A 115,343-nucleotide genomic window follows, 5' to 3' on the forward strand; every position below is an offset into this window, starting at 1 on the left:
AATTTCCGTCGAGGCGCGATCGTCAAAGTCCATTCATGATCGAGTCGTTTTCCTAGATGATCGATCTTGTTGGGTATTGGGACAATCGATAAGAGACGCTGCAAAGTCAAAGCCAACATATTTGGCTCCCCTCGCAGCTGACACAGTGCAGCTCAAGAAGGCCGACTATGAGCAAATCTGGGTCGCGGCAACTCCCATCTGAACATTCTAATATTTCGTTTGTCCGAGATGCGAAACGGCAAGACCCTAGGGGTTGTTGGTATGGCCGTAAGGTGTATTTGGTAGGGCGTCAATAAGCGCAGCGCATTGCGCCGCATGGGATGCGCTAACCTCCAGCGATGCCTAACTACCGACGCGCCTGGCATCCGGGCGGCACTTATTTTTTCACCGTGAGTCTGCTCGAACGCCCAAGCAACGATTTGCTGGTGCGGCATATTGATCCTCTGCGCGACGCGGTACGCCACGTTCGGATCAATCATCCTTTTATCATCCACGCCTGGGTCGTACTACCCGATCGTCTGGATTGCGTGATCGAACTTCCGCCTGGCGATATCGATTTTGCGACGCGCTGGCGCTTGATCATTGTCGTTTTTCCAAATCCATTCCCAACACTGATGCTTTCTGCAGTGCGCTTGCGGCGCGGCGAACGCGCGATTTGGCAACGTCGTTATTGAGAGCATTTGATACGCGATGAACGGGATTCGAATGACCCGGAGCACCTTAGGTGCAGTATTACGTTGCCCCTAAAATGCATTGAATGCGAGTGCGCTGAAACGATCAACCCTGCTTAAAGCAAGCTCCCTTGAGATCGACTGCGATGCGGATCAGTTCATTGCTGCCACCGCCGAAAACATTTCCTCCGCTATAGGTCAGGCATCCTTCATTTTTATACAGGACCTCCAGGCGTTGCGCATCGTTACCAAGGTAAAACGGAATCCAACGCTTGCCGGTTTCGTATCGCGACAAGTCGTCTGGCGCGCCGATCAGCGCGGACACTTCGCTCATTGCCATTCCGAGTTTCAGACGTGCGAATCTGCTGTTTGCTGCAGGCGAACCAAGAATTTCTCCAATAGGCTTGTCCTGGTTCGCTTTGCTGGTGGTTGGCGACTGCGCGGCTGCTTGCGTTTGCGTCTGCGTTGCCGGAGCCACGGCGGTAGCTGTATGGTCTGGTGCCTTGGTGTTGGCGCAACCGGCGATGGCAAGAATTGCCGCAGCCAAGACGATATTTTTATTCATTATCCTTACCTCGATTTGATTGAATGTATTTCGTTGATTTAAACAATGCATTCTTTTGATTGGAAAATGGCGCGCTCACGGGAACCGCTTTACGCTTTGTGCCGCGGCCATCTTACTTGAACTCTTATGGCTTGGCTATTTTGACAACATCAAACGAAAGAGACGGAAACAGATAAGCGCTACTCAACGCGCCTCACCACATTCCGACTCTAGCGGAATCAGCCTTTCACGAATGACGCAAGGCCAGAACGGTGGGTTCGTATTCCCCTATCCCGATTAAACTTTTAAAAAAGCGGTAGATAAAAAAACTCTGCGTATGACGCAAGTCATAACGCAGAGTTTTTCATCAATCCGGTGCAGTCTGTAGCGCGGGTCCCGCGCTACAGACTGGCTGCAAAGCCAGGCCAGAAAATACGACCGCTGGTTGTTCAGGTTCCCAGATACGCTTCCTCGCCATGCAGTTCGGCATCGAGCCCGCGCTCCTCTGCTGCCTCGGCATCCACCTTGACCGGCGTCACGCGGTTGATCAGCCACAACATGCCCCAGGTGAACGCAAACGCCCAGATGCCGGATATGCATACCGCCACACATTGTTTGACGAAGAACTCGCTACCGCCCAGCAACAGGCCGTCAACACCGGCCGGATTCCATGCCTTGGAGGCAAATACGCCGAGCAGGACTGTGCCGAGCAAGCCACCTACACCATGCACGCCCCACACATCGAGCGCGTCATCGAGGCCAAGCCGGTTTTTCAGCGCAACCGCGTAATAGCACACCAGGCCGGCCAGAATCCCGATGATGGCTGCCGTGCTCAATGACACGTAGCCGGCGGCAGGTGTGATCGTGGCGAGGCCTGCCACCGAGCCGGTCAGCAAGCCGACAAACTTCGGCCGCTTGGCGCTAACCCATTCAATCAGCAGCCAAGTGACAGCAGCAAAGGACGCAGCGACGTCGGTGTTGAGGAAAGCAGTAGCCGTCACCCCATCAACGCGAAACTCGGAGCCGGCGTTAAAACCATACCAGCCGAACCAGAGCAGGCCGGTGCCCAATGCAATCAGCGGCACGTTATGCGGATTGACGCCCATCACACGACGGCGCCCAACATACAGCACCGAAGCCAGTGCCGCAAAACCAGCGGTGTTGTGCACCACGATGCCGCCCGCGTAGTCGAGTACGCCCCACTTTGCAAACAGGCCGTCCGGACTCCACACCATATGCACGAACGGGAAATACACGAACACGAGCCAGCCGGTGAGGAACAGGAAATACGCCTTGAAGGTCACGCGGTTGGCAAACGCGCCGGTGATCAAAGCCGGCGTGATGATGGCAAACATCATCTGATAAGCCACGTGAACCACGAGTGGGATCCCGGCATCGTTACCGGTGTACATGGTGTCCAGGGTAATCCCGCGCAGAAACGCATAGTGAGTCGGGTCGCCGATGATGCCGAACCAGCTCGGGCCGAAGCACATCGAGTAGCCGAACGCAAACCATAGCACCGTGGTCCACGCGAGCGAGATGAAACTCTGCATCATGATGGACAGTACATTCTTGCGCTCCACCAAACCACCGTAGAAGAATGCGAGTCCCGGCGTCATCAGCATGACCAGGCTCGTACAAAGCAGCATGAATGCTGTATTACCAATATTTATAGGCATGAATCGTCTCCTTTTTAGTTATCCTTGCGTACACGGGATCTATCAGTCACGGTCAGTGGAGGCCAAGCCACTTGATTCATGGCAAATAAATCATTTTTGGCACGGGACTGGGTATTCCCCCCGATACCTTGACGTCGGTATCGCTTGTCACGCACGCTAGCGCATAGTATTCGGCGTCCACCGCTTTTCTATACGTCCGGGACTATAGTCGGTCTCGGACTGTGCATATATGCAGGCTGACGATCAGCAAGTCTGCTCGTGATAGCTGCAAGGGGACTCGGTACATTAGACGCAGCGAGTTCAAGAGCAATGATCGCGACAGCGCTGATGGGCTCCAACATTGCGACCAATATGTTCATGCTCGGTCGTGCGTGGCAAAAAGGCTGGTAGACCGGCACCAAGCCACGCCGAACACTGCAAATATTTAATTGCACAGTTCATAGTTTCCATAAAGCAACTTACTGTACCATTCGTCTAAGTTAGATTCCTTTCTCTAACTCAAATAAGACCGCAAAAATATCCGACACTACTCATCCAGGCTAGGAGATCCAAACATGTGGTTTACATCGATTTTTAAAAGAAAAACCAGCAGCAAGCCGGTATTAAAAACGCAAGCCGCGGCCATCAAATCGCCGGTGCGGCAACCACAAGTTGGAAAACCAGCTTCAGCATCGCAGCCTGCAGCGATTCTGCCGGCAAAAAGCGCCACTCAGAATTTGATTCAATACGACGAACAGCTAATACCCCAATTAAAAAGCGATCATGCAACGGTGCTGGTGCTGTATTCGAACGTGGCCAATATGGTGAACGCCGATCAATGGGGCAGCGTGCCGACCGCCTTGCGTGAGGTGCGCATTGCGCTGTACGGGCATTTGTTGACGGAAGGAGTGAAACTGTATTCGTATATGCGGCGCAACCTGGCCGAGGATCAAACTCTGTTCGAAGTGTATCGCTCGTTCAAAAAAGAAATGGATGAAATAGGCAGGGCGGCATTTGCTTTCTTCGATAAATATCAGGACTCAAGTAGCATGACTACCGCAGAAGCGCGGCAGTCTTTCAAGACGGAGTTTGAGGGCATCGGCAAGGTGCTGGTGGACCGCATCAGCCGCGAAGAAACCATGCTCTATCCGCTCTACCTGCCTTCATGAAAAAAGCCACGGTTCGTAGAGTCAATCTGCGGGCTTGATGCGGCAACAATTTGCTGATTCAGCAGATCGAAAATTCAAGCCGACATCAGTCGCTACCGAGCGCATTTTTCCTGGATGACGGTGCCGGCAAAGTCTCTTTCTGCAGCACCGCTTCTTCGTTACCACCCACCGAAGAATCATCCAGATAGCGCTCGACCAGTCCGAAGAACTGATCGTAGAACTTGGCGGCCGAGATCGTTTCACTGCCGACCTTGACCAGCGCATCATCGCTGCTGCCGATCGGTAACGACACCGATCCCAGCGCGCCGACGCCGATGCTGGCGGAGTTGCTGCTTTTCTTCAGCGAATAGCTGTCTTGCACGGCATTGGCAAACACGGTGGTGCTGTTGCTGCCGGCGCTGTTGGATGCGCAGACCACGCTGACTTCGATTTCAAGATGCACCTCGTGATCCGGCTGGAACTTCTTGCGCCCTCTGAGGAAGGCCGGTTTCGATTCCGCGATCACGTAACCCTGGCTCAATAAGGCGCGCCGTGCCGCTTCGCACGACGAGTGGTCGGCGCCGGGGAAGCTGCGTGAAAACACGTTCGCGGTGCCGAAGTTTTCCTGCGGATAGCTGGCCGGTCTGATGCCAGAGCAGCCGGACAGGACTGCGGCAGAGAATGCGACCAGCAGGTAGGACTTGGGATGACGCGGGTTGGACATGCCTGAGTTCCTGCGATTCTTAAGTAGATATAAGCTGATTGCTGATATCGAACCAGCGCCGCCTTAGTCGTTCAGCGCCGCCTTCGCCGCTTCTTCGGGCGTCAAACCGTCGTAGAACTGGTCGGTAAACCATTCGACTTGTTCTTCGATGTGATCCTGCGCTTGCGCCAGCGTTGCGCCGCCGGCCACCAGGAATTTTTCGACTTCGGTACACCAGGCGATCAGTGCCGCGGTTTCCGGGTCCAGTTCATTTTTCTTTGCCATGGCTGTTCCTTCGTATGCAAAGCCGTATTTTAACGCGCTGCTCGAGCGTCGAGCATCAGGCGTCAAACGTCGGGGCTGCTAATTTCTCCAAAATCCGTTCGCGCTGAGTAGCCCCATCGGGGCGTATAGAAGCGTTTTTGAGGCTGGGCCAAGCTTCGATACGCCGCTTATTTTATTCCGCTCGTCCTGAGTAGCTGCGCAGCAGCGTATCGAAGGGCTACTCAGCCCGAACGGATAAAAAGGATGTGAAAAATTATCAGTTCGTAGGGCGCAATCGTTATTGCGCCGCATGTGAAATCCACAAGCGCTGCACCGGCACCACGCATTATCGATGCGCCTTCACAGCCTATATGCTGGCAAATCCGCATCGATATTGCGTGGTGCAGAAGCTGGTATTTTTTCGACACAATCGCAGCCGATTCGGTGTAATACGCTGCGCTATTACAGCCTATCGCTTCAATGCCGCCCGTCGCGCCAGGCTCTCGGGCGGCCAGTACTGCTTGCTGCTGTAGTACTCGGGCACCGCCGGCACGCCCGGTGGCAACATCACCCAGGCTTGTTTCGACGCGGTGTAGATGTGAATGTCGGGCGGCAGCAGGTCGGGCTGGTCCAGCGTGCCGACGCGCACGAAACGCACGGCGTCGCCGCTGCCGGCATAGTTGCTCCACAGCGCGACGCGGCAGTGCGGGCAGCGCGCGATTTTCTGGCCCTTGCCGCTCAAGGTCGGCGTGACGACGATTTCCAGTTCGCCTTGCAGCAGGACGACGCGATCGGCTTCGATCAAGGCGTTGAGCGCGAACGCGGCGCCGCTCTCGCGTTGGCACCAGCGGCAGTGGCAACAGTGCACAAACAGCGGTCGGCTGGTCATCCGGTAGCGCACCGCGCCGCAGGTGCAGCCGCCTTCCAGGGTGGTCTGCCGATGCATTTTTTCCGTGTCGGCCGAGTCAGACGCTGCGTCGGCCGGCGATAAAGGCATGGTAGCCGCGCGCGCGCAGGCTGCACGCCGGGCAGTTGCCGCAACCGTAACCCCAGTCGTGCAGCTCGCCGCGCTGCCCCAGATAGCAGGTATGCGCATCTTCCCGGATCATGTTGACCAGCGCATCGCCGCCGAGGTCCTGCGCCAGCTGCCAGGTCTGCGCCTTGTCCAGCCACATCAGCGGAGTTTCTAGTTTCAGCTGCGTCGCCATGCCGAGGTTGAGTGCGACCTGCAGCGCTTTCATGGTGTCGTCGCGGCAGTCCGGGTAGCCGGAGTAATCGGTCTCGCACATGCCGCCCACCAGCACGTTCAGGCCGCGCCGATAAGCTACGGTGGCGGCCACGGTCATGAACAGCAGGTTGCGCCCCGGCACGAAGGTATTCGGCAGGCCGTTGTCCTGCATCACGATCTCGACGTCGCGCGTCATCGCGGTGTCGGACAGCTGACCGATCAGTCCCAGGTCGATCATCTGGTCCGGCCCGAGCCGCGCGTTCCAGTCGCTGGAATGGGCGCGCATCTGTTGCAGCAGGCCGGGTCGCACGCTCAGTTCGATCGCGTGGCGCTGACCGTAGTCGAAACCGATGGTTTCGACCCTTTGATAACGCTGCAGCGCCCACGCGAGGCAGGTAGTGGAATCCTGGCCGCCACTGAACAGCACCAGTGCACCATCGGGTAAGCTCATAATCGTCCTGTCATAAAAAACATACTCAATCCAGTATATTGCCGTTGCGCAAGCAAGTTCCCGGCTGGCGCGCCAATTAACGCAATACTCCCTGCCTGCTAGGGCTTTGCCGGTGACTCCGGTAACATGGCGGGAGCCTGTCGGACTTAGGCAATCGTCTGCCTAAGTCCGACAGGCTCCTGGGTCGTCGACCCGCATTTTAATGGGGAAACATGGTCAGACGCTTGTCATCCCGATTGTTACGCCGAATATGCGAAGTCGCCGCGCCACCCGCGCCGTGGCGCCGGCAGAACACCAGTATACAAACAATGCAGCGCTGTTTCTTGTCGCGGCTGCACGCATTGCTGTGCCTGTGCTTATTTGGCGTGATGTGCAACGCAGCCGCTGCCGATTATGAAGTCCGCATCGACGCCCCTGACACGCTGAGAGCCCTACTGGAAAAGAATCTCGACATCGTGCGCTGGCGCGGCAATCCACGGATCGACGCCGAGCAGTTGCAACGGCTGGTGCAGGCGGCGCCGGAGCAAATCAGGACGCTGGTCGCGACCGAGGGATTCTATACGCCGGAAATCACTTCTCGGATCGATAACTCGAAGCCGGTCTGGGTCATCGATTTCAAGGTGACACCGGGCCGCCCGACCTTGGTCGGCAAGCTCGATCTGCAATTGACCGGCTTTGGCACAACGCCGGGCAGCGCATCCGAATCGAAATCGGACCAGGCTGCACTGAAAAGTGGCTGGCTGATGCAGCCGGGCGTCGTGTTTCGCCAGGCTGACTGGGAGCTGGCCAAGCGTAGCCTGTTGCGCGAGGTGGCGCAGAGTCGTTATCCGCGCGCCGAACTGACCGACACCAGCGCGGTGGTCGACCCCGAGCAAGCGCGCGCCGACCTGAAGGTGGTGCTCGACAGCGGACCGGCGGTCAGTTTCGGCGCGATGCGGATCGAAGGGCTGCAACGCTATCCGGACAGTGCGGTGACCCGCCTCAATCCCATCAAACCAGGCGCGCCGTATAGCGAATCGGCGCTGCTGGAGCTGCAGTCGCAGCTACAGGACAGCGGCTATTTCAACCGGGTCGAGGTCAGCGCCGACCTCGACACCCTTGATGCCGCCGGCGCCGGCAACACGGGGCCGGTGCAGGTGCCGGCGCAGGTACCGGTATTGGTGCACGTGACAGAAAACACGCGCAAGAAAGTGGGGCTGGGCATCGGCTACAGCACCAACACCGGCAAACGCGGCCAGCTGACCTATGATGACCTGAACCTGTTCGGACTGCACTGGAAGAACGGGCTTATCGTCGAGACCAAGAAGCAGACCGCGCGCAGCGAACTGTTCTTCCCGATCACGCCGGAAGGCTACAAGGACAGCGTCGGCGTCGGCTTCGAACGCAGCGACATCGAAGGCGAAGTGACACGCCTGGCCAGCGTGTCGGCCAAGCGCGCGTGGGGGCGGCCGGCGCTGGAACGTAGCGTCAGCATCGAATATCTGAACGAGCACAAGAGCGTCGCCGGCGCACCGCTCAGCAGCAGCCAGAGCCTGCCGCTGACCTATGGCGTGACCCTGCGCCGCACCGACAACTTGCTGTTTCCGACCGACGGCTACCTGCTCAATGCCCAATTCGGTGGCGCCTTCCTGCCATTGCTGACCGACCGCATGTTCGTGCGTGGCTATGCCAAGCTGGTCAACTACCACGCCTTGAGCAAGCAAAACATCCTGGTGCTGCGCGGCGAACTCGGCGTGATCGGCGCCAAGGGACGCGACGGCATTCCCGAGGCCTATCTGTTTCGCGCCGGTGGCGACCAGTCGGTGCGCGGCTATGCCTATCAGGAGCTGGGTGTCAGTGAGGCCAGCGCCACGGTCGGCGGCCGTTATCTGGCGACTGCCAGTGCCGAATATCAAAACTGGTTCCGGCCAAACTGGGGCGCGGCGCTGTTTGTCGATGCCGGCAATGCGGCCGACAAGCCGGCCGATCTGAAGCCGAAATTCGGCTACGGTGCCGGTGCGCGCTGGCGCAGCCCGGTCGGCCCGATCAATCTGGATCTGGCCTACGGTCAGGCAGACAAGCAGGTGCGCCTGCACTTCTCGCTCGGGTTTGCATTCTGATGGCACGTCGAATTTTCCGTCTTGGCGCGTGGCAGGCGCTGCCGCTGCTGCTGTTGCTATTGGGCGCGCTGGTCTGGATCGGTGGCCGCGAGGCGACGCTGCAGCATCTGGTACAGAGAATCGCCGATGCCAGCGGCGGCACCGTCAGCGTGTCGGGCGTGCGCGGCTCGCTGTACGGCAACATGCATCTGGCGCGCGTCAGCTATCGCAGCGCAAAGCAAAATATCGTCGCCGACCAGGTCGACATCGTCTGGTCGCCGTGGCAGCTGCTGAGCGGTGGCGTCGCGATCGACCGCCTGCATGCGGACGCGCTGACGGTTGAGAGCCTGACGGTTTCCACTGCGCCGCCTGTACTGCCGCAGACGCTGGCGCTGCCGCTGCCGGTGACGCTACGCAGCGCCAACATCGATAGCATCGCGCTCGTCACGCCGGCCGGGCGCGACGGATTCACGCAGCTGCGCCTGTCGCTAGCCGGCGATGCGCGCCAACTGCGGCTGCAGGACGCGTCGGTCGTCACGCCGTGGGGCCGGCTGAGCGCCGCCGCCACGGTCGGCGCCGAGCGCCCGTTTGCGATCGAGGGTCGGGTCGGCCTGACACAAACGCCAACACAAACGCAAACGCCAACACAAACACAAACACAAACACAAACACAAACACAAACACAAACACAAACACCAACACCAACACCAACACCAACACCAACACCAACACCAACACCAACACCAACACCAACACAAACGACCGCCAAGCTGGATGCGACAATCGGCGGCACGCTGAGCGCATTGTCGGTTGTAGCGCAGGCTGCCGGACATGGCGCCAGCGCGCAGGCCGAACTGCGACTGGCGCCGTTCGATGCCGGGTGGCTGCATGCGGCGGCGATCAAGGCGCAACGTATCAATCCGGCCAGCTTCTCGGACGGTTTGCCGCAGGCCGATCTGACCCTCGATCTGGACCTGCAGATCGGGTCTGACCGGGCGCTCAAGGGCGCACTGGATCTGCGCAATGCGGCAGCGCCCGGCAGTCTGGACCGCCAGCGATTGCCGTTGCGCAGTGCCAGCGCGCGGTTCGGCGGCAGTCTCGATGCGCTGCAGATCGGCGCGATGCTGATCGATCTTGGTGCCGCCGGCAAATTTAACGGTGACGGCAGCGCACGGCGTGGCAGCGGCGGTGTCGATGCCGGTGCCGAATTTGTACTGCACACCGACCGCATCGACCTGCAGGCGATTCATAGCCGCATGAGGAGCACCAAGATCGCCGGCGATATCGTGCTCGGCCATGCGGGAACGGCGCAAACGCTGCGGGCGACGCTGGGGCAGGACCGGATGCGCCTGCAGCTCGATGCGCAACTGGCGGACGGCCAGCTCCAGCTGCGTCAGATCAGAGTGCGCGCCGGCGCCAGCGACTTGCTGTTGAGCGGACAGGCTGGTATTGCGGCTGCCCGGAATTTCGAGCTCAAAGGCGCGGTGCAGCGCTTCAATCCGGCCGACTTCGGTGCCTATCCGGCGGCCGACATCAATGCCGACCTGCGGCTGGACGGCCATCTGGCGCCGACCTGGCAGCTGGCAGCCAATCTCGCGTTGCGGCCGAGCCGCTTATTCCAGCAGCCGCTATCCGGCAAGGGCAGCGTGACGGTCGATGCGCAACGCATCAGCCAGCTTAATCTGGCGCTGAAACTGGGCAGCAATCTGGCGCAGGCCAGCGGCAGTTTCGGCACCGCCGGCGACCGGCTCGACTGGCGCATCGATGCGGCACGGCTGGATGCGTTGCGCGCGCATCTGGCCGGCGTGCTGAATGCCAGCGGCAGCCTGACCGGCACCATGGCCGCTCCGCTGCTGCGGCTGGACGCCCATGCGCGCGGCCTGCACTGGCAGAGCGAGGCCGCCAGCCAGCCGGCATCACGTGCCGGCGCCGGCGCCGACAGCGTGCTGCAACTGAGCGGCGGTGTCGCGTTGCGCGGGGCGGGAGCATTTCGGCTGAAGGGCGATGCCAGCCGTTTCAATCCGGCCGCGTTCGGGGCTTATCCGAGCGGCAGCATCAACGGCGCGTTCGAGGCCGATGGCCGGCTCGGCAGCGACTGGCGCGCCGCGCTCGAGCTCAAGCTGAAGCCGAGTACGCTGCTGGCCGGCGTCTTGTCGGGCCGGGTCGCACTGGTGGCAGACGCCAGTCGCATCAGCAATGCCGATATCGAGCTGCGGCTGGCCGAGAACCAGCTGCAGGCGCATGGCGCTTTCGGCACCGCGCGCGACCGGCTCGAGTGGCGCGTGCAGGCACCGCAACTGCATGCGCTCGGTCCGGGCTTCGGCGGCAGCGTCAGCGGCAACGGCGTACTGGCCGGGACCGTGGTGGCGCCGCAGGCAGAATTCACACTGGACGGACGGCAGATCAGGGCCTTCGATCAATACCAGATCGCGACGCTGCGTGCGAACGGGCAACTCGGCGCCGGCGCCGATGGCGTGCTGCAGCTCAATGCGGAGCTGGCCGAGCTGGTCGCGCCGGCATTCAAGCTGCAAGCACTGCGACTGCAGGCCAGCGGCAGCCGCAGCGCGCATACCCTCAAGGCCGCCGTGCGCAATGACAGTGTCGATCTGCAGGCCGAGGCCGCCGGCGGCTGGAGCGAGCAGAACGGCTGGCGCGGCAGCATCCGTTCGCTGCAGAACGGCGGAGCCTACCCATTGACCCTGCAGGCGCCGGCGTCGGTCAGCTGGCATGGCAGCCGGCTGTCGTTGGCCGATGCGCAATTCAAACTGCCGTCCGGCAGCATCGCGCTGAAATCGTTTACCAGCAACGAGGACGGTTGGCACACCCAGGGCCAAGCCGCCGGCGTGCCCCTGAATTATCTGGCGCAACTATCCAAACCGCTGCGCGAGAATCTCGATGCCAGCCTAACCCTCGGCGCCAGTTGGCTGCTCGATGTCGATACTGGCGGTACCGTCGGTACCAAGGCGGGCCCGAGCGTCAACGGCAACCTGCATCTATTCCGCGAGCGCGGCGATGTCACTCTAGGGCGTGACCTGCCGCTGGTGCTGGGCATGAATCAGCTGGAGCTGCGCGCCGACATCGTGAAAAACGCGCTGCATGCGCAATTCGATCTGGACGGTACCCGTGTCGGCCGCGCCCATTTCGACGGCAGCAGCCAGCTCGCGCAGCGCGATGGCAAATGGCAGCTGGCCGGCGACGCGCCACTGCAATTGAACGGCAGCGCCAACATGCCGTCGCTGGCGTGGCTGGCGCCGCTGGCCGGCCAACCGGGACTGGAGCTCGATGGCAAGCTCGCGCTGTCGCTGGCCGCCAGCGGCACCGTGGCCGCACCCAAACTGCGTGGCGAATTGCGCGGCGAGCAGCTGGCGCTGCGCTGGATCGATCAGGGCCTGAAACTGCGCAACGGCAGCCTGCTGGCGCAATTGAGCGGCGACCAGTTGCAGCTGCAGACGCTGCGTTTCGACGGCGAGCAGGGCAGCGCGCATGCCGATGGCTTCATGCGCTTCGCCGATGCCGACGTATCGATGCAGATCAAGCTGAGCGCCGACCAGCTGCAAGTGCTGTCGCGTCCGGACCGGCTGCTGGTCGTCAGCGGGCAGAGCAATCTGGCGCTCAAGGGCAAGCGCCTGCGGCTGGACGGCAAGTTCCGGGCCGAGCGCGCGATGATCGAGCTGCAATCGCAGGATGCGCCGGTGATCAGCGACGACGTGGTGGTGTTGGGACCCGCCGGCAAACCGGGTGCACGCGCCGCTGCCAGGCAGCAGACCGGCTTTCCGCTCGATCTCGACATCGAGGCCGACCTCGGCGACCGGTTCTATCTGAAAGGACAGGGGCTGGACGCGCAACTGGCCGGCACCGTCCGGATTCGCTCGACCGACAAGCGCCTGCCGCGCGCCACCGGCAGCATCCGCGTGGTCGAGGGCACCTATGTGGCCTATGGCCAAAAGCTCGCGATTGAGCGCGGCATCATCAATTTCAGCGGCGCGTTTGACAATCCCGGCATCAATATCCTGGCGGTGCGCAAGATCGCTGATCCCGAAAATGGTGTCGTAGCCGGGGTCGAGGTGCGTGGCACCGCGCTGGCGCCGAGGGCAAAGCTGGTCTCGACGCCGGCGGTGCCGGACAGCGAAAAACTGTCGTGGCTGGTGCTCGGGCACGGCAGTGAAGGCGGCGGCAGTCGGGACCGGCAGGTGCTGGCGGCCGCCGCAGGCGCGCTGTTCGGCGGCGGCCAGTCCCGGCTGGCCAATTCGCTCGGGCTCGATGAACTCGGCATGGCGCGCGCCCAGGGCCAAGCTCAAGGACTGGAAAGCACCGTGCTGACGCTCGGCAAGCGCATCTCGTCGCGCGTCTATCTGAGCTATGAACAGGGCGTCAGCGGCGCGACCAGTCTGGTCAAGCTGCGCTACATGCTGTCGAAGCGTTTTTCGCTGCAGGCGCAAACCGGCACCGCGAGTGCGCTCGATCTGTTTTATACGTGGTCGTTTGATTGAGGCTATCTGGGCCGAGATTGGCCCGGGACGGACACCGAAGTCGGAACAAGCGGATCGCCGCCGGGAATTGGACGTGAATTAATACTGCGTCCTGTATATTTTATTGGCGCAGGTATATTGTGCGGGGGAGTATAGGTTTTTGCCTATACTCCCAACAATTCATACTTTTGCGGCAACCATTCAACCCGCCATGAACGCTCCTTCCCCCTGGCAGGGGGAAGGCTGGGATGGGGGTCGAATGGTCGAAATATCGGTGCGGTCGATCAAGCTTTCTACCCCCACCCTAACCCTCCCCCTGCAAGGGGGAGGGAATATCAAGCGTGATTGAATGCGGCTATATAGCAGGCTGACCAGTTACGCTTTGGTGTCCCTATTCAGCCCACGACGCGCCAGCGCCGATCCATTCAGGGCGCGGTCTTGCTGATTTTCTCAAGGAACTGCTCGACGAAGTCGCCGTCGGCATCGGTGAACCGCAGCCGCACCGGATACCATTCGAGGGACGGCGCCAGCCAGATGTCGAGCTGCTGGTCGGTCGAATCCGGCGGCGGTGCCTTCACGATATGCACGGCGGCCAGTTCGCCCAGCGGGGTCTGGATGTTCTCTTGCTTCACCACCTTGAAGCTCCACGGCTCGGCGTCGCGCCGTCCGGCCACGAAAAATTTCCAGTCCGAGCCAACCTTGAACTTGTCCGGCGCGCCGCGCGCAACTGCGATCAGTTGCCAGATCGCGCTGGTGCGGTCCTGCTCGCCACCGACGATCGGATAGGTCTCCGACGATTCGGAAAAGCGGATCAGCTTGTCGCTGCGGCTGAAGCTGGTGCTGCTCGCGCCCTTGCGAAAGCGCTTCTCGGTGAACTGCACCGGCGCCAGACCATACTGATCGATCGCACCTTCGCTTCGCGCGTCGAGAATCTTGCCGAGGATCATCGCACGGGTCTCGGTCACGACGCTGTATTTGTTGTCGGCGACGTTCCAGCTGACCGTTGCATCACCGCCGATCATCAGACCGCTTTGACGCGCCTTGATCGAATAACTGAGTTCGGCCGAAGGCGGCAGGTTAAACGGTCGCTTCGGCGCCGGATGATCGAGCGCCCAGGCCGGTGCGGACAGCAGGCCGAAGGCCAGCAGTGCGGAGGCGGTGCTACTTACGGTACGTGTCAGGAGTTTCTTCATTGTCGGATCCATGCGAATTCGGTAAAAGGGTGGCGATGCGCAGTCAGGGCTGGCCGGGGTTCAGGCTGGACAGCGATAAATCGAGATAGTCGCCATTCTTGTCAGTCTCGCGCAATTTGACCGGATACCAGTCCTGTTGCGGTGCCAGCCAGATATCGATGCTCTTGTCGTAGGAGCCGGGGTCGGGCGCGCGCGTCACATGCCAGGCGACGGTCTTGCCGGTCCCGGTCTCGATCTGTTCCTGGCCGACCACTTGGATGCGCCAGACCTGGCCGTCGCGTGCACCGGCGACAAACAGATCGATCTCGGCACCCGGCGCGAACACGCTGGCGTCGGCGCGGCCGATACCGGCTAGCTGCCAGATGATGCTGGCGCGGTCCTGTTCGCCGCCCTGGCGCGGATAGCTTTTGGTGGAAGCCGAAAAACTGATCGTATTGCGCTCGCGATGAAAGTGGGTATTGGTGGCCGATTTGCGAAAACGCTTCTCGGTATACAGCACCGGTTCGATCCCGTTGCCGCCAACCGTGCCTTCGCTGCTGAAATTGAATACGGTAAAGAACAGCACGCCAGCCTCGCCATCAATCCGGAAATGCTCGCCGTCGGATTGCCAGTTGATCTTGCCGCTGCCAAACACCTTGTTGCCTTCGCGTAGCGCCTGGACATCGTATTTCAGCTCGGCCGATGGCGGCGGGCTGGACCGGTAGCGCTTTGGTCCGGGCGCCGCCGGCACAGCGGCGGCGCTGTTTTCGGCGCCGTCGGTGTTGACCTGGTCGACCGCCGGCGCGGCGATCGCCGCCGGTTTGACAGCTTGGACACTGGCGTCGGCGAGCGGCACTTCGGATGCCGGTTCGACACTGGTGCCGGGCACTTCCAGGCCGGCGGCAGAGGTTGACGCCATGTCGTGGTTCGGCATGCTGTCGCTGGGCCGGGTTGGTGCTGCGATGTCAGGCGCCGGCACCGGCGCGCGCGGGCGCGGTTTGGGCGCCGGCTTGACCGCCGGTTCGGGTGGCGGTGGCGGTGCAGGCCTTGCTGCCGGCGGCTGCGCCATCGCTTGCGACTGGTGCAACTGGGCCATGATGATATTCGGATTCGGTTTCGGCGGCGCCTGGCGCTGCACCGGCATGCCGATATGGCCACCGGCCCAGCCGATCACCAGCAGATGCAGCAGCGCCACTGCGCACAGCAGGATAATCCAGCGCTTTGAGGTCGGCCGATCAGATTGAAAAGAAGCAAGTGCCATCATGGCGCCAGTGTAAACGTTTTGGCTGCCGGCCCGGAAGGAACGGCCAGAAGCGGCCGATTTAGCGGCCACTCGGGAGCGCGTAAAATGAGCTCCTTTCAAAAGCACGATAATCCGGATTTTTGCCATGCTGAAACGTCTGTTACCCGCCCTGCTGTGTGCTGCGTCGTTGTCGCTGGCAGCCCATGCCGACGCTGCCAATGGCGTCGCCGAGCCGATCCGCGTCGGCATGATCGAGGGCATGTCCGGCCCCTTTGCCAATGCCGGCGAGGCGGTGCAACGCAATCTGCAACTGGCGATAGAACGGATCAACGCGCGTGGTGGCGTCAAATTGCCCGATGGCAAGCACCCGTTGCAGCTGACGATTTTCGATAACAAGCAGGGCGTCGAAGAGTCCTTGCTGGAATTCAAGCACCTGACCGATCAGCACATTCCGTTCGTGGTGCAGGGCAACAGCTCGGCGGTCGCGTTGGCGCTGGTCGATGCGGTCAACAAGCAGAATGCGCGCGAGCCGGGCAATCGCGTATTGTTCCTGAATTATTCGGCGGTCGATCCCGCCCTGACCAGGGAACAATGCAGCTTCTGGCACTTCCGTTTCGATGCCGACGCCGAGATGCGGATGAATGCGCTGACCGAAGTCATCAAGGACGACGACCGCTCGAAAAAAATATATCTGATCGGGCAGGATTACAGTTTCGGGCGGCAGGTGGCGAAGGCGGCGCGCGCCCAGCTGGCGGCGAAGCGACCGGACATCGTGATCGTCGGCGATGACTTGCATCCGATCGGCAAGGTCAAGGATTTTTCGCCCTACATTGCGAAGATCAAGGCCAGCGGTGCAGACGCGGTGATCACCGGCAACTGGGGCAATGATCTGACCCTGCTGGTCAAGGCGGCCCGGGAAGCGGGGCTCAACGCCAAGTTCTACACTTTCTACGGCAACGGCCTGGGCGCGCCGGCCGCGATCGGCGATGCCGGTGTCGGCCGGGTACGCGCGGTCGCAGAATGGCACCCGAACGTTGGCGGCGGCGCACAAACATCCGGCAGCGACCTGTTCTATCAATCATTCCGGCAGCGCTATCCGCAAGCGAAGGACGACTATGTTCATATGCGGATGCATGTGATGATGGCGATGCTGGTGAGCGCGATCGAAAAGGCAAGAAGCACCGACGCGGCGGCTGTCGCGAAGGCGCTGGAGGGAGCAAGTTTTCACAACGGTTTCCACGATGCCAGCATGCGTGCGGCGGATCACCAGCTGATCCAGCCCTTGTATGTGTCGGTGATGCAGAAGCTCGGCGATGGCGCGATCCGCTTCGATAACGAGGGCAGTGGCTATGGCTTTAAGACCGAGCGCTATTTGCCGGCCGCCGCCACGGCCTTGCCGGCCAGCTGTAACATGATCAGGCCGGCTAAATAAGCGGCAAGAATGAAGCCACGATAGGGTGATAACGATGAGTCTTTACGAGAAATATTCTGCCCTGCAACTCACTCACCATGCCGGCGGCATCCTCGAAGTGGTGATGGGCGCGTCGCAATCGGCCAACCGCAAGTTGTCGACCGCCGACCACAATCTGCATCGCGAACTGGCCGAAATCTGGCGCACCATCGACGACGACCCGAGCGTCAGGGTGGCGATCATCCGCGGTGAAGGCAAGGGTTTTTCCGCCGGCGGCGACTTGTCGCTGGTGGAAGACATGGCGAACGATTTCGCGGTCCGTACCCGGGTCTGGAAGGAAGCGAAAGACCTGGTCTATAACGTGATCAACTGCAGCAAGCCGATTGTTTCTGCGATGCACGGCCCGGCGGTCGGCGCCGGCCTGGTGGCGGGCCTGCTGGCCGATATTTCGATCGCGTCCAAATCGGCGCGCATCATCGACGGCCATACCCGCCTCGGTGTCGCGGCCGGCGATCACGCCGCAATCGTGTGGCCCTTGCTGTGCGGCATGGCGAAGGCAAAGTATTATCTGATGCTGTGCGAAAGCGTGAGCGGTGAAGAGGCGGAGCGCATCGGCCTGGTATCGCTGTGCTGCGAAGATCATGAATTGCGCGACAAGGCTTTCGAGATTGCCACCAAACTGGCAAATGGCTCGCAGAGCGCGATCCGCTGGACCAAGTATGCGTTGAACAATTGGTTGCGCATGGCGGGGCCGACCTTCGACGCGTCGCTGGCGCTCGAATTCATGGGCTTTTCCGGCCCGGATATACAGGAAGGCGTCGCCTCGCTGCGGGCCAAGCGGCCACCGCAGTTTTAGCACCACAGCAAATTTTGAGCACCATGATGTATCAGCTATGCTGAATTTGTCTGCCATGGCAAAGAAATCTGCTACGCTAAAGAATTCTGTTAACGGAGGCTTTCATGACCCAACCCTCAATGCCTGAAATGCCCGGCGCCGGTTTAATGACGGACACGCTCGAATTCGTCAAAAATTTGTGGGGAGGCATGAATATCCCCGGTGTGGTGGTGCCGACGGTATCGGTCGACGAGCTGGATAAAAAAATCGGGGATCTAAAAGCCGTCGAGTCATGGTTGAATTTGAACATGAGCATGCTGCGCGGGTCGATTCAGGCGCTCGAAGTGCAACGCGCGACGATTGCCACGCTCAAGGCAATGAGCGTCACCCTGAGTAGTACCGCGAAGCCGGACGAAACCGATAAATCAGGTTTCATGTCTTCACCGTTTTCCTCGGCATTCGCATTTCCGACTGCCGCGCCGGCCCCGACCCCGGCCCCGGCAGCGACGCCTGCGGCGCCCGCTGAAACACCGCAATCGGACGCGACGTCGCGCAACACAGAGCAGCCTGCTGCAAAAGAGAAGTCGGAACAGGCGGGCCCCATGCCTGATCTGAATGCGCAGATGGTTAATCCGGCGGCGTGGTGGAACGTGTTGCAGGATCAGTTCAGGCAGGCGGTCAGTAACGCGGTGGCGTCCGAAACAGCGGCGCCAAAACCTGAAAAGTCGGACAAGAAAGCCGCGTCCAACGGCAAGACTGCGACCAAGCCGGCTGGCACGGCACAGAAGGCTGCCACCAAGACCAAGGCTGCGCCACGTAGCAAACGGGTGTCCCCCAAAGCCTGACCGACCACCTCTCCTAGGAATTGCAGGCCGTCTCGCGCGGCGTGCAATGTCCCATCATCGCATCACCGGCTTTTTCGGCTGAATTGTCGAAATTCAGTTGGTTTCTTATGCGGGCGCGGCTTCAAATTGTCATTCAGCGACCACCACGCGGTTTTTTCCAGAGCGCTTGGCGCTGTACAAGCTCAGGTCGGCGGCCTCAATCAGGCGTGTTGCGAGATCACCTTCTTGCGGCACGATAGTGGCGCCGCCGATACTGACGGTCACCCAGTCTCGGTTGATCGATTGCGCGTGACGTATAACGAGTTCCTCCACAGCGCGCCGTACTTTTTCACCCAGCAATCGGACGCCGCCGGCTGATGTGGACGGTAGTATTATCGCGAATTCCTCGCCGCCGAAACGCGCAGTGAGATCGGCCGGACGCCTGGAGTTGGCATCGATGGTGGTCGCAACCTGCCTTAATACTTCGTCTCCTGCAACGTGACCATAGCTGTCGTTGTAGAGCTTGAAATTGTCGACGTCAATTAAGAGCACAGATAATTCGGTTTGCTCGCGTGTCGCCCGTCGCCATTCAGCGGCCATGTATTCATCGAAATAACGCCGATTGGCAATGCCGGTCAGTCCATCGGTGTTGGTCAGACGCTGCAGCTCCAGATTGCTTTCCTGCAGTTTTTGTTGGCTCTCGCGTAGTGCGCGGTAGGCCGCATCGCGTTGCAGCAGGTTGATATAGGAGCGGGAGTGATAGCGGATGCGGGCCACCAGTTCAATCTTGTCGGGCAGCTTGACCAGATAATCATTCACGCCGGCAGCGAACGCGGCGCTCTTGATTGCGGGATCATCCTTGGTCGAGAGCACGATGATCGGGACGTTGCGGGTGGCCGGGTTGAGTCGATACTGGCGTGCCAGCGTCAACCCATCGACACCGGGCATCACCAGATCCTGCAGAATCACGGTCGGTTTGGTTTGCTCGGCGAGTTTGATCGCATCGTCGGCCTGAGCGCAGTAGTGGAAGTCAATGTTAGGCTGATCGGCCAGCGCGCGACGGATCGCTTCACCGACCATGACCTGATCGTCCACTAACAACACCATGATTTTATAGTCGTCTGACGGTAGGTTTAACGCGATGTCGAGGCTATTTTGAGTGCGGAATTCCATTGTTATCTATCCATTTATGCGCGTTTCAAGCGAACACGCTGATCAGTTTCTGTGCGATAAGGCCTACCGGCAAAATGTCGACTGCCGCATCCAGTGTGGCCGCAGCCTTGGGCATGCCGTACACCGCGCTGGATTTCCGGTCCTGCGCAATCGTGTGGTAGCCCTTGTTACGCATGGCTTTCAGGCCGATTGCACCGTCTCGTCCCATGCCCGTGAGCAGTACGCCGACTGCTTTCCCGCGCCACAACTGGACGACACTTTGGAACAGCACGTCGATTGATGGCTGGTACAGATCGTCAACCGCTCCAGGCGCGTAGCCGAACTTGTCGGCACTTTTGAGCAAAAGGTGATGGTTGGTGCCGGCGACCAGCACGGTTCCTGCTACTGCCTGGTCGCCTTCCTTTGCCAGGCGCACCGGCAGCGCGGACTGCTGGTTGAGCCAGTCGGCCATGCCGGCAGCGAAAGCGGCATCAATATGCTGGATCACTACGACCGCCGCCGGGAAATTTGCAGGAAGCCGACGCAGCACAGTTGCCAGCGCAGCTGGGCCACCGGCTGATGCACCAATTGTGACCAGGCTGCTTGATGCATCAGCCATCACCGCCGGAGTTTTTTTTGCGATATTCAGCTTGCCGGGCAGGGCGCTGACGAGCTTGCCAATGGCATTGATTTTGGCCAGCAGTGGTGCGGCACTTTTATTCAGATCGCCGTTCAGCAGTGCGGGGGTATCGACTGCATCCAGCGCGCCGTGCCCCATCGCAGCGTACACTCTCCCGGCATTGACACCGACATCCACGGTAACGATCAGGATCGCACAAGGGGTTTGTTTCATGATGCGCCGAGTGGCCTCGACGCCGTCCATGCTTGGCATCACCAAATCCATCAATACCAGATCTGGTGTCTGCCACGCGCACAGGTCGACAGCTTGTTCGCCGTCATTTGCGACCCAGATCACCTGATGTTCCGGCTGCAGGGAAAGCACCCGGCGCAACATTTCGACGGCAATCGGGAGATCGTTGACGATACCGATCTTCATGCGTGGGCCGCACCGATCAGATCCATCACCGCTTGCAGCAAGGCCTCATCGTGAAAGCTGGCCTTGGCGAAATAATAGTCTGCACCGGCTTCCAAGCCGCGTTGCCGGTCCTCTTCGCGGTCCTTGTAGGAGACGATCATCACCGGCAGTGATTTGAGGCCCGGGTCTTTTTTGATGAGTGTGACCAATTCGATGCCATCCATCCGCGGCATGTCGATGTCGGTGATGACGAGATCGAACGGTTCGCTGCGCAACGCGTTCCAGCCATCCATGCCGTCGACGGCGACCACGACGTGATAGCCCCGGTTGCTGAGCAGTTTGCGCTCGAGTTCGCGCACCGTCAGCGAGTCGTCCACCACCAGCACGCGCTTGCGCCGGTCAGCATCGCTGGCAGCGGCACTGTGCTGCACCTTGTCGAGCTGGCCGGCGGAGATGAGTTTTTCCACCGACCGGATCATGTCGTCGACATCCACGATCAGCACCGGCGTTCCATCCTCCATCAGCGCGCCGGCGACAATGTCCTTGATCTTGCCGAGTCGGGTGTCGAGCGGCTGCACCACCAGCATGCGCTCGCCGAGGAAGCGGTCGACCACCAAGCCGTAAGTACTACCGTGGTCACCGATGACCACCACCGGGACAGTATCGCCGTGCTGCGCGAATTCGCCGCTCTGCAAAATCTGGTGCGCGCTGACCAGACCGATCTGGCGACCCTCGAAAGAAAAATGCTGATGTCCCTCCAGCAGTTCTATCTGTTCCCTGCGCAATTCCAGTGTGCGATTCACGTAGGCCAGCGGAAACGCATACGGCTCATCATTGATGGCAACCAGCAGGCTGCGGATCACCGACAAGGTCAACGGTAGTTGCAACTGGAAGCGCGTTCCATGGCCAGGTTGGTTGAAGATATGGATCGTGCCGCGTACCTGTTTGATCAGGTTGTGGACGACGTCCAGTCCGACCCCCCGTCCGGAGATTTCGGTCACTGTGTCGCGCAGGGTAAAGCTGGGCAACAACAGGAATTCGAGTAATTCAACCTCGCTCAGCTGCGAAGCGGTCTCGTGATTGGCCAGCTTGCGTAACACGATGGTGTCGCGTAGCTGATCCAGATTGACGCCCGCACCGTCGTCGGCGATATTGATCTGCAACATGCCGGCGCTGTGGCGTGCCTCCAGCGTAATGGTGCCTTCGACCGGCTTACCGGCGGCGACCCGCTGCTGCGGGCTCTCGATGCCGTGGTCGACGGCGTTACGCAGCAGATGGCCCAGTGGAGCATCCAGCTTTTCCAGAATGTCGCGGTCAATCTGGGTGGTTTCGCCGATGATGTCAAATCTAAGCTGTTTGCCGAGCGACCGACCGAGGTCGCGTACCATGCGTGCGTATCCGCCTGTCCCATCGGCGAAGGGGCGCATGCGGCAAGCCAGCGCTTCATCGTACAGGCGTTGGGATAAATTGACGGAGCGCCGGTCGAACGTTTCGAGTTCGGCCAGTTGGTCCGAGAGCATATGCTGGCATTCGCCAAGCAGACGACGCACCTCGGCCAACGTGGTCTGCGCCTGCTCGTCCAGCGCTAGATCGGAGAGCTCCTCGTGTAGCTTATCCAGTGACCGGCCGGTGTTGCGCTGCAGGCGCTTGAGACGCAGCATGGATCCGGCGAACGGCTTGAGCCAGCGTGACTCCACCAGCGATTCGCCAGACAGGCTAAGCAAGCGGTTCAGGTTGTCGGCCGTGACGCGCAGCGCTCGGTCCGGGCTTTCTCTATTCTCGTGGTGGCGTGCGGGCACTTCGCGTCTGAAGTCTTCGCTCTTCAGCGTGTCGTGTACCGCTAGCGCCTCGACGTCTGGAGCCGTTGCTTCGATCAGCAAGCTTTCCGCCAAGGCGCTGTCCAATCCCGATTGGCCATTGCCTCGATCCACGGCACTGTTGTGCAGCGCTACCAGAAAGGCATCAATTTCCACCCTGCCGGCATGGTCCGCCCAGGCGGCATCGTCAGCAGGTGGATTGGCAACGCGGGAGAGCAGGTCTACCCCGTGCAACAGGGCGTCGATCTGTTCGTGTCCAAGCACCAGGTTTCCCTGTTGGGCCGACACGAAACAGTCTTCCATGGCATGGGCGATATCGACTCCCGCCGGCAACCCGACGATGCGTGCCGCGCCCTTGATCGAATGTGCTGCACGCATGCACGCTTCAAGCGGCTTGGCGGCCGTTGGTGTGCGTTCGAGTGCGAGCAGGCCGGCATTCAGTACCTGTGTCTGGGTTTCCGCTTCCTGCCGGAACAGGTCGAGCATGGGTACCTGGCTGAGATCGACGGAATTCATGAGAAGCTCCGGTTCAACGTGTAAAACAGTAATTCAGCGTCGAGCAGGCCGACTGTCTTGTCGCGCCAAGCGACGATTGCTCGCGTATAGGTCGCCGTTGCGCGGGCGACTGTCATGGGAGCCGCCTTTAAATCGGCGACGGGAAAGCGATGTATGCCATACACCTCTGCCACTGGAAATACGACGCAATGTCCTTGATGGCTTAGCACCAGTAGTCGCTGTGACAACAGGCGATTCTGAGTCTGGCGTGCGTCGACTGCATCGTCCAGGCCCAGCATCTGCGTCAGCGACACGCACATTAGCAATGCGCCACGGATATTGGTGATTCCCAACATGGCTTGATTGCGCTGGTGCGGTAACGAGTGGATCTTGCGCAACTCCGCTACTTCCTTGATCACGTAGCTTGGCAGCGCTAGCCATTCCTCGCCGATCCGGAAAATCAATGCCGACTCAGTGTCTGCCGTCACAGTGCGATGAATAGTGGCAGCGCCGCCATTCCATGTGCCTGAATCATCGTCCGGCAGTATTCGGTCGAGCAGGACCGCCGCCGCCGCGCTGTAGGTAGGGCAATTGCGGCAATGCACGTGTTGTCGCAACTCCGGGCAAGAGCCATTGCCACGAATGCCGACCCGATTCCAGCAGTCGTCGATGTTGGTGTGGCCCGCTGTGGTCATGCCGTCGGACTGTTTGCTTATATCAACCATAGTCTTTTACCTGCGAGCGCTTGGCGCGTTCGTTCATCAGCCTGGCTCCGATAGCGTCGCCCTGCATCTCCAGTAGTGCGGCGAGATGCGTCAGCGTTTCCCGATGATTGGGTTCCAGATAGAGTGCCTTGCGATAGTGCTCGCGCGCCTTAATATGATTGCCGCCAGCATCGCTGACCAGTCCCATCAAGCAAAACGCGGCTGCGGAAGGCCCGGTTTGCTGTAGATGTTGTTGGCAGATGGCGGCAGCCTCGGCCAATTGCCCCTGGTTGGCAAGCCGCGTGGCTCGGCTGAGCGTGGGCTCGTCCAGTTGCTTGGGCGATGTCTGGATCTCCATCTGGAGTGGCGCTCTTGCTGGAATCTTCCGTGGCGCAGCTATTGCCAGGGTGGGGCGCGATATCGCTGCGAGTTGCGGCGCGGGTTGCGCTGCGTGCCTGAACGGTAGCGGGTCAGGCGTTGCAGCCTGGGTCTTGCGAAATGCGAATGCCAGCGGTATGCCTGCAGAAATCATGGTCTGGCGCACGAATAGGCCAGCTTCGGCTGGGCCGACAAAGAGGAATCCAGTCGCGCTGAGCAGCTTGTCCAGCACCAGAATGGCGCGCTCTTGCGTGGCGCGGTCAAAGTAAATCAGTACGTTACGGCAGAACACAAAATCGTAGGCGTTTTCGCCGGCCAGTAATCCGGGTGCAAACAAATTGCCATGTTGGAACCGTACTTGTTGGCGTACCGAGTCCGCCAATACGTAGCCGTCCCCCATCGGAGTGAAGTGCCGCGCCCGGTAATCCAGCAATTTGCCGCGAAACGAATTTCTGCCATAGACGGCGCGTTCTGCGGTCGCAATCGAACGCGTACAGATATCGACCGCATCGATGTGGAATCGTGCCGCTGGCAGACCGGCATCGAGCAAGGCCATCGCGATCGAGTAAGGCTCCTCGCCGGTCGAGCAGGGCAGGCTTAGCAGGCGCAAAGGCCGCTCTGGCTGAGTGCGCAGAGACTGCTGCCACGCTAAACGGGCCAGTGCCTCCAGGGCTTCGCGGTCACGAAAGAACCAGGTTTCCGGCACGATCACGGCCTCAATCAGCGCCTGCAATTCGGTATCTGAGGTCTGCACCAGCTGCCAATAGGCATCAAGATCGATGGCGCCGCTGGTGGCGAGACGCTCGCGTACGGCGCGCTCAATCATGGCTGGGCCGATCGACGCCGCATCCAGTCCCATGGTGTGTTTGAGCAAGGCTTCGAATCTGGCGGTCGACATCAGGCTGCCACTGTTGTTGGAAACAGCAAGGCCTGCACCGGCTCGGGTAGCAGATCTCCCACCTTGATCCATTGGATCAAGCCGCGTGGGTCGTCAAGTACCGGACCGAGATAGCGCGCACCGTCGTTGTTGACACCGTAAGCAGTGAAATCCTCAGGGTTGCGCCGCAGCGTTTCGGTCGCCTTTTCAACGATGATGCCCAGTAGGTGATGGTCCTTGCCTGGAGTCGGGTAATGCACCAGCACCGTCCGGGTGCCGAGGCGGCGTTGCGCGGGACGGCCGAGCGCCAGCGTGTTCAGGTCGATGACCGGCACCGGGGTGCCGTGGTAGCTGAAGGCACCAGCGACCCAGGACGGTGCTCCGGGAATTTGCTTGAGGCCAACCAGTGGCAAGACTTCTGCCACTTGGCAGGCATCCAGTGCGTAACGGTCTTTGTCGAGTTGGAACAAGAGAAATAGCATGATCTTTTTGCGTGTGGCGGGAGTTCTGAAATGTCAGTCCTCTCGCAATTCCTCGACCGTCCTTATGCCTGCTGCACTTTGAAGCGTGACACGCCGTTGCGCAAGCCATTGGACACCAGGTTCAGTTCGTCGATGGCCTGGCTCGACTGCGCCAGCGATTCGACGGTTTGCTGCGCCGCTTCGCTCAACTGGGCCAGTGCCTGGTTGATTTGTTCGGCGCCGGTCGCCTGTGCCTGCATGCCCTCATTGACCACCTGGAAGCGCGGCGCCAGCGCCTGCACCTGCTGGATAATCTGCGATAGTTGATTGCCTACCTGGTGCACCTCAGACATGCCGCGGCGGACCTGGTCCGAGAACTTGTCCATGCCCATCACGCCGGCCGACACCGCCGACTGGATTTCCTTGACCATCAGCTCGATGTCGTAGGTCGCCACCGCCGTCTGGTCGGCCAGCCGGCGGATTTCGGTGGCGACCACCGCGAAGCCACGCCCGTATTCGCCCGCTTTTTCAGCCTCGATCGCGGCGTTCAGCGATAGCAGATTGGTTTGGTCGGCGACCTTGGTGATGGTGGTCACCACTTGATTGATGTTGCCCGCTTTTTCATTGAGGATGGCCAGCTTGGCGTTGACCGATCCAGCTGCCTCCATCACGTGATGCATGGTGTCTTCCATCCGCGTCAGACTCGCCTGGCCACTGCCGGCCAGCGTCGCCGTTTGCTCGGACACCATGGAGACCTCGTTCATGGTGCGCACCAGATCGCGTGAAGTCGCGAAAATCTCGCGCGAGGTCGCACCGATTTCGGTCGTGGTGGCGGCTGTTTCGGTCGCGGTGGCCTGCTGTTGCTTGGAGGTTGCGGCAATTTCCGTCACCGAGGTGGTCACCTGGATCGAGGATTTCTGCGCCTGCCCGACCAGCGCCGTCAGTTCATCGGTCATGCGGTTGAAGCCCGCCTCCAGTGCACCGAATTCATCGCGTCGGCCAAGGTTGAGACGCTGCGAAAAATCGCCCGAACGCATCACGTCGAGAATGGCCAGCAGCCGCTGCATCGGCACAGTGATCGCACGCAGCAGGAAATATCCGCACACAATCGCAGCGACCAATGCAACCAGCAAGGTAATCAACATGCTGGCCTTGGCCGCCGTCACCGAATTGGCAATGTTGCGGGTGGAGTCATCGACGAACACTTTGTTCATCCCCACTACTTTTTGAATTAACGTATCGCCTGTGTCCCATGCGGGTTTGAGCTGCGCGGCAAATAAGCTGTGTGCAGCAGCATTTTTCCGGGATGTATCCAGTTTCAGGATGTCTGCCTGAATCCGTCCATATTCGGCGCGCGCATTCTTGAATTCGTTGAACAGGGCGCGGTCATTGGCTCTGGAAATCGTTGCATCGTAGTCGCGCACCAATCCATCCAGTTTTGCAGCGCTTTGTTGCAGCCGCGTCAGGTCGCGTTTTTGAGCGTCTTCGTTGTTGTTGATTTCAGTCAGTTGCTGGATCAACATATGATTTTCGAGCCATGCTGCGTTGATCATCGTGCTGTAATACAGCCCCGGCGTGGAGTCTGTCTGGAGGCTATTTGTTTCCTCGTCGATCGCAGCAAGCCGCATATAGGCGACTCCTGCCATCAGTGCCATGAGTGCCAAAATGGCGGCAAAGCTCCCCAGAATCCGTTGTTTAATTGTCCGGTTTTTCATGTTTTCGGATTCTCCCTAGATTGCCGTTCTTAGGCCCGCTTTTTCACAAAAAGGCGGGCCGACTTTGTTTGCCGACAACTTGTTTTTAATTCGGTATGCGGACAAGTTGTCCGGCTATTGAGCGTCGATACCTGGCTGGCCGCACAGTTTTTAGTGCCGTAGCGTAACCGATTAACCGTCTCGCGGTAAATAGTCGACCCTGAACAATTTTGTTTACCAAATCCTCGCCAATGCTGGCTCTGCGGATTTATTCAGATGGTATGGACGACTAATCGTGGAGGGGAGTTGCGGAAGCCCAACGCTCTTGGGAGGACGAAGCGCAGAGCGGTAACGAGGACTGAACGACAAGGGCGGGCCGTTCGATGTCAAACCGGAGCCGGCATCAGCGCGCTGGCACGCAGGTCAGGGCGTCGGCCGGCCGCTCTCCGCCAGCGCCTTTTCGATGTCGGCCACCAGCGTCTTGTCATTGGGCTCAGTCCAGCTGGAATAGCTGCCGACGATCTTGCCGTTGCGGTCGATCAGGTATTTGTGGAAATTCCATTTCGGCATTTTGCCGGTGGCCTTGGCCAAGGCGACATGCAAGGGATTGGCATTGGCGCCGATCACCGAGCTTTTCGAAAACATCGGAAACTTGACGCCGTAGGTGTTGTAGCAAAAATCGGCGATTTCCTTGCTGTTGCCGGGCTCCTGCTTGCCAAAATCGTTCGACGGAAAGCCAAGCACCACCAGGCCTTTCGGCTTGTATTTCGCATGCAGCGCTTCCAAGCCTTGGTACTGATGGGTGAAGCCGCAGTAGCTGGCGGTATTGACGACCAGCGCGACCTTGCCGGCGTACTGGCAAAGATCTTGCGGAACATCATCCTGCAGGCGGTTAAAGCTGTAGTGCAGAACTGCTGGGCAGTCCGTCTGTGATGGTGCGGCTGTTTGCGCCAGAACGGACTGGCCGGCGCCCAAGCCGAGCGACAGCGCCAACAACATCATCAGCTTCCACATACAGGTTCTCCAGGATTCAAATCAAATTGAGGACTCAATAGTGATTTGATTGTATGGCAAACCGTGGCGTGCTGCCGGCAACATCGACGACATGCTGGGCCGTTGCCGGCTGTTGCAGTGTGCGCGATGGGCGGGGCCTGCTCAATGGGTCATCGGTTGCGATGCGGGCATCCGACAGGATTTTGGCGCCATCGGCGGCGCTTCAGAATTCTTCCCAATCGGCATGACCGCCGGCCATGCGCGCCGTCTTCGGTGCCGTGGCGCGCGTCCGCACCACGGAGAGCCTGGTGCGGGACGGTGGCGGTTTGACCACTATGCCGACGGCAGGCGCGGCCTGATGCGTCAGTGCGATGGACGGCGCCGCCGCTGCCAGCGTAAATACACTGACCGCCTGCGACAGTGTTTGCGCCTGGTCCTGCAGGCTTTCGGCGGCGGCAGCGGCCTGTTCGACCATTGCCGCATTCTGCTGCGTCATTTCGTCCATCTGTCCGATGGCCCGGTTCACTTCGTCGATGCCGACGCGTTGCTCCTGGCTGGCGGCGGCGATTTCGCTCATGATGTCGGCCGCATGTTTGACGGCGTTGACAATCTGTTCCATCGTGCGCCCGGCATTGTCGACCAGCCGGCTGCCGGCATCGACCTTTTCCACCGAGTCGCCGATCAGCGCCTTGATTTCCTTCGCCGCGGCTGCCGAGCGCTGGGCCAGATTGCGCACCTCGGCGGCGACTACCGCGAAGCCGCGCCCCTGTTCGCCGGCACGCGCCGCCTCGACCGCCGCGTTCAGCGCCAGGATGTTGGTCTGAAATGCGATGCCGTCGATCACGCCGATGATGTCGACGATCTTGCGCGAGCTGTCCTTGATCGAACCCATTGTTTCGATTACCTGCGACACGACCTGACCGCCCTTGGCGGCGACCTCCGAGGCCGACAGCACCAGCTGGTTGGCTTGGCGCGCGTTATCGGCATTCTGGCGCACGGTACCGGTCAATTGTTCCATCGCACTGGCGGTTTCTTCCAGGCTCGAGGCCTGGGTTTCGGTACGCGACGACAGGTCACTATTGCCCGCGGCGATGTCGCGTGATGCCAGCTGCATGGTCTCGATGCCGACCCGCACTGCGCCAACCGTCGTGCCGAGGCTGTGGTTCATGTCCTTCAGTGCCTGCATCAGCTGGCCGATTTCGTCGCGTGAACTGACTTCCACGCTGCCACTCAGGTCACCTTGCGCAACGCGGCGCGCGACGCTGACAGCCTGGTTCAGCGGGCGCGTGATCGAGCGTCCAATCCAGTACGCAAAGCCGAGGCCGGATCCGAGCGCCAGCGCGCCCAGCACGGATTGCAGCAGCTGGCTCGACTGCGCTTGGGCCTCGACCGCAGCGGCCATCGTGTTGATTTGCGCGGCCTGGTAGTCGACCAGCTTGCGGATGCTCAGCATGTAAGTATCGATAGCCGGCATCAGGCGCGCCGTCACCAGTTTCTGCGCGGCCTCTTCATGCCCGGCCTTCTTCTCGCTGAATACCGCTTCGCGCGCGGCTCTATAGGCGCTTCGCGTGTTCGCGATTTCGGCAAAGATTGCCCTGCCTTCTGTACTGGTAATCGCCGGTTCCAGTTCTTTCTGGATCTCGCTGATGCGCTTGGTGAAAGCGTCGATTTCGGTCTGAAAAGATTTCTGCACATCCGGTTCGGCGCTGCGCGCATAGGCCAGCGTTCTGGCACCGTTGACCTGGGTCGCTGCGTACCATTCGCGCATGCTGCGTTCGACCGTGAGTTCGTGTTTGACCAGGCGGCCGGTCATCTGTCCGGCCTCATGGAGGCGCCAGATGCCGAGGCAAGTAATCAGCGTCATCACCAGCAGCACGGAGCCGAAGCCGATGCCGAGGCGGGCACCGATGCGCATATTCGATGAGAAATTCATGGCCGTTGGTCCGTATGACAATTCGATTGCGAATGGTTGCTGCATTGCAGCAAATGAGGGTGAGCAGGCACGTAGAATATTGGCGGGTGGAATCTTATTCTAGGCTCGTGACCATATAGCGGTATACGGCAAAAGCTAGAAAAACTGCTGCTGTCTACTGCTAACTTTGACAATTTTTACGTAAATTGCGGGGTATGGATCGTTAGCACAGGTATTGATTGCGAAAGCCGATGCCATCTATCAGGGTATAAATTGATCCAGCTGCTTGCTGTTGTTTTTTGACGCTGAACATTCATCATTTCGTTGATCGGATAGCAAGGTAACTTGCTGATATGGCAATGCACAATGCGCGACGATGTAATCAATAGGTAACACGATCTCTGCTAAAATTAGATGATAAATTCAAATTCATTAAGGCAGATATGCTGTACCCAGAACTTTTCAAATCGCTGGAACAAGTGCGCTGGAATATGGACACCGATATCGCGTGGGATCAGTTCGACGCGTCCAAGCTGACCGACGAGCAGGCGCAAACGATCAAGATGAACGCGATCACCGAGTGGTCGGCATTGCCTGCGACCGAGATGTTCTTGCGCGACAATCGCGGCGACAGCGACTTCTCAGCCTTCATGTCGGTCTGGTTTTTTGAAGAGCAAAAACACTCGCTGGTGTTGATGGAATACCTGCGCCGGTTCCGTCCCGAGCTGGTGCCGACCGAGGCGGAGTTGCAGAATGTACGCTTCGAATTCGACCCGGCGCCGCCGCTGGAAACCCTGATGATGCATTTCTGCGGCGAGATCCGGCTCAATCACTGGTATCGCTGCGCGTCCGAATGGCACAGCGAACCCGTCATCAAGCAGATCTACAAGATCATCAGCCAGGACGAGGCGCGCCATGGCGGTGCCTACTTGCGCTACATGAAGAAAGCGCTGAGCGTCGGCAGTGCCGTGGTGGCTGACCAGACCCGCGCCGCATTTGCCAAGATCGGCGTGCTGATGGCGTCGTCGCGCCGCACCGAGAAACCGCTGCACCCGACCAATCTGCACGTCAACGAATCGCTGTTCCCGAACGACACCGTGCAATCACGCTTGCCCGATCCGGGCTGGCTGGAGCGCTGGCTGGACAACCAGATCAAGTTCGATGGCGAGTGGGAAAAAAAGGTGGTCGAGCGCATCCTGCACAATATGTCGCTGTTGTTCGAGCGCAGCTTTGACACGGTGCAGGACCTGAACCGCTACCGTAAGGAAGTGACCGGGCGCCTGGCGCTTAATCCCGCGGCTTGATGTGCGGAGTTTGATGTGTGCAGTTTGATATGCGCAGTGTGGTATGTTCTACGGCCCGCAGCTAACCGGGGGCGTCGAATCAGTTAAGATGAAAGCCGCAAATGATTGCGGCTTTTTTTATTCGCTATGTCCAATTTTGAAAACAAGATATGCAGTCGCGCCGAGCTGCAGCAGCGCGTCGCAGCGCTACCGAAGCCGGTGGTGCTGACCAACGGCGTGTTCGACATCCTGCATCGCGGCCATGTCACCTATCTGGCGCAAGCGCGGGCCTTGGCGACTGCTCCCGGTTCCAGCGGTTCGCTAGTGGTCGCAGTCAACACCGATGCCTCGGTCAAGCGCCTGGGCAAGGGCGACGACCGGCCAATTAATCAGTGCGAAGACCGGATGGCGGTGCTGGCCGCGCTCGAATCGGTCAGTCTGGTGGTGGCATTCGACGAGGACACCGCGCTCGAAACGGTATTGCTGGCGCGGCCGGAGATTTATGCCAAGGGCGGCGATTACCAGATGGATGCGATTCCGGAGGGCCGCGCCGTGCTGGCCTATGGCGGGCAGGCGGTGGCGATCGACTTCGAACACGACCGCTCGACCAGCAAGCTGCTGTCCAAGGTACGGCAAGCTACCTGACATCTGGCGCGCGGGTTTGACTGCGCACACCGTCACCTCGGTGGCCGCGCGGCGCCACACCGCGCGCGCCGCCTGTCATTACATCAGTGGTGATGGTGCTCCGACATGGCGCCACCGTTGGCCTCGGCCTTCACCTGTTCGACCCATACGGCGACGCCGATCTCGCCTGTTTTCTTGAATCTGAGCAGCAGCGGAAACTTGTCGCCGGCCTTCAGCGGTTGCTTCAGCCCGATCAGCATGATGTGATAGCCATCGCCCGGCTTCAGGGTGGTGGTGCTGGCCGGTTTCAGCTCCAGGCTGTCGATCGCGCGCATCCGCATCACATTGCCGTCCATCGACATGCTGTGCATTTCGACGCTGCTGGCAATCGGCGTCTCCATGCTGATCAGCTGGTCGGCCTGGTCGCCCTTGTTTTCGATCGTCATGTAGACCACGCCGGTCGGCTGGTTCGGCACTGTGCTGCGGGCATACGGGTGCATGACGTGCAGCTGGTGTAAATGATAGTCATGTGCCTGTGCGTTGGCGCCGATACCGATGGCGAGCAGTGGCAGCAGGAGCAGCGGCAGAAGTTTGCGGAATGGCATGATGGTCTTTCGGCGATAAGAGGATAGTCGGGATCGTTGTGTTGTCGCTGCGCGGTTCTCGCAACCGGCGATCCGGTATCGGTGCCGCAGCGGCCGCCGCCGATGCGGCGGCCGCCGCTGTGGCGACGTTGTGGTGCGGATTATAGCAACCGGCGAATCATTAAGCGCCGCCGGCAAAGCCGTTCTGGCGCCACGCTTCATACACCACCACGGCGACAGTATTGGACAGGTTCAGGCTGCGATTGTCGGGGCGCATCGGCAGCCGGATCCGCTGCTGCGGCGCAAACGTGTTGCGCAGCGCCGGGTCCAGTCCCTTGGTTTCGGACCCGAATACGAACACGTCGCCGGGTTGGAAGCTGACGCTGGCGAACGGCGTCGCGCCGTGCGTGGTCAGCGCGAACATGCGTGCCGGGTCGGGCGCCTGCGCGGCGACGAACGCAGCCCAGTTGCGATGCACCTGCATCGTCGCGTAGTCGTGATAATCGAGCCCGGCGCGCCGCATTTTTGCGTCGTCCAGCGGAAAGCCGAGCGGTTCGATCAGATGCAACTGGGCGCCGGTGTTGGCGCACAGGCGGATGATGTTGCCGGTGTTGGGCGGGATTTCTGGTTCGACCAGTACGACGTGGAACAAGGGTTTCTCCTCAAGGATGATCGCAGGCAGCGTTGGAAGTGGGCGTGCCGGGGGCCGAATCCGGCACCGCCGGGGCGGAGCTTGACAATATACTCCGTGGTAATGTCGTCGGAAGCCGCCGGTTATTAATCGATATTTTAATATACTGCTACAAAGCATTCATTTTCGCGGCGGCGTTCGGGCAAACACAAAATTGGTAACGCGGGCCGCGCCGAAGCGCTTCAGGGTGGCGGCCAGTTCGTTCAGGGTTTCGCCGGTGGTCAACACGTCATCGACCACGCCGATATGCTTGCCACGCACAACGTCGATCGCGTCGCCGGCCACCACGAAGGCATTGCGTATATTTTTGTGGCGCTCGTCCGGATGCAGCAGCGCCTGTGCCGAGGTGTCGCGCGCGCGCAGCAGCAGGCCCGGCGCGAGCGCAACGCCGAGCGCACGCGACAGCGGCCTGGCGATTTCCAGCGCCTGGTTAAAACCGCGCTGCGCCAGCCGCTGCGGCCCGAGCGGCACTGCGGTCAGCAGGTCGGGCAGCGCGAACCTGTCGGCATGTGTCAGCAGCAATGCATCGCGCAGCATGCGGCCAAACAGCGGCGCCAGCGGCAGCTGATTGCCGAATTTCAAGGCCAGCACCAACTGATCCACCGGCGCCGCGTAATCGGCGGCCACGATGGTCGCGTCGAACGCCGGCGGTTGCTGCAGGCAATCACCGCAGACGGTCGCGCTGGTTGCGGCGGTGGCGCTTGCCGGATACTGCGACGGCGATGACAACGCAATCGCGCACTGCGGGCAACGCGTTCGCCGCGTGCCAAAAAATTGTTGCTGGCAACCGTCGCACATGCCGTCACGGGCGGCGCCGGCGCACAGCGCGCAAGATGATGGCAGCGCCGCAGGCAGGCGTGCCAGCAGATGATGCGACCAGTGACGCACACGGGAGAACATGCAGTAATCTATCCTTGCGGTGGGATTCAGTAGTTGGCAGCGCCGAACCGTGGCGCGGCTTGCGTGCGGTTGCGTGTAAACTGTTGCGCATTATCTCATCATCGCCTTCGCGTACCGATCCCGTGCCTTCACCATCTGCCATCCCCGATTCCGCATTCAGCGCACCGATCGATCTGCGCCGGGTGCGCCGCCTGTTCGCGTTGCCGGCCCGCATCGCGGCGTCGGATTTCCTGCGGCGCGAAGTCGCCTACCGCATGCGCGAGCGACTGGAACTGGTAAAAATCGCGCCGCAACGAGTGCTGGACGCCGGTTGCGGCGAGGGCGCGGACCTGCCGATGCTGCAGAAACGCTTCCACGATGCGCAGTTGCTGGCGATCGATGCGGCGCCCGCGATGCTGCTTGCGGCCCGCCAGCGACAGGCGGCAGCGCAGTCGTCGGTGAATCGTTTGCTGAATAAGTGGCTGCCGAGCGGGATCCGTCCGCCGGCAGGTTTGAACGCCGATCTGCTGTGCGGTGATTTCGCCCGGCTGCCGTTCGGCGTCAATGCGCTCGACCTGGTGTGGTCGAATCTGGCGCTGCACTGGCATCCGCAGCCCGATCGCGTATTTGCCGAATGGCGCCGGGTGTTGCGGGTCGACGGCCTGCTGATGTTTTCGTGCTTTGGCCCGGACACCTTCAAGGAACTGCGCGCCGCCTTTGCAGCGGCGGAGGCGGCCGAAGCGATCGATATTACGCCACATGCACTGCCGTTCGTCGACATGCACGATTTCGGCGACATGCTGGTCAACGCCGGCTTTTCGACGCCGGTGATGGACATGGAGACGATTACCGTCACCTACGAGTCGATCGACAAGCTGCTGGCCGAGGTGCGCGCGCTGGGCGGCAATCCGCTCAGTAACCGGCGCCATGGTTTGACGGGACGGCGGGCGTGGCAGCGGATGCGCGCCGCGCTGGACCGCATGCGCGACGCCGACGGCCGCATCCCGCTCAGTTTCGAGGTGATCTACGGTCACGCGTTCCGCCCGGTCCCCAAGACCACCGCCGGCGGCGAAGCGATCATCAGGCTGGATCTGCCTAAAAAACGGAAGTAGGCGCTCACACTCGAATCCCGCATGTCGGCCTGGATGGCATCAAGCCGTGACGCCGATCGCATCGGAGCCGCGTCAACATTGCGCCTCGGCAGTGGCTGAATTGGGTCAATAAAGGCCGATTTGGGCGCCTGCGCTACTGTTTTAGGCTTGATAACTAGGGCCTTTCGCGCTTATACTCCTACGGTTTTAGGCAGTGCTCGCACGATCCGGCGCAATGCGCGGCAGCGGGTCACAGGCTGCGCCAGAACCACCGTCCTCGATGGCATCCGTGCCGAGTGCGTGGTTATACAGAATTCTTAATTTGGGTGGTTGGGGAAAACATGAAACATGCGAAGCGTCTTCAATCGATGATGTTTGCTGCCGCAATGCTGGCCAGCGGGCTGTCGTCGGCAGCGGAAGTCAAGGATATCCCGGGTGGTCCCGCGGTCAATCAGCTCAACCTGCACCCGCCGGTGACCAAGATTGCCGAGCAAATCTATTCGCTGCACACCTTCATGCTGATCATCTGCCTGGTAATTTTCGTGGCAGTGTTTGGCGTCATGTTTTATTCGATCCTCAAGCACCGCAAATCGCTGGGCCACAAGTCCGCGACCTTCCACGAGAGCACCACCGTCGAGATCGCCTGGACCATCGTGCCGTTCCTGATCGTGATCGCGATGGCGCTGCCGGCGACCAAGACCGTGGTGGCGATGAAGGACACCTCGAACGCCGACATCACGATCAAGGCCACCGGCATGCAGTGGAAATGGGGTTATGACTACCTGAAAGGTGATGGTCAGGGCATTTCCTTCCTGTCGAACCTGGCCACGCCACGCACGCAGGTGGGCGCACCGGGGGTCGCGCCGACCGAAGCGCGCGGCGACAACTATCTGATCGAAGTCGACAATCCCGTGGTTGTGCCGGTCAACAAGAAAATCCGCATCATCACCACCGCCAACGACGTGATCCACGCGTGGGCCATCCCGTCGTTCGGCGTGCAGCAGGATGCGATTCCTGGTTTCGTGCGCGATGCCTGGTTCAGGGCCGAGAAGATCGGTACTTACCGCGGCCAGTGCGACAAGCTGTGCGGCAAGGAACACGCCTTCATGCCGATCGTCGTCAATGTCGTATCCGAAGACGACTACAAGAAATGGGTGGATGGCAAGAACAAGGAAATGGCGGCGCAGGCGGATGATCCAAACAAGGTGTGGACCGTCGATGAGCTGAAGCAGCGCGGCGAGAAAGTCTATGCGACCAATTGCGTCGCCTGCCATCAGGCTACCGGCAAGGGCGTGCCGGGAGCATTCCCGGCGCTGGACGGCTCGGCCGTGGTCAGCGGCCCGAAAGCGGCACAAATCCAGCTGGTCCTGAACGGCAAGAATGCGATGCCGTCGTGGAAAGCGTTGTCGGATACGGAGCTGGCCGCGGTGATTACCTATACCCGCAATAATTGGTCGAACAAGGCCCAGCAAAACATCGTTCAACCAGCAGAAGTTCTGGCTGCGCGCAAGTAATTGAAATCGAGGACATTGAGATGAGCACAACCGCAATCAATCCGGCTACCGGTCACGCACACGATCAATCAGACGATCACGCGTACGGTCATCACGATCACCCGCATGGCTGGCGCCGCTGGTTGTATGCGACCAACCATAAGGACATTGGTTCGCTGTACCTGTGGTTCTCGTTCTTCATGTTCATGTCCGGTGGCGTGATGGCGCTCGCCATTCGTGCCGAATTGTTCCAGCCCGGCCTGCAATTGATGCAGCCTGAATTCTTCAATCAACTGACCACCATGCACGGCCTGGTGATGGTGTTCGGCGCGATCATGCCGGCCTTCGTTGGTTACGCGAACTGGATGATCCCGCTGCAAATCGGTGCTCCCGACATGGCTTTCGCCCGTATGAACAACTTCAGCTTCTGGCTGCTGCCGGTCGCTGCATGCTTGTTGATCGGTTCCTTTCTGGTTCCCGGCGGTGCGGTTGCTGCCGGCTGGACGCTGTATGCGCCGCTCTCGACCCAGATGGGGCCGGGCATGGATCTGGCGATTTTCGCGGTCCATATCATGGGTGCTTCGTCGATCATGGGCGCGATCAACATCATCGTCACCATCCTGAACATGCGCGCACCTGGCATGACGCTGATGAAGATGCCGATGTTCTGCTGGACCTGGCTGATCACCGCTTACCTGCTGATCGCCGTGATGCCGGTGTTGGCCGGCGCGATCACGATGACCCTGACCGACCGTCATTTCGGTACCTCGTTCTTTAATGCTGCCGGCGGCGGTGACCCGGTGATGTACCAGCATATTTTCTGGTTCTTCGGCCATCCCGAGGTGTACATCATGATTTTGCCGGCGTTCGGCATCATCTCGCAGATTATCCCGGCATTTGCCCGCAAGCAGCTGTTCGGCTACGCATCGATGGTGTATGCGACCGCATCGATCGCGATCCTGTCCTTCATGGTCTGGGCCCACCATATGTTTACGTCCGGCATGCCGGTTACCGGCCAGCTGTTCTTCATGTACGCAACGATGCTGATCGCGGTGCCGACCGGCGTCAAGATCTTCAACTGGATCGCGACCATGTGGCGCGGCTCGATGAGTTTTGAAACCCCGATGCTGTTCGCGATCGGCTTCATCTTCGTGTTCACGCTGGGCGGCTTCACCGGCCTGATCCTGGCGGTAACGCCGATCGACATCCAGGTCCATGACACCTATTACGTGGTGGCGCATTTCCACTACGTGCTGGTGGCCGGTTCGCTGTTCGCGCTGTTCGCCGGTTTCTACTACTGGGGTCCGAAGTGGACCGGTTACATGTACAGCGAAGCGCGTGGCAAGTTCCATTTCTGGGCCTCGCTGATCACGTTCAACATCACCTTCTTCCCGATGCACTTCCTGGGGCTGGCAGGTATGCCACGTCGTATCGCCGACTACCCGGCGCAGTTCACCGATTTCAACATGATCGCCAGCATCGGTGCGCTCGGCTTCGGCCTGTCGCAAGTGTATTTCCTGTTCGCGGTGGTACTGCCATCGATACGCGGCGGTGAAAAAGCGGCCGACAAGCCATGGGACGGCGCCGAGGGGCTGGAATGGACCGTGCCGAGCCCGGCACCGTTCCACACCTTTGAAGTCCCACCGATCGTGAAGTAAGCGGACGGCGGGCGCGAGCCTGCCGCACTAGAAAATGCCGGCACCAAAGAAACCAAACAATTTGCGCACCGCGTTGATCATGGCGAGCATCGCATTGATCTTTTTCCTCGGTGTGTTTGTCCAACGTCTATGGCTGGGTTGAGGTGAAAAGTAGGGAGAACAACAGCGCGGTTGCCGACTACGCGAAGAAAATCAATCTTCAGATGCTCGGCAAGCTGCTGTTGATCGCAGTGCTGATGTTCGGCTTTGGCTATGCGCTGGTGCCAATGTACAAGAAGATTTGCGAAATCACCGGCGTCAACGTGCTGACGCCGAAGGATGTGACGGTGGATTCGACCGTCAATACGCAGATCGACAAGTCACGCACGATTACCGTCGAGTTCGATGCGAATGCGCAGGGGCCGTGGCGTTTTCGTCCCACCGTCAGCAGCGTGCAAGTGCACCCTGGCGAGATGGCACAAGTGGTGTACGAGGTGGTGAACAAGCAGGCGCGCAGCATTAACGCCCAGGCAATACCGAGTTATGCTCCACAACAGGCGACTGAATTTTTCAAGAAGGTCGAATGTTTTTGCTTCAAGCAACAAACTTTGGGCCCGAATGAAGCAAAGCAGATGCCGGTGGTGTTCTACATCGATCCGGCGCTGCCGAAAAATGTGAAAACGATCACCTTGTCGTACACTTTTTTCGAGGTCGACGGATCTGCAGGCAAGGCAAGTTAATGCTGACCGGAAAGCATTTATGCAGGATTTGAAACACGCAACAAAGCGCAAGGCATCGTTTGGCGCGACGGTCAAGACGGTATTCTGGTCGTTTTTCGGCGTGCGAAAGAGAAGCGATCACGAGAAGGATGCGGCGCAGCTCAATCCGCTCCATATCGTGATCGCCGGTGTGATTGGCGCATTGGCCCTGATCGTGACGCTGATCGTGATAGTGAAGATAGTGCTGCTAAAGTAATAAAAGTAATAATTTAAAAATTGTTCTAGGGGAATAAGATGAGTTCGCAACACGTTACCGCGCCCGATTATTTCGTGCCAGGGCCGTCAAAATGGCCGGTGCTGACCGGCGCCTCGCTGCTGTTGACCATGGTCGGCGCTTCTGCGTGGGTGAACGACCTGGCGTGGGGTCCATACGCCAATATCGCCGGCATCCTGTGCGTGCTGGTGATTCTGTACAACTGGTTTGGCGAATCGATCGCCGAATCGGAAGGTGGCCTGTACAGCAAACGTATCGACATCTCTTATCGCTGGAGCATGAGCTGGTTCATCTTCTCCGAAGTGATGTTTTTCGCGGCCTTCTTTGGCGCCCTGTTCTATGCGCGCGCCATCACGCTGCCGTGGCTCGGTGATCTCGATCACAAGGTGTTGTGGCCCGATTTTAACGCGGTGTGGGGCAGCGTCGGCCCGGCCGGTGTGGTCGAGTCGTTCAAGACCATGGGTCCGTTTCCGATCCCGACCATCAACACCGCGTTGCTGCTGACGTCCGGCGCGACGCTGACGATCGCCCACCATGCGCTGAAAGAAAACAAGCGCACCCAGACTGCGATCTGGCTGTTCGCGACCATCCTGCTGGGCGTGACTTTCATGGGCTTCCAGGTGTTTGAATACATGCATGCGTACAGTGAGCTGAATCTGAAGCTGACGTCCGGCATCTACGGTTCGACCTTCTTCATGCTGACCGGTTTCCACGGCTTCCATGTGACGATGGGTGCGATCATGCTGTCGGTCGTGCTGTATCGCGTGCTGAAGGGTCATTTCACACCGGAGCACCACTTCGCTTTCGAAGGTGCTGCCTGGTACTGGCACTTTGTCGACGTGGTCTGGCTCGGCCTGTACGTTGTCGTATACTGGCTGTAAGCAGTCTCCGACAGATCAGCTGGCATAAAAAAGCCGCACCTCGGTGCGGCTTTTTACATGGCCGATAGCTTGATTGTCAGGATGTCACTTTCTGCCGTATCGGGCGCGCAGTGCGCGCACGCGGTCCGGTTATTCAGCGAATCCCGGTCGGCTGGATCCAGCCCAGAGAGTACGAAATCAGGATGAAGATGAACAGCGCGATTGAAAATCCGACCCGGAACGCCAGCGCCTTGACCGTACGATTGCTCTTGCCCTTGTCGGTCATTAAAAAGACCAGCGCGGAAGCGAGACTGGCGATGATCAGGATGAAGGCGATGGCGACGACGATTTTCATGGTGCAATTTTCATGATGGTGATGACGATTGAGGTTCCGGCTGGCGCCGGCTTAGTTGCCAGGCGCAATATGACGCTGCATGCAGCGGCCATCGATTAAGGCGATATTGTAATGCTTGTCAGCGGCAAATTCAGATTCCGGTTTCGGTCGATACCGTTTGTTGCGGCCGCGCTGGCAGTTGTGCTGGGGATCTCGCTCGGTCAATGGCAAAGCCGTCGCGCCGCGCAAAAAACGGCGATCGCGCAGCAGTTGTCGGCACGCGCACTGGCACCGAAAATCGTGCTGGGAGCGCAGCCGGTGGCGGCCGACGATCTCGAATATCGCAGGGTCAGCATCAAGGGCGAATTTGTCCGCGGCTGGACCGTTTATCTGGATAACCGGCCGTATCAGGGCCGCCCCGGTTTTTATGTACTGATGCCGTTCCGGATCGCCGGGTCGGACATGCACGTGTTGGTCGAGCGCGGCTGGATGCCGGTCAACATCGGTGATCGCAAGCAGCTGTTTCCGTATCACACGGCGGACGGGGAAATCGAGATCGAGGGCATGGTCCGCCGCAAGCCAGGCCATGTGATGCAGCTGGGTCGCGCGGCGACACTGCAGTCCAATGCAATCGTGCAAAATCTCGAAATCGCGGAATTTGCCGCGGCCAGCAGACTCAAACTGCAGCCGTTTATGGTCGAGCAGACCCAGCCGACCGGCGCGCCGGACGATCGGCCGCGGCAGCAAGACCAGCAAGACCAGCAGGACCAGTTGGTGCGGGACTGGCCGCAACCATCGGACGGTATCGACATGCATCGCGGCTACGCCTTCCAGTGGTATGCACTGGCGGCGATGGCCTTCCTTTTTTTCGTAGTCACAGGGTTTCGACGTGGAACAAAATAATCTGCAGGACCTGCAAGGCACAACAGCCAATCAATCGGCGCGCCGGCAACAGAGTAGCGGCCGCTGGAAACTGTTCCTGATCATTGCGATCTGCGCATCGCCGATGCTGGCTTCATATTTCACTTATTACGTGATCAAGCCGCAAAGCCGCACCAATTACGGCACCCTGCTTGATCCGAAGTCTTATCCGATGCCGACGCTGGACCTGAGGACGCTGGACGGCAAAGCGGGCGGTCTGGATGCCTACAAGGGCAAATGGATCATGCTGCAAGTCAACGACGCCGACTGCCAGGCGGCTTGCCAGAAGAAGTTGTACGATATGCGGCAATTACGGCTGGCCCAAGGCAAGGAAATGGATCGCATCGAGCGGGTCTGGTTGATCACGGACGAACAACCGCTGGCAACGATCACCATGCGCGAATACGACGGCACCCGCTTGCTGCGCGCGCAACCGGACGCGCTGAAGGCGTGGCTGCCGGCCGATCAAGGCAGCGTGCTGGCCGACCATATCTACATGATCGACCCTTTGGGTAATTTGATGATGCGTTTCCCCAAGGATGCCGATCCGAACCGGATCAAGAAGGACCTGAGCAAGCTGCTGAAGGCTTCCAGCATAGGATGACGATATGCTGATACAACTCGCCATCACCGGCCTGCTGGTCGCGTTGCTGCCGCTGGCCGTGGTCTGGGTGTCGAACGACCCGAACAAATACCGCAAACTGGTGTGGGTCACGCTGTTCCTGACGTTCGACCTGATCATGTTTGGCGCCTTCACGCGGTTGACCGATTCCGGACTCGGCTGCCCGGATTGGCCCGGTTGCTACGGTCAGGCCAACCCGTTCCAGGCGCATGCCGACATCCGCTCCGCCGAAGTGCTGATGCCGACCGGACCGGTGACGCTGGTCAAGGCTTGGATTGAAATGATCCATCGCTATCTGGCGATGAGCGTCGGCGTGCTGATCGTCGCGGCAATGCTGGTGGCGTGGCGACTGTGGCTCAAATCCGGGCGCAAATCGCCCAAATTCTCGCCCTGGCTGCCGACTGCGCTGTTCTTGTTCGTGTGCCTGCAAGGCGCATTCGGCGCCTGGACCGTGACCCAGAAACTGCAGCCGGTGATCGTCACCACCCACCTGCTGCTCGGTCTCGGTTTGCTGGCGCTGCTGGCATGGCTGGCCGCCCGCCAGGGCACGCAAAATCCGTTGCCAGCTGCCCGCCATGGCACCAGCCTGCGCGTGCCGGCCGCCGTCGCCGCCGTGCTGCTGCTGATACAGATTGCGCTCGGCGGCTGGGTCAGTACCAATTATGCGGCACTGGCGTGCAGCGACTTCCCCTTGTGTCATGGCCAATTGGTGCCGAGCATGGACTTTGCCAATGGCTTTACGCTGTGGCGCCACTTGGGCAAGACCGCCAGCGGCGACTACCTGCCGTTCCCGGCGCTGACCGCGATCCACTGGCTGCACCGCAGTTTCGCCGTGGTCGTGATCGCGGTGGTGGCATGGGTCGGGCACAAGGCGCTGAAGACCGACGGTTTGCGCGCACTCGGCGGCTGGCTGCTGATGGTGCTGGCGCTGCAATTCGTGACCGGTGTCTCGACCATCTTCCTGCGCTGGCCACTGGCGATTGCGGTCGCGCATAACGGCGGCGCGGCGCTGCTTGTGCTGCTGCTGAGCATGGTAAACTACAGGGCTAAATTTTCCGTGGCCACGGCGCCGGGTCTGTCCGGCGCGCAGCGCTTGGCAACCTGATGCGTGACTGATGTGCGCCGAATCTGCGCCTGAACTCTGTTTGAATTCAATCATGACAACCCTGACCGTACCAGCCAACCGCATTGCCCAGTACTGGGCGCTTACCAAGCCGCGCGTGACGCAGCTGGCGGTGTTTTGCGCGGTCATCGGCATGTTCCTCGCCACCCCGGATCTGCCGAACTGGCAGACCGTGGCGGCTGCCACGCTCGGTATCTGGCTGCTGGCCGGCGCCGCGTTCGCGGTCAACTGTCTGGTCGAACGCGAAATCGATTCCCGCATGGCGCGCACCGCGCGCCGCCCGATGGCGCGGGGCGAGATCACGGTGCCGCAGACGCTGGTGTTTTCCGGCCTGATCGGCGGCGCCGGCATGCTGGTGCTGTACAACCTGGTCAATCCGCTGACCATGTGGCTGACCTTTGCGACCTTCGTCGGCTATGCGGTGATCTATACCATGATTCTGAAGCCGGCCACGCCGCAGAACATCGTGATCGGCGGGCTGTCCGGTGCCATGCCGCCGGCGCTGGGCTGGGCTGCGGTCGCCAACGAAGTGCCGATGCAGGCCTTGCTGCTGGTGCTGATCATTTTCGTCTGGACCCCGCCGCATTTCTGGGCGCTGGCGATGTACCGGCGCGACGACTATGCGAAGTCCGGCTTGCCGATGCTGCCGATCACGCATGGCCTCCAATTTACCGGTTTCCATATCTGGCTCTACACGATCGCGCTGGTGGCCACCAGCATGCTGCCGTATGCGGTCGCGATGAGCGGCCTGATCTATCTGGCGGCGGCGGCGGTACTGGGCGCGATCTTCCTGTGGTTCGCATGGCAGCTTTATCGCCATTACAGCGACCTGATGGCGCGTAAAACCTTCACCTATTCGATCATCTATCTGTCGCTGCTGTTTGCCGCGTTGCTGGTCGATCACTATTTCCGATTCTGATACTGCTTCCAAGGTCACGATGAAGCTTTCCTGCATTGCGCTGCTGCTGGCGTCGTTGTTGCTGTCGGCCTGTGATAAGCCCGCCGACGGTGGCAACCAGATCACCCTGTCGTCGGCGCAGAGTCCGTTTGCCAATACTGACGTCACCGGCCTGGCCTATGCGAAGGATTTCGCGCTGACTGACCATACCGGCAAGCCGCGCACCCTGGCCGATTTCAAGGGCAAGACGGTGGTGCTGTTTTTCGGCTACACCCAGTGCCCGGATGTCTGTCCGACCACGATGGCCGAGATGGCCGCGGTCATGAAGGAGCTCGGGCCGCTGGCCGATAAAGTGCAGGTATTGTTCGTTACCATTGATCCCGAGCGCGACACCCAGGCGCTGCTGGCACAGTATATTCCGGCGTTCGACCCGCGCTTTCTGGGGCTGTACGGCGATCTGGCCGCGACCGAAAAGACGGCGAAAGAATTCAAGGTGTTTTACCAGAAAGTTCCGGGCAAGACGCCCGGCAGTTACACCATGGACCACACCGCCGGCAGCTATGTGTTCGATCCACAGGGCCGGATCCGGCTGTTCATCCGGCATGGCCAGGGCGCGGCACCGATTGCACATGACCTGAAATTGTTGTTGCAATGAGGTTGAGGCGCAGGTTTTTCCTGCCCCTATGTCAGGACGGGACACGGGACAAGCCGCAATAAAAAAAGCGCTCGATCGAGCGCTTTTTCTTGTCGCGAAATGCTTACTAAGCGATGACCGCTTAAACAAACGCCGCCAGCGCACCCTTCATCTTCTTCAGCGCCGCCGCTTCGATCTGGCGAATTCGTTCGGCCGACACGCCGAACTCTGCGGCCAGCGTGTGCAGCGTGGCACCGGAGCCATCGTCGTTGGCCAGCCAGCGCGCTTCGACGATGCGGCGCGAGCGGTCGTCCAACTTGGCCAGCGCCTGTTCCAGTCCTTCCGAATGCAGCCGGTCTTTCTGCTGCGCTTCCAATACCCTGGTCGGCTCGCTGCTGTCGCTCGACAGATAGGCGATCGGGGCGAATTTGTCGTCTTCGTCGTCGGTCGGTGCTTCCAGCGCGATGTCGCGGCCGGTGAGACGGGTCTCCATCTCGATCACTTCCTCGCGCTTGACATTGAGCGTCTTGGCCAGCGAATCGACCTGGCTCGGCGTCATCGTATCCAGACCTTGCTTGTGGCTGCGCAGGTTGAAGAACAGCTTGCGCTGCGCCTTGGTGGTCGCAACCTTGACCAGGCGCCAGTTCTTCAGGATGTATTCATGCATCTCGGCCTTCACCCAGTGCATCGCATACGACACCAGGCGCACGCCTTGATCCGGGTCGAAGCGCTTGACCGCCTTCATCAGGCCGATATTGCCTTCCTGAATCAGATCGGCGTGCGGCAGGCCATAGCCGAGATAGCCGCGACCAATCGACACCACCATGCGCAGATGGGACATCACCAATTCTTGCGCAGCAGCCAAATCGTTGTTGTCGCGCAGGCGCCGCGCCAGCGAGATTTCTTCCTCGTGCGTCAGCATCGGCAGGCGGTTGACGGCCGAAATATAGGCATCCAGATTGCCCAGGGTGCCGGAAAAACCAAGCGCCAATGCATTATTGACAACAGTTACCGATCCAGATTGTGCGGATGCTACTTTCATTCTTTCTCCTTACTTGCTTCCCTGAAACTGCAATACCAACGATGCGCAAACACGGACCACGACGAAGTGCATGTTAGCACTCTCTCGGGGGGAGTGCTAATGGACGTTTTAAATGACGGAGATAGCGTAAATACTATTGTTCCTTTACAACTAATCGCATTTTCATGTCCACGTTAGAGCAAGCGGCGCGTCGATAGTTGCGATTGACCAAAGGAATTTGTGTGTTCAATGCGGCGCCGACCATAGTTGCAGGCCACGCGGACGGGTGGGCGCGGCTGCGGAACCGACCGGCCAACTGGGTGCGCAGCGCCCGCCGCTGGCACGCTGCTTAATATACTCCATTAGGAGATGCTTGTTTCCGCTTAAAAAGCAAGCGAGTTGGCAATATACTCTATGAAAAATTGGCTAGATGACGCTGCACCGACAGCGCTGCGCCGGTCAGTCCCAGGGCCGCGCTGACCGCCAGCAGACCCGCGCCCAGCGTCAGGCCGAGCGGTGCCAGCTGGAATTGCGACGCATACAGCCGGGCAAAGTCGCCGATCGCGACATTCAGCGGCAGCAGCGCCAATGCCACCGCAGCGAGTGCGACGCCGCCGGCGCACAGGCCCAGCAGCGCACCGGCGTAATAGAACGGCCGATGGATGTAGTCATCGGTGGCACCGATCAGGCGCGACAGCGCGATCTCGTCGACCTGCGTTAGCACCTGCAGCCGGATGGTGTTGAAGACCACCGCGATCACCACCACCGCCAGGGTGCCGGCCAGAAACAGCAGCGCGATCCGCAGCACGTGCATCAAGGCCGCCAGCCGCTTGACCCAAGCCGAATCGACCTGCACCGTCTCGACGTCGGGCAGGGCCTTCAGTTGCGTCGCGATCGACTCGATGCGCGCCGCGTCCGCGGCGTTGTCGAAGCCGTCCAGCGTCAGCACGTAGCCGTCCGGCAAGGGATTGGCGCCGAGCGTGGTGATCACGTCGGTCAGCCCGCTCTTTTGTTTCATCTGTTCCAGCGCCTTGTCGCGCGGGATGAATTCGATCTTCGCCGCCTTGTTGCGACTGCGCAAAATGTCCCGGATCGGCGTCGCCAGCGCGATCGAGCGGGCGCGCGGCGTATCGACGCCCATGAACAGGCTGATCTCGGGTTCGACCGCCAGCCGCAGCGCGACCGGCCGCACGTTTTCCAGCAAGGTCAATCCGGCAAACGGCAGCGCCAGCGCGATCGCGACCACCAACACATTGAACAGAAAGCTGCCGGGAGCGTGGCGCAGCTGCGAAAACGCCGCTGCCAGTGCCGAACGATGTTGTCTGAGCCAGCTCTTCATGCGGCTTCCTCGGTGAAATCGGTGGTGACGGTGGTGACGGTAGCTGCGGTTTCCTTGCGCCAGCTCTCGACGATCTGGCCCTGGCGCAGATAAATTACGCGATTCGCGCAGTCGAGAAACTGTTCGTCATGGGTCGAAATCAGGCAGGTCACGCCGGCCGCGTGGAAGGTCTTGAGCGCATCGAGTACCAGGTTCGCGCTGTCGCGATCGAGATTGGCGGTCGGTTCATCGGCCAGGATGATCTGCGGCCGGTTCACGATCGCGCGCGCGATCGCCGCGCGCTGCTGTTCGCCGCCGGACAGCGTCAGCGGCGCGGCCGTCGCCTTGTCCAGCAGGCCAACCTTGTCGAGTGCGGCCCGGGCACGCTTCTCAGCCTCGCCGCTGGCCGCGCCGGTCACCATCAGCGGCAACATCACATTGGCCAGCACGCTGCGATCCGGCAACAAGCGCTGCTGTTGCAGCACCAGGCCCAGATTGCGGCGCAGGAAGGGCAGGCCGGCCGGTTTCAGCTGGCCGAGGTCCTGGCCGTTGACCGTCAGGCTGCCGGCGCTCGGGCGTTCGACCGCTGCGATCAGTTTCAGCAGAGTCGATTTGCCGGCGCCGGACGGGCCCGCCAGGAAGATCAGCTCGCCCCGGGCCACCGACAGCGTGATGTCGTGTAGTGCGGGCGTGGCGCGGCCGTAGCGTTTGGAGACGTGCTGGAATTCGATCATGGTGTGATGTATCGCGTAGGGAGTTGGCTTCAACACTGTTTGGATATTCCCTCCCCCTTGCAGGGGGAGGGTTAGGGGCGCAGCAGGGAATGCAGGAGGCATGCCTCCTGCCTGCGTAGCGGTATCCGCCTGCAAGCGGATACGCGCACTGCAAGTGGGGGTAGTGCGGTCAAATCTGGGCAACCGTATTTTGGCACTCTACCCCCATCCCAACCTTCCCCCTGCAAGGGGGAAGGGGCTAAATGCACTATTTTGCGACGGTCTTCATGCGATCGTCCTGATTGAATAATGTCTCAATCCACAGCACATCAATCCAGCAACGCATTGACGAATTCTTCGGCATTGAATGGCTGCAGATCCTCGATCTTCTCGCCGACGCCGATGAAATACACCGGCACCGGCCGGGTCTTGGCAATCGCCGCCAGCACGCCGCCCTTGGCGGTGCCGTCGAGCTTGGTAATCACCAGGCCAGTCAGCTGCAGCGCATCGTCGAACGCCTTGACCTGGGCCAGCGCGTTCTGGCCGGTGTTGCCGTCGATTACCAGCAGCACCTCGTGCGGCGCGCCGTGCATGCCCTTGCCGATCACGCGCTTGACCTTCTTCAGTTCGTCCATCAGATGCAGCTGGGTCGGCAGCCGGCCGGCCGTATCGACCATCACCACATTGACGCTGCGCGCCTTGGCCGAGTGCACCGCGTCGAACGCGACCGCTGCCGGGTCGCCGGACTCTTGCGAAATCACCGTCACGTTGTTGCGCTCGCCCCAGATCGTCAATTGCTCGCGCGCGGCGGCGCGGAAGGTGTCGCCGGCCGCCAGCAGCACCGATTGGTCATAGGCGTGCAAATGCTTGGCCAGCTTGCCGATGGTGGTGGTCTTGCCGGCGCCGTTGACGCCGGCGATCATCATCACCAGCGGTTGATGGCGGCCCAGCTCCAGCGGCTTTTGCAGCGGCGTCAGCAGCTCGGTCAGCAGCGTGCGCAGTGCCGCCTTGACCTGGGCTGCCTCGGTCAGCTTTTCATCCTTCACCTTGCGCTTCAACGCATCGAGCAGGAACTGGGTCGCGTCAACGCCGGCATCGGCCATCAGCAGCGCCGCTTCCAGCTCCTCGTACAAGTCGTCGTCGATCTTGGCGCCGACGAACAGCAGCGTCAGGTTCGACGAAGTCTTCGACAAACCAGCCTTCAGGCGCGCCATCCAGGAGCGCTTGCTGTCGGCCGCCGGTTGGCTCGGCTCTGGCGTTGCCGGCACTGGCGCGGCGACGTTCGGCACTACCGCGGCAGACGGTGCATCGGCCGGCGTCGGTGTCGAAACGGCGGCCGGCGCAATGACCGGCGTAATTTCCGGTTCTGGTTTGGGTTTTTTCTTGAAGAAACTAAACATCGCTCATCAGTCGCAGGAAAATTCGGAACAAGCCCATGGCGTCGGCGGCGGATCGCTGCGGCGGTGGACAAGAGTTACAATCAGGCGCATTTTAACAGAGCAGGGCGCATCAAATTCCTGAACTGCGCCGCCCGAACCGGCGCGCGATCACTGTGCGAGTGCTGCGGAGGGATCGATGATTAGAAAAATACTCCATCGCAATATCTCATGTTCCGCAATGAATTATTGGGCATTGATCTCATACTCCCGATAAATCGCAATTGAAGTCACCAAATTACCCGCCGGCACGTCGCCCGATCGTTTTTTTCACCCCGAACCCATCATTGCCATGCCGAAACCCGCCAAAAAACCCGCCAGCAAACCTTCGCATCCACGGCCGAGGCCGCCGCAGCAGGTCCGCATCATCGGCGGCGTCTGGAAGCGCAGTCCGTTACCGGTGCTCGACGCCGCAGGGCTGCGCCCGACGCCCGACCGGGTGCGCGAGACCGTGTTCAACTGGATCCGGCATTTGCGCGACGGCGTCCAAGGTGCGCGCTGCCTCGACCTGTTTGCCGGCAGCGGCGCGCTTGGTTTCGAGGCCGCCAGTCGCGGCGCGCAGGAAGTGACGCTGATCGAGGCGCATACGCCCGCCTTCAAGCAGTTGGAAGCGAACAAGGCCAAACTGGGCGCAACCCAGGTCAATATCATCCGTGCCGACGCGCTCGTTGCGGCCCAGCACATGGCCGCGCGTGGCCAGCAGTTCGACCTGATTTTCCTGGATCCGCCATATCAGCAGGGCTGGCTGGAACGGGTGCTGCCGCTGTGCGAGCGTCTGCTGGCCGCCGACGGCCTAATCTATGCCGAATCGTCGCGCTCGCTGGACTTGGACGCTCTGCCGCCCGGCGAAGCGGTGCCGGACTGGCTGCTGCCGTGGCAGGTGGTGCGCGCCGACCAGGCCGGCATGGTGTTCTATCAATTGTTGCAGCGCAAAACAGTGCCTGAGATTTTGCCCAAAATTCAGGCATAATGCGCGTACAAAAACCGCGCGTCGGCCAACGAGGTCACGATCCAGCGCGCATAATAGTGTCTCTCTAGGGAAGCAATATGGTTACTGCCGTTTATCCGGGAACATTCGATCCGCTCACGCGCGGCCATGAAGATTTGGTGCGACGTGCGTCAGGCCTGTTCGATCAGCTGATCGTCGGGGTCGCCGACAGCAAGAACAAGAAACCGTTCTTTTCGCTGGAGGAAAGGCTGCAGATCGCCAACGAAGTGCTGGGTCATTATCCGAACGTCAAGGTCGAGAGTTTTTCCGGCTTGCTGAAGGATTTCGTGCGGCGCCACGACGCCCGCTTGATTTTGCGCGGCCTGCGCGCGGTGTCCGATTTCGAATATGAATTCCAGATGGCCGGCATGAACCGTTACCTGCTGCCCGATGTCGAAACCATGTTCCTGACGCCATCCGACCAGTACCAGTTCATCTCCGGCACCATCGTGCGCGAGATCGCGGTGCTGGGCGGCGACGTGTCGAAATTCGTGTTCCCGTCAGTCGAAAAATGGCTGAAACAGAAAATCGACGAACAAGCCGCCGAGTGATCGCGCAATAGTTGTAATTTGGTTCGAGAAAGAATTGACGAGAAGTACATGGCCTTACTGATTACCGACGACTGCATCAATTGCGACGTATGCGAGCCCGAGTGCCCGAACGACGCGATCTCCATGGGCCCGGAAATCTACGAAATCGACCCGCACAAATGCACCGAATGCGTCGGCCATTTCAACGAACCACAATGCCAGCAGGTGTGCCCGGTCGCGTGCATCCCGTTCAATCCGGCCTGGCGCGAAACCAGGGAAGAGCTGCAGGCCAAGTATGAACGGCTGCAGGCGCTGAAAACGCAGAATTGACAACAGGCTCCTCGGAGCCTGTTTTGTTATGTGGCTTGGCCACGTGTCATACCTTGTACTTGCTGCCGAAGAGTTGCGGCGAAAGGTGTTGGCATGTACCCCATCCCGGTTCCGATGATCCCCAAAAGCATAGTGATGAGTGTTGTCTTTTCCGTCCAGACAAGGAGGTAAATGAAGGTTAGCGTCAGGACGGCAAAAATTCCTCCAAATATCTGAAGTCTAAGCAATTGAAACTTCCCCTCATTCGTCGCCTTTACTACTGCAGTGGTAATGGGCAGCGGAGGGGTGACTGCCTTGTCAACGTGAAACCCACCGGAGACGCAGGCTGCGCGCCGGTCTCAAACCTTCAACCGGGGCGGAGTTATGGAGCAGTAGCTGGAGTTATCCAGCAAAACTATCGCCCCATATCAAAGTTAGACATGGCGAGCGAGCTTCAATAAGCGCAACTTGTGGTTGAGCATGCTCTCTAAATAAAGAACGAGTGGCATGTCAAATCAAGACACATGTGCGAGTACACCCTTCAAAAGCCAGCGCCTATTCACCAATAACCAGTTTTGAGAGGAGAGAATGCAATGACAGAATCAAAAACTTCAGTTGGTCAATCCATCAAGGTGGGAGTAATCACGGACCAGACAGGTGCACTCTCGTTCATGGGCATCGCCAATGCAAACGTGGCCAAGATGGTGATTAATGACATCAATGCAAAGGGCGGCTTGTTGGGGCGACAGATAGATCTGTACCTTGAGGACAGTGCAACTACAGATAGTGTAGCGGAAGCCAAAGCTACTAAGCTCGTCCAGCAAGATCAAGTCGATGTGATCTTCGGTGGCATTTTTAGCTCCACGAGGCAGGCTATCAAGGCTCCTGCTGTAGTGAATGGCAAGAAGCTTTACATTTACCCAGAGCAATACGAGGGAAAGGAATGTGATCCGCTCATCTTCTGTACCGGCCCGGTGCCAGCGCAGCAGGTTGAACCTCTCATTCCCTGGCTGATGCAACAAACGGGGGCGAAGAAATTCTACTTGCCGTCAGCTGACTATATTTGGCCACACACGATGAACAAAAAGGTCCGTCAAGTTGTCACGGCTAACGGTGGCGCGATAGTCGGAGAGGAGTACTTTCCCCTTGATCACACTGACTATAGCAAGACTATTGACAAGATCACGTCCAGTGGTGCAGAGGTGGTATTTAATACGATCGTTCCTCCTGGGCTCACGCCATTCCTCGAGCAGCTTTACAACTCTGGCTTCACGAAGCGAGGTGGCTACATAGTCTGCACGTACTTCGACGAGAACTTCCTGAACTTAGTGCCAGCCGCACACGTGGAGGGTCTGTACAGTTGCCTCGACTACTACCAGAACGTCAGCGATCCATTCAGTAAGGAACTGATCAATCAGTACGACCAGCTCTATCCAGGCAATGCCAAGTTCACTGCTGGCAGTGCGTGTTCAGGCCTGTACCGAGGTCTGAGGCTCTGGGAGGCTGCTGTGAAAGAGGCCGGCTCGCTAAAGCAAGAAGATGTCATCAAGGCACTAGACCACGCAAAGATCGCTGAGGGGCCGGGTGGTCCCGCTGAAATGGTGCCCGGTCAGCATCACGTTCGAATGAACATGTACATTGCCCAGGCGAAGAACGGTAATTTCAAGATTATCAAGAGCCTGGGGGGCATTGATCCAAAGGAGTGCATGCAAGGTATAAAGTCCGCGTAGGGCGCAATAGCGAAGCGTATTGCGCCGCATGGCTTCGGTCTCGGTAAGTTGGCCCATCAGCACAGACGCTGTCTGCGCAATCAAGCGGAAAAACACCCTTCGTCACTATCCGATGAAACGTCGAATAAGGCCAATCCTCCACAACCAGGACGTCGATAATCGGGCATGGATGAAGTGTGATGCAGAGCCACCATTCGGCGCAATACGCTTCGCTATTGCGCCCTACGCGGGCTGCCGAAGGATTGGGTCGACAGGTGTTGGAGTGATCGGTCGAAAATGGCGATTCAATCGGGACAAAAACCGCATTGACGTGACAGCATGGCCATCAGCGCTTCATTTTGCAAGCCGTTAGAACTATGATTCAAGAAGCCGGTTACGCCTCAAAATCAATACCCGGGATCATAACTTGTTAGCTGGACAGCTAGTTATTCAAAATTTTGCCCGCCAATAATGTGGATAACTGAATGATTAATATCTTATATTATTGGTAGGGAGTTTTCTGCGGCGCTAAGTTTACATCGCAGTTATTCGCCGCGATGATTGCCGGTGTGTCCGTTTGGCCGCTTGCGTCTGCCATCATATCGCAGCGGTGCGCCTACAGCTTTCTCCTAGTTGGGCGAGAAGAAACTGAATTGGTTACGCCCCGCCTTTTTCGCCACATACATTGCCTGGTCAGCGTTTTTGATAAGATGGTCAGGCGTGCTGGCATCTTGGGGGGAGAGCGTGATGCCGATACTGGCAGAAATGTGAACGGTGTGACTGAAAATCGGAAAAGGACTTGCCAACTCCGTCAGAATTTTTCCCGCGATGAGCTCGACATCCTCGGTGCCTCTCAGGTCTTGCAGGATGACAGTGAATTCGTCCCCGCTCAGACGCGCGACGGTATCAGTGTCGCGGATACATGAAAGGAGGCGAGCTGTCACAAGCCGCAATAAAAGGTCTCCGGCATCGTGACCGAACTTATCATTGACTTCCTTGAAATGGTCGAGGTCGATAAACAGCAAGGAGATCGGTGCGCCGATGCGTCCGGCATGCTTTAAATCCTGCTCCAGACGATCGAGAAACAGGCGTCGATTGGGCAGGCCGGTTAATAGATCGTAGTTTGCTCTTTGCCAGTTTTTTTCCTCCGCGGCCTTGCGTTCGGTAATGTTGCGAGCAGTGCCTGCAACAGCTTCGACTACACCTTCCTTGTCAACAGCCGGCACAAAAATGTAATCATAGAATCCCCATTCTCCTGACGGCGCCGTATAGGGCATTTCTCCACGAAGTTCCTTTTTGGTACTGATGACTTGGTCAATCTGGCGCTGCAGTTCGGCTCCATTAGGCAAACCAATGTCGATGAAATTTTTACCAACCAATTTATCCGGTGGAAGTGCGAATAACTCAATCAACGCTTTGTTGACATATGCAAACCTGCCATCCAAAGTAAGAGTAAAGCTGATGTCGGGCAAAGACGATAAAATCGTATCGAACACCCGCATCTGCTGCTCTTTTTCGAAAGAGTAGCTGGTAACGGATTCGTTGATTGACTGATCGATCGCTTCGTTAAATCGAATGAGATCTCCAATGGCGGTATCCGGTACCGGTTTGTTGAGAAGCGACTTTTGCCACAGTCGTGTAACACTTGCGCGCAGTGCTCTATATTCAGCCACAGCCGCATCCAGGGTGAAACCTAACGCCAAGCGCTCCTTGCCATGGGTCGCGGCCGCCGTTTTTCTACATTCAGGCGAGTCATCATGACCTTTCGACTTTTCGATTTCTTCATGCTCTGTTTCTGGCTTAGCGAGATCGGCCGACATCGCTTCCAGCATTTTTTGGACGTGATCGCGCAACGTAACTTTATCCAAGCTTTGCTCGGGAGGAATCAAAGTTGCTGCGAAATCTTCCCACTCTTGAAGAACAGCTTCGAGGTTGTTAAGGATGAACTTTGACAGGCGCATAGTTATCTTTCTCGGGTGCTACACCATATTCAATGCAATGGCAAGTCTGATTGGATCGGCGTGTTGATAGTTAAGTTCAAGTTTCTTGCGACACACTTTCGACGACTTGGATTTTGATTGAATTCAGATCTACCTGCTTCTCGGGGCTTTGGGAATTTAAGTGCCCCTAGGCAGCAATCGTTGTCATGCCGCTAGCGGCATGAATGGCATTGTTATCGATCGGTAGATCGCACATCTAAGTATCTTCCCTTGCCGATATACGCTCTGGCGACTTGCTCGGCTGAAGCGCCACGCAAAGCGATGAGATGGCCTTACGCGTCCACGAGCTTTGGCGGCGTTGTGGTGCGCATCAGGAACTGCTCGAATTCCGCCAGCGGCATCGGTCGTCCGAATAAATAACCCTGATAGGCGACGCAACCCTGGTTGGCCAGGAAATCGCGCTGTGCCTCCGTTTCCACGCCCTCCGCGATCGCCGTCAGTCCCATGCTCTGCGCCAGCGTCAGGATGACCTTGGTGATGGCCGCGTCGCTCGGGTTGCTGAGTATGTCTTTGACAAAAGTGCGGTCTATTTTCAATTGGCAAATAGGCAGATGCTTCAAGTAGGATAGCGAGCAATAGCCGGTGCCGAAGTCGTCCAGCGAGAACCCAACTCCGCGGGCTTTCAGCGCGGCCATTTTTTCAATGGTCTGTTCCACGTTGTCCAGCAACAGGGTTTCCGTAAGCTCCAGCTTGAGCTTGCGCGGATCGGCGCCGATCCGTTCCAGCATGGCCAGCACCCGCTCGACGAAATCAGGCTGGCGGAACTGACGCGGACTGACGTTCACCGCCAGGTTCAGGTTGGCGGTTTCTTCCCGGGCGGCCCATGCCTTCAACTGGGTGCATGCCGTTTCCAGAACCCAGTGCCCCAATGGGATGATCAACCCGGATTCCTCGACGGCAGGAATGAATTCGATCGGGGCAACCATGCCGCGCTGCGGGTGTTGCCAGCGCAGCAGGGCTTCGGCCCCGGTCGGGCGGCCTTCGCCGTCTACTTGGGGTTGGTAGTAAAGCTGGAACTGGCTTTGCTGCAGGCCTAGACGCAAGTCGGCATTGAGCGCCGCGCGAGCGGTAACGATCGCCTGCATGCTGGGATCGAAGAAGCGCAGTGTGTTGCGCCCCGCCGCCTTGGCCTGGTACATCGCCAAGTCGGTTTGTTTCAACAGATTTTCAACGCTTTCATCACGGCCGATAAACAACGTGACGCCTATGCTGGAGCTGCAATTGTGCTGGCGATCGCCGAGCAGGTAGGGCTGGTTCAGGCTGGCGAGGATTTTTTCGCCGACATGTTTAACCTGTACGACGGGTTCCCGCCCATCCTCCCCCAGGTTCTCCAGCATGACGACGAATTCGTCGCCCCCCAGACGCGCTACCGTATCGCTCTCGCGCACACAGGAGACAAACCGTTGCGCAGCCTGCTGCAGCAGCAGGTCGCCCATATTGTGGCCGAGGGTATCGTTCAGGTCTTTGAAATTATCCAGGTCGATAAACAGCAACGCGCCCTGACGCTTGCTGCGTGCGCTGGCCGCCAGCGCACGCTCCAGTCGGTCCATCAGGCAGCGCCGGTTGGGGAGGCGGGTCAGGAAATCGTACAGCGCCAGATGTCTAATTTCTTCTTCGCCCGCTTTGCGCTGCGTGATGTCGGTCAGTGCGTTGACGTAATGCGTGACCTTGCCGCTGGCGTCGTTCACGGCCGTGACGGTAAGCGATTCCGGATACACCTCGCCGTTCTTGCGGCGGCTCCAGATTTCTCCCCGCCATGATCCGTCGTTACGGATTGATTGCCGGATATTGGCGTAGAAATCGGCATCGTGGCGGCCCGAGTCGAACAGGTTCAGTTCGCGGTCGACGACATCCTCGGCTGTATAGCCGGTAATGTCGGTAAAGGCCCGGTTGATTCGCAGGATGATGTTGTCCGCGTTGGTGATGACCAGGCCCTCTTTCGACTCGAAGGCAGTGGCAGCGACGCGCAAACCGGCGTCGGCCTTTTTCGTTTCGCGCAAGTACAGCACAATCGAGGTGGCCGACACGATGAGCATGCTGCCGACGAACGAAATCAACAGGAACAGCCAGAAACTCTGGGTGCGGAGGCGCGCCAATTCGGGCAGCGGCCGCGCCACGTGAACGGCTATGGCGTCTTCGGACAAGGTCTTCGAGCTCAACACGACAGGCAGCTCCTCATCCCCTATGCGCACGACCGAAGGAAAGTCCAGCTCGCCCAAAGACGTGATCTTCAATGGCTTGAATCGGCTCTCCCGGTACTGCAGCAAGCGCTGCTCCGGCGACAGCGACGCAATGCGCGTTTCGGGCAGCGTACGGAATTCGAGTTTCTTGTCGGGCGCGAGAACGATCACGCCGTTGGCGTCGGACAAGAACGCCTTGGCCGGGTCAGTCCATACCGACAGCCGCGAGATGTTGCGCTTGGTGACGGCAGCGCCGAGGAAGCGCCCGTTCTCGATGATAGGGTAAGAGTAGAACAGTCCGGCGATCTTGCTGGCCCGTCCGATCGCGTATTGATAGCCGCGCCGCCCCGCCCTCGCTTGCAGAAAATATTCCCGGTCAGCGTAGTTGGTGCCGACAAAACTCTCTGGCCGGCCGGCGGCATTGGCGGCGATGCAATCGCCGGCCGCATTCACGATCCACAGGGCATCTGCCTTGAGATTGGTCGCGGCGATGTCGAGTGATTCGTTCAGCGCGGCCAGCCGCTTGTCGCGCGTCCACACGCGCTTGCGCTCCTCGTAAGTGACGGTCGACGGGCCAGCATTTTTGTCAAATTCGCGCAGCACGCGGCGGATTGATTCGTCGCGTGAAAACACCAAGGGTATGCCTTTCAATATTTGCAGACTTTCCTCGATGTTGTGGGCGACTCTGTCAGCCTGCGCCTTGGCCTGTCGCGATTCTTGTTGGTACAAGTCGTTGACCATGCGCTTATGAATATAATCGATGCTGATCGCTGTGACTGCGACCCAGCCGACTATTGCCAGGCCGACTAGCTTGTACGATCGCTCTAATGAAAACAGCTTGTACTTGCTAACGTATGTCGCAACGATCGTGATCACGATGATCACGCTGGTTGCGGCCAGGATGATGGCCGCGAGGAAGGTAGGGCCGATCTGCGAATCGACGACAGTGCCGTCACCGTCACGAATAAAGTAGGCGGCGGCCATCGCCGTGTAATGCATGCCGGCGACGGCCAGGCCCAAGGCGGCGGCGCTGACGACCGGTAAGCGCGGATTCCATCTGGAGTGCCACGACAACAGGCGAAATTTCATCCACAAGGCGAGAGTCGCGAGGCAGACGGCGACGACGATCGAGAGCAGCAGCAACTTGAGATCATAGCGGATCAAGCCATCAAATCGCATTGCCGCCATGCCGGAATAGTGCATCGCGCCGATGCCGGCGCCAAGCAGCAGGCCGCCGGTTGCGAGCTGCATTGCGGAGATCTGGCGGTGGCTAATCATGCTTAATGCAAGCGTGCTTGCAAAGACACCGGGCAGCATCGAAAGAAGAGTGATTTTGTAGTCATAGCTGCTCGCACACGGCAGCGTGAAGGCCAGCATTCCGACGAAATGCATGGCCCAGATACCCAGACCCAAACAGAAGCCACCCACCAGCAGCCAGCTGCGCCTTGCCGCTTTGGCTGTGGCCGTCGTGACATGTTGTGAAACGAGGAGAGCCGCGTAGGATGCGAACATCGCGATGATGACGGACAGGCTGACTAACACCGCGTCGTAGCGTCCTACATACAACAGGCTACTGGCAGGAGCGGCGATAACTAGATGAAGGAAATCAAGCATCGTGCAGGGCTCCCTCTAACGGCAACTCTGGAACTAACTGGCAATTGAAGAGTGACTATCGGTCGTTCAAGTTACGAACGAACGCCATCATAAAAATTTTCGTCAAGCAAGAACGCCGGGAAGCTTCAACACCGACCAGGGCAGCCAGTTCGGTTCCGTCGCATTAACCGGTGTCCAGTAAATTCTGGGCCAGCGATTTCGCCGGTCCATGAAGCTGGGCGGATTTATCCTGCCAGCGTGTAAGATTGTTCTGCGAGCGACATCGGATTCCCTTCTGCAGCGATCATTCGACCGTCGCGAATCATGTACATGAGTTCGACGCCAGCCAGGACGTTTTTGTTGATTGAAGGGATTGAAAATCGAGCATCGGTTTCGTGACGCGCTTGATCGCACGATGCTCCTGTTCCACGTTGTTGTTGTTGTTGTTGTTGAGGTACTTTATTTGTCGAACCACGATCGGGATGTCCTTGCAACATTGATCTCATCGATCGCTGCTTGGTTGGCACCGCATTTATCCATGTTTTTTCAGGGGCACCGTTATCCCGCGTGGGCTTGTCAAAATAAAACCTGGCCGCCGCCTTGTCGCGCTTTGCTATCAAGGAATAATCAACCGTCTTACCCTCCTTGTCAACAGCACGATAGAGATATTTCTAGACGCCTTTCACCTTGATATAAGTCTCATTCCTCCGCCAACTTACGCTAACCAGGCGTTTATGTTTGCGGAGAACTTTTTTCAGTTAGCGGAAGAAACCGGCTCGCCCGGCGATTGATCGAAGCGTGGTCGACAAACACGCCGCGTTCTTCGCGCAATAGTTGCAATTTGGTTCGAGAAAGAATTGACGAGAAGTACATGGCCTTACTGATTACCGACGACTGTATCAATTGCGACGTATGCGAGTCCGAGTGCCAGAACGACGCGATCTACATGGGCCCGGAAATCTACGAAATTGACCCGCACAGATGCACCGAATGCGTCGGCCATTTCAACGAACCGCAGTGCCAGCAAGTGTGCCCGGTCGCATGCATCCCGTTCAATCCGGCCTGGCGCGAAACCAAGGAAGCGTTGCAGGCCAAGTATGAACGGCTGCAGACGCTGAAAACTCAGAATTGAAAACAGGCTCCGAGGAGCCTGTTTTGTTATGTGTTTGGCCGCGTGTCACACCTTGTATGCGCTGCCTATGGATTCCTCAGGCGAAGCGCAGCTTTCTGTCGAGCCTAATGGAATGGTCGCCCCTTCCTGAAGCGGCATCGAAGTGCCAAAGTGGAGGTGCAATGCAACCACTTGAGCGAAAGGGGCGACCATTCCATTAGGCTCTGTCAGTAGCGGACATTTGCCTTATTGCAGGTAAACGCGTGCATAATTGTCTGCACACAATGATAAGCGGCCTCCCATATGAGATCAGAGAAAGAGATTTTTGACGACCTAGAGAAGCTTTGCTCGTCCCCCGGATATGTGCACGCGATCGCTTACTTTTGCTTTCGCGACCACTTGATTCGATACTCAGGCGACATGAAGGCTGAGGATATGCAACATCTCTTCTCCATGACCCGCTTGATCCGAACAGAGATTTCCACGCTCATTGGGTTGCTGCTAAAAAATGATATCAATTACTGTGTGCCTGCTGCGGACGTTATGGAGCAGTATTTAGAAAAAACTGAAGCGCTGCTCGAAGAGATTCACCAATCGATGTTGGGGCCATGGCGGGCAGCGCTGGATCCCAAGAAGGTTACGGACAAAGGCTCAAAGCCTTTCACCAACGGAGCAGCGTTAAGAGAACCGATTTTTTATGGCGGCGAGTCGGCATACAGCTTTCAGTATCGCGACTTATCACCAAGAAAGTACGGGAAAGATGATGAGTGGCTCAAGACCAACAAGGGCTTTTCTATACAAACCGCCAGAGACATCGTTTACTCGGTTGGAAAGCTTCAAGAAGCGAAATCTATTGCAACCCTGAAAGCGTTAAGGAAGAATCCCCCTGAGCAATGGACCGTCCTCCCTGGCTTTGAATTCACTGTTCAAGAAATTGCGGAACAGACGAACATTGATAGCGCCGTGGTTAAAAAAGTATTGGAAGCGTTCTCGGTGCCAGCAGGAGAAAAAAACATTCAATTTTCCGTACTACACGATTTCAACATTGCGAATGCCTTTCCTCTTATATGTATTAGAGAAGATGCGTATATTCTTTTTCAGATTTACAGCCTTGTTGAATCTCTATACGAGTCGCCTTTTTATTGGGTGGGTGATGACAAAGCGTATGTCAGCACCGCTATGAGACACAGAGGACTATTTACTGAAGAGTTTGCTGCTGAGCGACTCGCGCTTGTGTTCGGGAGAGGCAACGTCTACTCGAATATTGATATCTTCAAGTCAAAAAGCACTAGGGTCGGAGAGATCGACGTTTTGGTTCTGTTTGGAGATCGCGCCATAGTACTCCAAGCAAAATCCAAGCGACTAACGCTTGAGGCAAGAAAGGGGAATGACGGTCAAATTAGGGACGACTTCAAGAAGAGCATCCAAGACTCCTGTGACCAAGGATACGCATGCGCAAAGCTACTGGGCGACGCTAATTACACGCTCAAAGATGCACATTCAAGAGAAATAGCCATACCTATGGCGCTGAAACAGGTGTACGTACTTTGCGCTATCTCCGATCACTATCCAGCACTAAGCTTCCAAGCACGGCAGTTCCTAAAATTTGATGCAACGGATACGACGCCCCCCCCCGTTCGTCTTGGACTTGTTTATGCTCGACGCGATGACGGAGATGCTGGATTCACCACTCAGGATGCTTAGCTATGTGGATCGCAGGACAAAATATTCCGACATACTGATGGCGTCGCACGAATTAACGATTTTGTCATATCACCTCAAGCAGAATCTGTGGCTAGATGAAGAATATGACATGGTCGTGATGTCCGACGAAATATCGGCGGACTTGGATCTGGCGATGCTCGTTCGGCGCGACAATATACCGGGGAAGAGAACCCCCGACGGCATATTGACCCGCTTTGCGGCAACGACCTTGGGCCGCATCGTTAAGCAGATCGAGACAAAGCCCGAGCCGGGGACGATTGATCTTGGATTCACGCTGCTAACCCTTGGCGAGAAGACCTTCGTTGAAGTAAGCAAAGGCATTGACGAGCTGGCGAAGCTGGCAAAAAAAGATGGGAAGAGCCACGATTTGACTATAGGTCTTAAATCAGCTGGCACCGGGCTCACCGTTCATTGCAACGATGACCCAATCCGTATCGCGGGACCGCGACTACAAGCGCACTGTAAGAGGCGAAAATACACTGAGCGAGCCGCAACCTGGTTCGGAATATGTGTCCTTCCAAGTGATACCTCATTGAGATTCGGTCTCAACCTCAATTTCAAGTGGGAGCGTAGTGATGAGATGGACACCTTAACTCAGAATCTGGCCAAACCAGGCAAGCTCCATGACTTATTGAAGAGGACTGTCGCGAAGGAGAGGAAGATCGGCCGAAACGAGATCTGTAAATGTGGCAGCGGGAAAAAATATAAAAAGTGCTGTCTCAATCAATAGCTTGCGTTGTCAGTTCTTGCTATGTCCCAACGTCTGTTGTGAGTCGATTGTGTTGAAAAACTCGAAATTCCAGGAATCTCATTTTTCCTGAAAATCGCTATTCGTCCGAATTATGAGCTGCAACCATGCGTGAGAAGCTCATAGATGAACTACATCGAATCCTTGGCGTTTCCGTGTCTGCTCTGGCACCCCGATAAATTAAATGCGCCTAAAGCTTTAGAATTTTTCTCGAACACCAAAAATCGAGTTTTTCAACACTATCGACCCATTGCAGTCATTCGATTGTCCTTCCTTCGGTATGATCAGATTACTGACAATATTGCTGCTGCAAAGTCGTGCGGTGCTTCCTGTGGCAGGTTATGACCCACTACAGGGATTACTCGACGTTGATATGGACCGGTAAAGAATCGATCGTGGTGCTCTGAGCCGCCGACCAAACTGACCCCATCACCACCACCATCCAGCACCACGGTTGGCACGGTAATCGGCGGTTGCGCGACCAGCAATAGCTCAGTATTCTCCACTGCCGGATCACCTGGTATCAGCGCGAAACGATGGCGGTACGAATGGATGACGACTGCAACGAAATCGCGGTTGTCGAAGGAGGCCGCACTCTGTTTATAGGTCGCATCATCAAAGTGCCAATTGGGAGACCAGAGCGTCCAAAGCAACTTGCAAAATTCGTACCGATTTTGTTCGAGACCAGCCCGGCCACGCTCGCCGTGGAAATAATATTGGTACCAGTAGCGAAATTCATTCTCCGGCGCCTGCGGCCTTATTGAACCGGGAATATCCTGAATGTTATAACCGCCTCCGGACACTAACCCGCGAGCGCGCTCCGGCCATAAGGCAGCGACAATGCACGCTGCGCGGCCGCCCCAGTCGTAGCCCGCGAGCACCGCACTCGGAATCGCAAGCACGTCCATGAACGCAAGCAGATCGTGGGCAAGCACAGCCTGCTGGCCGGAGCGCGGCGTATCAGGCGACAGAAAGCGCGTTGGTCCATAGCCGCGTAAATAGGGAGTGATGAGGCGACAGCCTGCCGAGACCAGCAGAGGAGTCACTTCGTCATAAGCGTGTATGTCGTACGGAAAACCGTGCAGAAGCAGCACGGGCGTGCCGTTGGAGCTGCCACTCTCCTCATATGCGACGCTGAGAACACCTGCTTCCACCTGCTTCAACATGACGGTCATTTCAATTGGCTCCAGTAGAAACACAGCCGTCCGGCTTGCCGGATTTTAGGGCCTGACGCGACCGTGCAAGGGGTCGCCAATAAAAAAGCATCGATCGTTGATGCCCGATCACCGACCGCTCCGCAAAGTCTGTTTTTTTATTTTAGTTCAAATAAAATTGGTGTAAGGATTAGATATCCGTTTGGCTACAAGCCTAGGCTAGTCTTATGCCGCTATCGATCACGGTGCTTTGCATGTCGGCTCTTGTAACCAATCGGGAATGACTGTTCCTGGCCGAACTGCGTCATTCGCGACAGGCCGAATTCGACCCAAAGCAGACGTTCACTGCCAGCAGAAAAGGACGATCAATGAGCGTCAACCGCGTCGGGCCGCTTCGATCGCAGCGATGTCGATCTTTCCCATCTGCATCATCGCCTCGAAAGCGCGCTTGGCCGCCGCGCGATCAGGATCGGCGATCGCTGCAGTGAGGGCGCGTGGCGTGATCTGCCACGACAGGCCCCACTTGTCCTTGCACCAGCCGCATGCGCTTTCCTGGCCGCCGTTTCTGACAATCGCATTCCACAAGCGGTCGGTTTCGGCCTGGTCGTCGGTCGCAACCTGGAAGGAGAAAGCCTCGTTGTGCTTGAACGCCGGGCCAACGTTCAGGCCGATACAAGGGATGCCAATCACGGTGAACTCGACCATCAAGACGTCGCCCTGCTTGCCAGCGGGATAGTCGCCGGGCGCGCGATGGATCGTTCCCACCGCGCTGTCCGGAAACGTCTCGGCGTAGAACTGCGCGGCTTCTACTGCGGTGCCGTTGAACCAAAGACAAATCGTGTTCTTGCTGACCATTTTAGTTCTCCGATGGATGACAAATACATAGCTTAAACCATGAAGACTGCCCGATTTCTTGGGCAATTGGCGTTCCTTAGGGTGGCGCACCCGCGCGATCGTCCGCCACGGCAACTGTCGTGAGTGACCGCTCGTGGCCGGCAGTTGCCCATCGTACTCGGCAATTGATCGGCACCTACCGCTGCGTTGATGTCCTTCGCCGCCGGCCGCAAAATGTCAAAGCCTCGAAAAAAAAACCCACGTTTAACGATAAGTTGACCGGAGCGATGCGACAGCGTCAAACGAAGCGTCAGGCATCACCCCGGAATCTCGGGTTCGACAAGGTTCGCAAGTTGTGCAAGCGACTCTTGCCAGCCGAGATAGCACATTTCGAGCGGAATGGCTTCAGGCAGCCCTTCCTGCTCTACGTTGAGTTCAGTTCCGCACGACACTTGCTTCAAGGTCACCGTCGTCTGCATTTCTCCAGGCAAGTTCGGATCATCGAATCTGTCCGTATAGCGAATTGTTTCGAATGGCACGAGCTCACGATACTCTCCCCCAAAGGACTGGCTGTGGCCTGTCGTAAAGTTCGTGAACGACATCTTGTAGGTGCCGCCAACTTTGGCATCCATGTGGTGAACCTTGCAGGTGAAACCGTATGGGGGAAGCCACTTGGCCATTGCGTCGGGATCCAAGAATGCTCGATAGACGCGCTCAGGATTCGCACGGAGCACGCGGTGAAGTCGGATAATGCCTTTGGGCATGATCAATTCTCCTTTCGATTCGTCATTTGGTAGAGTTGGGTTTACCATCACGGAAGCGCTGATGGCTACTGCATTGAATGCAGGCCAATCATGTTGCCTTCAGTATCGATGACCAACGAGATGTAGCCGTACTGGCCGATGGAGAATTTTTCCTTTTCCACCTTGCCACCGGAACTCGCCGCCTTCGCTGCTTCTACCGCGCAATCTGTGCAACTGAAGTAGATCAAGACACTGTTTGCGCCTGAAGAAAAGCCAGGCATCCGAACCAGGGCGCCTGGTGCACCATAGCGCTCTGCTTGCATCGGAAAAGCCCAAATTTCAATTTCTGGGCTGTCGAGCTTTGCAAGTTGAACGCTAAATACACCCTCATAAAACGCCTTCGCGCGACCCATGTCTTGAACGTAGATTTCGAACCAGCCAACGGGGTTGTTGTTCATAGGAATCCTTTCAGAATGCGATGTGATTGAGATGCAGTTATGCATCAAATAAAACCCGCGAACTACTGCTGTCGAACGCTATATCGATGGCGGCAGTATTTGCCATATGCTGCCACGGAAAAGTTACCAACACAATCAGATGGATCAGGGGTGTCACCGACCGCTCTTGGCCGACACCAGCCATTCGGCCCATTTTGTTTTTGATCGGATTGGATAATCGCTTGACAGCAAAACAACCGGCTTCAATGCGAATGGATGGAGGGTCTGAGATGCATTACGAAACAAAAAAGCCCAGTAGATACTGGGCTTCAAGGGTATATCTTGATGTTTTTGAAACATCAATAACTCGACTGATACAAACGGTTCGACTTACGCGTTAAACAAGAAATTCAACACATCGCCATCCTTGACGATGTACTCCTTGCCCTCGGCGCGCATCTTGCCGGCTTCCTTGGCGCCCGCTTCGCCCTTGTTCGTGATGAAGTCGTTGTAGGCGATAGTCTGGGCGCGGATGAAGCCACGTTCGAAATCGGTGTGGATCACGCCGGCCGCTTGCGGTGCGGAGTCGCCGGCGTGGATGGTCCAGGCGCGCACTTCCTTGACGCCGGCGGTGAAGTAAGTCTGCAGGCCGAGCAGCTTGTAGGCCGTCCCGCATTCGAATCCGGTACCGCTCAAATAGCGAACTTTTTTGCGCATCAGGCAGGATGACTATGTTCAGAACGTGAATGTATCGCATGTTAAGTTTCACCCACATGTCCGAGCCGGGAAAGCAAAAAATCCCTTAGAGTTCTAGTTTTGAAAGACTCCCGCCGGTGGGGTGGGGTCACGATATATACCATGTCCCCCAGATGGGAAATGACTTCAAAATCCGGTAGGACCTGCGACAATCGTCCGGATTTCAATGCCTCTTTCACTGTCCAGTATGGGAGCTGCGTAATGCCCAATCCAGCGCATGCGGCATCGAACAGCAATTCCGAATCTTCAGACAGCAATGGGCCGCGCGGGAAAAATGTCTCTGTTTTTCCATCCACACGAAACACCCACGTCGTGGGCAAATCGCGGATCGCATGAATCAGGCAGGCGCACTGCTTCAAATCAGCGAGCGAGGTCGGGGTTCCAGCGCGCGCCAGATAATCCGGGTTCGCGCACAAAACATGGTGATGGGACGTCAACGGGTAGACCAGCAAGTCGGGATCATGTTGTTTGCCGACCCGGATCGCCAGGTCAAACCCTTCTTGAGCGAGATTGACGTAACTGTCCGACAGGCTCAGGTCAACCTCGACCGCCGGATATTGTGTCAGGAAGTCGACCAGCACAGGCGCCAGAAATCTGCGGCCAAACGTCATCGGCGCGGCAAGCCGTATCTTGCCCTGTACGGTCACATTCAATTCGCGCACTTCGCTGAATGCATCCTCCAGCTCGCCGAGCGCGCCCTTGGCACGCTCGAGCAGGATGCCCCCCGCCTCGGTCGGTCTGATTCCATGCGTGGTACGGACCAGTAATTGGGTCCCGAGACTCGCCTCCAGCGCATCAACTTGACGTGTAACGGACGACACCGCAATGTCCGCCGCGCGCGCTGCGGCAGAGAAGCTGCCATGCTTCATGACCTCAAAATACACTTTCAACGCAACAATAGGTTCCATCATTTTGCTCCCAAAGCAAAACCGTTTTTCATTTTAGCGAGTTTCCGACCTTCATCCGCCCGGTTACACTGCGCCAGCTTCAACGACCCTGGTGCACCGTCTCGGTGTACCGCGGTGACCACTGTTCAATTAATTATGTTGCCTTGGGAAATTAAGATGTTGTCGATGAAAGAAACACGTGCCGCCGACGCTGGGTTGCCCGCCACGCAGCGCCCCACAATCGGCCTTTGTACGGACCGTATTGAACACTGGTGGCACGCCTCTCACAACGTACCGCAAACCTACGTTGACGCGGTGATCGCAGGAGCCGGTGGCCTGCCAGTCCTGCTGCCGTCCGGCAATACGGCACTGGATCAGATGGCATTCTTGGCCGTCGTTGACGGCTTGCTGTTTACCGGAAGTCCGTCCAACGTCGACCCCGCTTGCTACGACGGCTTACCCTCCGCGCCAGGAACACTACACGACCCGCTGCGTGACGCCACGACATTGCCGCTGATCCGCGTCGCAGTGGCCATGGGGGTGCCAGTCCTCGCGATTTGCCGGGGATGCCAGGAGATGAATGTCGCTTTCGGCGGCAGCTTGCACCAAGCAGTGCATACCTTGCCTGGTGCGCTGAACCACCCCGCAGGAACTGACCGCCCGCGTGTGGACTGGTACGCGCCAAGCCATGACGTGTCGTTGGAAGAAGACGGCTGGCTGCGCGCCTGGATGGGTTGCTCCACAGTGCGGGTCAACTCGCTGCATCACCAGGGGGTCGATCGATTGGGCCAGGGGCTTCATGTCGAAGCGGTCGCGCCGGACGGGCTGATTGAAGCGTTTCGTGTCGCAGCGGCGCCAGGGTTTACGCTGGCCGTGCAGTGGCACCCTGAGGCCGCCTATGCCACCGATGCCCTGTCGGCAAGGATTTTCGAGGAATTCGGGCGTGCCTGCGCGCGTTACCGCGCGGCGCGCCACTCTGACAAATGATGGAGCAAACCTGCAATTGCTCCGTGTAAGGCAGGCCGGCTAGAGCGCACGGTAACTTCCGCTTACACGTGAAATACTTTGAATACACTTCATTCCGTGGCCCACACGTTAGTCTAAACATACGCCACGCGGCGGGCGACTTGCCGGAGCTTTACATGAACATGACTCAAACCTCGAACCTCGAACCGGCATCATGACGAAGAATAAACGCCTGTCCCAGAGTCATGTCGACAAAGCATTTCTGCAGTGGACCACGGAGACCCTATGAGAAAACTCTTTTTGGCGTCAGCGCTCGCATCTCTTTTCTTGACCGGTTGCGGGGGCGGAGCAGACGGCTATGCCCAAGTGGTAGTCGATACCGGTCCAGTGCCGGTGCCCGTGGCCGTACAGCCGACTTACGAGTATTTGCGTCATCCCACTATTTCCGGCCTGGAGTACTTCAATAGCGTAACCGGCTCTGAATCGCACCTGACCACGGCGGCCGGCGGTTATGTCGGGTACACCGGTGGCGACATTGTGACCTTTTGGTTGGGCGACATAGTGCTGTTCACCATGCCGGGGGACTTGGCCCAGCCATTTTCGTCCTTATATGACGCCAGCCTGTACACGACGTCGACGCTCCATAGCAGCACTGCTGTCGAAAATTTGATGGCTTTTCTCATGACTATTGATGATGACGGCAACTACACCAATGGTATTCAGATAGCGTACCCTGTGCGGGTGGCGGCGCTTGGGTTGAGGGTGAATTTCAATCAGTCCGCTTACGATTTCCGCGCTGACCCAGCCGTGCAGTATGCGGCGGCAGTTTTGTCCGGAAACACACTGTACGGAGCACGGCCCCTTCCGTCGCCGTCGGAGGCGGTCCTGGCATTACAGATTCCTTAGGCCGTGACCGCGTTCCACTAAGCAGAGAACGAGATTATGCCGAGTTTGCAGGAGTTCGATGATGGCGAGGGTTGAATTTGCGGGACTGCAATGGTCGCTGCACTAAGCCGCTTACGCAGTGGCGGCCTCGGCAGCGTTGTCGATTTGATGGCTAAGGCTGACCCAAGCGATTTTTCCTTCTGTGCGATTTGTGGGTGCTCACTCGGCTGATCTAGGCCGATGGCAAGAGCTTGCCTAATCTTGAAACGTGTTTCCTTTCTGCGAAGCTGATGTTGCGCGGCCTGCGCGCGGTGTCCGATTTCGAATATGAATTCCAGATGGCCTGTATGAACCGTTACCTGCTGCCCGATGTCGAAACCATGTTCCTGACGCCATCCGACCAGTACCAGTTCATCTCCGGCACCATCGTGCGCGAGATCGCGGTGCTGGGTGGCGACGTGTCTCCGAGAAGCACACGCGCACGGCTTCTACGTTCGAGTAGGTCAGGACCATGTGGTACACGAGATGGGGGAAATCCACGCCGCCGATCGTCACGCCAAGCGAGTTCATGACGGTGAAGTCGGACTGCGCCATGCGTCCCGGCACATGCTCCTGTTGGAACATCACTTCGCGTTCGTCGCCATGCTGAATCCGCCATCCATGGACGTGCCGCTGCAGCGTTCGTAGCTGGTTTTCCTGATACCGACCGGGATAGGCCTGGCAGAGCAAGGCAAACAAGGTCTTCGTTTGCAGCGCCTTGTCGCGCCGCAACTGATCTTCCACCCAAGGCCAGTCCGCGGCAAACGGGTTCTCCCGCGTCCGGTGCGTACGCGGCACCTTCATCTGGCTTGGCAGCTTGCCGGCTTGCTCGTACTTGCGTACGGTCCGTTCGCTCATCCCGGTGCGCGCTGCCGCCAGCTTCTGGCTCGCGCCCTTACGACGTTCTTCCAATAACAAGTTGATTTCTCCGTCTTTCTTCATGCCGCCCCCTCTGGGCAAGCATGATAGATAAGAGCCGGACCGTTGCCAGCCCAGCTCGTCAACCGGCAAATCTAATTGTCGCCACCGGAATTTCTAATTGTCGCTGGACACGCTGCCTATGGGTTGGGTCGACAGGTGTTCGAGTGTTCGGCCGAAAATGGCGATTCAAACGGGACAAAAAACCGCATTGACGTGACAGTATGGTCATCGGCGCTTCAGTCTCGGTGTGCGGGAAAGCTCGTGCCGGCGCGGCATAGCTTGGAATGAAATTTCCGTGTTGGTTCTACGCTCCACGAACCCAGCTTATTCAGGGGGCAATTACGCTGGTTAAGCCTATCGCATTCGAAAACAGCCACGCATTCGCACTTCAAACCAGCCAGCCAGAACCCTGTATTGGGATAAACCGCTTCGTATGCACTAATTTATTGCAGACAGGAGTAAATATAAAACTTGACAGACTACCTCAGGGCGTGAAGCGGACTTTCAATTCAGACAAGAGCAGACTTCTGCTGTCCTTATGAAATTTGGCACCGAGGGCCGAGGCATTGGTAATACCCGGCACCAAAGGCGACTGGGCAATACTGCTGGCTGTGCATTTTCGGCACTATGGAACATTCTGTTTCCGGCGCAATAGAGCCTGTGGATCGCTGACATAAATGACCTGATCAAGGGCTCGAACTTTCATTGATCGGCTAATCGGGCAATCTATGTGCTATTTTTCGGCACCATAGACCAAGTCGGCTATCATCTTGTCATTATGCAAGAAATAAAAATATTAGGAGGATTATGAAGACTCTTGACCTCACTCGCACGCTATACACGGTCAGTGACTTTGTTAGCTGGCAGAAAAGTAAAACACTTGTCTTAAGCCCTAGTTTTCAGCGACGACCAGTGTGGAATCCCGGCGCCAAATCGTTTCTCATAGACACGATTCTAAGGGGCTTGCCTATACCGATCATCTTCTTGCGCGATCAGAAAACAGATTTAAAGACCTTGCTGGCGAAGCGAGAGGTTATCGATGGTCAGCAGCGCATAAGGACGATACTTTCGTATGTCTGCCCAAAAGATTTGAACGATTATAACGAGGCGAACGACACTTTTAAGATTAAGCGAGTCCATAGCAAGGAACTCGCCGACATGGGATTTAGAGACCTTCCGAACGATTTGCAGCAACGGATATTGGACTATCAGTTTAGCGTCCACGTATTGCCATCAAGTGTTGACGATCGTGAAGTCCTCCAAGTCTTCGCTCGAATGAATTCCACCGGCGTGAAGCTCAATGACCAAGAACTGCGAAATGCCAACTTTTTCGGAGAGTTTAAAACTTTAAGCTACAACGTCTCGACCGAATATCTTGAGCATTGGCGCAAGTGGTCTATTTTTACCGAATATAACATCGCGAGAATGGAAGAAGTCGAGATAACAAGCGAATTCTTCATCATGATGTTGAAGGGTGTCATTGCGAAGACCCAAAATGCTATCGATAATGCCTATGCTGAATACGATGAGAATCTGCCTGAGCGCGATGAATTGGGAAAAAGATTTAGGCATACGATGTCGACAATTGAAACTAGGTTCGGCGATTCAATTAGGTTGACCCCGTTTCACAAAAAGACGCTTTTCTACTCTTTGTTTTCTTCTATCTACCATTTAGCTTATGGGATTGGATCTCCATTAACATCGAAGTCGAAGCCGAAGCCGGTTACGGCGATTCAGAGTAACCACATGCTCAAATGCGCCGACAAAATTGAAAAAAAATCCGCCCCAGAAGCCGTCATCGACGCTACATCATTAAGAACCACTCATCTCACGTCGCGAAAGGCGCTGATCGAATATCTGACCAACTCGAAACTTAAATAACTATGCCAAAGTCAGCTCATGATTTGTTTGCAGCGCTTCAGACGAGGCTGATAAGGTTAGATAAGACGCGGGACAGAGTCGAGAAACTCTATGCTTCGAATAAGATAATCAAGTTTGATGTCGAACAGATTTACTCCGGATTGTATTTGGACGCTTTTGTTTCGCTCGAACGGTATGTGGAAGACCTATTCATCGGCTATTTAACTGGGAAGATAGCCCCTGCGACTCGACTTGTTCAGCCGCACCTCTCTTTCAACACTCATCAATTGGCCATAAACGTTCTACTTTCGGGAAAAAGTTATCTCGATTGGCTTCCTTATTACAACACGAAGAAAAGAGCAGAAATATTCTTTCAAAACGGGCATCCATTCTCTAGCGTTACTAAGCCTCAAGAAAATCTCCTGGAAGAGCTGCATAGAATTCGAAATGCTTTGGCCCATAGAAGCGAACATTCGACTGGAGTGTTCTTGCGGTTAGTAATCGGAGCATTACCGCTCAACCCTTTGGAAAAGAAGCCAGCAAGTTTTTTACGCTCGACGTTCAGGGCAAATCCGCATCAGACGAGATTTGAGAACTATTTGGCTGAGATGCTGATCATTGCGCAACAGCTTAGTCGTGTATAGATGGCCGCGTTTCGGCAAGCTGCGTTCGAAATCGGTGTGGATCACGCCGGCCGCTTGCTGTGCCGGGTCGCCGGCGTGGATAGTCCAGGCGCGCACTTCCTTGACGCCGGCGGTGAAGTAAGTCTGCAGGCCGAGCAACTTGTAGGCGGCGCGGGCCAAGCGGTCCAAGCCCGGCTCTTCCTTCCCCATGTCGGCCAGGAAGGCACCCTTGTCTTCGTCGTCGAGGTCGGCGATCTCGGATTCGATGGCGGCGCAGATCGCTACCATCGGCGCATTCTGCGATGTGGCGTAGGCGGCCAGCTGGTCCAGCAGCGGGTTGTTGGTGAAGCCGGTGTCGGACACGTTGCCGACGTACATCGCCGGCTTGGCGGTGATTAGGCACAGCGGTTTGATCAGCCCGCATAGGGCAATGGAATGGACTCCTCCCCCCACGGCATCGGATGTGCCAGACTGAGATGTCGTCAAACACGTCAATCCACAGAGGAGGAGTCCAAATGAATGTTAAACGAATTGGGATCGATCTGGCAAAGCACGTATTTCAGTTGTATGACGTAGACCGAAGCGAGACGGTGATGGTACGCAAGCAGTTGCGACGGCGCAAATGCATACCTATTTCAAGGATTTAGCACCCAGCCTGATTGGCATGGAAGCTTGCGCCACCTCGCATTATTGGGCGCCCGCTTGTCGGCGACTGTCCGCTCGATATAAGAGTTAGGGGCATTCACTTGAACGGCTGCCTGTCGATCCAACTATTCCAATTGATGTGGCCGTCATCAAAGTCGACAGCCTTAAGGACCACTAAACTTACAAGCTGCGAGAAGTTGAATAGATAGTCAAACAGTCTCAACTCGATCTGTTGGCCGCCCACCAACACTTTCACAACGAACTCGCTGTTGTGGAACAAGGCATTCCGCAGGCGAGTGTAAGTAGAAATGGAGCGATGCAAATCGCCAAGACGGTCCACTTCAACGTCGAACCCATACTGCTGCAGGAGTTTGCATATTGGTACAGCAGCATTGCGCGTCGCACTGTCACCCAGTACAGCTCGTGCGAATGACTCTAGGCCGGAGAACAGGAGAAAGTAGGAAACCTCGACGAACGGCTTGCGCTGACGGAAGGGCTCGACACACTTGAAAAACAACGTCTTGAACCGAGTACTTTCGCAGAACGCTTGGTCTTCGAGTCTTTCTATGGCCTTAGCAATGAACAGCGCGCGCGACGCACGGAAGAAGGTATCTTCTCCGATAACGGCGCCGCCGCCGTTGTTCCTACGATGAGCATGGATCGTGTCTGGAAGCTGAACGAACGGGTCGTCATCGGATTGATCCGAGGGCGAAGTGATGATGACGTCAAGGCGCTCGACAAATGACAGAACCGCTTCTAAGTTAAAGAGGTAGGTATTGGTGACCGAATCCGCGGTTAGGACGGCGGTCAGGTGGTAGACATCAAGATCTCGAGCCCAGCCTTTCGCTTGGGCGTAGTCGTTTGTACGCGGTTTAATGCATAGGCCAGGAAGATCGATCTGGCGTGTAACCTGAAATCCGTAGATGCCGCAGACGACCGACAATTCGACACTCCTAAAGTTTGGGCTAAACGGGCAGTCACCGGCTTGCCCGCGACTGCCCAATTGAATGATGTGTAGTAGTTCCGACTTGATCTGACAGCAAGGCCTTGCCAAAGGGTGGAGTTACCCGGTTTGATAGAGGTGCGAATCTTTATTAAACCAGCGCGAAAGCGCCAAGGAGTAACCCCATGAGTAGTGTTCCTCAGAACGTCATCAAACACAAGGTCGGTTTGCTAAATCTGGCAACTGAACTCGGCAATGTATCCCGCGCCTGCAAGGTGATGGGATTTTCTCGCGACACGTTTTATCGGTATCAATCGGCGATGGAAGCTGGCGGTATTGACGCGCTGATCGACGCCAATCGCAAGAAGCCCAATACCAAGAATCAGGTTGAAGAAGCGACGGAGAGCGCGGGCGTTGCCTTTGCCCTGGAGCAGCCAGCCTTTGGGCAGGTACGCGTGTCCAATGAGCTGCGCAAGCGCGCCATCTTCATTTCTCCTTCTGGTGTCCGGTCAGTCTGGCTGCGCCGTGATCTTGAGTCGTTCAAGAAACGCCTTTTGGCATTTAATAGCGGCGCACCAAAATTAGCTTGACTGCTGAGCAGCGTTACCTGCGGAGATATCCCTGCGGTTTATTTGAAAACGAAGTTTTTGCACCATTTCAAGATATCTCCGTGCATCATTTCTATTTTTCTCATAGTGAAAATATTTCTGGTCGGCAGATTTTAAGGAGTTTTCGAGGAGGAGTTCTGCCTGTTTTAAATACTCTTTTGAGTCCTTTGAATAAGGGGCGCGTCTTGCTTGATGGTAGCGTGCCATCCCTTGTCTGAGATAACACAGTGTTCCTGGCTTTCCATTTATTTTTGCAACATTAATTGCTTTGTCGCCAGCGTTCAGATCATTAAGTTCGTAGTGAATCAAGGCGAGTGTAAGAGATGCGTCAGAGTTCTTTGGATCCAGCTCCACAGCTTTCTCTGCAATGGGCTTTGCATCTAGGGGACGTTTCGCATGGTGGAGCAAAAACAATGCATACCTGTCTTTCAGAGCCGCATTTAGTGGCTCATCTAAAAGCGCCAATTCGAAGTTTTCCTTTGCCGAGGACAGGTCACCTTTGAACGTCGCAATTTTTGCAGCCTTAGCGAACTGGCTTCGGAAGCCGTCGGCTACGCGATCTAGTTTGTATTCTCTCTCAACCTGTTGCCGTCCAAATGCCTTGTTATCGACCTTGGCTGCAATGTTTTTAAGTTTATCCACCTCAGCGGACGAAAACTTCCTTAACTTCTGCCTGAAAAATTCTTTCGCTAGATCCACAATTTCCAGATCGTAACTCGCACCGAAATCCGTGAGTGTTGCGAAATACGTTTCGTCCAAGCTAGACTGGAACTCTATATGCTGGATTCCAACTTCTTGACAAACATCCCCAACGCAATTTCCATCGACAGGATTTACTACATTGACAAGCACCAGAAAAACCTCTCGAGCTAGCTCATTCATTCGGAGCCATGCGTCTTCATACAAAAATTCCAATAGTTCGTCGTTCGTTTTCCTGAGGATCTGATCAAGTCCTTCCTGGAGGCTTGAAGAAGATCTAGCTACATATTTCACAAGTGTGTCGATGAGCAAAGGCTTGTTAGAAAGCTTCTTACAAACGTTCCTCAGACGTGCCTCTCCTGCCTGGACAACGGCTTTCGCAGCGTACTCTTCACCCAATCTTGACATGAGAGCAGCCGCTTCATCGTCAGGCAACGAACTAATAAGCAAAGGAGTAGCGGGGAGAAATTCTCGTCGGCGCGACGTGACAATCACCCGACCAATTTTCTTGCCAACCTTCCCTAGGAATTCCGATAGTTCCTCAACTTCCTTCACCGATGTTGCGAGAGTTTCCGTATTGTCAAGAATAAGAAGAATATCGTCGCGCTTCAAACCTTGCTCGGCGAACTCGCCCGCGATTTTATCTATAAGCGGCGTGCCTTGAATTTGGTACCAGTCCTTCCCTAATACTGGGTAAAGGAAGTGAAGGAGTTCCCGCACGCTGTCCTCCATCGCGTCCGATATTCCCTTGAAGTGGATCAGACCATTGTCAGTCCATTTAGTCTTCTTCGCAGTGTAGTAGCTAATGAGGGTCGGCAGATGTTTTGGTCGTTCTATGTCACCCTCTAAAAGTTTATTGAAAAACTCAAGTGTAAGAGTTGTCTTTCCGAACCCCCCGTCTCCGTAGATGAGACAAAAGCGAGAGTCCTCAATTTCATCCATCCATTCTTGCAGCTTTCCTAGCTCCTTAGATCGCCCAACAAAAGTGTTAGTCTGCCTGATGGGTATATTGTTAAAAATGGATGTTGCCGGTAAATAATAGGGAATCTCACTCAACCGCAATTTTTCAGTTGGCTTGTCAGAGGGAGTAAATATACTGTTATCTCCAAGGTCCACGGTTAATTCCACGGCCTCGATCCAAGAGAGAGATTGGGCGTGCATTTTCCAAACACCCTTTCGAGTCGTCACTTTGCTGATAACGACCGCGCGATCTTTTTGCACCAACGGCGTATTAATAGTCATGGTGTCGCTACCAATATCAGTGTGCAAAGTCTGATCAGGGTTGCGCTTGGGCAAGGCCGTCGCAAACACTTGAAGACATCTGGTTGCGATCATCTCGAGCCTCTGACTCCAGATGAGTACATCGTTTTTGTCCAAAACGCCATGCGCAGGCCTCTTGTTCCGAAACGCCACCCAAGACAATAGGTCCTGCGCAAGCGTTTGGTCGTTTGGGCTGCTCTTTTCAAACCATCCAATCATGTATGTTTTAGAAACATGGCTTCGAATAATTGGAACAAGGACATCCAAGGCTTCTACTGGCAACCCGTCTGAGGGCAGGGAAAATCTGCCTAGAAGGTGCGGGACGTTGGTGTCATCCTGAGTTGAGGGCGTCATGCCCTTTACTATTTCGAATGAGCAGATTGCTGCTGCTTGCAGAATTGATCGCAATATTGACGTGAAATATTGAAACTTCTCAGCATTCGAACCTAACTTGTTGGCAAAATCAATTTCTACTGCATATATGTTTTTCATTTGAAATGGCGGATTTTTTTTAGGTTGAACGTGAGCTAGTTGTCACGCTGGCAACCTGATCTTAGCAGTGTTTTACATGACCTGAAATAGCTGATAACAAAGGCTAGAGTCAATAGCTTTAATCCTTAAACGACATCCTGAAAATGAGAAGAGCATCTTAAAATATGAATGGCTGCAAATGGCCGGTTTTCGCCCGATAGCTAGTAGGCGCTTCGCGCCCCTCGCGGACCCACGCGGTTCCCAAATTGAGATATCTGGTTTGTGGCCTTGGCTTGTCATGACAGGTGATTGGGGGTTATGTCGGAAGTACTGGCCGGCTGCCTTCGCTTCTGAATCTCTGCCGGCGCGAAAAAAAGAAATCACGTCCGGTACGTTATTTGGCCTAAATTTTCAGCAACCTTCCGTAATGCCATTTGTGATCGTTCCCTTTGCCGGATAGTGATTCGAAATCCAAGTGGTAATGAGCGATCCCTTGTCCGCTGGCGCAATTTCAATAATTGCGGCAAATCCAACTTCAGACCTAGCGCGCACCTCCAGCACATTCGGACGAGGCGCTTCTGGCGTGAGTGATGCGGTCAAGAATGCAAGGCGTTCGTCTATGTTTTTTATGACGCATTTTGCGGCATGAGCCCCCTCCAGATTACTTACGTACACCCTCGGTGTGGTGTTCTTCGTATCGGAGAAGGATGATTGCGTCCCTGGGATGATCGCACAGCCAGCCACGGCAACAACAAAGACAACAAAGGCAACAAAACATATTCCATTTTTCACTTTCACATCCTTTCGCTATTTTGACGCGAGGATACGCTAAAAAGCCATGGATTGGATCGCCGTGGCAACGTGGTGCGATCGTCCGGTTTTGGCCCAACACCAGCCATTTAGCCCATTTTGATGTTGACCGGATTGGATACACGCTACGACAGCGAAATAACCGGCTTCAATGCGAACGGGTGGCTGGTTTGAGATGCATTAAGAAACAAAAAAGCCCAGTAGATACTGGGCTTTAAGGCTGTTTCTTCAAATTTTTAAAACATCAATAACTCGACTGATGCAAATGGTTCGACTTACACGTTAAACAAGAAATTCAACACATCGCCATCCTTGACGATGTACTCCTTGCCCTCGGCGCGCATCTTGCCAGCTTCCTTCGCGCCCGCTTCGCCCTTGTACGTGATGAAATCGTTGTAGGCGATGGTCTGGGCGCGGATGAAGCCGCGTTCGAAATCGGTGTGGATCACGCCGGCCGCTTGCGGTGCCGAGTCGCCGGCGTGGATGGTCCAGGCGCGCACTTCCTTGACGCCGGCCGTGAAATAGGTCTGCAGGCCGAGCAGATTGTAGGCGGCGCGGGCCAGACGGTCCAGGCCCGGCTCTTCCATCCCCATGTCGGCCAGGAAGGCGCCCTTGTCCTCGTCGTCGAGGTCGGCGATCTCTGATTCGATGGCAGCGCAAATCGCTACCATTGGCGCATTCTGCGCTGTGGCGTAGGCGGCGAGCTGGTCCAGCAGCGGGTTATTGGTGAAACCGGTGTCGGACACGTTGCCGACGTACATCGCCGGCTTGGCCGTGATCAGGCACAGCGGCTTGATCAGCGCCATTTCTTCCGCGTCCAGCCCCAGTGCGCGTACCGGCTTGGCCTCGTTCAGGTCCGGCATGATGCGTTCCAGCAGGGCGACCAGCTTGGCCGCATCCTTGTCGCCGGAACGGGCTTTCTTGTGCTCGCGATGAATCGCTTTCTCGACCGTTGCCATGTCGGCCAGCGCCAGTTCGGTCTGGATCACTTCGATATCGTCGAGCGGGTTGATCCGGCCGGCGACGTGGATCACGTTGTCGTCCTCGAAGCAGCGCACCACGTTGACGATCGCGTCGGTTTCGCGGATGTGGGCCAGGAACTGGTTGCCCAAGCCTTCGCCTTTGGACGCGCCTGCCACCAGGCCGGCGATGTCGACGAATTCGACTACCGCCGGCAGGACGCGCTCTGGCTTGACGATCTCGGCCAGCACCTTCAGGCGCGGATCGGGCACCTCCACCACACCGACGTTCGGTTCGATGGTGCAGAACGGGTAGTTCTCAGCAGGGATGCCGGCCTTGGTCAGCGCGTTAAATAGGGTGGATTTGCCGACGTTGGGCAGGCCGACGATGCCGCATTGGAGACTCATGGTGTGTGCTTTGCAATAAATTGAGATAACCCGCTATTTTACCGGATGCGGCGCTGCGCTCGGGTTTATTGAGGCGGCGCGCGGACATGGGCGTCCGTATCAGCCTGGTGAGCTTGTGGGATCGCGGGAGGGTGGGTGCTGCCTACGGTCGTCGCAGGCGAGTTGCAAGGCAGCCGCCCGCGACGCAGTAAGCGGTCGTGCCGGTGCTAGACCTTACTGCCGGCGGCAGATTTCACCGTCAAATCCATGCTGCTGACGAGCCGTAGCATGCCATCGCGGGTGGCCGGTTCCGCATTCTGCAGCAGCCACGGAAACAACACGTCGGGCGGGGTGAGCTCGGTGCCAAAGAATCCGGCCCATGCATTGCGGCCGCCATCCTTGGCCAGATACAGGGCCTTGTCGGCCAGTTCCACCACCTCGGCCCAAGTCAGCAGGCGCGGATGGGCGGGCAGGAACGGCAGGCAGGCGAATCCGATCGAGCAGGTTTTCGCCAGCCGCAAGCCGTCCGCCAATTCGAAGACCCGGTCGGCGACGACGGCGCGCACCCGTTCCGACACTGCTTCCGCGTCGGCGCGATTGGCGGCGCGCGCGACCACCAGGAATTCCTCGCCGCCCCAGCGGATCAGGTAATCGGACTCGCGAAACACGGTTTCCAGGCGTTCGCGCATCTGCTCCAGCACCTGGTCGCCGGCGGCGTGGCCGTAGGTATCGTTGACCGACTTGAAATCATCGAGGTCGATCAGGATAAAGATCAGGTCGGCGTCTTCCGGCAACGGCTGCTCGGGATGCTTTTGCCATTCATCGTAGCGCCGCAAGTTCATCGCCACATCCGTTTCCACGTGCTGCAGCAGGAAACGGCGGTTACGCAGGCCCGTCAACGAGTCGGTCAGGCTCATTTCTTCGACCCGGGCCCGGGTCTCGTGCAAGGTCTTCAAGGTTGCCGTCAGCTGCCGGTAGGTGGCCGCGTTGTCGAGTGCAATGGCGCCGAAAGCGCACAGCGTGCGCAGAATCAGTTGCTCGCGCTCGCCGTATACCTGCGGCTGCGGCGACTGGATCGACATGGCGCCGAGAATGCGGTCGCCGATCAGCAAGGGCGTGAACAGCGCGCTCAGGATCGGCAGCGTGCCCGGAATCCGGTTCGGATTGTCGTCGTCGGGCGTCAGGTCGACCAGGATTTCGCGGCGTTCCCGCACGCAGCGCGCCGAATTGGAGGTCGGGCTGGACAGCGCCACATGAAAGGCGGGCAGCGCTTTCCCGTTTTCGACGCCGAATACCGCATTCAACCCTTGAGCGTCGGCGTCGAGCAGGTAGATGATCAACGAGCTCACGTCGAGCAGGCCGTGCACGTGCCGGTCGAGCGCCTTAAACACCGCTTTGGCGTCCAGATGGGTCGTGATTTCCTGCCCAATCGCGCTCAGGCGCTCCAGCGTCGAGCCGGTTTGTTGCAGGGTTTCGGCCCGTTTTGCCTCCGAGCTGGCAAGCTGACGATGGTGCTCCGCATCGGCCCGCGCGCGCTCCGTGGCTTGCTGTACCTGCATCGCGATGGCGCGATTGGTTGCCGCCAGACTGCGCGTGCTTTCGCGCACGGCGTTGGCGCGCAAAGCGCTGTCATACGCTTCGGCGTAGTCGCCAAGGCTCGCATGTTCGCGCGCCAGCGCATCGAACAGCTCGCCCGGCACCGTGTAGTCGTCGATGGTTGCCGCCACCGCCAGCGCCTGCTGCAAATAGTGCAGCGGCGCGCCGTTTGCGGCGACGCCGTCGGGCGTCGGCAGGCTGTGCCGCGCATGAATGTCGGCCAGCACGCGCAAGGTACGAACTTGGGGCGCCGCATCGTTCGCGCGCTGGGCCAGTGCCAGCGCGGCGTGTGCTGCTTGCAACGACTCTTGCGGTCGGCCCAGATGCGACAGCGCGTGGGCCTGACCGCGGCGTGACTCGATCTGGAAATCGACCTGGTTCAGCGACTCCGCGCGCTGTTCCAGTTGGCGAAAGCTGTCCAGTGCTAGCGTGTGGTGGCCGCGATCGAGCGCGAGATCGGCCGAATATTGCAGCGCGATTGCATAGGTGCGTGAACTGGCCAGGGGCGCCAGCGTATCTAGCGCCTCGACCATCAGTTCCTGCGCGGCGTCAAGCCGACCCAGAGAACGCAGCGCTTCGGTGGTCTGAATCAGGCATACGCCGATGCTGAGCGGCCAGCCGCAGGGGCGAGCCAGCTCCAGCGAGCGTTGCATCCATTCCAGCGCCGCTTCATGGTCGTTCAGGCTGGTGAAGCAACTGCCGACATTGGTGCCGGCATTGATCGCGCGCCGCACCTGCCCGGTTGCCAGCGCGGTGTCACGCGTGCGTAAAAAGTGCGCCGCAGCGGTGCCGAAGTCGCTCGATTGCGCTGCCACCAGCCCCAGGAAATCGTGGACCCAGGGTGCGACAGCCGGATGCAGATCCGCCAACTCGGCTTCGAAGCGCCTGCCCCAGCGCTGCTGGGCGCCGACCTGATCGCGATAGGCGGTCCAGATCGCGGACGCGGCTTCGGCGATCCGGGCGCGCATGTCGTCGCCGGCGCGGCGCGCCTGGCTCGCCGCCGCCTCCAGTTCGGCGTCGCGCCGCGCGTGGTCGCCGCGATCGGCCGCAATCAGCGCCTGCAGCCAGTGGGCATCGGCGATGCCGGCAGCATCGTCCAGCGCGGAGAACGTCCGCAGCGCCGGATCGGCCATCTCTTGCGCCGCATCCAGCTTGGCCCACATCCATTCGGCCTCACTGCGTACCAGACGCAGGCGTGCCGCAATGCGTTGCCGATCAGGTTCGCGCTGGCAAGTGGCGAGCAATGCCTCGGCTTCGTCGGCTAGCGCCAGTGCGCGCCCGGTGTCGCGCTGCCGCAAATGCCATGCCAGCGGCTCCAGCACGGCGAGCCGGGGCAGGCCGCGCAACGGCGACAGCGCAAATTCCAAGCGAGTGACCTCGTCATCGAGCGCGAACATGTCCATGGATTGAATTCCTGTGTGGCTTTTCGGCAATATTTGTCGAATGCTACCGTAAATCGGCCGGCGGTTTGCGAAAACCTTGGCTGGATGATAATTATCACTGTTGCAAGGGTGGGTCCGCCGCGTCCGCCTGTCGTCATGAAGGCGTGGGTGATCGGGTCATAGCGGCAGTACCTGGTCCAAGTCTGGGCGCAACGCAAATTCGGCCAGCGCATCGCGCAGCCGCTCGCCCTCGGCGACCGCTTGCTGCCAGTGGCGGATACGGGCCTCGTGATCTTGGCCGTGGTACGTAAAGTCCTTGCGGTCCGGCAGCTTGTGGCGCACCAGGCTGTGCACGAAGCCAGGCGACGGCGATACCAGGATCACGTTGTCGAGCCAGCCGCGCTGCAGTCGGTCGCGATCGCCGCGGCCGGCGCGACGCCACGGTAACCACTTGTCGAGCCAGCCCGGGATGACGCGGTCGGTAAAGTGCGGATACAGCACCAGGCCGCCATCGGGCTGGTCCGCGATGCGTGAATACGGCAACGCCAGGTGGTAATCGATCAGACCGCCATCCCAGTAGGTGCCGGCCGGTGCGTGTGGAATCTGGCGCACCGGTTCCATCATCAGCGGCAGGGAGCTCGATGCCAACAGCGCGGCGCCGACGTTGTCCGGCGTGAGCGGCACGAAGCGGGTCTCGAACGCATCGAATTGTTGCCTGAGCCAGTCTGCCGGATCGCGCGGATCGCCGATCACGATGCGTTCCAGATGGCCGGCCAGCCGCGCGCGTGACGCCAGGTTGGCGAGACCGGCAGCGGCGAATCCGGTACCCGTGCCCAGCCAGCCTCGCGGCGCAGCCAGCAGCTGGCGGCCGCGCACTGCCAACAACTGGAGGCGGTAATAAGGATGGCTGCACAGCTCTGCCTCGTGGCCGCCGATGAAGTCGGCGAGCAATTGGGCGGCCACCTGCGACACCTGGGCCGACGAAGGCCTGAGCGGATAGCACTGGCCGCAATACAGATCGCCGAGGCGCTGGAAGGCCGCAACCGGATCGGCGTGGCACGCTGCTGCCATGCGCCAGGCGCCGATCGATGCGCCAATCAGCATCCGTTCGCGCGGCGCCGATGGCAGCCAGTGGCCGAACAGCCATTGATCGAGCGCCTGCAGGATCAGGCCTTTCGGGCCGCCTGCCGCACCCGGGATCAGCGCGATATCCTGCGCGCGCAGCCCATGCTGCCGCAGATGGGCCAGCGCCCGCGGGCCGGCCTGGATCGTCAGGGCGGACGCGGTGCGCGCGGATTGGCTCACTTGTTGGTGTGCAGCTGCATGGTGGCGGCGTCGAACTTGCCTTCGCACAGCAGCGGAATCACGGTCAGGCTTTTTTCCAGCGCCGCATCGATCAGCGCCTGCTCTTCCTTGCGTGGTCGGTGCAGCACGAAATCGGCCACCGCCTGCTGGGAATTGATATTGCGCGGATGACCGATGCCGATCCGCATGCGCCAGTAGTCCTGGGTGCCGAGCGCGGCGGTGATGTCCTTCAGGCCGTTGTGACCACCCGACGAGCCGCCCTTCTTGATCTTGCTGATGCCCGGTTCGAGGTCGAGTTCGTCATGCACCACCAGCACCTCATCCGGCGCTATCTTGTAAAACCGTGCCAACGCACCGACCGATTGTCCGGACCGGTTCATGTAGGTTTGCGGCTGCAGCAGCCAGACTTCGCCGCCTGCGATCTGTCCTTTCGCGGCCAGCGCGTGGAAGCGCGTTTCGCGCTGCAGCCGGCAGCCGGGCAAGGTGTTGACGAGGTTGTCGACCAACCAGAAGCCGGCGTTGTGGCGGGTTTGTTCGTATTCCGGCCCGGGATTGCCGAGACCGACGATGAGGCGTATGGGCATGGTGCGCAATGAAAGCAGTACGGAAAACGTCGATTATCACGGACTGAGGGCAGGTCGTCCAATCCGTCTGGATTCGATCTGCAGTATGGGCTGCAATTCGGGCTGTAATTCGGGTTGTAATTTAGTCCGTGCGTCGGTCTGTGACTGGAAACCCATGCAGAAAACAAAAAGCCCGCCCTTCGCGAGGAGGGGCGGGCTTTTCGATGCCGGCCGATGGCCGGATCCTGCGATTACTCGGCGCTTACTTCTTCTCAACCGGTGCTGCGGCTACTGCAGCTGCAGTTGCTGCCTCGGCTTCGGTCGCGACGTGGCCAGCCGGTACCGATGCGGTAGCGACGGTCGGGTTTTCGCCAGGCGTGACGGCGGTAACACCGTTCGGCAATACCAGATCCGACAGATGGATCGAGTTGCCGACTTCGAGATTGGCCAGGTCGACCGACACGAACTCAGGCAGATCGGCTGGCAGGCAGCTGATGTCCAGTTCCGACATCACGTGGCTGATGATGCCGGCGGACAGTTTCACGGCCGGCGAGATTTCTGCATTGATGAAGTGCAGCGGCACCTTGACGTGGATCTTCTGGTTCGCATCGACGCGCTGGAAGTCAGCGTGCAACACCAGTTGCTTGAATGCGTGAACCTGGAAGTCGCGCAGCAGGACTTTTTCAGCCTTGCCATCGACTTCCATGTCGAGGATCGACGAGTGGAATGCTTCTTTCTTCAGCGCGTGGTACAGCGCATTGTGATCAAGCGAGATATTGACCGGTGCGCTGGTGCCGCCGTAGATGATGCCCGGGGTTTGGCCAGCCTTGCGCAGGCGGCGGCTCGCTCCGGTCCCCTGCTGAGTGCGTGCAAATGCGATAACTTTCATTTAAAACTCCAAAAAATGCAAGACGATGTCTTGCGGTGAAAATCCCCCGCGACCAGGGGATTTCAGAAAATGGGCACAGTGTAAGTGCAATGCCGTGCCCGAAAAAACGATTTCTTAGCCCGCTGCGTCGTCGGCAAACAGCGACATCACCGAATCGCCCTTGGTGATGCGGCGGAAGGTTTCGGCCAGTAGTTCGGCGCAGCTCAGCTGGCGGATCTTGCCGCAGGCCGTGGCTGCTTCCGACAGCGGGATGGTGTCGACTACCACCAGCTCGTCCAGCGGTGATTGGCAAATGCGGTCGATCGCCGGGCCCGATAGTACCGGATGGGTGCAATACGCGATGACTTTCTTGGCGCCGCGCTCCTTGAGCACTTCGGCTGCCTTGCACAGGGTGCCGGCGGTGTCGACCATGTCGTCCATGATCACGCAGTTGCGGCCTTCGACTTCACCGATGATGTTCATCACTTCCGACACGTTTGCTTTCGGACGCCGCTTATCGATGATCGCGAGGTCGCAGTTCAGGCGCTTTGCGAGCGCACGTGCACGCACCACGCCGCCGACGTCGGGCGACACTACCAGCAGGTCCTCGTAATTCTTCTTTTGCAAGTCGCCCAGCAAGATCGGCGATGCGTAAATATTGTCGACCGGGATGTCGAAGAAGCCCTGGATCTGGTCGGCGTGCAAGTCCATGATCAGTACCCGTTCGACGCCGGCTTTCTCCAGCATATTGGCCACCACCTTGGCCGAAATCGCGACCCGCGCCGAGCGCGGGCGACGGTCCTGGCGGGCATAGCCGAAATACGGGATGGCGGCGGTGATGCGGCCGGCCGAGGCGCGCTTCAGGGCATCGACCATCAGGATGATTTCCATCAGGTTGTCATTGGTCGGCGCGCAGGTCGATTGCAGCACGAATACATCCTTGCCGCGCACGTTCTCGTTGATCTCGACCATCACTTCGCCGTCCGAGAACTTCGAAATGTTGGCCTTGCCAAGCGGGATGCCGAGATGGTGGACGACTCCTTCGGCAAGCGCCGGATTTGCGTTACCGGTAAAAACCATCAGGTTTTCGTTCGCCATGGGAGTCCTGGAATGTAGTCGTTAAAAATTTGAAAGCCGCCAGACACTTGACGTCTCGCGTCTTGCGTTGGCGGCTTGCCGATCTGCTTCGATCTTTGTATCGCGCGTGGGTGCCAATCGGGGCTGCTGCGCTCTAGACTTTGCTACTTTATTGAATGGCAGGGGAAGAAGGATTCGAACCTTCGCATGCTGGAATCAAAATCCAGTGCCTTAACCAGCTTGGCGATTCCCCTACGCAACCGGGTGTCTGAATCGTGTCGGACGCTTACTGTTGCGTCACAAACCTGCTACACGACATGCAAACAAATTCTGTGTTGCTTACTTATGTTGCTAACTTACTTTCCTACTGACTATCGAACTACTTGCACTTACTTTCCTGCGATTACAGCAAATGCGCCAGCGGGTGTCGCGTCAGCGCTTTAGCTTTCCAGGCCTGCCAAATGCCGGGCACTTGGTTGAGCACCGCATCGACTGCCTGTTCGTCGGCAAACGCGCAAAACACGCAAGCGCCGGAGCCGGTCATTCTAGCATCACCGTAAGCCTTGAGCCACTCAATCGCGGCGGCCACCGGCGGAAACAGCTGACTGGCGACGACTTGCAGGTCGTTTTTTCCGAAGCCAATTGGCCTACTGGAAAAGTCCGCTATTTTGACGACTTTCGTATCCCTTGTCAAACTTTCTGCGCAAAAAATTGTGGCGGTCGGCACCGCCACGCCCGGTTCGATCACCAGATACCAGCAATCGGGCGTTTCGACCGCTGCCAGATCCTCGCCCACGCCTTCGGCGAATGCGTTCTGGCCGAAGATAAAAAACGGCACATCGGCGCCCAGTTGCAATCCGAGCGCCATCAGCTGGGCCCGCGTCAGGCCGGCTTGCCACAAATGATTCAGCGCGATCAGCGTGGTCGCGGCATCGGACGAGCCGCCGCCCAAGCCGCCGCCCATCGGCAGCCGTTTCTCGATCGCGATGTCGGCGCCGGCGGCAATCTTGCCATGTGTTTGCAGCAGCCGCGCGGCGCGCACGATCAGATCGGACTGTTCCGGCACACCGGCGATCTCGGTGCTGCGACGGATCACGCCGTCATCACGCACCTGGAAGTGCAGCAGGTCGCCGTGATCGATCAGCTGGAACACGGTTTGCAGCAGGTGGTAGCCGTCCGGCCGCCGACCGGTGACATGCAAAAACAGGTTCAGCTTGGCGGGGGCCGGGCAATTGTCGAGAGTGCGCGCGTGCCGGAGATCCTGCGTTGGCATCAGCGCGCCTGCCAGCTATCGATCACGATGCGCATCGAGACTTCGCCGGCTTGCGCCGTGCTGCGCGCCAGATCGATCCGCTTGGGGTGTGTGATCGTTGCGCCGTTGCGGTCGGGTTCGTCCTGCCAGCTGACATAGCGGATGCGCCAGCCGTCGCGGGTGTTGACGCTGTCGTTTTGCGCGCTGGCGATGAAACGCCGACCGTCGACGTTGGTGGCAAAACCCTGTAGCCATTCGCGCAGACCGGCGACCGGCAGCGGCCAGCCAAGAGCATCGGCGGCCAGCGCATCGACATCGGCCGCGGCGCGCGGCGCGCGCCCGGCCTTGGTCAGGGTTGAACTGCGGGGGCCGACTTCGATCGTGGCCATGGTCTGTCCGAGAGGCGACAGCAAGGTGATGCCGGCCCGATCGCCGCTCTGGATCCAGTTGAAGCTGCCGTGCACCGCCTGATCCTTGCCGTCCTGCTGATACAGCACCGACAGCCGGCCGCTCAGGTCGATGTTGTCGCGGTAGGGCCGCGCCGCCAGTTGCTGCATGCCGGGCAGGCCGGTGCGTTGCGCCGGAGCCTGATTGATTGCGGCGCAGGCGCTCAGCAAGACTGGTAGCAGCAAGGCGCTCGCCAGCGGCAGGCGGCGCGCCCGCAATGGTGCGCGCGCGACCAGCGCGAAAGTCCGGACCAGGGCTCGTGTTTTCTTGCCGAAATATTGATTTATGAGGGAGTATGTATTAAAAAATGGCATGCGCCGTAATGATTTATTGGGGTTTAAAAAATACTGGGCCTAGTATATTTTTTGAGGCGGTCGATGCCAAACGGCTGTCGAGGCTTACAACTGCACATTCAGGCGTGCCAGTGTGCTTTTCAGCGCGTCGTTTTTCGGGTCTTTGCTGCGTACTTCGCGCCACAGTTGCTGGGCATCGGTTTTTTGTCCCTCGGCCCACAGCACTTCGCCCAGATGCACCGCGATTTCGGCATCCGGACGCAGCGCATAGGCGCGCCGCAACTGCTGCTCGGCCTGCTTCAAATTGCCCATCCGGAACTGGACCCAGCCCATGCTGTCCATGATGAACGGATCGTCCGGCGCCAGTTTCAGCGCGGTGTCGATCAGTGCGAACGCTTCGGCCAGGCGCAGGTTGCGATCGGCCAGCGCATAGCCGAGCGCGTTATACGCTTGCTGGCTGTTCGGCGCCTGCGCGATGATCTTGCGCAGCGAGGTTTCCATGCTGGCCAGATTGTTGCGCTTCTCCGCCATCATCGCGTAGTCGTACAGCAGGTCGTTGTTGTCGGGAAAGCGCTTGAGGCCGGCTTCCAGCGCCGCGTAGGCTGCCTGCTCGCGCCCCCCGTCGCGCAGGATCATTGAATCGGCCAGCACCACCTGTACCTGGTCGCGAGTCGATTCCGGCTTCAATTCCGCCAGTAACTTTTGCGCGCCGGCGAGGTCGCCGCGCTTCGCGATCAGCTGCGCGCGTTTCAATTGGGCATTGAACCAGGCCGGCTTCTGGCCGTCGGCGTCCTCGATTTTTTCCAGCCATTTCAGTGCGGCAGCGGTGTCGTCACGCTCTTCGGCGATCTGGGCCAGGATCAGAAGCACCTGCGATGGATCGCGCTCGTCGTTTTCACGCGCCGACAGCAGATCCAGGTAGTGCGTGAAATACTGTTCGGCGGCTTTCGGGTTCTTCATCTGCAGCGCCAGGATGCCGAGCGCAAACATCGCTTGCAGGTCCTGCGGCTGGGCCTTGAGCAAGGTCTCGAATTGGCTGCGGGCCTGGGCGTACTGTTTCTGGTCGACCAGCATGCGGGCGTAGGCGAGGCGGACCTCGCGCGCCTTCGGATGGGCCTCGATGAAGGCAGCCACCGATTTCTGCGCCTGCTGCAGGTCCGGTGTGACCTGCGCCAGTGTCAGGATCGCCAGCTCGGAATCGGGCTGAAGGGTAAGCGCGGTATGGGCTTCTTCGGCCGCGCGTGCGTTGTCGCCGGCAGCGGTGGCCGATTGCGCCAGCGCAATATGGGCTTCCGGCGTTGACAGGTAGGGTGCCAGCAACTGCTCGAGCAGCGCAAATGCGGCGGCCTTGTTCTTGGCGCCGGCCAGAATGCGCTGCACCTGGAACATCATCAGGCCGCGCCGCTGCGGGCTGGCTTCCTGCAGCCGCTGCGCCAAGATCGGTTGCGCCTCGTCCAGCTTGTCACTCAGCACGATGAAGCCGAGCAGATACTGGGTCGCTTCTTCCGAATGCGGCGCCAGGTCATGCCACAGCCGAACTGCCGCCAGTGCCTCGGCCGGCTGTTTGGCAGCGAGCGCGATTTCGGCGGCGCGGCGTGCGATGCGCTGGTCGTGCGTGCGCTGCGCCACGTCCAGCATGGTGCTATAGGCGGCCTGCCACTGGCCGCGCTGGTAGGCGAGGTTGGCCGCCATCAGCTTGTACAGAATTTCGCTGGTCAAGGCGTTCGACGGCAGCGCGTCGGCGCCGGCCGATTCTGCCGAGTCTTCTGCTTCCGGTGCGGCCGTGTCAGCGGCCGTATCGGATACCGCCAAGTCCGGCTGTGGCGCGACCGGTTGCGCCGGCCGCTCGGCGCTGGCGCAGGCGGACAACAAGGCCGACACGGTTACAATGAGAAAAAGTTTTTTCAAGGGGAAATCCTGGCGCGTTGGACAAGGCTGACGATTTTCCGATTTTACGCCGAAGCCACGCGCAAGGTTTGCGCTGCGGCTCCAAACCGCCGTTTTTTTGCTTTATTTACAATCCGATACATGTGATTGATACATGTGATTTATTCGAATACCCGAACTATGCAATTTTCCCTGATTCAGCCTGAGTCCACGGTGCGCGATGCCTGAATTGCCAGAAGTCGAAGTCACCCGGCGCGGTGTAGCGCCGCACCTGGAAGGGCGCGTCGTCAGCGCCGTCACGCTGCGTCGTGACGGCTTGCGCTGGCCGTTCCCGGCCGATCTGGCGCAACTATTGAGCGGCCGCACGGTGCGTTCGACCGGCCGCCGCGGCAAATATCTGTTGCTCGAATTCGATCATGGCACGCTGATCATCCATCTCGGCATGTCCGGCCATCTGCGGATCCTGCCAAGCGCGGTACCGCCAAAAAAGCACGACCATTTCGACCTGGTGGTGCAAGGCGCCGCCGGACCGCAGATCCTGCGCATGACCGATCCGCGCCGCTTCGGCGCCGTGCTGTGGCATGCGCGCGAGGACGGCGACATCGAACACCATCTGCTGCTGCGCGGGCTCGGCGTGGAGCCGCTGGGCGACGCATTTTCGGCGCAGCTGCTGTATCGCGAGACGCGCAGGCGCAGCGCATCGATCAAGCAAGTGTTGCTCGCAGGCGACATCGTGGTCGGGGTCGGCAATATCTACGCGTCCGAGAGCCTGTTTCGCGCCGGCATCAATCCGAAAACCCCGGCGCACCGCATCGGCCTTGCGCGCTACGAGAAGCTGGCGCAGGCGATCCGCGTCATTTTGGCCGCCGCGATCGAGCAGGGCGGCAGCACGCTGCGCGATTTCATCGGCGCCGACGGTCAAGCCGGGTATTTCCAGCAGTCATATTTCGTCTATGATCGTAGCGGTCAGGATTGTCGCGTGTGCGGCGCTGCCGTGCGTCAGATCAAGCAGGGGCAGCGCTCTACTTTTTATTGCGTCAATTGTCAGAAATGAAGCCAGGAATGAAGCCAGAACAATTATTTACAGGGTGGGAAAAGTGAGCAATCTGGTCCAACAGTTCCAGCAATACAGCGATTGGCGCCATGGCGTCGTGACGGCGCTTCAACAATATCGCCACTGTATCGGTGCCACCGACCTGGCCGATGCCGCCAGCGACCAGCGGCTGGAACGCGTGCTGGCGCGGCTGGCCGACGACAAGCTGTCAATCGCCTTCGTCGCCGAATTCTCGCGCGGCAAGTCGGAACTGATCAACGCGATCTTCTTCGCCGATTACGGCCAGCGCATCCTGCCGTCTGCGGCCGGCCGCACTACCATGTGCCCGACCGAATTGCTGTACGACGAAACCTTTCCGCCGTGCATCCGTCTGCTGCCGATCGAAACGCGCGCCGCCGCCCAAACTACCAGCGATTTGAAGGCCCACAGCCAGGCCTGGACCGTGATGTCGCTCGACATCTCGTCCGGCGACGGTATGCTGGAAGCGTTCAAGCAGGTCAGCCTGACCAAGCGGGTCTCGATCGAGGAAGCCAAGCGCTACGGTCTGTATGACGAGAGCGATCCCGACGCGTTGATGGCAGTGGACAACATGGGGCAGGTCGAAATTTCACAATGGCGTCACGCGATCGTCAACTTCCCGCATCCGCTGCTGAAGGAGGGGCTGATCATTCTCGATACGCCGGGACTGAATGCAATCGGTACCGAACCGGAACTGACGCTGAACCTGATTCCGAACGCGCACGCGGTGCTGTTCGTGCTGGCTGCCGATACCGGCGTCACCAAGAGCGATATCGAGGTGTGGCGCAACCACATCGGCAGCGGCGCCGGCAGCGGCCGCATGGTGGTGCTCAACAAGATCGACAGCATGTGGGACGAGTTGCGTAGCGAGGCCGAGATCGAGCAGCAGATCGAGCGCCAAGTGGCGACGGTGGCGCAGATGCTGGGCCTGGAGCAGCGTCAGGTGTTCCCGGTGTCGGCGCAAAAAGGCCTGGTCGGCAAGATCAATCGCGACGCCAGGCTGCTGCACAGAAGCCGTTTGCCGAAGCTGGAAACGGCGTTGTCGGACGAGCTGATCCCGGCCAAGAAAGATATCATCCGCACCCAGCTGGCGGCCGACATCGGCGAACTGACCGCATCGAAGCAGGCGCTGATGGCATCGCGCACGCGCAACGTGGTAGAGCAGCTGTTCGAGCTGAAGAGCCTGCGCGGCAAAAACAATAATGTGGTCGAACACATGATGAAGCGGATCGAAATCGAGAAAAAGGAATTCGACGGCAGCCTGATCAAGCTGCAGGGAACGCGCTCGGTGTTCGCCCGCCTGTCGACCGAGGTGTTTACCAGCCTCGGCATGGACATCCTGAAAGAAGACATCAGGAAGACGCGCGATGCGATGAACAAGAGCACGTTCTCGACCGGCCTGCGCGATGCGGTCCGGCAATTCTTCGCACAGAGCCGGCACAACCTCGAATTATCCGATCGCAAGACCGATGAGATCGGCGAGATGATGTCGGTGATGTACCGCAAGTTCTCGACCGAACATGGGCTGGCCGTGTCGACCCCGATGCCGTTCTCGCTCGACAAGTATCACAAGGAGCTGGCGATGATCGAAAGCGTGTATCAGAAGCAATTCACCACGGCGGCGTTGATGACGACCACGCGGGTGATGCTGATGGAAAAATTTTTCGACTCGATCGCATCGCGCGTGAAACACAGCTTCCTGCAGGCCAATCGTGATGTTGAAGCCTGGCTCAAGGTCATTATGGCGCCGCTCGAAGCCCAGATCCGCGCGCACAAGGAGCAGTTGAAGCACCGCATGCAGTCGCTCCAGCGCATCCACCAGGCTACCGACAGCCTGGAAGACAGGATCCAGAGCTTTGAACAAATGCAGGGCGAACTGGAGCGGCAGAAGAAAAACCTGGTCGCGTTCGAAACCAGCCTGAAAGCGGCCATCGCGGGCGAGTCGCCGGCGTTTGCTGCCGATAAAGCGGCTTAGTTCAATCTTGAAACGCATAGTCGGTGCGCGACCATCGCCGCTCGCGCCGGAACAGTTTATCGATCCGGAGTTTTCACGGCAGGTGATCGGCTGGCAGCAGCAACATGGGCGCCACGCGCTGCCGTGGCAAAACACGCGCGATGCGTACCGGATCTGGCTGTCGGAGATCATGTTGCAACAGACCCAGGTCGCGGCCGTGATTCCATATTACCAGCGCTTCCTGCAACGCTGCCCCGATGTCAGCGCACTGGCAGAGGCGCCTTCGGAACACGTGATGGCCTTGTGGAGCGGACTCGGCTACTACACCCGTGCGCGCAATCTGCATAAATGCGCGCAACGGATCGTGGCCGAATATGGTGGCGTGTTTCCGGACGATCCGGCCCTGCTGGCCGAGCTGCCCGGCATCGGCCGTTCCACCGCCGCCGCGATCGCGGCGTTTTCCAGCGGCAGCCGCGCCGCGATCCTGGACGGCAATGTCAAACGGGTGTTTGCGCGGGTATTCGGCATCGACGGCTATCCCGGCGCCAAGCCGGTCGAAGACTTGTTGTGGCAACGGGCCGAGGCGCTGTTGCCGGCACACGGTATCGAAGCCTATACGCAGGGACTGATGGATCTGGGGGCGACGCTCTGCACCCGCAGCAAACCTGTATGCGCGGACTGTCCGCTGGCCGCGCGTTGCGTGGCGCTGGCGACGCAGCGCGTGCATGAACTGCCGCAGCGCAAGCCAAAGAAAGCGATCCCGGAAAAACAGACTGCGATGCTGCTGGTGGTCGACGCTGACCGGGTCCTGCTGGAGCAGCGCCCCGACAGCGGTATCTGGGGCGGCCTGTTGTCGCTGCCCGAGCTCGATGGTCAGCGCCTCAGCGACCGCAACGACGGCAACGATGACAACGATGACAACGACGACGCGCCCGAACTGGCGGCGTTCGGACGCGCCGTCGCGCCGTTTGGCGAGCTGGCCTCGTGCCAGGCATTGCCGGCGTTTTCCCATGTGTTCACGCATTTCAGGCTGCACATCCGGCCCTACCGCATCACCCTGGCGCGCCGGCTCGAGATGGCAGGGCAGACGCGCCACGTCTGGTACCGCATCGACCAGTTGTCACAGGCGCCATTGCCGGCGCCGGTCAGAAAACTGTTGCTGAACACCTTGTCGGTTGCCGACTTGTCATCGGTGCTCGCGCCCGGCTGAGCAGCGCCGCCGGCTTATTGTTCCCACTCCACCCGGTTGCGCCCGAGCTTCTTGGCGCGATACAGCGCGCTATCGGCGCGCTCGATCAGCTGCCCGATCGTTTCTCCGTCCCGGTATTGCGCAACGCCGATCGACACCGAGATGCCTGTTTTGTGAAGGATCGGCTGCAAGTCGAGAAAGCCCGCGTGCACCCGCAGGCGCTCCGCATGCATCACCGCGCCTTTCAATTCTGACCCCAGCAGCAGGTGCATGAACTCGTCGCCGCCGTAGCGGCCGAACACATCGGTGGCGCGGATTGAGTCGTGCGCGACCTTGACGAATTCGCGCAGAATCCGATCGCCGATCTGATGGCCGTTATCGTCGTTGATGATCTTGAAATGATCGATGTCGATCAGGCAGATGCAGAACGGCACCGACTGGGTATCGGCATTGTGTTTTGCCTGTGTCAGTTCGTGATTGAGCCGGTGCCGGTTATAACTGCCGGTCAGTTCATCGCGCACCGCGCGTTCTTGGACATGTTCGAGTTGATCCTGGGTGCTGGCGAGTCTGGCGAGCAAATTGCGGATCTGAATCGCGATCACGATCAGACCGGCGAACAGCAGGCACAGGACAACCCAACGCATCAGGTCATGCTGGAATTCGGTCGCGGATCCTTGCTGATACCCGCGCAGCAGGATCACCAACAGGTAAGCGCTCAACCACCCGACGGCGAGCAGGATATGACGGCGCGTGTCGAGATGGAATATGCCGAACAGGAAGGCCGTCAGCATGAAGGCGTCGAGCGAAATCTCGGTCGAGCGATTCAGGTAGGCGACCAGCAGCATGGTGAAGGTCGCCGCGCAGATGACCGGCAGCGTCAGGGTCGGTTCGCGAAAGCGGCGGTGCAGTCCGGAACGGAACATGCCATAAAACAGGATCATGAAAAACAGCACCAGCGCGCCACCGCTCAGCAGCACGTTGCCGCTGATATTGCCCATCCGATACAACACAAACAGATTCAGCACATACAGCGTAGCAGCCAGCACCGCACAGTGGCCCCGGTTGACACGCAAGCCCTGTCGCTCTTGCCAGTGCGAGAAATGTTGTTTGAGCAGCGCTGGTATGCCAGATCCAAGCTGCTTGCTGATGCGGGCTTGCGCGCTTTTTTCGTTCAGCATATCGGCTAACTACCGGGTAACTATCGGGTGTCAATCCGCTACAGTCGAACCTCGTTCGATGCCGGACATGACTATCGAGTTATCCCGGAAATCGCGGCGACCAATATTGCGCTGGAACAACATTGGCGCAGGTTAAGGCACCATCAGGCGAAAAAATATGATCAGGTGGCGATCAGGACGGGGCACTGCGTGAGTGGAGAACGATGCGGAGAGCGGTCGCCGGCTTTGTTGTTGCGATGCAACAACAGCGGGTCCGCCATCGGTGGGTGATCAGGACAATTCGCGGTGTCGCAATATGACGCGCTCAGTGGCCTGGAAATACTGTGCCAGATGCTCGACCATGTACACCGAGCGATGCTGGCCGCCGGTGCATCCGATCGCGACGGTCAGATAGCTGCGGTTGTCATTCTTGAACGACGGCAGCCATTTTTCGACGAAGCCGCGTATATCGGCCAGCAATTCGCCGGCCTTGGGCTGCGCGTCGAGGAATGTGATGACCGGTGCATCCTTGCCGCTCAGCGGGCGCAGCGTGAGGTCGTAATACGGATTGGGCAACGCGCGCACGTCGAACACCAGATCGGCGTCCAGCGGCACGCCGTGCTTGAACGCAAACGATTCAAAGAACAGGGTCAGCGGCGCGTGTTCGATCTTGACGATTTCCCTGATCCAGCTGCGTAATTTGGAGGCCGGCAGATCGGAGGTGTCGATCACATGGCCGAGCATCTCGATTGCGCTCAGCATTTCACGCTCTTCGCTGATGCATTCGATCAGGGTGCGCCGGCTGGCCGGATTACTGTTGGCCCGAAACGAGTGCGATAGCGGATGGCTGCGTCGTGTTTCGGAGAAGCGCGCCACCAGCGAATGGGTATTGGCAGTCAAGAAAATCACCTTGACGTCGTGCCCCTGGTCGCGCAGCTTGCCGATATCGGTCGGCAAACCGCGCAGCGACGCCGAACTGCGCGAATCGATCGCCACCGCCAAACGCTGCGTATCCTCGCCGATCAGGGTCGCGACCAAGTCGCACAGCAGGCTCGGCGGCAGATTGTCGACGCAATAGTAGCCGGCGTCTTCGAGCACATGCAATGCGACCGATTTGCCGGAGCCGGAGATCCCAGTGAGAAGAATTATGCGCATAGCGATAAATCATACCGCATGCCGCGGGTGAAAGGCGGGTGAAATGGATTACTGCAATTGCTGGCAGCCCAATCGCGCTAGTCGCCACTCATCGCATTGCGCTGGCGCTCGATGAAATCTTCCAGCGTGTTGATGCCACGCAACTGCAGGATGGTATTGCGCACTGCGGCCTCCAGCAGCACCGCGATGTTGCGGCCGGCGGCGACCGGGATCACCACCTTGCGCACCGGCAGGCCAAGCACATCTTCGGTTGGCGCCTGCAGCGGCAGCCGCTCGACATCCTCTTCCAGCGTGCTGCGACGAACCAGATGCACGATCAGCTTCAGCCGCATCTTGCGCCGCACCGCTGTCTCGCCAAAGATCGCGCGGATATCGAGCAGGCCGAGACCGCGCACTTCTAGCAGATTTTGCAGCAGCGGCGGGCAGCGGCCTTCGATCATGTGCGGTGCGATGCGCGAGAACTCGACCGCGTCATCGGCCACCAGGCCGTGGCTGCGCGAAATCAGCTCCAGCCCGAGCTCGCTCTTGCCGAGGCCAGATTCACCGGTGATCAGCACGCCGACGCCAAGCACGTCCATGAATACGCCGTGCATCATGATGTGCTGGGCCAGCTTCTTCGACAGATAGACACGCAGGAAGTCGATCACTTCTGCCGCCTGCAATGGCGTCGAAAACAGCGCGATATTCTTGTCGTCGCAAATCGCGAGGATGTCCGGCGGCGTCTCCAGACTCTCGGCGATGATGAAGGCGGGCGGTTCGCCGGCCACCAGGTCGTGGATGTGGCGGGTGCGCGACTCCTGTGTCAGATGCTGAAAATACTTGATTTCCTGATGGCCGAATACCTGGATCCGGCCCGGATGAATCAGGTTCAGATGGCCAACCTGGTCGGCGGCCGATGCGGTATCGCCTGAAATCAGCCGTTCGCCGCCGGTGAAACCGGCAAACCAGCCGAGTTGCAGCGATACACGGTTGTCGTCGTACAGGCGTTGTATCGTCAGCGTAGTGGTCAGGGGCATGATGGTTCAGCGTGGTTGCGGGCAACCAATATTATGCGCCAGTTGCAGATGCGTTAGGCGTTGTCGCTTGTCCCGGCCGGCAATAACACGCGCAGCAGCGTCGCATTTGCCGGCGACTATGCGGCCGATTGCATGCTCGGTTGCCAGCCGACAATGCGCTGGTGAACCACCGCCGCATCCGTTTCGGTCGCGAGCGTATTGCGAAATGCGTCGTCAGAAAACATTTCGGCGATCTCGGACAGGATTTCCAGATGGTGCTGCGTCACATGATCGGGAATCAGCAGAAACACCAGCAGCGTGACCGGTTCGCCGTCGGGCGACTCGAATGGAATCGGCTCGGCCAGCCGCACAAATGCAGCCAGCGGCGCCTTCAGTCCCTTGATCCGGCCGTGCGGTACCGCCACGCCGTGACCGAGTCCGGTCGAGCCGAGTCGCTCGCGCGCGAACAGATTGTCTGACACGGTCGAACGGGCAATGCCGCAATTGTTTTCGAAGATCAGGCCGGCTTGCTCGAACGCGCGCTTCTTGCTGGAGACTTCCAGGTCGAGTACCACATTGTTCTTCGACAGGAGTTTGGCGAGGTTAGTCATTTTTATTCAGAATTGTGCGGTGCACAAAAGGTGGTTCCGTGCGAATTATAGGCTTCTTTCCGGATAGTGCAACGATTGCCAGGAGCGCAATACGGGACCCCGGAACCCTTCACATCAACAATTTAAAAATACTGCATGGTGTATATCTCATTGCCCTTTCAAGGCGCTCGGAATTAGCCCGGTTGCGTCGAACAATGGCCAATACTCCCTTGTAATATTGAAGTAGAGGAATATTCCATGAAAATATTGTCAAATAATTATCTAATAGAGTTCTGCTTCAAGTCGCAAGCCGTGGTTAAAAAGGCGCCTGCCACGCGCACGCTGTATTTCCGTGTCTGGTCGCGTCGCCAGACGCCTGACGGCGTCGACCAGACCATTCAATCAAAACTAAAACGCGCAAAAAAGAACAGCACATCGCCGTTGTTGCCATCCCTCGACAGGCGCGGCACATAGGTCGCCATCAGCTTCGCGCTGCTGGTGCCGATCGCACCGACCGGCAGCACGGCGGGAAACGGCACGCCACTATACATATCCGCGCGACTGATCATCAGTGCGGTATAGCCGCCGGCAACTTCCAGCCCGCTCCCGAGCAACGGCCAGCTCCACAAGTGCGCGTAACCGGCCATCAGCTGCGGCTTGAAATGCGAATCGGAGAAGCCGAATGCAAACAATGATTCTTCATCGCCGCCGTCGTTGCGCAGCGTCTTGCCGACACCCGCACCCCAGGCGTGCCGCTCGTTCAGCTCGCGTATCCGTTCGGCGGTATACGTGTTGCGACCGTGGTGAATGTAGCCGGACAGATACAGATCGTTCTGGTGGACCGCCGTGATCTGGTCGGCCTTGTCCCGGATCTTCTGCCACCAGTCGCGTGACTCGGCTTGCTGCGCGTTGGCGCGGCCGGGCAGCATTGCCAGTGGGAAAACAAGGAAGGACAGGCACCGGGTGGCGCGCCATAAATGCGCGATAAGGACGTTGCCGCCAGCCGCCGGTGTCGCTGGTGCCGCTGGCATACTTCTGTTATCGAACGAGTATATTGAAATTCCCATGATGAATTGGCGGGAATCCTTGTGTCATTGACTGAGTATGTTGGTGCGTTGGTCTGCGGTGGCATGGTTGTGGTGCCAGACTAGCGCGGGCCCACCATGCGTTTTTTTCCTGCATCTATTCCATGCATTCAAGATAATGCAATAAGTCTTGTCGTCAATTGATCAGGCGCAATAGGCCGTCGCTGGCGACCGGGCCCTTGTTGCGCTGGCGCAGCAAGGCATCAAATCGATGGTTGTTGGGGCGCTCTACTGGCGGGCGTTGCGCAGATTCGACGGTCGCGGTCCGCCGCTGAAATTGCTGCGCCAGGGATTGATATCGAGTCCGCCGCGCCGCGTGTAGCGCGCATAGACTGCCAGCTTGTGCGGCGCGCACTGGCGCAGGATGTCGATAAAAATACGCTCCACGCATTGCTCATGGAACTCGTTGTGATCGCGAAAGCCGATCAGGTATTTAAGCAGGCCTTCCTGATCGATCTGCGGTCCGACGTAGCGGATTTGCACGCTGCCCCAGTCTGGCTGACCGGTCACCAGGCAGTTCGATTTCAACAGATGCGACACCAGCGTTTCTTCCACCGGGGTTTGGTCGTGAGCGGTTTTCAGCAGCGATGAATCCGGCGTGTAGCTATCGACCTCGATATCGAGCCGGTCCAGCAGCAAGCCGTCCAGTTCTCCCATCGCGAGCGTCGCGAAATTGTCCGGCGTGGTCAAGCTAATTTGCACCGGTGCGCCGAAACCGGCGGACAGGTCGGCACGCAGCAATTCCAGCAACGCGTCGACATCCGCCAGCCGGGTCTGGTTGAACGAATTGAGGTACAGCTTGAACGATTTCGACTCGATGATATTCGGTGAATCCGCCGGCACCATCACGCGTGCAATCGCGATCTGCGGCTTGCCGCGCAGGTTCAGCCACGACAGCTCGTAGGCGTTCCACAGGTCAATGCCGAAAAATGGCAGCGTGCCGAGGTCGCCGCCGATGCCGAGCTCGGCGCGCTTGCCCAGGCGCGCGATCGGAAACAGCAGCGACGGCGCGTACTGGCTGACGTAGGTGGAGGGTTTGCCTAACGGCGAATTTTCTGCGGACATGGCAAGGCTCTTAATCTCTAACTTTAATCAATAATCATGCGGTGCGCAGCGCGCACCGGCGGCAAGCCGTCACCCCAGGAACAGCTTGTACGCCGGATTCGCACTCTCGTCCCAATGCGGATAACCGAGAGTCGTCAAAAACGCGCGGAACGCCTTCATTTCGTTTTTCGGCACCTGGATCCCGACCAGGATGCGGCCGTAATCGGCGCCGTGGTTGCGGTAGTGGAACAGGCTGATATTCCAGTTCGGCGCCATGCTCGACAGGAAGCGCGTCAGCGCGCCCGGCCGCTCGGGGAATTCGAAACGGTAGATCAATTCATTCTGCGCCAGCGCGCTCTTGCCGCCGACCAGGTGGCGGATGTGCAACTTGCCCAGCTCATCGTCGGTCAGGTCGAGCGTCCTGAAACCGTGCTTCTCGAAATTCTTCGCGATCTTGCCGGATTCATCGCGGTCGGCGATCTGGATGCCGACGAACACGTGCGCTTCCTTTTCATCGCTGATGCGGTAGTTGAACTCGGTGACGTTGCGCGGGCCGACCAGTTCGCAGAAACGCTTGAAGCTGCCGCGCTCTTCCGGGATCGTGACTGCGAACACCGCTTCGCGCGCCTCGCCGACTTCGGCCCGTTCGGCCACGAAGCGCAGGCGGTCGAAGTTCATGTTGGCGCCGCAGGCGATCGTCACCAGCGCTTCATTCTTGAGCGGCTTCTTGCCGGCCTTGGCGCCGCTGTTTTCCCGTTCCACATAGGCCTTGGCGCCGGCCACGGCCAGTGCGCCGGCCGGTTCCAGAATGCTGCGCGTGTCCTGGAACACGTCCTTGATGGCGGCGCACACCGCGTCGGTGTCGACCAGGATCACTTCGTCGACATACAGTTTGGCGAGGCGGAAGGTTTCTTCGCCGACCAGCTTGACCGCGGTACCGTCGCAGAACAGGCCGACATCGGCCAGTGCCACCCGGCGCCCGGCGTTCAGGCTGCGCGCCATGGCGTCGGAATCGGTGCTCTGCACGCCGATGATCTTGATCTCCGGGCGCACCGCCTTGACGTAGGCCGCGACGCCGGCGATCAGGCCGCCGCCACCGATCGCGACGAAAATCGCATGGATCGGGCCGGCGTGCTGGCGCAGGATTTCCATGCCGATTGTGCCTTGCCCGGCGATCACGTCGGGATCATCGAACGGGTGGACGAAGGTCAGCTTGTGCTTCTTTTCCAGCGTCAGCGCGTGCTCGTAGGCATCGGTAAACGAATCGCCGAACAACACGACCTCACCGCCGCGCGCCCTGACCGCGTCGATCTTGACCGGCGGTGTGGTGGTCGGCATCACGATCATGGCCTTGCAGCCGAGCTTGGCCGCCGACAGCGCGACGCCCTGCGCGTGGTTGCCGGCCGAGGCGCAGATCACGCCGCGCTTCAATTGGGCCGGCGTCAGGTGCGCCATCTTGTTGTAGGCGCCGCGCAGCTTGAAGCTGAACACGCTTTGCATGTCTTCGCGCTTGAAATAAATCTGGTTGCCGATGCGTTCTGACAGGGTCGGTGCCAGCTCCAGCGGCGTTTCAAAGGCAACGTCATAAACGCGTGCGGTCAGGATTTTTTTCAGGTAGTCGATGGTCATGGGTGGGCGCGTCAGGATTGATCGGTCGTGGCTCGCGGCCGTCAGGACGGCGAGCCGGGGCTGCAAACGCACGGCTTGTGGCCGCTATGGTGCGTCTGTGGTGCGTCTATGGTGCTTCTGTGCGGTGCGATTGGCGCGCGGATCTGCGCGGCGTCCCGGCATGCTGGCGCCGGAATGTGGATTGTAGAGCACGAATTGCTCAACATTATAATGGACGTTTTTCCACCAGCCCATCCGCCAGAATGATCGAATCCGCAATCCTGTGGCTGTTGGCGTTATTGGCGTTGCCGCAAGTCGGCCTGTCTGCCGTGTTCCTGGTCAGTTTCGTCGCGGCGACGCTGGTGCCGATGGGTTCGGAGCCAACCGTGTTTGCAGTAATCAAGGCCAACGATGCGCTGTTCTGGTCCGCGATTGCGGTGGCGACCGCCGGCAATACATTGGGCGGCGCGCTCAATTACTGGATCGGCTACGGCGCCAGCAAGCCCTTCAGCCGGGAGCGCGCCAGTCGCTGGTTTCGCTGGATCGAACAGTACGGCGCGAAGAGGATGCTGCTGGCGTGGCTGCCGGCCATCGGTGACCCGATTTGTACGCTGAGCGGCTGGTTGCGGCTGCCGTTCTGGTCCAGTGTGGCCTATATGGCGATCGGGAAATTCGCGCGCTATGTGACGGTCACCTGGCTCTTGCTACGTGTACCGGATGGGTTCTGGCAGCGCATCGCGCATTGGTTGGGCTGAAAATCGCGTCTCTTGTCAAAAGCATACTGGCCCTGTATTTTTTGATGCCGGCGATTTACGGGCGGTATCCGCCATATTTTTGAACATACTCCTCGTGATTGATTTTTTTCGGGCGCTGCCGAGGCGGTCGTGGCGCGCTAAAATCTGCGTTGCCAGATTCTGAAGATACTGGCCCAGGCAGCCTCGGTGATCGCAAATAAAGCATGGCAAATTGTGATACGCCAACAATTTATTGTCATATCGACAAACTTGGCGATCGCGGTGACGCCTTGTTGCCCTGGCCAGCCGCGCGTCGCCCGCATGTCACCCACTCTTCGAGCGCCGCATGCTGCGACGCAATACGCTAGAATGGTCTATTAGGGTCCACGTCAGTCCAGTCAGTCCACACTCAGCCAATGAACGCGCCAGCAAAAATCCTAGCCTTAAATCCCGACACTCCGTCAGACGCCCCGCACAGCGCAGTACCGGCACGCTTGCGCGAAATTCCGTACAACTACACTTCGTTTTCCGATCGTGAAATCGTGATCCGGCTGCTCGGCGAGGAGGCGTGGCGCCTGCTCGACACCTTGCGCAGCGCGCGCCAGACCGGCCGTTCGGCACGCATGCTGTACGAGGTGCTGGGCGACATCTGGGTGGTGCAGCGCAATCCGTACCTGCAGGACGACATGCTGGACAACCCGAAGCGGCGCCAGGCCCTGATCGATGCGCTCAATCACCGCTTGGGCGAGGTCGACAAGCGGCGCGACAGCGGTGACCTGGATGCACTCGACACAGACGCCCGCACCCGCAGCGCCAGCGTCGCCAGCCTGCTGCAGGCGGCGCGCAAGGCGGTAGCCGATTTTGCCGAAGAGTTCCGCCAGACCTACGACCTGCGCAAACGCGCGACCAAGGTACTCGGTCGCTATACCGAAAAAGACAATATCAAGTTCGATGGCCTGTCGCGCGTGTCGCATGTGACCGACGCCACCGACTGGCGCGTCGAATATCCGTTCGTGGTGCTGACACCGGATACCGAAGACGAGATGGCCGGCCTGGTCAAGGCCTGTATCGAGCTCGGCCTGACCATCATCCCACGTGGCGGCGGCACCGGCTACACCGGCGGCGCGATTCCGCTGACGCCCTTATCGGCGGTCATCAATACCGAAAAACTGGAAGCGCTCGGTGAAGTCGAAATGACCATGCTGCCGGGCGTGGATCGTGAATACGCGACCATCTACTCGGGCGCCGGCGTCGTCACCAAGCGCGTCTCGGATGCGGCGGAAAAAGCCGGTTTCGTGTTCGCGGTCGACCCGACCTCGGCCGAGGCGTCCTGCATCGGCGGTAACGTCGCGATGAACGCCGGCGGCAAGAAGGCCGTGCTGTGGGGCACCGCGCTCGACAACCTGGCGTCGTGGCGGATGGTCGACCCGAATGGCGACTGGCTGGATGTGACCCGGATCGACCACAACCTCGGCAAGATCCACGACGCGCCGCTCGCCAAGTTCAAGCTCGAATGGACCCATCCGGCCGACAAGGGCAACGGTAGGGGCAAGAGCGACGCACCGTTCAAGACCGAGATTCTGGAAATCGCAGGCAAGGTGTTCCGCAAGGAAGGCCTGGGCAAGGACGTCACCGATAAATTCCTGGCCGGTTTGCCGGGCATCCAGAAGGAAGGCTGCGACGGCCTGATCACGTCGGCGCGCTGGATTCTGCACAAGATGCCCAAATTCACGCGCACCGTCTGCCTCGAATTTTTCGGCCAGGCGCGCGATGCGATCCCGTCGATCGTCGAAATCAAGGATTACCTGGACGGTCTGCCGCAGAGCGGTGGCGCTGAATACGCGACGATCAAGCTGGCCGGACTGGAACACCTGGACGAGCGTTACCTGCGCGCGGTCGGTTATGCGACCAAATCGAAACGCGGCGTGCTGCCCAAGATGGCGCTGTTCGGCGACATCGTCGGCGACGATGAAAACGCGGTGGCGCAAGCGGCCTCGGAAGTGGTGCGCATCGCCAACACCCGCGTCGGCGAAGGCTTCGTCGCGGTATCGCCGGACGCACGCAAGAAATTCTGGCTCGACCGCGCCCGCACCGCCGCCATCTCGAAGCACACCAATGCCTTCAAGATCAACGAGGACGTGGTGATCCCGCTCGACCGCATGGGTGAATATACCGACGGCATCGAACGCATCAATATCGAGCTGTCGGTGCGCAACAAGCTGCAACTGGTCGATGAACTGCGCGCGTTTTTCGCGGCCGGCAATCTGCCGCTCGGCAAGAGCGAGGACGCCGAAGGCGAAGACATTCCGGCCGCCGCGATGCTGGAAGATCGCGTGGCGCAGGCGCTGCAACTGCTCGACGAGGTCAAGGCGCGCTGGGCGTACCTGCTGGCCGAACTCGACCAGCCCTTGGTCGCTGCCAAGGCCGAACTGGCGCGCCTGGGCCTGGACAAGCTGTTGCCCGTGTTCGACGATCGCTTGGGCAAGCAGCCGCAGGCGAGCCTGTTCGACGTGGTGCAGGACCGCACCGTGCGGGTGTCGTGGAAACAGGAAATCCGCGCCCAGCTGCGCCAGATCTTCAACGGCGGCGCCTTCAAGCTGATTCTCGACGAATGCAGCGCGATCCATAAGCGCGTGCTGCGCGGGCGCGTGTTCGTCGCGCTGCACATGCACGCCGGCGACGGCAACGTGCACACCAATATCCCGGTCAACTCCGATCATTACGAGATGCTGCAGGTTGCGCACGCCGCGGTGGCGCGCATCATGGCGCTGGCGCGCTCGCTGAACGGCGTCATTTCGGGCGAGCACGGCATCGGCATCACCAAGATCGAATACCTGACGTCGGACGAGATGGACCCGTTCCGCGACTACAAGATGCGGATCGACCCGGAAGGGCGCTTCAACAAGGGCAAGCTGCTGGCCGGCGCCGACCTGCGCAATGCCTACACGCCTTCGTTCGGCCTGATGGGGCACGAATCGCTGATCATGCAGCAAAGCGATATCGGCGCGATCGCCAACAGCGTCAAGGACTGCCTGCGCTGCGGCAAGTGCAAACCGGTCTGTGCGACCCATGTGCCGCGCGCCAATCTGCTGTACTCGCCGCGCAACAAGATCCTCGCGACCTCGTTGCTGGTCGAGGCGTTTTTGTATGAAGAGCAGACCCGCCGCGGCATCTCGATCAAGCACTGGGAAGAGTTCGAGGATGTGGCCGACCATTGCACCGTCTGCCACAAGTGCGTGACGCCATGCCCGGTCGATATCGACTTCGGCGACGTCTCGATGAACATGCGCAACCTGCTGCGCAAGCTCGATAAGAAATCGTTCAATCCCGGCACCGCGGCGTCGATGTTCTTCCTGAATGCGACCGATCCGGCCACCATCAATGCCACCCGTCAGGTGATGATCGGCTGGGGCTACAAGGCGCAGCGCCTGGGCCACGACTTGCTGAAAAAGTTTGCCAAGAAACAGACCAAGGCACCCCCTTCGACCGTCGGCAAGGCGCCGATCAAGGAGCAGGTGATCCACTTCATCAACAAGAAGATGCCGGGCAATCTGCCGAAGAAAACCGCGCGCGCCTTGCTCGATATCGAGGACGACTCGATCGTGCCGATCATCCGCGATCCGCATTCGACCACGGCCGATACCGAGGCGGTGTTCTACTTCCCCGGTTGCGGCTCCGAGCGCCTGTTTTCGCAGGTCGGCCTGGCGACGCAGGCGATGCTGTGGCAAGTCGGTGTGCAAACCGTGCTGCCGCCCGGCTATCTGTGCTGCGGTTATCCGCAGCGCGGCGCCGGCCAGTTCGACAAGGCCGAGAAGATGATGACCGACAACCGGGTGCTGTTCCACCGGGTCGCCAACACCTTGAACTACCTCGACATCAAGACCGTCGTGGTGTCTTGCGGCACTTGCTACGACCAGCTCGCAACCTACGAATTCGACAAGATTTTCCCCGGTTGCCGGATCATCGACATCCACGAATATCTGCTTGAAAAAGGTGTCAAGCTGGAAGGCGTCAACGGCACCCGCTACATGTACCACGAGCCCTGCCACAATCCGATGAAGCTGCAGGATTCGGGCAAGACTATCAACGCGTTGATCACGACGGTCGATAACGTCAAGATCGAAAAGAACGAGCGTTGCTGCGGCGAATCCGGCACACTGGCCATCACGCGGCCCGACATTTCGACCCAGGTGCGCTTCCGCAAGGAAGAAGAGATGCTCAAGGGCGCAGACAAGCTGCGCGCCGACGGCTTCGACGGCGACGTCAAGATTCTGACCAGCTGCCCGTCCTGCCTGCAGGGTTTGTCACGCTACAATGATGATTCGGGCACCCAGGCCGATTACATCGTGGTCGAGATGGCCAAGCATCTGCTGGGGCCGAACTGGCTGCCGGAATATGTAGCCAAGGCGAATAACGGTGGTATTGAGCGGGTGTTGGTGTAGGCGAAACAGGTTTAACCACCGGCCATTGGCAACACATGGTGGTTGGTCAGCTTGATCGGCTCCTTCCCCCTGTGAGGGGGAAGGGCGTAGCAGGGAATTCGGGCAGCATGTTGCCCGCCTGCGGAGCGGTATCCGCTTACAAGCGGATACGCGCCCTGCAAGGGGGGATGGGGGTGGGCTGGTCGATCAGCGACGTGCATCGTTCATCGACCGCACTACCCCCTCCCTAACCCTCCCCCTGCAAGGGGGAGGGGATTGACCGTCGCGGCTTGACCTTTACCAACTCGAAAACGGGATCGGCTCCTTCCCGATTGAATCAATAACCAGACTTCAGACGCACAACGATGACCAATCAGATTACCTGCGAATTGTGTACCGAACTCGGCGCCGAGATCATCTATCAGGGCAAGGAATGGCATGTCGTGATGGTCGACGATGTGCATTATCCCGGCTTCTGCCGCGTGATCTGGAACGATCACGTCAAGGAAATGACCGACCTGACGCCAGCCCAGCGCAACAGCCTGATGGACGCCGTATGGCAGGTGGAACAGGCGGTGCGTGAGGTGATGCAACCGGCCAAGATCAATCTGGCGACGCTCGGCAACAAGGTGCCACATCTGCATTGGCACGTCATTCCGCGCTTCAGCGACGACGCGCATTTCCCGCTGCCGATTTGGGCCGAACCGAAACGGCTGGCAACGCCGGCCATGCTGGCGTCGCGCCAGGCGCTGCTGCCGGCATTGCGCAAGAACATCGCGCAACGTTTTGCGGCCTGAACCGACAATCACCGAGCAACTTTCAGGAACAATCAACATGGCCGGATCGAAACAGACACCGCCGGGGCCGAGCCCCACCGAACTGACGGTGCGCAAGCAGTCGCGCGTGCTGGAAATCGGTTTCGATGACGGCGCTGCCTTCTCGTTGCCGTTCGAGTTGCTGCGCGTATATTCGCCATCGGCCGAAGTGCGCGGCCACGGGCCCGGCCAGGAAACGTTGCAGACCGGCATGCGTGAGGTCGAATTGGCGGCGCTGGAACCAGTCGGCAACTACGCGGTGCAACCGCAATTTTCCGACGGCCATAATACCGGCATCTACTCATGGGATTATCTGTACTGGCTGGGCGCCAATCAGACCCAACTGTGGCAGGACTATCTGCAGCGCCTGCAGGCAGCAGGTTTCAGTGGAGAAAGTGGACGCGACGCGCCGATGGTTACGGCAGCGGCGGGTGGCGGCCATGCCTGCGGTCATCAGCACTAAGGCGCGCGCTCCGCGCCACGACAGGCCCGCGCCGGTTCCTGGATCGACATGATGGGCACTTGTAACTTGTATAATGGGATCTGATCCACGCGAGGCTGCCAGCATGTCCAACACTACCCATTTCGGTTATAAAACCGTCGCTGAAGACGACAAGGTGCACAAGGTCGCCGAAGTCTTCCATTCCGTCGCCGCCAAATACGATGTGATGAACGATGTGATGTCGGTCGGCCTGCACCGGTTGTGGAAGATTTTCGCGATCGCGCAAGCGGCGGTGCGCCCCGGATTCAAGGTGCTCGATATCGCCGGCGGTACCGGCGATCTGGCCAAGGTATTTGCCAGGCAGGCCGGGCCCAGCGGGCAGGTCTGGCTGACCGATATCAATGAATCGATGCTGCGCGTCGGCCGCGACCGGCTATTGAACAAGGGCCTGACGACCCCCATTTCCTTATGCGACGCCGAACACCTGCCGTTTCCGAATAATTATTTCGACCGGGTCAGCGTCGCCTTCGGTCTGCGCAACATGACACACAAGGATGGGGCGCTAGCCGAGATGCTGCGTGTGCTGAAACCCGGCGGAAAACTGCTGGTGCTGGAATTTTCCAAAGTATGGGAACCGTTGAGAAAGCCGTATGACGTGTATTCGTTCTCGGTGCTGCCGTGGATGGGGCAACAGATAGCGAATGATGCCGACAGCTATCGCTACCTGGCCGAATCGATCCGCATGCATCCGGATCAGGAAACGCTGAAGAAAATGATGCAGGATGTCGGTTTCGAGCGCGTCGAGTACTTCAATCTGACTGCCGGTGTCGCAGCGTTGCACACCGGTATCAAACTTTAGGAATGTTGATGAAAAAATTATTTATTGCCGTGATGATTGCCGCGACCTCGCTGTCGCTGATGGTCGGTGATGCAGCTGCCCGTCGCCTCGGTGGCGGCAGCTCCATCGGGCGCCAGTCGCAAACCGTCAGCCGTCAGGCTACGGCGCCAGCCCCGACCCAGACTTCGAAGACCGCGGCACCTGCCGCCGCACCTTCGGCCGCACCTGCAACGGCAGCTGCAACGGCGCCGGTCGCGCCGAAACCGGCCAGCGCCTGGAAGGGAATGCTGGGCGGCGCCTTGCTCGGTCTCGGCGCCGGCGCGCTGCTGTCGCATTTCGGCATGGGCGGCGCGATGGGCGGCATGCTCGGATCGTTGTTGATGATCGCCTTGCTGGGTGTTGCCGCAATGTTCGTGGTGCGCATGTTCCGCAACAAGGCTAGTGCTGCCAGCCCGATGGCACCGGCTTTCGGCGGTGAAGGATATGCACCGTTCAGTACGCCGGAAATCGGCTCACGCATCGAGCCGCCAGTGCAGCCGAGCGCGTTGCAGGCGATCCCGTCGCAGGCGACCCCATCTCTGGCGACCCCATCCGCTGCCGCCGCCGCGACAGCCGTGACCACCGCCGCCGCGCCGTGGGGCGTGCCGGCAGATTTCGACACCGCAGGTTTCCTGCGCACCGCCAAAACATATTTCATCCGGCTTCAGGCGGCCTGGGACAAGGCCGATAACAATGACATCCGCGAATTCACGACGCCCGAGATGTATGCCGAACTGAAGCTGCAGGTGCAGGAGCGCGGCGCGACCCCCAACAATACCGACGTGGTGTCGCTCAATGCCGACCTGCTCGGGCTGGAAACTGTGGGCAGCGACCACCTGGCCAGCGTCAAATTTAGCGGGATGATCAAGGAATCGGCAGAGGCAGCGGCCGAACCGTTTGCCGAAGTCTGGAACCTGACGAAGCCGATGTCCGGGCAGGGCGGCTGGCTGCTGGCGGGTATCCAGCAACTGTCCTGACCGGTCGGCCGAACTCGCCGGCACTCACAGACACGCGCCAGACCCAGCGCGCAAGCTGGTAAACTCGAAGCCGCTCGTGCAGTCACGGGCGGTTTTTCTTTGGTCCTGATCCCTGTCCCTATCCCTGTCAATGCTGCCATCCATACTGTTCGCCGGGCTCCATGCCGCCATCAATCATTTGCTGGCCCAGGAAGACTGGGCGCGCGTGAAACTCGTACAGCACGCCGGCAAACTCGCTTGCGTGGACGCCGGCCTGTTCGCCGTCAGGCTGAAGGTCGGGGCCGACGGCATGCTGGAAACCGCTACCGGCGATGAGCCGGCGCAGGTGACGATACGGGTCAAGCTGTCGGACCTGCCGCTGATCCTGCACGATCGCGAACATGCGTTTTCGTATGTGAAGATCGAAGGCGACGCCGATTTCGCGAATACGATTTCGCAGCTGAGTCAGTCCATGCGCTGGGACGCGGAGCACGATCTGAGCAAAGTGGTCGGCGATATCGCCGCCACCCGCATCGTGTCTGGTGCGAAGGAGATGGCCAGCAGTGCCCGCATGGCGCAACAAAAACTGGCGGAGAATATCGCCGAGTATTTTCTGGAAGAAAACCCGATGTTGCTGCGGCCCCAGACGGTCGAGGATTTCGCGGCCGAGGTCGGCAAGACGCGTGATGATGTGGAGCGGCTGGCAAAGCGCATCGAGAAACTGGAAAGAGTCTGATGTTGTTCAAATTCCTGAGGCTGTTCAAGATTGCGCGGGTCGCGATTCGTTACGGACTGGACGAAATCGCGATCTCCGGCTTCGACGTGCCGCGCACCGCGAAGCTGATCGAGACCCTGATCTTCTGGCGCGACATTTCGGCGCCGCGCGGCGTGCGTCTGCGGCAGGCGCTGGAAGATCTCGGCCCGATCTTCGTCAAGTTCGGACAGGTGCTGTCGACCCGTCGCGACCTGATGCCGGCCGATATCGCCGATGAGCTGGCCCTGTTGCAGGATCGCGTGCCGCCGTTTGATTCCGATCTCGCGATTGCCCAAATTACGAAATCGCTGGGCGACCATCCGGCAGAGCTGTTTGCCAGTTTCGAGCGGATTCCCGTGGCGTCGGCCTCGATCGCGCAAGTCCATTTCGCCGTCCTGAAAGACGGTCGCGATGTCGCGGTCAAGGTCCTGCGCCCCGGCATGAAAAAATCGATCGACGAGGACGTCGAGCTGATGCACATCGCCGCGCAGTGGGTGGAACGGCTGTGGGCCGACGGCAAACGCCTGAAGCCAAGAGAAGTGGTCGCCGAGTTTGACAAATACCTGCATGACGAACTGGACCTGATGCGCGAGGCGGCCAACGCCAGCCAGTTGCGCCGCAACTTTGCCGATTCCGATCTGCTGGCGGTGCCGGAAATGTTCTGGGATTATTGTTCCAGCAGCGTGATCGTGATGGAGCGCATGCACGGCATCCCGGTATCGCAAACCGAGCGCCTGATCGAGGCCGGCATCGACATGAAAAAATTGTCGCGCGACGGCGTGGAAATCTTCTTCACGCAGGTGTTTCGCGACGGCTTTTTTCATGCCGACATGCATCCCGGCAACATCCTGGTGTCGACCGACCCGGCCACGTTCGGCCGCTATATCGCGCTCGACTTCGGCATCGTCGGCACCCTGACCGACTTCGACAAGGATTACCTGTCGCAGAATTTTCTGGCGTTTTTCCGGCGCGACTACAAACGGGTTGCCGAGGCGCACATCGAATCGGGCTGGGCGCCGAAGAATACCCGGGTCGATGAGCTGGAATCGGCGGTGCGCGCCTGCTGCGAACCGATTTTCGACCGGCCCTTGAAAGACATCTCGTTCGGCCAGATTCTGCTGCGGCTGTTCCAGACCTCGCGCCGCTTCAACGTCGAAGTGCAGCCGCAACTGGTGCTGCTGCAAAAGACCCTGCTCAATATCGAGGGATTGGGGCGCCAGCTCGACCCCGAGCTCGATCTATGGAAGACCGCCAAGCCCTATCTGGAGCGCTGGATGACGCAGCAGATCGGCTGGCGCGGCATGCTGGAGCGGCTCAAGACGGAGGCGCCGGGCTATGCCCATATCCTGCCGCAATTGCCGCGACTGCTGCATCAGGCGTTGAAAGTGACGGTCGAGCCGCAGCAGCGCGATGCCGAATTGCTGAAGCATCTGATCGCCGAGCAGAAGCGCACCAATTTGCTGCTTGGCTTCGCGGTGTATGTCGGCGGCGGCTTGCTGGCCGGCGTGCTGATCACGCAGATCGTCGTGCGCTGGCATTACCTGTTCTGAGCCGCATACGGATTGAACGCCCCAGCAGCATGAAAAACTTCGATACACGTGACTCCAGCACGCCCGATTTCTGGAGTGAACGATTCCAGCAGCGGTTTACGCCCTGGGACAAGGGCGGTGTGCCGCTCGCGCTCAAGCAATTTGTGGCGACAGCCAGTCCGGTCAGCATCCTGATCCCCGGTTGCGGCAGCGGTTATGAAGTGGCCTTCCTGGGCGAGCAGGGCTGGGATGTCACCGCGATCGATTTTTCACCGGCTGCCGTAGCGGCGGCGCAGGCGGTGCTCGGCCCTTGGGCACAGCGCGTGCTGCAGGCGGATTTTTTCAGTTTCACACCGAGCTCGCCGCTGCACTGCATCTACGAGCGTGCCTTCCTGTGTGCGTTGCCGCGCCGGATGTGGCCGGCGGTCGCCGCACGCTGGGCAGAATTGCTACCGGTGGGCGGCTTGTTGATCGGTTTCTTCTTTCTCGATCCGGCGGTCGATGCAGCGCATCCGACCGGGCCGCCGTTCGCGCTCACGCAGTTGGAGCTCGATGCCTTGCTGGCGCCGAGCTTCGAGCGGGTTGCCGATGACGCGGTGACCGATTCGATCCCGGTGTTTGCCGGCAAGGAGCGCTGGCAGATCTGGCGCCGCAAACCCTGACCCAAGCGTCCCCGGCCGGCAGGGCGATTGCATGAAGAACCGCATGAACATTGGCGCTGCCGGGTTGAGTTCCCTCCTCTCCTTCGACAAGCTCAGGACATGCTTGCAGGGGGGAGGGTTAGGGGCGAAGCAGGGAATTCAGGAGGCATGCCTCCTGCCTGCATAGCGGTATCCGCCTGCAAGCGGATATGCGCACTGCAAGTGGGGGGTGCGGTCGATGAATGATGCATGTTGCCGATCGACCGTCCTACCCCCATCCCAACCTTCCCCCTGCAAGGGGGAAGGGGCGAGAAGCCTTAGCCTGCAACGATCTTCGTGCGATTGCCCTGCCCCGGCCGGCCTCCAATCCCGTAGAAGCTCGAAAAAACCTTTATAATTCAGGGTTTTGAATGATTTTCGCGGAGTTTTTCGATGCCAATTTACGCTTACCGCTGTGATGCGTGTGGTTTTGCCAAGGATGTGTTGCAGAAGATGTCCGATGCGCCGTTGACCGACTGTCTGTCGTGCGGCAAACCGGCGTTCAAAAAACAAGTCACCGCAGCGGGCTTTCAGTTGAAGGGTTCCGGCTGGTATGTCACGGATTTCCGCGGCGGTTCGGGCGGTACTTCGGCGCCTGCTGCCAGTCCGGCGGCAGAATCGGGTGCCGCTGCCAGCACACCGGCCCCTGCCACTGCGTCAGCGGCGCCGGCCACATCAGACAAGCCGGCCAGCAGCGGTACCAGCGGTACCAGCGGTACCAGCGGTCCCAGCGGTCCCAGCGGTCCCAGCGGTACTACTGCTGCTGCCTGATCGCGTCCAGGCCGCTTTAACGCCGACATTGAATCACAATCACCCTGGACGCCATGCGTAAATATTTCATCACCGGATTGCTGATTCTGGTCCCGCTCGCGATCACGCTGTGGGTCCTGAACCTGATCATCGGCACCATGGATCAGTCGCTGCTGCTGTTGCCCGAGCGTTGGCGTCCGGAACACCTGATCGGTTTCCACATTCCTGGGCTGGGCACGATCCTGACGCTCTTGATCATCTTCTTCACCGGGCTGCTGGCCCAGAATTTCATTGGCAACTATGTGGTCGGAATATGGGAAGCGCTGCTCAGGCGCATCCCGGTGGTGAACTCGATCTATTCCAGTGTCAAGCAGGTGTCCGACACACTGTTTTCTTCGTCCGGCAATGCCTTCCGCAAGGCGCTGCTGGTGCAATATCCGCGTCAGGGATCATGGACCATCGCGTTCCTGACCGGCACCCCGGGTGGCGATGTCAAGAATCACCTGCAGGGCGATTTCGTCAGCGTGTACGTGCCAACTACGCCGAATCCGACCTCCGGATTCTTCCTGATGATGCCGCGTGAAGACGTGATCGAACTCGACATGAATGTCGATGAAGCGCTGAAATATATTGTATCGATGGGTGTGGTGGCGCCGGGTCAGGCGGTCGCCGCACCTGTTAAAAACTAAAATTAAAATCAAGATTACAACCGAATCACTTTTTGAATCCAGACTGGTAAATCTATGTCCATGCGTACCCACTACTGCGGCCTCACCACTGAGGCGCTACTTGGTCAAACCGTCAGCCTGTGCGGCTGGGTGCATCGCCGGCGCGATCACGGCGGTGTCATTTTCATCGACCTGCGCGACCGCGAAGGCCTGGTGCAGGTTGTCTGCAACCCGGAGCAGGCCGAGGTATTCAAGACTGCCGAGCATGTGCGCAACGAGTTCTGCCTGCGCGTTACCGGTGTCGTCAGCAACCGTCTGGAAGGCACCGTCAATACCAACCTGAAGTCCGGCAAGGTCGAAGTCGTCTGCAGCCAGCTCGAAGTGCTGAATCCGTCGGTCACGCCACCGTTCCAGATGGACGACGACAACTTGTCCGAGACGACGCGCCTGACGCATCGCGTGCTCGACCTGCGCCGCCCGCAGATGCAGAACAATCTGCGCCTGCGCTACAAGGTGACGATGGAAGTGCGCAAGTTTCTCGACGCCAACGGCTTTATCGACATCGAGACACCGATGCTGACCAAGTCGACCCCGGAAGGTGCGCGCGACTATCTGGTGCCGTCGCGCGTCAACGCCGGCCACTTCTTCGCGCTGCCGCAGTCGCCGCAGCTGTTCAAGCAGCTGCTGATGGTCGCCAACTTCGACCGTTATTACCAGATCACCAAATGCTTCCGCGATGAAGATCTGCGCGCCGACCGCCAGCCGGAATTCACCCAGATCGACTGCGAAACCTCGTTCATGAACGAACAGGAAATCCGCGACATATTCGAAAACATGATCCGCCTGGTGTTCAAGAACACGCTCGACATCGACCTGCCGAACCCGTTCCCGGTGATGGACTACGTGCAGGCAATGGGCATGTACGGTTCCGACAAGCCCGACATGCGCGTCAAGCTCGAATTCACCGACCTGACCGCAGTGATGAAGGATGTCGACTTCAAGGTGTTCAGTGGCGCCGCCAACATGGTCGGCGGCCGCGTGGTCG

General features: G+C 58.8%; 98 protein-coding genes, 1 tRNA gene and 5 pseudogenes (1 of these 104 cut by a window edge). 49 read left to right on the forward strand and 55 right to left on the reverse strand.

From position 1 onward, the window contains the following. The first annotated feature begins 338 nt into the window (after window positions 1-338). Window positions 339-674: an REP-associated tyrosine transposase gene (locus ACFOFO_RS10920; RefSeq protein WP_449369369.1), complete on the forward strand. Its 336-nt coding sequence runs from the start codon at window positions 339-341 to the stop codon at window positions 672-674. 103 nt (window positions 675-777) lie between these two features. Here the strand turns inward: ACFOFO_RS10920 and ACFOFO_RS10925 are convergent, their stop codons facing one another. Then, window positions 778-1,236, reverse strand: a complete 459-nt coding sequence (locus tag ACFOFO_RS10925; protein WP_390322127.1) for a hypothetical protein — start codon at window positions 1,234-1,236, stop codon at window positions 778-780. Between the two features lie 428 nt (window positions 1,237-1,664). Beyond that, complete coding sequence (locus ACFOFO_RS10930; protein ID WP_390322128.1) at window positions 1,665-2,894, reverse strand: ammonium transporter; 1,230 nt, start codon at window positions 2,892-2,894, stop codon at window positions 1,665-1,667. A gap of 554 nt (window positions 2,895-3,448) precedes the next feature. On the opposite strand from ACFOFO_RS10930, the gene ACFOFO_RS10935 reads away from it, so the two are divergent. Beyond that, window positions 3,449-4,042, forward strand: coding sequence for a hemerythrin domain-containing protein (locus ACFOFO_RS10935; protein WP_390331534.1), 594 nt, complete (start codon window positions 3,449-3,451; stop codon window positions 4,040-4,042). Between the two features lie 85 nt (window positions 4,043-4,127). On the opposite strand, the gene ACFOFO_RS10940 is transcribed toward ACFOFO_RS10935, so the two are convergent. The 4 genes from ACFOFO_RS10940 to queC all read right to left on the reverse strand — a co-directional run bounded on the left by ACFOFO_RS10940 (window position 4,128) and on the right by queC (window position 6,667). Further along, window positions 4,128-4,745, reverse strand: a complete 618-nt coding sequence (locus tag ACFOFO_RS10940; RefSeq protein WP_390331535.1) for a DUF2242 domain-containing protein — start codon at window positions 4,743-4,745, stop codon at window positions 4,128-4,130. A 63-nt stretch (window positions 4,746-4,808) separates the two neighbouring features. After that, a complete protein-coding gene (locus ACFOFO_RS10945; protein ID WP_390322133.1) occupies window positions 4,809-5,009 on the reverse strand; it encodes a globin family protein in 201 nt (66 codons plus the stop codon). A gap of 448 nt (window positions 5,010-5,457) precedes the next feature. Then, complete coding sequence (locus ACFOFO_RS10950) at window positions 5,458-5,934, reverse strand: GFA family protein (protein ID WP_390327846.1); 477 nt, start codon at window positions 5,932-5,934, stop codon at window positions 5,458-5,460. Between the two features lie 19 nt (window positions 5,935-5,953). Next, window positions 5,954-6,667: a 7-cyano-7-deazaguanine synthase QueC gene (queC, locus tag ACFOFO_RS10955; RefSeq protein WP_390322134.1), complete on the reverse strand. Its 714-nt coding sequence runs from the start codon at window positions 6,665-6,667 to the stop codon at window positions 5,954-5,956. Between the two features lie 308 nt (window positions 6,668-6,975). Here queC and ACFOFO_RS10960 point away from each other — a divergent pair, with 308 nt between their 5' ends. Then, window positions 6,976-8,766, forward strand: a complete 1,791-nt coding sequence (locus ACFOFO_RS10960) for an autotransporter assembly complex protein TamA (protein ID WP_390322136.1) — start codon at window positions 6,976-6,978, stop codon at window positions 8,764-8,766. After that, window positions 8,766-13,235 carry a translocation/assembly module TamB domain-containing protein gene (locus tag ACFOFO_RS10965; protein ID WP_390322137.1) on the forward strand — a complete coding sequence of 1,490 codons (4,470 nt, stop codon included), beginning with the start codon at window positions 8,766-8,768 and terminating at the stop codon, window positions 13,233-13,235. The genes ACFOFO_RS10960 and ACFOFO_RS10965 overlap by 1 nt, the downstream gene beginning before the upstream one ends. Before the next feature lie 404 nt (window positions 13,236-13,639). Here ACFOFO_RS10965 and ACFOFO_RS10970 read toward each other — a convergent pair whose 3' ends face one another. Both ACFOFO_RS10970 and ACFOFO_RS10975 read right to left on the reverse strand, forming a co-directional pair. Then, window positions 13,640-14,407, reverse strand: coding sequence for a DUF3108 domain-containing protein (locus tag ACFOFO_RS10970; protein WP_390322138.1), 768 nt, complete (start codon window positions 14,405-14,407; stop codon window positions 13,640-13,642). 43 nt (window positions 14,408-14,450) lie between these two features. After that, window positions 14,451-15,647, reverse strand: a complete 1,197-nt coding sequence (locus tag ACFOFO_RS10975) for a DUF3108 domain-containing protein (RefSeq protein ID WP_390331536.1) — start codon at window positions 15,645-15,647, stop codon at window positions 14,451-14,453. A gap of 127 nt (window positions 15,648-15,774) precedes the next feature. On the opposite strand from ACFOFO_RS10975, the gene ACFOFO_RS10980 reads away from it, so the two are divergent. The 3 genes from ACFOFO_RS10980 (at window position 15,775) to ACFOFO_RS10990 (ending at window position 18,720) form a co-directional block, all read left to right on the forward strand. After that, window positions 15,775-17,061 carry a branched-chain amino acid ABC transporter substrate-binding protein gene (locus ACFOFO_RS10980; RefSeq protein ID WP_390322141.1) on the forward strand — a complete coding sequence of 429 codons (1,287 nt, stop codon included), beginning with the start codon at window positions 15,775-15,777 and terminating at the stop codon, window positions 17,059-17,061. A gap of 34 nt (window positions 17,062-17,095) precedes the next feature. After that, a complete protein-coding gene (locus tag ACFOFO_RS10985; protein WP_390331537.1) occupies window positions 17,096-17,896 on the forward strand; it encodes an enoyl-CoA hydratase/isomerase family protein in 801 nt (266 codons plus the stop codon). 104 nt (window positions 17,897-18,000) lie between these two features. Further along, window positions 18,001-18,720 (forward strand): PhaM family polyhydroxyalkanoate granule multifunctional regulatory protein, encoded by a 720-nt coding sequence (locus ACFOFO_RS10990; protein ID WP_390331538.1) that lies wholly within the window; start codon window positions 18,001-18,003, stop codon window positions 18,718-18,720. A gap of 129 nt (window positions 18,721-18,849) precedes the next feature. Here the strand turns inward: ACFOFO_RS10990 and ACFOFO_RS10995 are convergent, their stop codons facing one another. The 9 genes from ACFOFO_RS10995 to ACFOFO_RS11035 all read right to left on the reverse strand — a co-directional run bounded on the left by ACFOFO_RS10995 (window position 18,850) and on the right by ACFOFO_RS11035 (window position 30,239). Beyond that, complete coding sequence (locus ACFOFO_RS10995) at window positions 18,850-19,872, reverse strand: diguanylate cyclase (RefSeq protein ID WP_390322143.1); 1,023 nt, start codon at window positions 19,870-19,872, stop codon at window positions 18,850-18,852. A gap of 25 nt (window positions 19,873-19,897) precedes the next feature. Continuing rightward, window positions 19,898-20,908 carry a chemotaxis response regulator protein-glutamate methylesterase gene (gene cheB / locus ACFOFO_RS11000; RefSeq protein ID WP_390322144.1) on the reverse strand — a complete coding sequence of 337 codons (1,011 nt, stop codon included), beginning with the start codon at window positions 20,906-20,908 and terminating at the stop codon, window positions 19,898-19,900. Further along, window positions 20,905-23,220, reverse strand: coding sequence for a hybrid sensor histidine kinase/response regulator (locus ACFOFO_RS11005; protein WP_390331539.1), 2,316 nt, complete (start codon window positions 23,218-23,220; stop codon window positions 20,905-20,907). Before ACFOFO_RS11005 ends, cheB begins: the two co-directional genes overlap by 4 nt. Continuing rightward, window positions 23,217-23,924 (reverse strand): chemotaxis protein CheW, encoded by a 708-nt coding sequence (locus ACFOFO_RS11010; protein WP_390322146.1) that lies wholly within the window; start codon window positions 23,922-23,924, stop codon window positions 23,217-23,219. Before ACFOFO_RS11010 ends, ACFOFO_RS11005 begins: the two co-directional genes overlap by 4 nt. After that, window positions 23,917-25,179, reverse strand: a complete 1,263-nt coding sequence (locus ACFOFO_RS11015) for a CheR family methyltransferase (RefSeq protein WP_390322147.1) — start codon at window positions 25,177-25,179, stop codon at window positions 23,917-23,919. The genes ACFOFO_RS11010 and ACFOFO_RS11015 overlap by 8 nt, the downstream gene beginning before the upstream one ends. Continuing rightward, window positions 25,179-25,640 (reverse strand): chemotaxis protein CheW, encoded by a 462-nt coding sequence (locus ACFOFO_RS11020; RefSeq protein WP_390331540.1) that lies wholly within the window; start codon window positions 25,638-25,640, stop codon window positions 25,179-25,181. The genes ACFOFO_RS11015 and ACFOFO_RS11020 overlap by 1 nt, the downstream gene beginning before the upstream one ends. 62 nt (window positions 25,641-25,702) lie before the next feature. After that, window positions 25,703-27,334 (reverse strand): methyl-accepting chemotaxis protein, encoded by a 1,632-nt coding sequence (locus ACFOFO_RS11025; RefSeq protein WP_390331541.1) that lies wholly within the window; start codon window positions 27,332-27,334, stop codon window positions 25,703-25,705. A 402-nt stretch (window positions 27,335-27,736) separates the two neighbouring features. Further along, window positions 27,737-28,327 carry a glutathione peroxidase gene (locus ACFOFO_RS11030; protein WP_390331542.1) on the reverse strand — a complete coding sequence of 197 codons (591 nt, stop codon included), beginning with the start codon at window positions 28,325-28,327 and terminating at the stop codon, window positions 27,737-27,739. A gap of 202 nt (window positions 28,328-28,529) precedes the next feature. Beyond that, window positions 28,530-30,239: a methyl-accepting chemotaxis protein gene (locus ACFOFO_RS11035; protein ID WP_390322150.1), complete on the reverse strand. Its 1,710-nt coding sequence runs from the start codon at window positions 30,237-30,239 to the stop codon at window positions 28,530-28,532. A 422-nt stretch (window positions 30,240-30,661) separates the two neighbouring features. On the opposite strand from ACFOFO_RS11035, the gene ACFOFO_RS11040 reads away from it, so the two are divergent. Continuing rightward, entirely contained in the window at window positions 30,662-31,522 is an 861-nt protein-coding gene (locus tag ACFOFO_RS11040; protein ID WP_390322151.1) for a ferritin family protein, read from the forward strand. 126 nt (window positions 31,523-31,648) lie between these two features. Further along, window positions 31,649-32,146, forward strand: coding sequence for an adenylyltransferase/cytidyltransferase family protein (locus tag ACFOFO_RS11045; protein ID WP_390322152.1), 498 nt, complete (start codon window positions 31,649-31,651; stop codon window positions 32,144-32,146). Window positions 32,147-32,229: 83 nt separating this feature from the next. On the opposite strand, the gene ACFOFO_RS11050 is transcribed toward ACFOFO_RS11045, so the two are convergent. From ACFOFO_RS11050 to ACFOFO_RS11060, 3 genes are all read right to left on the reverse strand, one after another. After that, window positions 32,230-32,730 carry a copper chaperone PCu(A)C gene (locus ACFOFO_RS11050; RefSeq protein WP_390322154.1) on the reverse strand — a complete coding sequence of 167 codons (501 nt, stop codon included), beginning with the start codon at window positions 32,728-32,730 and terminating at the stop codon, window positions 32,230-32,232. 160 nt (window positions 32,731-32,890) lie between these two features. Then, window positions 32,891-33,361: a tRNA (uridine(34)/cytosine(34)/5-carboxymethylaminomethyluridine(34)-2'-O)-methyltransferase TrmL gene (gene trmL / locus ACFOFO_RS11055; protein WP_390322155.1), complete on the reverse strand. Its 471-nt coding sequence runs from the start codon at window positions 33,359-33,361 to the stop codon at window positions 32,891-32,893. Between the two features lie 159 nt (window positions 33,362-33,520). Beyond that, window positions 33,521-34,300 (reverse strand): ComF family protein, encoded by a 780-nt coding sequence (locus ACFOFO_RS11060; RefSeq protein WP_390322156.1) that lies wholly within the window; start codon window positions 34,298-34,300, stop codon window positions 33,521-33,523. A gap of 212 nt (window positions 34,301-34,512) precedes the next feature. Here ACFOFO_RS11060 and ACFOFO_RS11065 point away from each other — a divergent pair, with 212 nt between their 5' ends. The 7 genes from ACFOFO_RS11065 (at window position 34,513) to ACFOFO_RS11095 (ending at window position 40,374) form a co-directional block, all read left to right on the forward strand. Next, window positions 34,513-35,391, forward strand: a complete 879-nt coding sequence (locus tag ACFOFO_RS11065; RefSeq protein ID WP_390327847.1) for a methyltransferase domain-containing protein — start codon at window positions 34,513-34,515, stop codon at window positions 35,389-35,391. A 320-nt stretch (window positions 35,392-35,711) separates the two neighbouring features. Then, window positions 35,712-36,884 carry a cytochrome c oxidase subunit II gene (coxB, locus tag ACFOFO_RS11070; RefSeq protein ID WP_390322157.1) on the forward strand — a complete coding sequence of 391 codons (1,173 nt, stop codon included), beginning with the start codon at window positions 35,712-35,714 and terminating at the stop codon, window positions 36,882-36,884. A 20-nt stretch (window positions 36,885-36,904) separates the two neighbouring features. Beyond that, complete coding sequence (gene ctaD / locus ACFOFO_RS11075) at window positions 36,905-38,521, forward strand: cytochrome c oxidase subunit I (RefSeq protein WP_390331543.1); 1,617 nt, start codon at window positions 36,905-36,907, stop codon at window positions 38,519-38,521. Window positions 38,522-38,600: 79 nt separating this feature from the next. Next, window positions 38,601-38,663: a hypothetical protein gene (locus ACFOFO_RS11080; protein WP_390327848.1), complete on the forward strand. Its 63-nt coding sequence runs from the start codon at window positions 38,601-38,603 to the stop codon at window positions 38,661-38,663. 1 nt (window position 38,664) lies between these two features. Next, window positions 38,665-39,240 carry a cytochrome c oxidase assembly protein gene (locus tag ACFOFO_RS11085; protein WP_390331589.1) on the forward strand — a complete coding sequence of 192 codons (576 nt, stop codon included), beginning with the start codon at window positions 38,665-38,667 and terminating at the stop codon, window positions 39,238-39,240. 19 nt (window positions 39,241-39,259) lie between these two features. Then, window positions 39,260-39,475, forward strand: a complete 216-nt coding sequence (locus ACFOFO_RS11090) for a DUF2970 domain-containing protein (protein ID WP_390322158.1) — start codon at window positions 39,260-39,262, stop codon at window positions 39,473-39,475. A gap of 38 nt (window positions 39,476-39,513) precedes the next feature. Then, the gene (locus ACFOFO_RS11095) at window positions 39,514-40,374 is read left to right on the forward strand and encodes a cytochrome c oxidase subunit 3 (RefSeq protein ID WP_390322160.1); all 861 of its coding nucleotides are present in this window, start codon (window positions 39,514-39,516) and stop codon (window positions 40,372-40,374) included. A 133-nt stretch (window positions 40,375-40,507) separates the two neighbouring features. Here the strand turns inward: ACFOFO_RS11095 and ACFOFO_RS11100 are convergent, their stop codons facing one another. Further along, window positions 40,508-40,708, reverse strand: coding sequence for a twin transmembrane helix small protein (locus tag ACFOFO_RS11100; RefSeq protein ID WP_390322161.1), 201 nt, complete (start codon window positions 40,706-40,708; stop codon window positions 40,508-40,510). A gap of 111 nt (window positions 40,709-40,819) precedes the next feature. Here ACFOFO_RS11100 and ACFOFO_RS11105 point away from each other — a divergent pair, with 111 nt between their 5' ends. The 5 genes from ACFOFO_RS11105 (at window position 40,820) to ACFOFO_RS11125 (ending at window position 44,906) form a co-directional block, all read left to right on the forward strand. Continuing rightward, the gene (locus tag ACFOFO_RS11105) at window positions 40,820-41,590 is read left to right on the forward strand and encodes an SURF1 family protein (RefSeq protein ID WP_390322162.1); all 771 of its coding nucleotides are present in this window, start codon (window positions 40,820-40,822) and stop codon (window positions 41,588-41,590) included. Window positions 41,591-41,693: 103 nt separating this feature from the next. Beyond that, a complete protein-coding gene (locus ACFOFO_RS11110; protein ID WP_390327850.1) occupies window positions 41,694-42,212 on the forward strand; it encodes an SCO family protein in 519 nt (172 codons plus the stop codon). Window positions 42,213-42,216: 4 nt separating this feature from the next. Next, window positions 42,217-43,335: a COX15/CtaA family protein gene (locus ACFOFO_RS11115; RefSeq protein WP_390322163.1), complete on the forward strand. Its 1,119-nt coding sequence runs from the start codon at window positions 42,217-42,219 to the stop codon at window positions 43,333-43,335. Between the two features lie 52 nt (window positions 43,336-43,387). Then, a complete protein-coding gene (cyoE, locus tag ACFOFO_RS11120) occupies window positions 43,388-44,272 on the forward strand; it encodes a heme o synthase (protein ID WP_390322164.1) in 885 nt (294 codons plus the stop codon). 19 nt (window positions 44,273-44,291) lie between these two features. Continuing rightward, window positions 44,292-44,906 carry an SCO family protein gene (locus ACFOFO_RS11125; protein WP_390331544.1) on the forward strand — a complete coding sequence of 205 codons (615 nt, stop codon included), beginning with the start codon at window positions 44,292-44,294 and terminating at the stop codon, window positions 44,904-44,906. A gap of 121 nt (window positions 44,907-45,027) precedes the next feature. On the opposite strand, the gene rpoH is transcribed toward ACFOFO_RS11125, so the two are convergent. The 4 genes from rpoH to ftsY form a co-directional block, all read right to left on the reverse strand. After that, complete coding sequence (rpoH, locus tag ACFOFO_RS11130) at window positions 45,028-45,927, reverse strand: RNA polymerase sigma factor RpoH (RefSeq protein ID WP_390322165.1); 900 nt, start codon at window positions 45,925-45,927, stop codon at window positions 45,028-45,030. 391 nt (window positions 45,928-46,318) lie between these two features. Beyond that, on the reverse strand, window positions 46,319-47,245 hold the full coding sequence (locus tag ACFOFO_RS11135; RefSeq protein WP_390322166.1) for a cell division protein FtsX: 927 nt from the start codon (window positions 47,243-47,245) through the stop codon (window positions 46,319-46,321). Continuing rightward, window positions 47,242-47,958, reverse strand: a complete 717-nt coding sequence (locus tag ACFOFO_RS11140) for a cell division ATP-binding protein FtsE (protein ID WP_390327852.1) — start codon at window positions 47,956-47,958, stop codon at window positions 47,242-47,244. The genes ACFOFO_RS11135 and ACFOFO_RS11140 overlap by 4 nt, the downstream gene beginning before the upstream one ends. A gap of 308 nt (window positions 47,959-48,266) precedes the next feature. Beyond that, window positions 48,267-49,337, reverse strand: a complete 1,071-nt coding sequence (ftsY, locus tag ACFOFO_RS11145; protein WP_390331545.1) for a signal recognition particle-docking protein FtsY — start codon at window positions 49,335-49,337, stop codon at window positions 48,267-48,269. A gap of 328 nt (window positions 49,338-49,665) precedes the next feature. Here ftsY and rsmD point away from each other — a divergent pair, with 328 nt between their 5' ends. The 4 genes from rsmD (at window position 49,666) to ACFOFO_RS11165 (ending at window position 52,930) form a co-directional block, all read left to right on the forward strand. Further along, a complete protein-coding gene (gene rsmD, locus ACFOFO_RS11150; RefSeq protein WP_390331546.1) occupies window positions 49,666-50,343 on the forward strand; it encodes a 16S rRNA (guanine(966)-N(2))-methyltransferase RsmD in 678 nt (225 codons plus the stop codon). Between the two features lie 77 nt (window positions 50,344-50,420). Then, on the forward strand, window positions 50,421-50,912 hold the full coding sequence (gene coaD / locus ACFOFO_RS11155) for a pantetheine-phosphate adenylyltransferase (RefSeq protein WP_390322168.1): 492 nt from the start codon (window positions 50,421-50,423) through the stop codon (window positions 50,910-50,912). A 48-nt stretch (window positions 50,913-50,960) separates the two neighbouring features. After that, on the forward strand, window positions 50,961-51,221 hold the full coding sequence (locus ACFOFO_RS11160; protein ID WP_390322170.1) for a YfhL family 4Fe-4S dicluster ferredoxin: 261 nt from the start codon (window positions 50,961-50,963) through the stop codon (window positions 51,219-51,221). 572 nt (window positions 51,222-51,793) lie between these two features. Further along, window positions 51,794-52,930, forward strand: a complete 1,137-nt coding sequence (locus ACFOFO_RS11165; RefSeq protein WP_390322171.1) for a substrate-binding protein — start codon at window positions 51,794-51,796, stop codon at window positions 52,928-52,930. 608 nt (window positions 52,931-53,538) lie between these two features. Here the strand turns inward: ACFOFO_RS11165 and ACFOFO_RS11170 are convergent. From ACFOFO_RS11170 to ACFOFO_RS11180, 3 genes are all read right to left on the reverse strand, one after another. After that, window positions 53,539-54,870, reverse strand: coding sequence for a diguanylate cyclase domain-containing protein (locus tag ACFOFO_RS11170; protein ID WP_390331547.1), 1,332 nt, complete (start codon window positions 54,868-54,870; stop codon window positions 53,539-53,541). Between the two features lie 311 nt (window positions 54,871-55,181). Then, window positions 55,182-58,703, reverse strand: coding sequence for a bifunctional diguanylate cyclase/phosphodiesterase (locus tag ACFOFO_RS11175; protein ID WP_390322174.1), 3,522 nt, complete (start codon window positions 58,701-58,703; stop codon window positions 55,182-55,184). A 224-nt stretch (window positions 58,704-58,927) separates the two neighbouring features. Continuing rightward, window positions 58,928-59,302 (reverse strand): hypothetical protein, encoded by a 375-nt coding sequence (locus tag ACFOFO_RS11180; RefSeq protein WP_390322175.1) that lies wholly within the window; start codon window positions 59,300-59,302, stop codon window positions 58,928-58,930. A 251-nt stretch (window positions 59,303-59,553) separates the two neighbouring features. On the opposite strand from ACFOFO_RS11180, the gene ACFOFO_RS11185 reads away from it, so the two are divergent. The 3 genes from ACFOFO_RS11185 (at window position 59,554) to ACFOFO_RS11195 (ending at window position 62,248) form a co-directional block, all read left to right on the forward strand. Beyond that, complete coding sequence (locus ACFOFO_RS11185) at window positions 59,554-59,814, forward strand: YfhL family 4Fe-4S dicluster ferredoxin (RefSeq protein WP_390322176.1); 261 nt, start codon at window positions 59,554-59,556, stop codon at window positions 59,812-59,814. A 414-nt stretch (window positions 59,815-60,228) separates the two neighbouring features. Beyond that, a complete protein-coding gene (locus ACFOFO_RS11190; protein ID WP_390331548.1) occupies window positions 60,229-61,497 on the forward strand; it encodes a nuclease-related domain-containing protein in 1,269 nt (422 codons plus the stop codon). After that, a complete protein-coding gene (locus tag ACFOFO_RS11195; RefSeq protein WP_390322178.1) occupies window positions 61,448-62,248 on the forward strand; it encodes an SEC-C metal-binding domain-containing protein in 801 nt (266 codons plus the stop codon). The genes ACFOFO_RS11190 and ACFOFO_RS11195 overlap by 50 nt, the downstream gene beginning before the upstream one ends. 302 nt (window positions 62,249-62,550) lie before the next feature. Here ACFOFO_RS11195 and ACFOFO_RS11200 read toward each other — a convergent pair whose 3' ends face one another. The 6 genes and pseudogenes from ACFOFO_RS11200 to ACFOFO_RS11225 all read right to left on the reverse strand — a co-directional run bounded on the left by ACFOFO_RS11200 (window position 62,551) and on the right by ACFOFO_RS11225 (window position 67,101). Then, window positions 62,551-63,432 carry an alpha/beta fold hydrolase gene (locus ACFOFO_RS11200; protein ID WP_390327854.1) on the reverse strand — a complete coding sequence of 294 codons (882 nt, stop codon included), beginning with the start codon at window positions 63,430-63,432 and terminating at the stop codon, window positions 62,551-62,553. Window positions 63,433-63,795: 363 nt separating this feature from the next. Beyond that, on the reverse strand, window positions 63,796-64,275 hold the full coding sequence (locus tag ACFOFO_RS11205; protein WP_390322179.1) for a VOC family protein: 480 nt from the start codon (window positions 64,273-64,275) through the stop codon (window positions 63,796-63,798). A gap of 296 nt (window positions 64,276-64,571) precedes the next feature. Continuing rightward, complete coding sequence (locus ACFOFO_RS11210; RefSeq protein WP_390322180.1) at window positions 64,572-65,018, reverse strand: SRPBCC family protein; 447 nt, start codon at window positions 65,016-65,018, stop codon at window positions 64,572-64,574. A 65-nt stretch (window positions 65,019-65,083) separates the two neighbouring features. Beyond that, on the reverse strand, window positions 65,084-65,455 hold the full coding sequence (locus ACFOFO_RS11215) for a VOC family protein (RefSeq protein WP_390322181.1): 372 nt from the start codon (window positions 65,453-65,455) through the stop codon (window positions 65,084-65,086). A gap of 369 nt (window positions 65,456-65,824) precedes the next feature. Further along, window positions 65,825-66,097: pseudogene (locus ACFOFO_RS11220) on the reverse strand (DUF933 domain-containing protein); the annotation flags it as partial. 95 nt (window positions 66,098-66,192) lie between these two features. Then, complete coding sequence (locus ACFOFO_RS11225; RefSeq protein ID WP_390331549.1) at window positions 66,193-67,101, reverse strand: LysR family transcriptional regulator; 909 nt, start codon at window positions 67,099-67,101, stop codon at window positions 66,193-66,195. 162 nt (window positions 67,102-67,263) lie between these two features. Between ACFOFO_RS11225 and ACFOFO_RS11230 the strand changes: the two genes are divergently transcribed. From ACFOFO_RS11230 to ACFOFO_RS11245, 4 genes and pseudogenes are all read left to right on the forward strand, one after another. Further along, the gene (locus ACFOFO_RS11230) at window positions 67,264-68,064 is read left to right on the forward strand and encodes a gamma-glutamyl-gamma-aminobutyrate hydrolase family protein (protein ID WP_390322183.1); all 801 of its coding nucleotides are present in this window, start codon (window positions 67,264-67,266) and stop codon (window positions 68,062-68,064) included. A 264-nt stretch (window positions 68,065-68,328) separates the two neighbouring features. Continuing rightward, on the forward strand, window positions 68,329-68,949 hold the full coding sequence (locus ACFOFO_RS11235) for a hypothetical protein (protein ID WP_390331550.1): 621 nt from the start codon (window positions 68,329-68,331) through the stop codon (window positions 68,947-68,949). 269 nt (window positions 68,950-69,218) lie between these two features. Then, window positions 69,219-69,500 (forward strand): annotated as a pseudogene (locus ACFOFO_RS11240) (hypothetical protein); the annotation flags it as partial. A gap of 1,195 nt (window positions 69,501-70,695) precedes the next feature. Next, on the forward strand, window positions 70,696-71,769 hold the full coding sequence (locus ACFOFO_RS11245) for a DUF262 domain-containing protein (RefSeq protein ID WP_390322185.1): 1,074 nt from the start codon (window positions 70,696-70,698) through the stop codon (window positions 71,767-71,769). A gap of 644 nt (window positions 71,770-72,413) precedes the next feature. Here the strand turns inward: ACFOFO_RS11245 and ACFOFO_RS11250 are convergent. After that, a pseudogene (locus ACFOFO_RS11250) lies at window positions 72,414-72,791 on the reverse strand (DUF933 domain-containing protein); the annotation flags it as partial. A gap of 95 nt (window positions 72,792-72,886) precedes the next feature. Between ACFOFO_RS11250 and ACFOFO_RS26585 the strand changes: the two are divergent. Next, window positions 72,887-73,086: pseudogene (locus ACFOFO_RS26585) on the forward strand (IS110 family transposase); the annotation flags it as partial. Window positions 73,087-73,113: 27 nt separating this feature from the next. Here the strand turns inward: ACFOFO_RS26585 and ACFOFO_RS11255 are convergent. Further along, the gene (locus tag ACFOFO_RS11255; RefSeq protein ID WP_390322186.1) at window positions 73,114-73,959 is read right to left on the reverse strand and encodes a hypothetical protein; all 846 of its coding nucleotides are present in this window, start codon (window positions 73,957-73,959) and stop codon (window positions 73,114-73,116) included. Between the two features lie 185 nt (window positions 73,960-74,144). Between ACFOFO_RS11255 and ACFOFO_RS11260 the strand changes: the two are divergent. Further along, window positions 74,145-74,519, forward strand: a pseudogene (locus ACFOFO_RS11260) (helix-turn-helix domain-containing protein); the annotation flags it as partial. 21 nt (window positions 74,520-74,540) lie between these two features. Here ACFOFO_RS11260 and ACFOFO_RS11265 read toward each other — a convergent pair. The 12 genes from ACFOFO_RS11265 to ACFOFO_RS11320 form a co-directional block, all read right to left on the reverse strand. Further along, window positions 74,541-77,018: a hypothetical protein gene (locus ACFOFO_RS11265; RefSeq protein ID WP_390331551.1), complete on the reverse strand. Its 2,478-nt coding sequence runs from the start codon at window positions 77,016-77,018 to the stop codon at window positions 74,541-74,543. Window positions 77,019-77,408: 390 nt separating this feature from the next. Next, entirely contained in the window at window positions 77,409-77,789 is a 381-nt protein-coding gene (locus ACFOFO_RS11270; protein ID WP_390331552.1) for a hypothetical protein, read from the reverse strand. Window positions 77,790-78,082: 293 nt separating this feature from the next. After that, entirely contained in the window at window positions 78,083-79,174 is a 1,092-nt protein-coding gene (gene ychF / locus ACFOFO_RS11275) for a redox-regulated ATPase YchF (RefSeq protein ID WP_390322190.1), read from the reverse strand. A 206-nt stretch (window positions 79,175-79,380) separates the two neighbouring features. Continuing rightward, entirely contained in the window at window positions 79,381-82,152 is a 2,772-nt protein-coding gene (locus tag ACFOFO_RS11280) for a diguanylate cyclase (RefSeq protein WP_390331553.1), read from the reverse strand. Window positions 82,153-82,308: 156 nt separating this feature from the next. Further along, the gene (locus ACFOFO_RS11285; RefSeq protein WP_390322194.1) at window positions 82,309-83,436 is read right to left on the reverse strand and encodes a patatin-like phospholipase family protein; all 1,128 of its coding nucleotides are present in this window, start codon (window positions 83,434-83,436) and stop codon (window positions 82,309-82,311) included. Further along, a complete protein-coding gene (gene pth, locus ACFOFO_RS11290) occupies window positions 83,433-84,020 on the reverse strand; it encodes an aminoacyl-tRNA hydrolase (protein ID WP_390322195.1) in 588 nt (195 codons plus the stop codon). Before pth ends, ACFOFO_RS11285 begins: the two co-directional genes overlap by 4 nt. A gap of 241 nt (window positions 84,021-84,261) precedes the next feature. Further along, a complete protein-coding gene (locus tag ACFOFO_RS11295; RefSeq protein ID WP_390331554.1) occupies window positions 84,262-84,888 on the reverse strand; it encodes a 50S ribosomal protein L25/general stress protein Ctc in 627 nt (208 codons plus the stop codon). A gap of 114 nt (window positions 84,889-85,002) precedes the next feature. Continuing rightward, entirely contained in the window at window positions 85,003-85,965 is a 963-nt protein-coding gene (locus ACFOFO_RS11300; RefSeq protein WP_390331555.1) for a ribose-phosphate pyrophosphokinase, read from the reverse strand. A 156-nt stretch (window positions 85,966-86,121) separates the two neighbouring features. Continuing rightward, a tRNA-Gln gene (locus tag ACFOFO_RS11305) sits at window positions 86,122-86,198 on the reverse strand. 149 nt (window positions 86,199-86,347) lie between these two features. Then, window positions 86,348-87,217, reverse strand: a complete 870-nt coding sequence (gene ispE / locus ACFOFO_RS11310; protein WP_390322196.1) for a 4-(cytidine 5'-diphospho)-2-C-methyl-D-erythritol kinase — start codon at window positions 87,215-87,217, stop codon at window positions 86,348-86,350. Then, on the reverse strand, window positions 87,217-87,957 hold the full coding sequence (locus ACFOFO_RS11315) for a lipoprotein insertase outer membrane protein LolB (protein WP_390331556.1): 741 nt from the start codon (window positions 87,955-87,957) through the stop codon (window positions 87,217-87,219). Before ACFOFO_RS11315 ends, ispE begins: the two co-directional genes overlap by 1 nt. Before the next feature lie 84 nt (window positions 87,958-88,041). Then, complete coding sequence (locus ACFOFO_RS11320; RefSeq protein ID WP_390322198.1) at window positions 88,042-89,844, reverse strand: tetratricopeptide repeat protein; 1,803 nt, start codon at window positions 89,842-89,844, stop codon at window positions 88,042-88,044. A 199-nt stretch (window positions 89,845-90,043) separates the two neighbouring features. On the opposite strand from ACFOFO_RS11320, the gene mutM reads away from it, so the two are divergent. From mutM to mutY, 3 genes are read left to right on the forward strand one after another with little or no spacing between them, the layout of a single operon-like run. Next, window positions 90,044-90,877 carry a bifunctional DNA-formamidopyrimidine glycosylase/DNA-(apurinic or apyrimidinic site) lyase gene (gene mutM, locus ACFOFO_RS11325; RefSeq protein WP_390322199.1) on the forward strand — a complete coding sequence of 278 codons (834 nt, stop codon included), beginning with the start codon at window positions 90,044-90,046 and terminating at the stop codon, window positions 90,875-90,877. Between the two features lie 43 nt (window positions 90,878-90,920). After that, window positions 90,921-92,870, forward strand: a complete 1,950-nt coding sequence (locus tag ACFOFO_RS11330; RefSeq protein ID WP_390331557.1) for a dynamin family protein — start codon at window positions 90,921-90,923, stop codon at window positions 92,868-92,870. Window positions 92,871-92,877: 7 nt separating this feature from the next. After that, window positions 92,878-94,059 carry an A/G-specific adenine glycosylase gene (gene mutY, locus ACFOFO_RS11335; RefSeq protein WP_390322200.1) on the forward strand — a complete coding sequence of 394 codons (1,182 nt, stop codon included), beginning with the start codon at window positions 92,878-92,880 and terminating at the stop codon, window positions 94,057-94,059. A gap of 14 nt (window positions 94,060-94,073) precedes the next feature. Here mutY and ACFOFO_RS11340 read toward each other — a convergent pair whose 3' ends face one another. The 7 genes from ACFOFO_RS11340 to ilvA form a co-directional block, all read right to left on the reverse strand. Then, window positions 94,074-95,216, reverse strand: a complete 1,143-nt coding sequence (locus tag ACFOFO_RS11340) for a GGDEF domain-containing protein (protein ID WP_390322202.1) — start codon at window positions 95,214-95,216, stop codon at window positions 94,074-94,076. Between the two features lie 270 nt (window positions 95,217-95,486). After that, window positions 95,487-96,350, reverse strand: coding sequence for an RNase adapter RapZ (rapZ, locus tag ACFOFO_RS11345; RefSeq protein ID WP_390322203.1), 864 nt, complete (start codon window positions 96,348-96,350; stop codon window positions 95,487-95,489). 77 nt (window positions 96,351-96,427) lie between these two features. Further along, complete coding sequence (hprK, locus tag ACFOFO_RS11350) at window positions 96,428-97,366, reverse strand: HPr(Ser) kinase/phosphatase (RefSeq protein ID WP_390322204.1); 939 nt, start codon at window positions 97,364-97,366, stop codon at window positions 96,428-96,430. 116 nt (window positions 97,367-97,482) lie between these two features. Next, window positions 97,483-97,956, reverse strand: a complete 474-nt coding sequence (locus tag ACFOFO_RS11355; protein ID WP_390322205.1) for a PTS sugar transporter subunit IIA — start codon at window positions 97,954-97,956, stop codon at window positions 97,483-97,485. A 377-nt stretch (window positions 97,957-98,333) separates the two neighbouring features. After that, entirely contained in the window at window positions 98,334-98,966 is a 633-nt protein-coding gene (locus ACFOFO_RS11360) for a hypothetical protein (protein ID WP_390322206.1), read from the reverse strand. Between the two features lie 282 nt (window positions 98,967-99,248). Then, window positions 99,249-100,085, reverse strand: coding sequence for an NADPH-dependent 7-cyano-7-deazaguanine reductase QueF (gene queF, locus ACFOFO_RS11365; RefSeq protein ID WP_390331558.1), 837 nt, complete (start codon window positions 100,083-100,085; stop codon window positions 99,249-99,251). Between the two features lie 69 nt (window positions 100,086-100,154). Continuing rightward, window positions 100,155-101,693, reverse strand: coding sequence for a threonine ammonia-lyase, biosynthetic (gene ilvA, locus ACFOFO_RS11370; RefSeq protein ID WP_390322207.1), 1,539 nt, complete (start codon window positions 101,691-101,693; stop codon window positions 100,155-100,157). A 242-nt stretch (window positions 101,694-101,935) separates the two neighbouring features. Here ilvA and ACFOFO_RS11375 point away from each other — a divergent pair, with 242 nt between their 5' ends. The 12 genes from ACFOFO_RS11375 to aspS form a co-directional block, all read left to right on the forward strand. Further along, window positions 101,936-102,427, forward strand: a complete 492-nt coding sequence (locus ACFOFO_RS11375; protein ID WP_390322208.1) for a YqaA family protein — start codon at window positions 101,936-101,938, stop codon at window positions 102,425-102,427. A gap of 395 nt (window positions 102,428-102,822) precedes the next feature. Further along, window positions 102,823-106,848, forward strand: coding sequence for a DUF3683 domain-containing protein (locus ACFOFO_RS11380; RefSeq protein ID WP_390331559.1), 4,026 nt, complete (start codon window positions 102,823-102,825; stop codon window positions 106,846-106,848). Window positions 106,849-107,192: 344 nt separating this feature from the next. Beyond that, the gene (locus ACFOFO_RS11385; RefSeq protein ID WP_390322209.1) at window positions 107,193-107,624 is read left to right on the forward strand and encodes an HIT family protein; all 432 of its coding nucleotides are present in this window, start codon (window positions 107,193-107,195) and stop codon (window positions 107,622-107,624) included. 37 nt (window positions 107,625-107,661) lie between these two features. After that, window positions 107,662-108,105 carry a gamma-butyrobetaine hydroxylase family protein gene (locus ACFOFO_RS11390; protein ID WP_390322210.1) on the forward strand — a complete coding sequence of 148 codons (444 nt, stop codon included), beginning with the start codon at window positions 107,662-107,664 and terminating at the stop codon, window positions 108,103-108,105. Between the two features lie 103 nt (window positions 108,106-108,208). Then, entirely contained in the window at window positions 108,209-108,943 is a 735-nt protein-coding gene (gene ubiE / locus ACFOFO_RS11395; protein ID WP_390322211.1) for a bifunctional demethylmenaquinone methyltransferase/2-methoxy-6-polyprenyl-1,4-benzoquinol methylase UbiE, read from the forward strand. An 8-nt stretch (window positions 108,944-108,951) separates the two neighbouring features. Continuing rightward, entirely contained in the window at window positions 108,952-109,938 is a 987-nt protein-coding gene (locus ACFOFO_RS11400) for a Tim44 domain-containing protein (protein ID WP_390322212.1), read from the forward strand. Between the two features lie 130 nt (window positions 109,939-110,068). Further along, window positions 110,069-110,653: a ubiquinone biosynthesis accessory factor UbiJ gene (locus ACFOFO_RS11405; protein WP_390331560.1), complete on the forward strand. Its 585-nt coding sequence runs from the start codon at window positions 110,069-110,071 to the stop codon at window positions 110,651-110,653. Then, window positions 110,653-112,221, forward strand: a complete 1,569-nt coding sequence (gene ubiB / locus ACFOFO_RS11410; protein WP_390322213.1) for a ubiquinone biosynthesis regulatory protein kinase UbiB — start codon at window positions 110,653-110,655, stop codon at window positions 112,219-112,221. The genes ACFOFO_RS11405 and ubiB overlap by 1 nt, the downstream gene beginning before the upstream one ends. A gap of 29 nt (window positions 112,222-112,250) precedes the next feature. Further along, window positions 112,251-112,862, forward strand: coding sequence for a methyltransferase domain-containing protein (locus tag ACFOFO_RS11415; RefSeq protein WP_390322215.1), 612 nt, complete (start codon window positions 112,251-112,253; stop codon window positions 112,860-112,862). Window positions 112,863-113,273: 411 nt separating this feature from the next. After that, window positions 113,274-113,651: an FmdB family zinc ribbon protein gene (locus tag ACFOFO_RS11420; RefSeq protein WP_390322216.1), complete on the forward strand. Its 378-nt coding sequence runs from the start codon at window positions 113,274-113,276 to the stop codon at window positions 113,649-113,651. 53 nt (window positions 113,652-113,704) lie between these two features. Next, entirely contained in the window at window positions 113,705-114,319 is a 615-nt protein-coding gene (locus ACFOFO_RS11425; RefSeq protein ID WP_390322217.1) for a DUF502 domain-containing protein, read from the forward strand. A 54-nt stretch (window positions 114,320-114,373) separates the two neighbouring features. Then, window positions 114,374-115,343 carry the 5' portion of an aspartate--tRNA ligase gene (gene aspS, locus ACFOFO_RS11430; RefSeq protein ID WP_390322218.1) on the forward strand. 836 nt of this gene lie beyond the right edge of the window, so the window shows 970 of its 1,806 coding nt (coding positions 1-970); its start codon is at window positions 114,374-114,376; the stop codon falls past the right edge of the window.

The organism is Pseudundibacterium arcticum (assembly GCF_042646465.1).
Taxonomy (GTDB): domain Bacteria; phylum Pseudomonadota; class Gammaproteobacteria; order Burkholderiales; family Burkholderiaceae_D; genus Undibacterium_A; species Undibacterium_A arcticum.

Bases quoted from the DNA above. Each gene is read 5' to 3' on its own strand.
- rpoH (WP_390322165.1), bottom strand. From the start codon at position 45,927: ATGAAAGTAGCATCCGCACAATCTGGATCGGTAACTGTTGTCAATAAT.
- ACFOFO_RS11185 (WP_390322176.1), top strand. From the start codon at position 59,554: ATGGCCTTACTGATTACCGACGACTGTATCAATTGCGACGTATGCGAG.
- ACFOFO_RS11415 (WP_390322215.1), top strand. From the start codon at position 112,251: ATGAAAAACTTCGATACACGTGACTCCAGCACGCCCGATTTCTGGAGT.
- cheB (WP_390322144.1), bottom strand. From the start codon at position 20,908: ATGAAGATCGGTATCGTCAACGATCTCCCGATTGCCGTCGAAATGTTG.
- ispE (WP_390322196.1), bottom strand. From the start codon at position 87,217: ATGCCAACGCAGGATCTCCGGCACGCGCGCACTCTCGACAATTGCCCG.
- ACFOFO_RS11040 (WP_390322151.1), top strand. From the start codon at position 30,662: ATGCTGTACCCAGAACTTTTCAAATCGCTGGAACAAGTGCGCTGGAAT.
- ubiE (WP_390322211.1), top strand. From the start codon at position 108,209: ATGTCCAACACTACCCATTTCGGTTATAAAACCGTCGCTGAAGACGAC.
- ACFOFO_RS11060 (WP_390322156.1), bottom strand. From the start codon at position 34,300: ATGTTCTCCCGTGTGCGTCACTGGTCGCATCATCTGCTGGCACGCCTG.
- ACFOFO_RS11100 (WP_390322161.1), bottom strand. From the start codon at position 40,708: ATGAAAATCGTCGTCGCCATCGCCTTCATCCTGATCATCGCCAGTCTC.
- ychF (WP_390322190.1), bottom strand. From the start codon at position 79,174: ATGAGTCTCCAATGCGGCATCGTCGGCCTGCCCAACGTCGGCAAATCC.
- ACFOFO_RS11280 (WP_390331553.1), bottom strand. From the start codon at position 82,152: ATGGACATGTTCGCGCTCGATGACGAGGTCACTCGCTTGGAATTTGCG.
- ACFOFO_RS11105 (WP_390322162.1), top strand. From the start codon at position 40,820: ATGCTTGTCAGCGGCAAATTCAGATTCCGGTTTCGGTCGATACCGTTT.
- ACFOFO_RS10995 (WP_390322143.1), bottom strand. From the start codon at position 19,872: ATGGAATTCCGCACTCAAAATAGCCTCGACATCGCGTTAAACCTACCG.
- ACFOFO_RS10990 (WP_390331538.1), top strand. From the start codon at position 18,001: ATGACCCAACCCTCAATGCCTGAAATGCCCGGCGCCGGTTTAATGACG.
- ACFOFO_RS10985 (WP_390331537.1), top strand. From the start codon at position 17,096: ATGAGTCTTTACGAGAAATATTCTGCCCTGCAACTCACTCACCATGCC.
- ACFOFO_RS10940 (WP_390331535.1), bottom strand. From the start codon at position 4,745: ATGTCCAACCCGCGTCATCCCAAGTCCTACCTGCTGGTCGCATTCTCT.
- ACFOFO_RS11020 (WP_390331540.1), bottom strand. From the start codon at position 25,640: ATGCTATTTCTCTTGTTCCAACTCGACAAAGACCGTTACGCACTGGAT.
- cyoE (WP_390322164.1), top strand. From the start codon at position 43,388: ATGACAACCCTGACCGTACCAGCCAACCGCATTGCCCAGTACTGGGCG.
- pth (WP_390322195.1), bottom strand. From the start codon at position 84,020: ATGCCCATACGCCTCATCGTCGGTCTCGGCAATCCCGGGCCGGAATAC.
- ACFOFO_RS11265 (WP_390331551.1), bottom strand. From the start codon at position 77,018: ATGAAAAACATATATGCAGTAGAAATTGATTTTGCCAACAAGTTAGGT.
- ACFOFO_RS11140 (WP_390327852.1), bottom strand. From the start codon at position 47,958: ATGATCGAATTCCAGCACGTCTCCAAACGCTACGGCCGCGCCACGCCC.
- ACFOFO_RS11165 (WP_390322171.1), top strand. From the start codon at position 51,794: ATGACAGAATCAAAAACTTCAGTTGGTCAATCCATCAAGGTGGGAGTA.
- ACFOFO_RS11050 (WP_390322154.1), bottom strand. From the start codon at position 32,730: ATGCCATTCCGCAAACTTCTGCCGCTGCTCCTGCTGCCACTGCTCGCC.
- ACFOFO_RS11375 (WP_390322208.1), top strand. From the start codon at position 101,936: ATGATCGAATCCGCAATCCTGTGGCTGTTGGCGTTATTGGCGTTGCCG.
- ACFOFO_RS10980 (WP_390322141.1), top strand. From the start codon at position 15,775: ATGCTGAAACGTCTGTTACCCGCCCTGCTGTGTGCTGCGTCGTTGTCG.
- ACFOFO_RS11095 (WP_390322160.1), top strand. From the start codon at position 39,514: ATGAGTTCGCAACACGTTACCGCGCCCGATTATTTCGTGCCAGGGCCG.
- ACFOFO_RS11300 (WP_390331555.1), bottom strand. From the start codon at position 85,965: ATGGCGAACGAAAACCTGATGGTTTTTACCGGTAACGCAAATCCGGCG.
- rapZ (WP_390322203.1), bottom strand. From the start codon at position 96,350: ATGCGCATAATTCTTCTCACTGGGATCTCCGGCTCCGGCAAATCGGTC.
- ACFOFO_RS11360 (WP_390322206.1), bottom strand. From the start codon at position 98,966: ATGCCAGCGGCACCAGCGACACCGGCGGCTGGCGGCAACGTCCTTATC.
- ACFOFO_RS11390 (WP_390322210.1), top strand. From the start codon at position 107,662: ATGGCCGGATCGAAACAGACACCGCCGGGGCCGAGCCCCACCGAACTG.
- ACFOFO_RS11125 (WP_390331544.1), top strand. From the start codon at position 44,292: ATGAAGCTTTCCTGCATTGCGCTGCTGCTGGCGTCGTTGTTGCTGTCG.
- ACFOFO_RS11355 (WP_390322205.1), bottom strand. From the start codon at position 97,956: ATGACTAACCTCGCCAAACTCCTGTCGAAGAACAATGTGGTACTCGAC.
- queC (WP_390322134.1), bottom strand. From the start codon at position 6,667: ATGAGCTTACCCGATGGTGCACTGGTGCTGTTCAGTGGCGGCCAGGAT.
- ubiB (WP_390322213.1), top strand. From the start codon at position 110,653: ATGTTGTTCAAATTCCTGAGGCTGTTCAAGATTGCGCGGGTCGCGATT.
- ACFOFO_RS10950 (WP_390327846.1), bottom strand. From the start codon at position 5,934: ATGCATCGGCAGACCACCCTGGAAGGCGGCTGCACCTGCGGCGCGGTG.
- ACFOFO_RS10965 (WP_390322137.1), top strand. From the start codon at position 8,766: ATGGCACGTCGAATTTTCCGTCTTGGCGCGTGGCAGGCGCTGCCGCTG.
- ACFOFO_RS10975 (WP_390331536.1), bottom strand. From the start codon at position 15,647: ATGGCACTTGCTTCTTTTCAATCTGATCGGCCGACCTCAAAGCGCTGG.
- ACFOFO_RS11405 (WP_390331560.1), top strand. From the start codon at position 110,069: ATGCTGCCATCCATACTGTTCGCCGGGCTCCATGCCGCCATCAATCAT.
- ACFOFO_RS11225 (WP_390331549.1), bottom strand. From the start codon at position 67,101: ATGATGGAACCTATTGTTGCGTTGAAAGTGTATTTTGAGGTCATGAAG.
- ACFOFO_RS11115 (WP_390322163.1), top strand. From the start codon at position 42,217: ATGCTGATACAACTCGCCATCACCGGCCTGCTGGTCGCGTTGCTGCCG.
- ACFOFO_RS11015 (WP_390322147.1), bottom strand. From the start codon at position 25,179: ATGTCGACCGCCAGATTCGAAGCCTTGCTCAAACACACCATGGGACTG.
- ACFOFO_RS11315 (WP_390331556.1), bottom strand. From the start codon at position 87,957: ATGCCATTTTTTAATACATACTCCCTCATAAATCAATATTTCGGCAAG.
- ACFOFO_RS10920 (WP_449369369.1), top strand. From the start codon at position 339: ATGCCTAACTACCGACGCGCCTGGCATCCGGGCGGCACTTATTTTTTC.
- ACFOFO_RS11295 (WP_390331554.1), bottom strand. From the start codon at position 84,888: ATGAAAGTTATCGCATTTGCACGCACTCAGCAGGGGACCGGAGCGAGC.
- ACFOFO_RS11170 (WP_390331547.1), bottom strand. From the start codon at position 54,870: ATGCGCCTGTCAAAGTTCATCCTTAACAACCTCGAAGCTGTTCTTCAA.
- ACFOFO_RS11425 (WP_390322217.1), top strand. From the start codon at position 113,705: ATGCGTAAATATTTCATCACCGGATTGCTGATTCTGGTCCCGCTCGCG.
- ACFOFO_RS11010 (WP_390322146.1), bottom strand. From the start codon at position 23,924: ATGGTTGATATAAGCAAACAGTCCGACGGCATGACCACAGCGGGCCAC.
- ACFOFO_RS11025 (WP_390331541.1), bottom strand. From the start codon at position 27,334: ATGAAAAACCGGACAATTAAACAACGGATTCTGGGGAGCTTTGCCGCC.
- rsmD (WP_390331546.1), top strand. From the start codon at position 49,666: ATGCCGAAACCCGCCAAAAAACCCGCCAGCAAACCTTCGCATCCACGG.
- ACFOFO_RS11420 (WP_390322216.1), top strand. From the start codon at position 113,274: ATGCCAATTTACGCTTACCGCTGTGATGCGTGTGGTTTTGCCAAGGAT.
- ACFOFO_RS11030 (WP_390331542.1), bottom strand. From the start codon at position 28,327: ATGTGGAAGCTGATGATGTTGTTGGCGCTGTCGCTCGGCTTGGGCGCC.
- ACFOFO_RS11245 (WP_390322185.1), top strand. From the start codon at position 70,696: ATGAAGACTCTTGACCTCACTCGCACGCTATACACGGTCAGTGACTTT.
- ACFOFO_RS11090 (WP_390322158.1), top strand. From the start codon at position 39,260: ATGCAGGATTTGAAACACGCAACAAAGCGCAAGGCATCGTTTGGCGCG.
- coxB (WP_390322157.1), top strand. From the start codon at position 35,712: ATGAAACATGCGAAGCGTCTTCAATCGATGATGTTTGCTGCCGCAATG.
- ftsY (WP_390331545.1), bottom strand. From the start codon at position 49,337: ATGTTTAGTTTCTTCAAGAAAAAACCCAAACCAGAACCGGAAATTACG.
- coaD (WP_390322168.1), top strand. From the start codon at position 50,421: ATGGTTACTGCCGTTTATCCGGGAACATTCGATCCGCTCACGCGCGGC.
- ACFOFO_RS11160 (WP_390322170.1), top strand. From the start codon at position 50,961: ATGGCCTTACTGATTACCGACGACTGCATCAATTGCGACGTATGCGAG.
- ACFOFO_RS10935 (WP_390331534.1), top strand. From the start codon at position 3,449: ATGTGGTTTACATCGATTTTTAAAAGAAAAACCAGCAGCAAGCCGGTA.
- ACFOFO_RS11210 (WP_390322180.1), bottom strand. From the start codon at position 65,018: ATGCCCAAAGGCATTATCCGACTTCACCGCGTGCTCCGTGCGAATCCT.
- mutM (WP_390322199.1), top strand. From the start codon at position 90,044: ATGCCTGAATTGCCAGAAGTCGAAGTCACCCGGCGCGGTGTAGCGCCG.
- ACFOFO_RS11380 (WP_390331559.1), top strand. From the start codon at position 102,823: ATGAACGCGCCAGCAAAAATCCTAGCCTTAAATCCCGACACTCCGTCA.
- ACFOFO_RS11340 (WP_390322202.1), bottom strand. From the start codon at position 95,216: ATGCTGAACGAAAAAAGCGCGCAAGCCCGCATCAGCAAGCAGCTTGGA.
- ACFOFO_RS10925 (WP_390322127.1), bottom strand. From the start codon at position 1,236: ATGAATAAAAATATCGTCTTGGCTGCGGCAATTCTTGCCATCGCCGGT.
- ACFOFO_RS11385 (WP_390322209.1), top strand. From the start codon at position 107,193: ATGACCAATCAGATTACCTGCGAATTGTGTACCGAACTCGGCGCCGAG.
- ACFOFO_RS10960 (WP_390322136.1), top strand. From the start codon at position 6,976: ATGCAGCGCTGTTTCTTGTCGCGGCTGCACGCATTGCTGTGCCTGTGC.
- ilvA (WP_390322207.1), bottom strand. From the start codon at position 101,693: ATGACCATCGACTACCTGAAAAAAATCCTGACCGCACGCGTTTATGAC.
- ACFOFO_RS11195 (WP_390322178.1), top strand. From the start codon at position 61,448: ATGCTCGACGCGATGACGGAGATGCTGGATTCACCACTCAGGATGCTT.
- ACFOFO_RS11200 (WP_390327854.1), bottom strand. From the start codon at position 63,432: ATGTTGAAGCAGGTGGAAGCAGGTGTTCTCAGCGTCGCATATGAGGAG.
- ACFOFO_RS11045 (WP_390322152.1), top strand. From the start codon at position 31,649: ATGTCCAATTTTGAAAACAAGATATGCAGTCGCGCCGAGCTGCAGCAG.
- ACFOFO_RS11005 (WP_390331539.1), bottom strand. From the start codon at position 23,220: ATGAATTCCGTCGATCTCAGCCAGGTACCCATGCTCGACCTGTTCCGG.
- ACFOFO_RS11110 (WP_390327850.1), top strand. From the start codon at position 41,694: ATGCTGGCTTCATATTTCACTTATTACGTGATCAAGCCGCAAAGCCGC.
- ACFOFO_RS11215 (WP_390322181.1), bottom strand. From the start codon at position 65,455: ATGAACAACAACCCCGTTGGCTGGTTCGAAATCTACGTTCAAGACATG.
- ACFOFO_RS11400 (WP_390322212.1), top strand. From the start codon at position 108,952: ATGAAAAAATTATTTATTGCCGTGATGATTGCCGCGACCTCGCTGTCG.
- ACFOFO_RS11035 (WP_390322150.1), bottom strand. From the start codon at position 30,239: ATGAATTTCTCATCGAATATGCGCATCGGTGCCCGCCTCGGCATCGGC.
- ACFOFO_RS11230 (WP_390322183.1), top strand. From the start codon at position 67,264: ATGAAAGAAACACGTGCCGCCGACGCTGGGTTGCCCGCCACGCAGCGC.
- ACFOFO_RS11190 (WP_390331548.1), top strand. From the start codon at position 60,229: ATGCAACATCTCTTCTCCATGACCCGCTTGATCCGAACAGAGATTTCC.
- ACFOFO_RS10930 (WP_390322128.1), bottom strand. From the start codon at position 2,894: ATGCCTATAAATATTGGTAATACAGCATTCATGCTGCTTTGTACGAGC.
- ACFOFO_RS10970 (WP_390322138.1), bottom strand. From the start codon at position 14,407: ATGAAGAAACTCCTGACACGTACCGTAAGTAGCACCGCCTCCGCACTG.
- ACFOFO_RS11175 (WP_390322174.1), bottom strand. From the start codon at position 58,703: ATGCTTGATTTCCTTCATCTAGTTATCGCCGCTCCTGCCAGTAGCCTG.
- hprK (WP_390322204.1), bottom strand. From the start codon at position 97,366: ATGCCCCTGACCACTACGCTGACGATACAACGCCTGTACGACGACAAC.
- queF (WP_390331558.1), bottom strand. From the start codon at position 100,085: ATGTCCGCAGAAAATTCGCCGTTAGGCAAACCCTCCACCTACGTCAGC.
- ctaD (WP_390331543.1), top strand. From the start codon at position 36,905: ATGAGCACAACCGCAATCAATCCGGCTACCGGTCACGCACACGATCAA.
- ACFOFO_RS11205 (WP_390322179.1), bottom strand. From the start codon at position 64,275: ATGGTCAGCAAGAACACGATTTGTCTTTGGTTCAACGGCACCGCAGTA.
- ACFOFO_RS11135 (WP_390322166.1), bottom strand. From the start codon at position 47,245: ATGAAGAGCTGGCTCAGACAACATCGTTCGGCACTGGCAGCGGCGTTT.
- ACFOFO_RS10945 (WP_390322133.1), bottom strand. From the start codon at position 5,009: ATGGCAAAGAAAAATGAACTGGACCCGGAAACCGCGGCACTGATCGCC.
- ACFOFO_RS11235 (WP_390331550.1), top strand. From the start codon at position 68,329: ATGAGAAAACTCTTTTTGGCGTCAGCGCTCGCATCTCTTTTCTTGACC.